We start from the raw sequence: 90,943 nt of genomic DNA on the forward strand, positions 1-90,943 counted from the left end.
GACACTAGGAAGGTGGTGTCGTTTATGGCAAATAAAACAGCGAATGTTAATGCACGTGTTGAGGAAAATGTGAAGAAGAAGGCGGAAGATATTCTATCGGCTATGGGCATTCCTGCATCTGTTGGAATAAATATGTTCTACAGACAGGTTATCTATTGCCATGGACTTCCGTTCAGGCCATATGTCCCTGAGAATGGCTCCCGGGCGCTTAGCGAGATGACAAAGGAAGAATTTGATTCGCGGATGGCCGCGGGCCTAGCAGATGCAAAGGCTGGAAGGGGCGTTTCTGTGGATGAAGCATTTGATCAGCTGCTCGAAGGACTCAAAGAGAAAGAGGCTGTCAATGCATGAATACAAAGTCATCATCACCAATCATGCTTTGCATTCCATGACAGAGATCAGGGATTACATAGCGAAGGAGCTTTTGAATCCGTCAGCGGCGATCAGTCATCTGGAATTTTTCAGGAGTGAGATAAAAAAGCTTTCCGAGATGCCAGACAGGCATAAGCTTATTGATGAGCAGCCATGGCATGACGAAGGCATCAGATGTGATTTACGCCGGAAGAGATCAGTCGAAACGGCTTGAACAAATGCCAATGAAATAATGAGATACACAAAGAGCATTTGCCAAAACATGGCAAGTGCTTATTTTTGTCTGCCGGGGGTGAGGGCGGGATAAATCTCTCAGCCGAAACCAACTGGAGACCGTCGCCCCCTCACGCATGCATTTTTTTCAATTCAAACAGGGTATTAACCCCATGCCGCCAGTGCGAGAACCTTGTGAACCCCAGGCTCATTGATTGATTTTGTTTGCAATAAAGGTTCCAAACGTTACTATATCCAGTCGGCATTTCCCGCCCGGCCTCTTATTATCAGAAATGAAGGAGAGCAAATCGTCACAAGGAACAATATCCTTATATTGTATCTGTTTTGGCGTCCGGAATTCTGTGCGCGGTAAGCTGATTTTACATCCGGAATTCCGGAGCTTTTGCCACAACTTTAGCCTTGAGGGGATCCTCGACGCTGCTGCGCACCAGATCAATGGGGGAAGCTGGCCGGAGATCGGAGAAACGGATCATTTATTACCAACGGGGGGGTAAGAAGCTTGAAAAATCTGCAAGGTGGATATACATTATATATACATAGAGGAGGTATGTGCGATGCAGACTCAGGTAAAAGCATGGGGGAATAGCCAGGGGATTAGAATTTCAAAGGAAGTACTTAAAGAGGCTGATGTAGCTGTTGATGACATACTGGATGTAAAAGTCTCAAATGGAGTGATCATGCTTGTCAAGCCGTTTAGACATAAGACTTTGGAAGAGCGTGCTGCTGCATGTGATGGAAGGCTTGATCTTGACGGGGAATTTGACTGGAGGAAGCCAGTAGGGAGAGAGATTTGGCAATGAAAGAAGGAATCTGTCAGGGAGATCTTCTTAAGATTGAAAGAATTAAGATGCCGGTGCTGGTTGTAAGTAAAAATTTCTTCAATCAAAGTGGGGAGGTTATTGGTTGCCCTGTTTACAGAAACGGGAAACCAGGAGCGCTGCATATCAGGATTGAAACAGAAGAAGTTACCGGATATGTTCATTGTGAGAAAATGGCACTGCTGGATATGAATGTAAGAAGATATTCTAAATTAGGCAGCATACATATGTCAGAGATTATTGATATAACGGATGCGGTCCAGGGAATTTTTGATTATGTGTGAACCAAACACTCGTAATCTTAACTTCCAGTGAGATTTAACGCTCAAGCAAAATAAATGGCATTTAAAGCCCGTAAAAGTGAGAAAGGTCCGTTCGAGTGCCAGCGTAAACACCGCAGCGAAGCGCTGGACAACCGAGATCACCCAACGTGACAGGCTCTTTCTGCGGAAACTTGGAGTCCCGGATCTCTGACGTTTTGAGTACAGAATACACAACTTTTAGATTTCTATGATTGTGAACAAGTGAGCCGGCGAGCAGTTTTCTGCTTGTCGGCTCTTGATTAACTATTGATAAAATATCTGATTGAATAGCGCCATTTTGAGTAATTTACCCTTGAATTATTCTATTTACAAAGTTATTCTTGTGAAGGCGCCGGGTGCCGGGTGCAGTGGGCCTGGCGAACCCTGCAGACACGAGAGGACAGCTGCTGGATGTGAGCTGCAGTTTGCCCGGCTGAAATGAATACAAGGAGGAATTTTGGGAACATGTATGGGAAGACGATGGAGATGTCCTGGAGCATGGGTGCAGCTGCGACATCTTCGGCTTGCCTGGGGCTTCGGGCAGGTTTGCCTCGAAACGCGGGGAACACGGGAATGCCTTCGCTTGGGCAGAGATGTGGGGTAAAGTTATTCAAAGAGGGGGATGCAATGAGATCCGGATATGACCGTGAACGTCGGAAGATGAGATGGCTTCCGATTGTATTGATTGTTATGGGGGTGCTGGCTGCGCTGGTTCTGCTCGCAGTCGGACTGTTCTACCATTATTACGGCCTGTCGAATTATGAGGGCAAGGCTGCGCAGACGCAGCTCAGCTCCGAGGATATGGCAGAGGCAAAGAGGGCAGCGGAGGCGCATGTCGAGAAGCTGAACCTTTCCGATTCCGAGGTGGAACAGATCAAGACGGAGAATGACAAGGCCATCAAGGCAGCGAATGTGAGTGCCGTGGATCAGCCGGATGTTTACAACCTGCTGCTGGTTGGCGTCGACCGAAGGGATGACAGCTGGAACGGTAATGCGGATTCGATGATTCTGGCATCCATTAACAAGCCGAAGAAACGGATCACCCTGATGTCGTTTATGCGCGATCTGTACGCGGACATCCCGGGATATGGTGTGCATAAGTTGAATGCGGCCTGCGCATACGGCGGCTGCAGCCTGCTGGTAAAGACGCTGGAGGAAAACTATAAGGTTCATATCGACAACTATGCCTGGGTGGACTTTCAGTCGATGGCAGAAGTCATCGATGCGCTGGGCGGGGTCGATCTTTCGATAACGGATGCAGAAGTAAAGGTCGCAAATGATTATATTAAAGAGCTTTGCAGCATCACCGGCGCGGATCCCCAGTCGGAGTATCTCCAGGGCGGCGGTGACCTGCACTGTGACGGTATCCAGGCGGTTGCTTACGGGAGAATCCGTTATGTCGGCAATGCGGACTTTCAGCGGACCGAGCGCCAGCGGATTGTCATGGAGCAGATGATCTCTAAGATGAAAGATCTGTCGCTTGGCGATATGAATTCATTCGCGACAACCGTGCTGCCATTGGTGCACCATGACATCTCTGTCCCGGAGGTGCTTACGCTGACGGCCGCCGCACCGACTTTTCTGAAGTATGATGTCAAGGAGGCGCGTGTTCCGTTTGACGATCACTATCAGAGCGTCCAGGAGATCCTGAATCCGGACATGGACTACACTCTCCCGGAGATCCAGAAGGAATTATACGACTGAGGACTGGGAGCAAGTGGCAGCTGTGCCGTAATAAGCTGCGGGAGAGAAAGTTATGGAAGCAGAGGTTCAGCAATATGAGGATATACCGGTTCCGTTTGCACTGTTCCGGGTGGTGTTCAATAATGCGCATGATGCGGTGACGGATACAGAGTATGTGTATGCCAACCGGCTGTATTGTCAGATGGGGCATATTCCCTGGGAGGATATGGCCGGACGGACGTTCCGGGAGGTCTATCCGGCGTCAGATTCGCGGTGGTTTTCGTACTGCTATGAAGCGGTCACGAAGGGAGTGACTCGTCATGACTGCATTTTCAGTGAGGAGACGCAGCATTGGCTGGACTTCACAGTCGGACCGGTGTCGGAAGAGGACTGTGTTTCATTTGTCTTCACGAACGTGGATGTCCAGAGGCATGATATTCTGCGGGGGCAGCAGACGAGCGAGAGCATCCTCAGCATCACAAAGGTCCTGAACGGCGAGGAGGATTACGAGACCAGTATGAACCATGCGCTGCAGGAGCTGAGCAGGTTCATCCATCCGGACCGGCTGTACGTGCTGGAAACGGATCAGAAGACGGCGTCAAACACATTCGAATGGTGTGCAGACGGGATTCAGCCGGAAATCGGGACGCTGCAGAATCTCGATTACGGTGACTATCTCGGGGGCTGGGAGAGATACCTGGAGGATGATACAAGTGTTGTCATCAACGATATCGAGGAGCTGAAGGCGGAGGATCCGCTGGATTATCAGAACCTGAAGAGGCAGGGGATCAGGAGGCTAATCGGGGCACCATTCTACAACGGCGGCCGGCTGATCGGTTATCTTTGTGCGGACAACTACGCACTGAACGATTTGATCAACACGAAGCTGGTGCTTGAGACGGTTTCGTATTTTATCGGGGCAAAGGTGGTCAACCAGCGGCTGATCGACCAGATGGATCATCTGAGCCGCTATGATTCGCTGACGGGTGTCCACAATCGCAATGCCTGCATGGAGAAGATCGAGAAACTGAGGAAGCTGGGAGTCAGTGTCGGAATTGTCTATGCGGATGTAAATGGACTGAAGCGCCTCAACGATGCGGGCGGGCATGAAGCAGGTGACAGGGCGCTGCGGTCTGTCGCCCATTTACTGACGAGCCAGTATGGCGTTGACAATACGTACCGGTATGGCGGGGATGAGTTTGTGGTTCTTCTTCCGATGATCAGCCGGTCGGATTTTGAGCGTGACAAGCGGAGCCTTCTGGGCATGGTCCAGCAGAGGAAGACGCATCCTGTTGCGCTTGGATTTGAGTGGGTGCGCGACAGCAGGCAGCTGCATGATGCGGTACGGCGTGCCGACAAGAGAATGTATCATGACAAAGCGCTGTACTATCTGCAGAACCAGGAAGAAAGCAGGGCAGACTGAAACAAGCTGCCAGGAATGCCGCAGGGCAGATAGAAACAAGCGGTCAGGAATACCGCAGGACAGATTAAAACAAGCGGTCGGGAATACCGCCAGCCGGGTGAACGGCTGGCGGTATTTTGATACCTGTGTCAAAAAAAGTCTCCATGTCCGGCGCACGGTCGAATGTCTTATAGTTCGGTCGGAAATGTCGGTTATTAAGAGACAAAAAGAATGAATATCAGAATATAGGGCTGCATAGCTAATATAAATACGAATTTAGCTTCTTTTCATTCCGATTTAACATACATTCATTCCAAACCTATTGTCGGGTCAGTCTCCTTTTTCATATAATGTTCTTACAAAAATACATTCTTGCGAACAGAAACTTTGTAATGAGCATGGACGGGGAATCCGCTGCAGCACCTGATATGTGTGTCAAGGCGGATGGCTCTGGATGGGAGGGCATCCTGTCCGCGAAAATGGGAACCGCGCACGACAAGGAGGGTATCTATGAATATTCGGCAGGATCTCAAACGATTCCTCAGCATCATGATCACAATCTGTGTGATCTTCACCACAACTGTGGCCAGTCCGCTGAGCACCATGGCAGAAGCTCCGGAAGGATTGCCGGCGGAAGAAACTGCAGCGGTCACGGAACAGGCAGCAGCGGAGGCAGAGCCGGCAACCGTCGGGCAGGCCCCTGCTCCTGCGGCAGAGGCACCGGCGGCGGAAGCACCACCCCCGGCACCAGCACCTGCGCCGGAGACATCCGCACCTGCACCGGAAACATCGGCGCCTGCGCCGCAGACCGCAGCACCGGCATCTGTCCCGGAAACTTCCGCGCCAAAGGTGGAGACGCCGGCAGCGGAATCACAGGCCGCAGCGCCGGCAGCAGAACCACAGACATCCGCTCCGGCAGCAGAAAAGCAGCCTGAAGAGACGCAGATGGCGGACTCGAAGGAAGAAAAGCCGTCTGCAGATGGGAAAGGCAGCGGGAAAGCAGGAGACGGTCATTCGACGACAGCAGAAGGGACGGATGCGCAGAATACGCACGGGGAAAATGCGCCAGCGGACCAGGCTGATGCAGGCAGTGCAGCGGGCGATGCTTCGACAGACCCGCCGCAGACGGCAGACGCACAGCAGGCGGAGGTGAATACAACCGCAGCTACAGTCGGTGAAAGCGATACGGCAGGACAGCAGCTGTCCGAACAGCCGGAAGCCGAAACCGGGAAGGAAACGGAGTCCGAGTCTGAGACGGAAACCGAGACGGAGGAAACCTATCCGGCACAGTCCTTCACAGGACGGGCGAACAACATCACAGTGTCCGTCATCGCCGGTGAGGGCGTCTTCCCGAAGGGGACGACGATGGTTACGACAGCGGTCTCTGCGCAGCATGCCATCAGTATCGCGAATGCGGCGACCGATGACCAGACCGAGGTCAAGGACGCGATCGGTGTGGACATCTCCTTCCGTGACGCGTCCGGCAGGGAGATCGAGCCGAAGGATGGACGAAGCGTCCAGGTCCGCATGACGGTCGGTGCAGGCAGTGCGCTGGAAGGCGACAACTTCTCTGTCGTCCACCAGAAGGACAACGGCGCAGTTGAAACCGTCACCGAGAACGCATCCGCACGCGGAGCAGTCTTCGCGGCAGATTCATTTTCGATCTATGTCATCACCGGAACCGGAACTGCAGAGCAGGAGCCGGCGGTTGAGACCTGGAACTTCTACGGAGCTGATAATACGACCCTCCTCTCTACACAGATGGTGAAGGATGGAGAGTCGCTGAACGCACCGGCATCGCCGGAGAAGGAAGGCTTCATCTTCAGGGGATGGGCGTATTCGGCAGAAAGGGCAGCAGCCGGAACGGTAGATGTAGCTGCATTCACAACCAGGACGGTGGAAGTATCCTCTACCCGGACCGTGAATCTGTATCCGGTATTTGAAGCGAAGCTTTATGTCTTCTTCATGGACAACTACAATAGAGTCTGGCAGACAAAAGAAGGCGTTTCTGGAAGCAAAATTTCCGTATCGGACGTTACGCTTCCGCTTGGCTCGGAGCAGTCCGTCACCGGCTGGTACAAGGACAGCACGCTTTCGGGCGACGCCGTCACGGAAGTCACCCTCTCGAGCGAGGATGTGACACTCTATCCGAAGGTGGAGTCGGGACATTACCTGTACTTTTCCTCCGGAGAAGGCGCATCCTACGTCGCTCCGCAGTTCGTCGCGGCAAATTCTGAGACAGTGACGCCGGGAGAACCGACCAGAAGCGGCTACACGTTTGCGGGCTGGTCCAGCACGGAAAGCTCAGCTGCGGCGGATTTCACATTCGGCGGGAAGCTTACAGAAAACAAGACCGTCTATGCGGTATGGAAAGCTAGATCGGATACGCAGTACACGGTGATCTTCTGGAAACAGTCGGCCAACGACAGCAAGGACGCTCTCGACAGCCAGAAAACCTATGACTACGCGGAGTCCGTGCCCAGAACCGGAACCAGTGGACAGGAAGTTTCTCCAAGATCCGGAGACACGAGTAAAAATTATACAGGATTTCATTATAACGCCTCAAAATCGGTCTCTGTCACCATCAGCGGAGATGGCACCACCATCCTGAATGTTTACTATGATCGGAATTTGTTGACAATTGAATTTTACGAGAACATAGGATCAGATCGGCGGCCAAAGTGGCAAAAGATGGATGATCCATATACTGGTCTCTACGGGCAAACGCTGGCGCAGAACGGCTATTCCTGGCCGGAGGAATACAACTGGTATAATAAGAGCAAAAGAAATCAGCTGACATTTCTGGACGCTTTCATCTTTGATCATCTTGTTGATTCCGGATATGGAAGTACAACCAGCATCAGCCTGTACAGGTATGACAGAAGCGGTTCTGTCAGTATCAACCACTATAAACAGAATCTGGACGGAAGCTACAACTATTCCAGTCCGACGAATTCTACCAATTCAGATATCGGAACTTTTAATTTTTCCAATAAATACAATGGCTTTACGATCGACAGCTGTTATATAGGTCGGAATACGCCGACGGACAATTCCGGATGGAGGAAAGCATCTGCAGGAAGCAGTGTCGAGTATGGATCAAACCTGTACATCCGTTACACAAGAAATAAGTATGACCTTTCCTTCTATAATTATAACGGGCAATCAAGAAAGGAATTGGTGCTTTATGAGGCTTCTCTGGAATCCTACGCCTCTTATGTGCCGGAACGGCCTTCCGATCTTTCGGAGGAGTTTACCTTCCAGGGCTGGTACAAGGATCCGGAGTGTACGCAGGCGTTTGACTTCAGCCAGACCATGCCGGCGGGCGGCGTGACGCTTTACGCAAAGTGGGCGGAACCGACCTACAACGTCACGGTTCATCTGACCATGGACGGAAGTGGAGCTTCAACCAGCCTGACAATCGGTTATGGCGCGGCGATCAGTGAGTCGGATATGCCGACCGTAAAGGATGCGAACGGAAATACCGTCTTCCAGGGGAATGGCAGCAATACCGTGATGCTTCCAGAGAATGTGGACTGGATCGGCTGGGCGACGAAGAACGGTACGCAGTATACAACCTTCAATTTCGCAAGGAAGATCTACAGCGACATCACGCTGTATCCGTACTATGTGAACAAGGCGGATTACTCAGTGACATATGATGCAAACGGTGGTACCGGTACTGTGACGGACGGGAAAAAGTACGCCAGCGGTGCCTGGGCGGATATCCAGCCTGGCAAGAGCCTGAAAGCACCGAGCGGAAAGACAGCCTTCCTGTACTGGGCTGCCAATAAGAATGGTACCGGATTGACCTATTACCCGGGTGACCGGATCCAGGTCATGGGGGATCTGACGCTGTATGCGGTTTACGGCGACCCATCGAAGACGACAAGCCTGACGTACAACTCCAATTATCCGTATGGATCCGGCTTTGCGGAGCAGACAAAGAAGCAGTCTATAAACGGGTCAGAGACGCTTCAGAACAATGTTTCGTTCCAGGCACTTTCGCCGGCTGACGCGGGCTTCAGTGTGCCGGACGGCTACTATTTCGCCGGCTGGAATACCAGCAAGAACGGGAACGGGACAGCTGTGGCAGCTGGGGCGGATATCCTTGTGGATGTCAAAGTGGGGCCGAACACCCTCAACGCACAGTGGGTGAAAAAGCAGGCGGTTGTCTTGACAGTGGCCGGGTCTACAGAAACCCATCCCTATGACGGAAAGACGTATGATGTCAATGGATATACCACGGACATCACCGTGGACGGGGCGAAAGTCAATGCTCTTCCGGGAAATCTGAAGCTGGATGAGACGAAAGCGAAGGCAAAGACAGCCTCCGGAAAGGATGCGGGCACGTACAAGATCGGACTTACGGAAGGAGATTTCCTGATAACCGGAAGTGACTTGGAAAAGTACAGCATTACCATAAAGGTGACAGATGGAACCCTGACAGTGGAGCCGAGAAGCGTGACGCTGACCTCGGCATCAGACTCCAAAGCGTTCGACGGCACCGCGCTGACAGCTCCTGCGGTAACAGTCAGCGGAGATGGCTTTGTGGCAGGAGAGACGTCGGACATCAAGGCAACGGGGACGATTACCAAGGTCGGTTCGGTGACCAATACGATCATTTACACAGAGACGGCTGGCTTTGTTGCGCGAAACTACAGCATCACGAAACAGGAAGGAACGCTTACAATCACCCAGAACCAGTCGAAGATCACGGTTACGGCTGCAAGTGACAGCAAGGTCTATGACGGAACACCGCTGACGAACGATGAGTATAAGGTGGAGGGGCTGCCGGAAGGCTTTACCCTTGCGAATGTGACGGTCACTGGCTCCGCGACGAATGTTTCGGATACCAGTTCCGGCAACAACAAGGTGACGGGCGGCAAGATCCTCTACAGCGGAGAGGATGTGACAGGCCAGTTTGCCAACATTGAGAGGGTCGACGGAATGCTCACCATCCTGAAACGCAAGGTGACGCTGACTTCCGCGACGGACAGCAAGGAATATGACGGAAAACCGCTCACCAATAGTACAGTCACGGGCGGAGACGGGTTTGTCGCAGGCGAAGTGAAGGAGCTGAAGGCAACGGGGTCACAGACAGATGTCGGCTTCTCCGCAAATCCGATCTCCTACAGTACAGAAGGGACGGCCTTCCAGGCGGGGAACTACGAGATTGAGGAAATCATCGGGACGCTGACCGTTACGAAGAATGGAACGAAGCTGGTCGTCACGGCACCAAGCCGGACGTGGAAATACGATGGAACGGAACATTCCACCGGGAATATTGTGACCACTACCTGGCCGGCGTCGGCAACAGACTATGCGGCAAAGTACACAGTTACCGCAACGGTATCCGGTTCGGTGAAGGATGTTGATGACGGTGAGGTTGCCAATGTGGTTGCCCCGGAAAGTATCAAGATTATCGAGAAAAGTAGTGGAAGGGATGTCACGGCCAATTTTGATCCGTCGAAGATCAAGGTCGTAGATGGAACGCTTCAGATTCTGCCGAGGAAGGTGACGCTGACCTCGGAAACGGCGTCCAAGCCATTCGATGGCACGCCGCTGACAAAACCGGTCGTGAAGATCACTGAGGATGGGTTTGTGACCGGAGAGGTGACCGATGTAAGAGCAACTGGAACGATCACAAGATCTGGATCCGTGCCGAACACCATCACCTATCAGAAGGGTGAGAAGTTCAAGGAAAAGAATTACGTCATCACGGTGAATACCGGGACACTGACCGTGACAAAGGCGAATGTGGGGCTGGTGATCACTGCTCCGAGTAGAGCCTGGGAATACGACGGGACCGCGCACAGCACCGGAGACAACGTGACCGTCAGATGGCTTTCAGAATGGTATGAAAGCAGGTACAAGGTCGAAGCAACTGTCGAAGGCTCTGTGAAGAATGTCGCTGAGGGAGACGTGGAGAACAAGGTCAAGTCCTACGTGATTAAGAACAACGCAGGGGCTGATGTGACGGATCTGTTCAGCAAGAGCCAGATCCAGACGGTGTCTGGGACGCTGAAGGTGACGCCACGCGATGTCGAGCTGAAATCCGAAAGCAAGACGAAGCCGTATGACGGCACGCCGCTGACCGCACCGGGCGTGACGGTCGTCAGTGAAAAGAGCTTTGTCGGCGGAGAGGTGACGGACATCAGGGCAACAGGATCCGCACTGACAACGGATGACGGCATCGTGCCAAACACGATCACATGGACGGCAGGAAAGACATTTGATGAAACCAATTACACGATCCGGAGAGAGACCGGGACGCTGCAGATTACGCAGAACCACACGGAGATCACCGTCACGGCTGCAAGCGGCAGCAAGGTCTACGACGGAACGGCCCTGACGAAGGGCGAAAGCACCACGGTCGGGCTTCCGGAAGGCTTTACGGCGGAAGTGAAGGTCGAGGGCACCGCGACAAATGTGGCGGATTCGAAGGCTGGGAACAACAGGATTCAGTCGGTCCGGATCCTGAAGGACGGACAGGATGTGACCAGCCAGTTCGCGAGGATCACGAAGCTGGATGGCAAACTGGCCATCGAGAAGCGGCAGGTCTTTCTGGCGTCGGAATCGGCATCCAGGCCGTACGACGGAACGCCGCTGACCAGGCCGGCTGTGAAAGTCACCGGGCAGGGCTTTGTGTCAGGAGAGATCAAGGAAGACAGCATCAGGGCAGACGGCTCCATCACGAATGTCGGAGAGGTCACAAACAGCATCCTCTATACGCCGGAGCCGAAGGGCGGCTTTGACGAGAACAACTACGAGATTCAGAAGAAGGAAGGGACACTCTCCATCAGCAAGGCGGAGGTGGCATTCCGGGTCAAGGCGGCCAGCCATACATGGACGTATGACGGGAAAGCGCACAGTGACACAGGCTATACGGTCACAGTACCGGACAAGGATCAGGAAGTCTACGGGGCCTTCGAGATCGGAGCAACGGTCAAAGGCTCTGTGACAGATGTGACGGAAAAGCAGGTGGCGAATGAAGTCACGACGGTTGCCGTGAAGCTTGACGGAAAGGACGTGACGGATCAGTTTGACACCGGCGAGATGAGTCTGGAGAACGGCATCCTGGAAATCAGTCCGGCAGAGGTTATGCTGACATCGGATTCAGGATCGAAGGAATACGATGGAACCCCGCTTGAGAAACCTGAAGTGACCGTGAAGGGAACCATCGTGGAGACGGGCGGGAAGCCGCAGATCTTCCAGATCCGGGCAACCGGAAGCGTGACGGATGTGACGACGGATCCTGTTCCGAATACGATTGCATATGACACAACGGAGGATTTCATTCCGGAGAACTATGTGATCACGACGGAGGAGGGAACACTTTCCGTCATGAAGAACACCTCTGCTGAGATCATTTTCACGGCGGACAGCGCGCAGAAAATCTACGATGGAACACCGCTGACGGCACCAGGCGTCAAAGTGACAGGGCTGCCTGACGGATTCACCACAGAGGGCAGGGCGGACGGAAGCATCACCAACGTCATGCAGACGAAGGCAGGCAACAATCCGGTCACCGCTGTGAAGATCCTTGACAAGAATGGAAAGGACGTGACGGCATGGTTCACCGGTATCACGAAGAAGGCCGGCACCCTGACCATCACGAAGAGAGAGCTCACGCTGACAAGTGCAAGTGCCAGCAAACCGTACGATGGCAAGCCGCTGAAGAAGGAGGAGGTAACGATCGGCGGAGCAGATGGCCTGGCAGAGAATCATACGATCAGCTATTCCTTTACCGGAAGTCAGACCTATGTGGGAACCAGTGAAAACATTTTCACTTACACCATCCTGGAAAAAGAACGCAGTACGATCCAGACAACGTATGGGGCGGGTGCGGACGAGGAGATCGGAAGCCTGCTCACCCTGCAGCTGAACGCCCAGGCCGTACCAGAGGATGGCAGTCTGAATGGTCCGTTCACACCGGAATCGAACTACAGAATCAAGACCGAGTTTGGCGATCTGACCGTAACAGACGACACTGATTCAAAGAATGTCGTCACCAAGACACACGATGGAAAGGTCTACAGACTGGGCGAGCAGATCGTCTTCACAATCAAGGTGACGAACATCTACGATTCGGTTCAGACAATCACGCTGACCGAGCAGAGCGACGTGGTGTTCACTGGGAAGCAGACATTTGAAGGTTTAAAGCCCGGAGAAACGGTGACAACCAGTGCGTACCATGTGGTGACGGAGGCGGACATCGCAGCCGGGAGCTACAGCAACACGGTGACGGCAGCCTTCAAGGGGGCTGACAAGCCGTGGGAAGGAACAGATGAGGAATATCAGTTTGCACACCTGACACTGAAGAAAACCGTGACAAGCAAGCCTGGGAATGGAAAGGCATATGTGAAGGGCGAAACCATCCGCTACCTGATCACGGCAGTCAACGACGGAACAGTGACCCTGACTGATCTGAACATTCAGGACAGGCTGACAGAAGACAAGTGGCAGGTTGAAAAACTGGACCCGAAGGAGGAGGTAAGCTTCGAGACATCTTACGTTGTGGCAGAGAAGGATGTGGAAAAGGGCTTCGTGGAGAATGAGGCGGTCGGAAATGCAAAGCGGCCGGGGACAAATGAGAATGATGTGATACCGACACCGCCGACGGTTCAGGTTCCGGTTGAGGCATCTGATTCCAGTCTCTATGTGGAGAAGACATCTGATGTGGGTGAGGGAACGTTGGTCACTGCAGGGGATGTGATCCACTACACAATCAAGGTTCTCAACAATGGCAACACGGTTCTGTCAGATGTGACAGTGACCGACGAGCTGACAGGTGACAGCTGGAAGATCGAAGGTGATCTGAAGCCAGGTGAATTCAGAACATTTGAAGCAAGCTACACAGTGACAGAGAAGGACATGCTTGCAGGAATTGTGAAGAATACCGCAACCGCGGACGGCAGGGATCCGGGCGGAGACAAGCCGGATGTAACGCCGGGCAGTACCGGGGACAAGACAATAGAGGGCACCCCGCATCTGACTGTGACGAAGAAGGCCACCAGCCTTCCGAAGGACGCGAGGGGATATACACTGGGCGAAGAGATTCACTACCACATCGAGGTTGTGAACGATGGCAATGTCACCATTGCGGCAGTTGAGGTGTCGGATGCACTGACCGGCGACTTGTGGAAGATTGAGTCACTGACGCCGGGAGAGAGCAGAAGCTTTGACACTGTCTACGCGGTGAAGGAAACGGACATCACAGCCGGAAAAGTGACGAATGTTGCAACTGCTGACGGGGAAGATCCGGCTGGAAACAAGCCGGATGTGACACCGGGCGAGGCGGTGGACATTACTGCTCCAGGCGAACCGAATGAGGGACAGGTCAAGGGTATTACAAAACCGGAGGAGACGGAGAACCCTGAAACTGAAGCACCGAAGCAGAACGGAGCGGTCAAGGCAGAAGTGAAAAAACCATCCGGGACACAGCAGACGATAATGTCCGAATCCCAGAGCGCGGCGAAGACCGGAGACTCGGCACAGACAGAGCTTTATCTGATACTGCTTCTGGTTGCAGCGGGCGGAATCGGCCTGATTGCATGGAGACGGAAAGATGACAAGGATGGCTCCATCTGACGGTTCTATCTCAGATTGACACAATGCGCAGGTAGACGGACGGGCAGCATCTTTCGGAGCGTTACCTGCCGAAAAACACCCGGAGGATACCGGATCGTCACCCTGCGCTGTCAAACCCATTTGTTGTGGAGGCGGCTGCATCTTCCCGGGAGTCTGACAGCTCCCGGGAAGGCAGTCGCCTCGTTTTTTATTAAGAGAATACAGGGTGGCTGCCGCACGGACCTTGCCGAACATGATCGGAGAACCCATAATATGTACTTTACAACTTAATACCATTCAAGAAAGCAACTTCACATATGCATAATTTTAACATTCACAAATTGGTAAATCTGTCTGTATTTCAAAAAGACGAGTGTCAGATTTACCAATTTTTGTGCATACAAACTGGACAACAATAACAAATATGTGTTTACCTATTGACGATGAAAGACGACATGACTATACTGACTTCAGTGAAACAAGATGAAAAACGACGAAAGATGTTGATGAAATCAGTGGAAATATGATGAAATCAACAAATGGAATTCCGTTTTCATCTGTTACAGACAGTCCTGTGTGGATGACCACTGTGATGTATGTATACAACTTTAATGCTGCGGCTCCGGAACGCAGCGTTTAAGGAGTAGATGGCCGATAGACGGAAAAGCTTGGAACCGGCTTCCGAATCCCGCAGGAAAAAGCAGACAATACCCATTTGAAGGAGGGATCATCATGAAACGCAGACTTGTCAGCGCTGTTCTCAGCGCCGCTATGATCGGCTCGATGATGGCTGGAGCAACAGTTGCTCAGGCAGACACCATCGACAACAAGGACATCACAATCGGTGTCTCCATCTGGAGCTCCACGGATGTGCTTGGTTCTCAGTGCAAGAAGATTCTGGATGAGGCCGCAAAGGCGCTTGGTGTCAATGTCCAGTATGTCGACCAGGGGCATGTTTCCGAGAAGGTTACGGCTTCCGTCGAGCAGCTGTGCGCAGCTGGATGCCAGGGCATCATCATCTGCAACTCCGCAGATTCAGAGATGCAGTCCGCAATCGCGACCTGCAATGCAAACCAGGTTTATCTGGCTCAGTTCTTCCGTGTCATCAGCGAGGAGAACAGCAAGGATATCTATGATCTGGCAAAGGCTTCTGATTATTATGTCGGCGCTGTTCATGAGAACGAGCCGGAGAACGGTGAGAAGCTGGTCAACATCCTGCTTGACAAGGGCTGCAGAGACATCGGTCTGATCGGTTGGGAGCAGGGCGATGCGACATGGCTCGGCAGATGGGAAGGCTACAAGACCGGTGTTGACAAGTGGAACAAGGATCATCCGGATGATCAGGCAGCCCTTTCCGAACCGCAGTATGCAGGAACCACTTCCGAGGGCGGCGCAAAGGCAGCCAACGCACTGATGAGCGCGGATCCGAAGCTGGATGCGCTGATTCCGGCAGGCGGTGGCGGAGAGCCTCTGCAGGGCGCGATCTCTGCAGTTGAGGCAGCCGGCAAGACCAAGGACATCTCCATTGTTTCCACCGACTTCCTTCCGGATCTCGGAGAGAGACTTGAGAATGGCTCCATGGCTGGTGAGTCCGGCGGACATTACTGCGATCCGCTGTTTGCATTCCTGATGGTTTACAATGCCATCAAGGGCAACTACACAGATTTCGCAGGAACCTTCAACGAGATCAATTTCCCGTACCTGTATGTCTCTTCTGCTGATGATTACAAGGCATATGAGAAGTACTTTGTTGATCAGCTTCCGTACACGGATCAGGAGATCGTGGATCTCTCCAATGAGAGCTTCGAGGATCTGACCAAGTCGGCTGAGTCCCTGTCCATCGAGGATGCAGCAGCACGTGCAGGCGGATCGACGGCATCTACTGAGGCTGAGGTGGCAACAGAGTCCGCAACAGAGGCAGGCTGAGGAACCACGCCGGGCGGAGGACAGCTGTGAAGGCTGTTTCAGCGGCGCCTGAGCTGAGCGCAGTACGAGGCTTGAGGCCAGAGTGTCTGCGTTTCAAAACAGAAAGCAAAGCGGACGGTTCATGACCGCTTTCCAACAGAAATGACCGGGCCGGTATCATTCGGTGATACCGGCCTCTCTTTCAGGATGACTTGTCAAGTACAACTTGTCGGAAAATGAGGTATTGGTATGGGTTCAACTGAACGTGTTAAGAAAGGCGGGAAGCTCTCGGGCAGGACGATGGGATTTCTCATCCTGCTCCTTCTGGTCGTCGCCTCCTGGGCGGTTTTCAAGGCCATCACGCCCGGCAACTTCGGTTCGCCGAAAAATCTGCTCAGCTACTTTGAATCGTCTCTGATGATTTCAGCTGGGGCTGCCGGTTTCTATTTTGTCATGGTCATGGGGATGTTCGACTTCTCCATCGGCGCCAACATCATGTTGTCCGCCATCGTGGGAACGACACTGGCATCCCGTTTCAACATGGGATACTTCGGGCTGATCGCCGGCTGCATCCTGACAGGGGCGATTGTCGGGCTTTTGAACGGATTTTTCTATGTGAAGCTTCACATCCCGTCGATGATCGTCACGACCGGGCTTGCACTGATCTACGAGTCCATTGCAAGCTACATCGCGGGGGGTCAGTCAGCGACGCTTCCGTCCAACCTCCGGAAGCTCGGGGCGATGCCGGGCGACCTGATACTGGCTGTCATCGCATTCCTGGTGGCTTACCTTCTTCTGAATTATACGAAGATCGGAACCTATACGTACGCCATCGGGTCCAATGAGTTTGTCGCGAAGAACATGGGCATCAATGTCAATCTCTACAAGGTCATCGCGTTTGTGATATCCGGGGCGTTTTTCGGAATCGAGGCGATCCTGACAATCAGCTATGGCTCCTCGATGGTCGCGGAGACGGGCATGGCGTCCATGAGCCGCAACTTCTATCCGACGATGGGCTGCTTCCTCGGCCTTGCGCTGAAGAAATACGGAATCCCGATCCCGGCGATCATCATCGGTGAGTTCTTCCTGCAGATCATCTATTACGGTTTTGTGGCGCTCGGCGCGCCGACGGCCGTGAACGATGTCATCTCAGGCCTGGCGCTGCTGATTATCGTCACGCTGACAACAAAGGTCGGCAAGGGCGAGATTGTCAAGTGATCGGAGGAGGAGAAGGACATGAGTGAAGTCAGATTACAGATCCAGCATCTTTCGAAGACCTTCGGAATCACGAAAGCGGTGCAGGATGTTTCATTTACAATCAACAAGGGTGAGATTCACGCGCTGATCGGTGAAAATGGATCCGGCAAGTCGACTCTGACCAACATGCTGACGGGTATTTATTCCATCGACAGCGGGCATTTCATCCTGGACGGGAAGGAGATCCACCCGAAGAATCAGGTCGCGGCCAACGACGAGGGTGTCTCGATCATCGTGCAGGAGCTCGGAACGCTTTCCGGCCTGACGGTCGCCGAGAACATCTTTCTCGGACATGAGGACCGGTTCGTGCACATGGGAATCAAGAACACGAATGCGATGAACCGGGAGGCGCAGAAGCTGCTGGATGATTACGGGTTCGGGCGCATCAAGGCCGGCGATATGGTGGATGACTACAACTTTGAGGACCGCAAGCTGGTTGAGATCGTCAAGGCAACATACTTCAAGCCGAAGATCGTGGTTGTCGACGAGACGACGACAGCGCTGTCCCAGGAAGGCCGTGAGGAGCTGTACAAGGTGATGAAGCGCATCCGCGGCGAGGGCGGGACAATCATCTTCATCTCCCATGACCTGGAGGAGGTGCTCAGGCTCTCAGATACCATCACGATTCTGCGCGACGGTGTGTACATCGATACGGTGAGCGCAAGCCAGGTTTCAGAGGAGGATCTTAAGCGCCTGATGGTCGGCCGTGAGGTGACCGGAAACTACTACCGCGCGGATTATGGCGAGCCGGTCAGCAAGGAGGTCGTGCTTTCCGTCAAGGATGTGACCGTCCCGGGGCAGATCGAACATGTCTCGTTCGACCTGCACAAGGGAGAGATCCTCGGCTTTGGCGGACTGTCAGAGTCGGGTATGCACGAAGTCGGGAAGGCATGCTTCGGAGCCTCATTTGACAGGACAGGCTCTGTGACGCTGGCAGACGGAACACCGGTCAACAGTATTCCGACAGCAATTTCCCACAGCATCGCCTATACCTCGAAGGACCGCGACAACGAGTCGGTGGTCATGAACCAGAGCATCGGCGACAACATCTGTCTGCCGTCCCTGGATCAGCTCAGATCGGTGGGATGTTTCCTGAGCGGCAGAAAGATGAAGAACTTCGCGAACAAGTACGCGAAGGAGATGTCCGTCAAGATGGTCAACACAGACCAGTTTGTCTCGGACCTGTCGGGCGGGAATAAGCAGAAGGTAGTCCTGGCCAGGTGGATCGGAAAGAATTCGGATATCCTGGTGCTCGACAGCCCGACGAGAGGCATCGACATCAAGGTCAAGCAGGATATCTACCAGCTGATGGATCAGATGAGAAAGGAAGGCAAGTCGATCATCATGATCTCCGAGGAGCTGATGGAGCTGATCGGCATGTGTGACCGGATCCTGATTATGAAGGACGGGAAGATCAGCGGAGAACTGGAGCGCAATCGGGACCTCGATGAGAACAGACTGATTGAGAAGATGGTGTAAGGAGGAGAGTCATGGCTGAAAAAAGCATAGCAAAAACAGCTTCCCGTGAGGAGGAGCTGAAAAAGGTATCCAGAGCGATGCTGATGCGCCAGCTGCTCCCGGCTGTGGGGCTTGTCGTGGTCTTCATCGTCTTCAATATCCTGACGAAGGGCAGGATGGTCTCCAAGTTCAGCCTGGTCATGTCCCAGGTTTATGTGACCATGATTGCCTCCACCGGCGTCTTCTTCATCATGACGATGGGCGGGCTGGACTTCTCCCAGGGCTCGATCCTGGGTATGGCGTCCATTGTGGTCTGCATGGTGTCGAAGGTCAGCATTCCGCTGTCGATCCTTGCGGGGATCGGGACCGGCGCGGCGATCGGGGCGATGAACGGATTCTTCTATGTCAATCGGAAGATCAAGTCCTTTATCGTCACAATTTGCACGATGTTCCTCTTCCGCGGTATCATCAAGTACATGACGTCGAATTCTCCGGTCATGGGGGACATCAAGCTGACGATGCTCGGCATGAACGAAACTCTGAAAATGGTCTGCACGCTGGTTGTCATCGTGCTCGGCCTTCTGGCCTTTCGCTTCACGAAATTCGGTATCCATCTCAAAGCGATCGGAGCCGGTGAGAAGGCAGCGAAGTACGCAGGCATCCGGACAGACCGGATGAAGTTCCTGGTCTATGTGCTGGCAGGCGCCATCACAGGATTTGCGGCGTTCATCAATGCAATCAAGGTCGGTTCGGTCACCGCTTCCGGCGGCAACCAGCTCGAGACCCAGATCCTGATTGCGCTGGTTCTCGGCGGGATGCCGATCTCCGGCGGCGCAAAGTCCAGCTTCCTGAATGTCATCATCGGATCGCTGCTCTACACGGTATTGATTTCCGGTCTGAACATGATGGGACTGACCACGCAGGCAATGCAGCTGGTTCAGGGTGTTGTGTTCCTGATCTTTGTCACCGTCTTCGCGGACAGACAGTCGCTGCAGGTCATCAAGTAAATCGTATACGAGGAGATTTTACATGGAAAAGTTATATTTTATCCCGGGAAGCCAGGATCTTTATGGCAGAGAGTGTCTTCAGTCCGTCAGGGAGGACTGTCAGAAGATGACAGATTTCCTGAATGAGAAGCTGGGTGATGTGATCCGGATCGAGCTGCTTCCGACTGTTGAGACGTCCGAGATTTGCGTCGAGGATATGAAGAAGGTCATGGTCGACGATGACTGCGTCGGCGTCATCACCTGGATGCATACATTTTCCCCGGCGAAAATGTGGATCAAGGGGCTTCAGCTTCTTCAAAAGCCGCTCCTGCATCTTCACACGCAGGCCAATGAGAAGCTGCCGTATGATTCCATTGATATGGACTTCATGAACCTGAATCAGGCGGCACACGGTGACCGCGAGTACGGCTTTATTCTTGCAAAGCTTGGCATCCGCCACGAGGTGGTTGCGGGCTTCTATCAGCATGAGGCGGTCATTGAAAAGATCCGCCGTTTCGCACAGGTCGCGAAGGCAATCGGTCTCTCCCGCAGGACGCGCGTGGCGACATTTGGCAACAACATGCGCGATGTCGCGGTCACAGATGGCAACCGTCTCGAATGCGAGATCAAGTACGGCTGGGAGGTCAAGTACTGGGGCATCGGCGAGATCGCAGATCTGGCCGGACAGGTGACAGATGACGAGATCGACGCGAAGATGGCGGACTATGAGAGCCGCTACACGATGGCGACAGATAACGTAGAGGCAGTCCGTACGCAGGCACGTTATCAGATCGCATTCGAGAAGTTCATCGCCGCGAATGGTGTGACGGCCTTCACCGACAACTTCCAGGATCTGCACGGCCTCAGCCAGCTGCCTGGGCTTGCGGCACAGGATCTGATGGCGAAGGGCATCGGGTTCGGACCGGAGGGCGACTACAAGATCAGTGCCTTCTCCTCCGTTCTCATGAAGATGGCAGAAGGAAGAAAAGGAGCGACCGGCTTCATCGAGGATTATACTTACGATCTGACACCGGGACACGAGCTGGAGCTTGCCTCCCACATGCTGGAGGTGCCTGCATCCTTTGCGGCGGCAAAGCCTGAGATTCAGGTTCATCCGCTCGGCATCGGCGGCAAGGACGACCCGGCGCGCCTGGTCTTCGACGGTGTGACGGGAGATGGCATCCAGTGCACACTGATCGATCTGGGTGATCATTTCCGGATCATCTGCGCGGACATCGAGCTGGTGAAACAGCCGCAGCCGATGCCAAAGCTGCCGGTGGCCCGGATCATGTACCGCCACAAGCCGAACTTCGAGATCGGAACCGCGGCATGGTGCTACGCAGGCGGTGCGCACCACTCCGTGGTCTCGACAGCCCTGAAGCGGGAGGACATCGCACTGTTCGCGAAGCTGACCGGGACGGAGCTTGTGACAATCGGCGACGATACGACAGAGGCAGATCTGGCGAAGATGTAAACAGCGCAGCAGCAAGCCGTGGCATTGGCCGCGGCTTGCTGTGTAAAACAGGAAACAAGACGCCAGCATTCCTGCAATCTACATACATGGTGCAGTTGTCATACATGTGTGTAAAATATTGAACAACGCGTCAACATCCCTGCAGCCCGGGGCAAGATCATGCAGAAAACGAAGCGCAGGTGTGGGAAACATGAAATCAGGCAGTACAGACAGAGGAAAGCAACAGGACGGGGTAAGGCAGATGGCCGGACAGGAAGCGAAATATCAGAAAATCATCAACTGGGTCAGGCAGGAAATCGCGGACGGGTCACTGAGAAGCGGGGATAAGCTTCCGAGTGAGAAGGAGCTGAGCGAGCGCTTTGGCCTCAGCAGACAGACCGTCCGGCATGCGACCGGCGAGCTGGAAGCACAGCATATTGTCTCCAGGGTGCAGGGAAGCGGGACGTACATCGGCGGCGTCCGCCAGCGGGTCTATGAGCCGAGGTACATGAGTGTTGCTGTTTTGAGCACATTCTATGAGAGCTACATCTTTCCGCCGACTCTCAAGGGAATCGAGCGCGTTCTTTCAAAGAATGGATTCTCGATGCAGGTTTCATTCACGGATAACCGGGTCACGCGGGAACGGGAGATGCTTCGTCAGATTCTGGAAAAGGGGAATGTTGACGGCCTGATTGTGGAACCGGCCAAGAGTGCGCTTCCAAACCCGAACATGGATTTATATAGGGAAATCCAGGAGCGGAGTATCCCTGTCATCTTTTTTAATGCCAGTTATCCGAAGATTGAGGCTCCATGTGTGCGGATTGACGATCAGGCGGTTGCCCAAAGGGCGACACAGCTTCTGCTCGATGCGGGGCACCGGAAGATTGGAGCAATCTTCAAGTCGGACGACCGGCAGGGAGCGTTCCGGTATGCGGGGTACCTGGATGCCATGATGAGCGGAGGCGGGGAAGTCCACCAGCGTCATGTTGTCTGGGTGGATACTCCGATGACCACGAACCTTGGGGCGCTTGAGGACTACCTGTTTCAACGAATCGAAGGATGCTCGGCGGTGATGTGCTACAACGACGAGGTCGCCTACCAGGTGATCAATCTAGCATTGGAGCGCGGACTGCATGTGCCGCAGGAACTGTCCGTTGTCGGAATTGATGATTCCTACCTGGCGGGGATGGGGAAGGTACAGCTGACATCCTTTCCGCACCCGAAGGAAATGCTCGGCAGGAAGGTCGCCGAGAACCTGATGGAAATGTTCCGGAAGCCTGATTTTAACGGCAATTATCTGTTTGAGAGCGAGCCGGTGTACCGGGAGTCTGTGTGGGATTTGAAGAATCAGAGGGTTTACAAGGGACAATAATAGAAAAGCTTCTGAAGACACAATGCTTCAGGAGCTTTTTGTGGTGGGCTGCCTAGACCTTTTCACTGTCAAAGAACCGGTATACGGCCTTGTGAATATCAGGGATCTTTCTGGATGGAATCAGGATGTGCTGTCCGTTCGTCAGGATAAGTTCCTGGTCCTTGAAGCTGGCAATCTTGCTCATGTTGATGATGTTGAATCGGCTGATTCGAAGAAAGACCGGGCTGAGCTTCGGTTCAAATGTCTTCAGAAGTTCCTTTGTCCGGATGACCGAGTCCTTCAGATAGATCGCTGTATACTTGTTCTCGGATTCCAGCAAAAAAATCTCGGGCTCCCTTAAGTAATGACGGGACTTTTCCGTATCCGTGACGATCAGAAGGCCCGGATCCGTCTTCTCTTTGATCTGCCGGTTGATGTATTCCCGAACAAAGGAGCTCATCTTCAGTGGAAAATGCTCCTCTTTCGTCACTTTCCATTCACCGATCGGACTGGTATTGGAGAGGTGCACGAGCTTCAAGCCATCTTTCTCCAGACGCCAGACGGCTACCAGGCGCTGCTCGCCGTCAAATGCAGCCCCGGTATGGTCGACACTGACAACATGATATGTCCCGATGATTGTACAGATGCAGCCGTTATTCTGGGAGATCAGGTATCGCTGATTGGTCAGGCGAGATGGAGACAGGTCACGAAGTACCTTCTCGATATCATCATGAAATTCCTTGAAGCCGATATCAAACTGTCCGCGCTGGGCCCCGATCCAGGTAATGTCCGGGGCAGCTGCTGCGTAAACCGGATCGGGGTTCCCGCTGTAGAATGCCTCCATGAATTCAGAAGTCAGACGAATGGCTTCATTTGCCAGATGTTTTTTCATATCGAACCTCCATACCAGGGATTGATACACAATTATTATATACGAAACCGGAAGGAAAAGGACATGTAAAACATCAATTTGTTGTCGATTCATTCTGGTTTTGTCATCACTCATTCTGATTTTCTGAAGTCGTGCTATACTGTTGTCAGCATAGACTTTCAAGGGAGGAGCTGGCTATGTTTCAGAAAGAAAAGGATGTGCTGCGATATATCCGGAGGCTTCGCTATCGCGTAAGACTGAATAAAAAGACGTTCAAGCTGCTTATGGTACTCAGGACGCTGGTGATTCTGACACTGGTGCTGAATGTGCTCCAGAGAAACTATGAGGCGGCTGCGCTTTGCATCCTTTCACTGATCCTGTTCCTGATGCCATCCTTCTTTGAAAAACAGCTGAAGATCGAGATTCCGCCGCTGTTTGAGGGAATCATCTACTGCTTCATATTTGCGGCGGAAATCCTGGGAGAGGTGAACCATTTCTACACATTGATCCCGGGATGGGATACGATCCTGCACACGCTGAACGGCTTTCTGTGTGCAGCAATCGGATTTGCGATGGTCGATTTACTGAACCGGCACAGCAGCAGGCTGAATCTTTCCCCGCTCTATCTGGCGGTTGTCGCTTTCTGCTTCTCGATGACGATCGGTGTTCTGTGGGAATTCTTTGAGTTTTTCTGTGACCAGTTCTTCTTTCTGGACATGCAGAAGGATTTCATTGTGAAGACGATCGGCTCGGTGACGCTTGATCCGACGCACAGTCAGAAGCCCTTTGTCATCCGGAACATCGCCCGGACGGTGATTGAGACGGCGGACGGAAAGAGCTATGTGGTGAACGGAGGATATCTCGATATCGGGATTATCGATACGATGAAGGATCTGCTAGTAAACTTTGTCGGAGCGGTTGTCTTCAGTATACTGGGCTATATCTATGTTAAAACACGTGATGAGAACAGCCTTGCCGGCAAGCTGATGATCCACCGGCTGACGGCGATGGAGGTCGAGGAAGTTGATGCCTTTGTCGACCAGCAGGAAGCGGAGCGGGAGGAGCAGCTTGAAAAAGCCCGGGCGATTCGAAAAAAGTCCAGAAACCGGAAGAAATCCTGAACACAGATGAATAGATTCAGATCGCATCCCTGGAAGCACAAAAAGGTGTTGACAGGGATGTTTTTGAATGCTATTGTACTAATCAGTTAATACAACAACACAACAATACAACAATACAAAACGCAAATACACGTCCGCCGGTCTTCGGTATGCAGGGACAACCCGGAATACATGCATTAGGATGCACCTGATGTGGAGCATGAGAGAGATGCCGGGACACGAAGGGCAGAGACGACGGATGTGGGAGAGGGGGCGCTTCGATGTGGCATGGAGCTTTGAGAATGGAATTCCGATCTATCAGCAGATTATCACGGAGCTGAAGATGCAAATTGCGGCGGGCATCTATCAGCCGGATGACCGGCTTCCACCTGTGCGGGAGCTGGCGATGGACGCGGGCGTCAACCCGAACACCATGCAGCGGGCCCTTGCCCAGATGGAACAGGAGGGGGTTCTCTACACGAACCGGACGGCCGGGCGGCATGTTGCTTCCGACCCGGAGAAGATCCGGTCTCTTCGGAAGCAGATTGCGGAAGATGAGATTGCACGGATGTTTGGGAAACTGCAGGGGATTGGAATGTCGAAGGAGGAAATCACGGCGGCGGTCGATGCCTGGAGCCGGGAAGCCTGACCTGCCGGTGCCAGAGAACCGATCGAGGCACGTGTCGATCGAGGCACGTGTCACAAGCTGCAGCAGGCAGGTGGTTTCTGCAGGGAACAGGATAGCGAGTAAGTCCGGAAGGACGCGAGGAGGAGTCATGGAAGAGTTGAAGAAAGAGATGGACATGATACAGCAGCCTGCCTTTGAGTGCAGGAAGCTGACGATGCGGTATGGCAAGACGCTGGCGCTCGATGCGGTGGATCTGACTTTGATGCCGGGGCGGATCGTCGGGCTTCTGGGACCGAATGGCTCCGGCAAGACGACGATGATCAAGCTGGCCAACGGTCTGCTTCAGCCGACCTCCGGGGAGATCCTGATTGCGGGGAATGCGCCGGGGCCGAAGTCAAAGTCGCTTGTCGCCTATCTGCCGGACAGGGATTTTCTGCCGCCCTACATGAATGTGACGCAGCTTCTGGAATTTTACAGCGACTTCTTTGCGGACTTCGACCGCGAGAGAGCGGAAAAGCTGCTTGAGAGCCTTGGGTTTGAACCGAAGCAGAAACTGAAAGCGATGTCAAAGGGAACCAAGGAAAAGATCCAGCTGGTGCTTACGATGTCGAGGCGGGCAAAGATCTACCTGCTTGATGAGCCGATCGCCGGCGTCGATCCGGCAGCGAGGGACTTCATTATCCGGACAATCATCGGCAACTATGCAGAGGACGCGCTGGTCGTCATATCCACCCATCTGATTGCGGACATTGAGACGGTGCTCGATGAGGTGGTTTTTCTGAAGAAAGGACATATTGTCCTGCACAAGCAAAGCGACGAGGTGATTGCCGAGAACGGCAAGGATATTGACCATGTATTCCGGGAAGTGTTTGCCTGCTGAGGAGGGGAAGAAGAATGTTCAGGAAGCTGTTGAAATACGATATGAAGGAAGTCGGGATGGTGATGATGCCGCTGTACGCCGCGATGCTGGTGCTGGCGGCTGCAGCGGGGCTGTCCATGCGGTTCTCAATTATGAAAGGGACGCGGGATTTCGTGGCCTCGACGGTGCCGGGTGTTGTGACACTGATTCTGATGCTGGTTTACGGGGCCCTGATTCTGGGGATGGCGGTCATGACGCTGGTCATGACAACCCGGAACTTCAGGGATAACCTGCTTGGGAGCCGCGGCTATCTGATGAATACACTGCCGGTCACCACACAGTCACAGGTGCTCAGCAAGTCGCTGAACGGTCTGATCTGGATTGCCCTGGGCGGTGCCGCATCGGCTGTATCCGGAACCATCGCGCTTCTGTTCGTCATGCGGAGGCAGGATTGGGCAGAATTCTTCCAAACGATCAACGAGATGTTCGGGGACCGCATGTCGCCCTGGGTGATGCTTCTGCAACTCGTGATCCTGTTTGTGCTGGGAGCGTTGCAGATTGTCACAAAGATCTTTGTTTCCATCAGTATCGGCAACCTCTGGCGCTCAAAGCGGGGACTTGGAGCGGTTCTGATGTTTGTCGGGCTGACGGTTCTGCAGACCCTGATCAGCAACAGGCTGACGCACCTGGTGCCGGATGCGTCGATCAGCTACTCCCTGATGGGCAACGGAATCTCGATGGTCTTTGGGATGAACAGCGGGGATGCCGGACTGTTCACCGCAAGGCAGATGGGATTTGCGGCAGGGCAGGACATTCTCTATATCGTCCTGTTCCTGATCGGAACCATCTGGGTGCTCCGAAATAAGATGGATCTTCAGTAAATTTTTGGACTATTTACAGAAAAACAAGGAAGTGATCACGAGAATCACACAACAGAGAACAGATCGTGTATAATGGTTCTGACAGCATGGAAAGAATAGACAATTGAAGGGAAGGGCTTCACCGGTAGGGACACGCGGGGTGAGGCGGGAGAAGACGTGTCAGACGATGCAGATGACTGCAGGAATGGAGGAAACATGAGAAAACAGATCAGAGTGCTGACAGCGGCAGTGCTGTGCGCGAATCTGGCATTCGCCGGAGCGGCTCCGGGATTTGCCTCAGAAGCGGCAGCTCCGGAAGCCGAGACTGAGTCCGCCCTTTTGGCGGGACAGGAACTGGCAGGCAAGGCATTGGATGCGGCGAATGAGGCCTGGAAGTTTTCCGGGACGATGGAGTTTGGAGACGGTCTTCTCTCTCTGATGTCTTCAGATGGAACGGACGTCAGCTGGCTGAAATCGGCCGGCGTGGATGGTGTCGTTGCAGGCGGCGGGGATGGAACCGCAGATGCGAATGAGACGGTTTCACTGAATGGGACAGCGCTGTGTGATGTGCAGACGAAATTCGATGCGAAGAGCGGCAGGCTGTATTTCAGCTTTCCGGATCTGAAAAAGGCGCCGGCCTCCGTGGATCTGAACAAGATTTTCTCCAGTATGAAATCAGATTTTCATGCTGGCGTCGGTTCCGAAATTGGAGCGGGAATCCCTTCAGAAGATGCGACCCGGCTTCAGGAGGAAGCGGCAGAGCTGTTCGGCTCGATCAGCTCAGAGGAATGGTCAGATTTTGTCGGCAGGTATGCCGGAACTGTCATGACAGGAATCAAGACGGAGCAGGAGGGAGAGAGCCAGGTGACAGCGGGAAGTCTGAGTGATACGGTCACCAGGACGACGGTCTCCATTCAGCCGGACGCGATGGACAAGATTGTCAGGGACAGTGTCGGAACACTCCGTGAGGATCCGCTTGTTCTGAAGATCCTCGGAAGCGATTTCGCAGCGGATCTGGTGTCGATGGCTGTAAAATCCGGAGCGGATAAGACATTGGACACCGGCGCAGACAGCACGGGCAGTGTCACCGGCAGTCAGCTGGTCGGGATGTATCAGAGCGCACTGGATTCGGTGAAGGATAACCTGTCAGGCCTTCCGGGCTTTTCTCTCAGTATCGGCAACAACGCGGAAGGGAAGTTCACGAGCCTGGATCTGAAAGTCCTGTACTCCGGAGTCGAGATACCGGTATTCACATTTGCGACGATCACCGATGGAACGAAGAATGCAACGGAGCTGGATCTTGGCGAGCTGGTCGCATCTTCTCTGCTGGGGGCCGCTTCAGGTGAAGATCAATCCAACGCAGAGACAGAGGCAGATGCGCAGGATACCGCTTCATCCGGGAAGACCGGGCTTCTGATGGAAGGAACGACAGACGGCGGAAAGCTGAATGAGACAATTACCATCCAGGCAGCCGGCACACCGTACGCGACGGTGACGGTCAGCGACTGGGACATCGAAGGCATGAAGAGCGGAAAATTTGCTGGCAGCGTGATGGCGCAGCTTGGCGGTGAATCTGTCGGACTTGACTTTGCGCAGTCTGATGCCGAGGGACAGAGCGTAAGCCTCCTCGTGAACGGAGAGATGTTTGTGAAGGTGACTGGCAGCATACGTACAGCGGATCCGTCTTCTGTTCAGAAACTTGACACGACAGGAGCAGTGGAGCTGAAGAGCAGTGATGATCTGGAGAAGTATCTCGCAGACGCTGACCCGTCCGGCCTTCTTGAAAAGCTTCAGGCGGCAGGAGTCCCGCAGGAGCTTCTCGGAACAGAAACAGAGCAGGCCACCGGGGCGGCAGCCTGAGCAGCAGGACATCAGAGACATTTGTATGATGCAGCCGGACGGCATCTGAAGCGGAAAAGCAATACCCGAAGAGCAGGGAGACGCGGAAAGCGTCCCCTGCTTTTTTGGAATTATTCCACAGCTTTTAGAGATTCCGCCATCGGGATTGCGCGAATTCGCTTTCTCATGAGGAGATTGACCATGTATGCGAACAGATTGGTGATCAGGATGGCAAGGACATAGCTGACCGGTCTGATTCGTGTCAGGAAGACCATATTGTCGACGAGGATCCGGCTCATCACGGCGCGGTGGAAGAGCGTACCGAGCGGAAGACCGATGAAGCTGGCAATGAGCGAGAGAACCAGATTCTCCTGGAGAACATAGCTGTCGGTTTCCTTCGGGTAAAAACCGAGGACCTCGACGGTTGCAATTTCACGGCTTCGCTCAGCCAGATTGATTGAAGTCAGGTTGTAGATGACGATCAGCTCCAGCACCCCTGAAAACAGGATCAGGAGAAGGACGATGTAGTAGACACAGGAGAGGGCCTTGTCTGCCGTTTCCTTCAAAAGAGACAGACTGCTGATCTGCCGGACCCCCGGAATCCCGGCAATCTGCTGTGAGAGGGCAGCATCTGCCGTTTCAGAAGAGGCATCTTTCGCAGTCATCTGAGCACCGGACGTCCGGATCAGCAGCGTGTCGGGTTTCCATTCCCCACCCTGTTGTTTCAACGTATCAGCATTCAGGATCAGGGCATTGCCGATATAGTTGTCAAAGATGCCGCTGACGGTGGCTGTGACATCACGGCGTGCCGCGTCCTTTATGATCAGGGAGTCGCCGATGGAGAGAGACAGCTTCTGTGCGATTCTTGTGCAGATGAGTATCTTTCCGGGCTGTGGGAAACGGCAGGCCTGGCCTTCTGTTTTCAGTGTCCAGAATGACATGAAGGATTCCGGCTGGTCTGTACTGTAAAGCCTGACGTTCGTCATGGCACTTTTATGTGCCTTGATGCTGACCCGGGACAGGCTGCAGGGACAGGCAGCAGAGTCTGCGGCGATCCGGGAGAGTCTGACTGTCACCTCCTCGATTTTTGAGGGCTGGACGCCTGCCTCGATCTGGTAGTGCTGGATCGTCTTGTACTGGAGATCGGTGATGCCGATCAGGGAATCCTTGACACCGAACCCGGTCAGTACCAGCGCTGCGCAGCAGCCGATGCCGATCAGCATCATGAACAGGCGCTGCTTGTAGCGGAGCATGTTCCGGAGCATGATTTTGTGGAGAAATGAGAGTCGTTTCCACAATGGAGTGATGTGTTCAAGCCAGATTCGTTTTCCGCTTTTGGAGACGCCTGGGCGGATGAGCTCTGCAGGCCGGATTGACAGTTCACTGCGGACAGAGAGCCAGGTGCAGAGCAGGATGCCGGTGATTGATACAGCGCCCGTCAAGCCTGCAAGCGGCAGGTTGAAGATATACTCGATTCTGGCAAAGCCATAGACGGAGCTGAGGGCAAGCCAGAAGACCTTCGGGATGAGAAGGGTGCCGGCGAAATATCCGGCCGCCCAGCCCAGAAACGCTGCACTCCCGGCGTACAGAAGGTACTTAGCGCTGATCTCCGCAGTTGAAAAGCCAAGTGCTTTGAGCGTCCCGATCTGCGTGCGCTCCTCCTCGACCATCCGCGTCATGGTTGTGACGCAGACCAGCATGGCGATCAGGGCAAAGAACAGCGGGAACAAATCTGCGATGCCGCTGACGATCGAGATGTCATTGTTGAAACTGATAAGGCCGGAATGGTCTTCCCGGGTGAGAACGTAGGTGTGAAGCGATCTGTTCTCTGCAAGGCTGGTGACGCGGTCTTTGACCGTCTCCACCAGTGATTCATACACCTCGCCACGGTGCAGGGTTTCAGAATCGAGTGTGAGATCGATCTCTGTGAACGCTATGCTCAGAAATGCACGCTTCGGCACAAACAGAAAGGCGTCAAGCTGACCTGTGCCGATGGTGGTGCTCCCGCGGCTTGTGCCCAGCCAGAGCGGAGAATCACACAGGCCGACGATGGTGAATGTCTTTGTGTCCAGAAAACCGGCGGCCTGATCGGATTTTGCGGTGTCGACCGTCAGCTTTTTTCCAATGTCAGAGGAGGAAAAGAGCCGCCTGTCAGCCAGACATTCGGATGCAGCCGCTGGCATGCGGCCGGCCGTCAGAGATGGAAGATTGACCGTATCCTGGAGCGACTGGATACGGAGCGCATAGCGCTGCGCCGTGCCGGAAGAGGTTCTGCTTTCCGGATCTGCTTCAGATCCTGCGCCCTGCGTTGAGGCAGCCTCTACCATGGCGTCTGTGCCGGTACCGCCCTCAGCAGTGGTAACCCCTTCGATGTCTGAGAAGGCTCTGACGTCGGAGGACAGAAGAAAATTGCTGCTGAGAATCCGGATATCGTAAAGCTTCTGACGGCTGAGATAGTCGTCGCAGGTCCGCTGCATCGCCGGCTTGGTGATTTTGAGGCCGGCGAAGAAGCCTGTGCTCAGAAAAAGAATCAGAAAAAGCGCAAGATACCGTCCGGAAAATGTACGGATGCTGCGCTTTGTCAGTTTGAAGATGGCACGATGGGTTTTCATAGCGGCACCTCACCACTCTATCTGATCTGCCGGGATGACAGCTTCATTTCTTTTATTCGACTGAATGCGGCCGCTGCGGATCCTGATGATCCGGTCTGCCATCGGTGCGATTGCCTGATTGTGCGTGATGATCATGACGGTCGTATGGTGTTCACGGCTCAGCCGGTGGAGCAGCTTCAGAATTCCTGTGCCTGTTTCGTAGTCGAGGGCGCCGGTCGGCTCGTCGCAGAGCAGGAGCTTCGGATTCTTTGCCAGGGCGCGCGCAATGGCGACGCGCTGCTGCTCGCCGCCGGAAAGCTGGGCCGGAAAATGTCCGCCCCGGTCCTTCAGGCCGACGAGGGAGAGCGCCGTCGGCGCGTCGATCGGGTCCTTGCAGAGCTGCGCGGCAATTTCGATGTTTTCGAGCGCTGTGAGGTTCGGAATCAGGTTGTAGAACTGGAAGACAAATCCGACGTCATGCCGGCGGTAGTCGACCAGTCTGCGGTCACTGAACGCCGAGACTTCCGCACCGTCCACAAGGATGCTGCCGGATGTGACGGCGTCCATCCCGCCAAGCAGGTTGAGCAGCGTCGTTTTTCCGGCACCTGAGGAGCCCAGCAGCACGCAGAATTCTCCCTTCTCTACGCTGAACGAGACGTCATTCAGCGCCCTGACAGGAACTTCACTCGTTCCGTACAGCTTCGATACATGATCAAATTCGATATACGCCACGATATCCACCCGGCCTCTCTGATTCTGTTTTGTCTTCACTCCACTATATCATGGAGTCATACACTTTTGTGCGGGAGGACATTGAATTCAGTGCGCCTGCATTGGGAAAGCCGTCCCGCACGCCTGCCCGCTGCCGGCTGCCCGGGATTCATCTGGAATGCGCTGCATTTACACAGCGAAAGCTGTGCCCGAAGATCGGACTGGACCACCTCCGGGATTCGGAAAGGCTTCGGAGGCAGCCCGGAATATCAGCCGGAACGGTATTTGCAAATATTTCGGAATTATGAAAGTATTTCAGCAATTTCCGCAAATATTATTCTGCCAGATGGAGTATAGTTGTGCTCGAAACGATGATGGCAGAAAACACAAAGGGATGGAAAATGAACCGGGACGAAGCGGAAGAATACCTGTATTGTGCGCTGGATATTGGTCAGCTGCTTCTTACCAGCGGCGCGGAGGTGAACCGGGTCGAGGATACAATCAGCCGGGTGATGGCGGCGGCCGGTGTTCCGAAGGTCGAGGTGTTCTCGATCACGTCGAATATCACGGTGACTGCGCACCTGGATGGCTTCCAGACACTGACCCAGATGCGGAGGGTGTACGCGATCCACACCAACATGCGGCGGATCGAGGAGCTCAACCAGCTTTCGAGGGATATCTGCGCAAAGAAGCTGAAGCCGGAGGAAATCCGGGGCAGGATCGAGCACATTCAGGAGGAGAAACCGGCAAACAGCCGCCTGCTTCCGGTCGGGTATGCCATCGTATCAGGTGCATTTGCCCTGTTCTTCGGCGGCGACCTGAACGATTTTGCGGCTTCCGTGCTGATCGGATTTCTTCTCTGTTACATCGAGCGACTGATTTCAAGGTTCACGGACAATATCCTGATGACAGCACTGATCTGGTCAACGGCCGGCGGCTTTCTGGCACAGCTGACAGTCCTTTCAGGGCTGGGACATCACGCAGACCTCATCAGCATCGGCAATATCATGCTGTTCATCCCCGGAATCGCCTTCACAAACTCGATCCGGGACATGTTTGTCGGCGATACCATCACCGGCCTGATCCGGTTTATGGAGTCGATTCTCCTGGCGGGCATCATCGCGGTCGGGTTCACGCTGGCGGGGCGCATCCTGACCGGGCTGCTGTAATAAGTGTGCGGCAGGATAATGCTTCCGGGATGCGCAGAGTCAGTCCGTTGGATAGCGCATGACAGGGAAAGTGCAGATCAAGTCCGATCGGTTGCTTCAGGCCGGTTCCGCCGTTGGATAGCACATGACAGGGAAAGTGCAGGGTGTGGTCTGTTGGAAAGTGCATGACAGGGAAAGCGCAGGAGGAGAGTGAGATTACTGTATGGAAGTCTGGAAGATTGTGCTGCAGTTTGCCACGGCAGTGGCAGGCTGTTTTGGATTTGCGATCGTGTTTCATGTCGGGCGCAATGAATGGCTGGTCGCATCTTTGGGCGGGGCGGTATCCTGGGCAGCCTATCTTTTGATGCTTTCTGTATCCGGGAACGACTATGCAGCGGCTTTTGTCGGGTCAGCCGCTTCTGCCTTCTATGGGGAAATGATCGCCCGGAAGGTTCATGCTCCTGCGACAGTCTTTACGGTGATCGCCTTCGTTCCGCTGATTCCCGGAGCGTCCCTGTACCGGGCTGCCGATGCACTGATGAACGGGCACAGCGGGGAAGGCAGACGCCTGGCGGTTTATACACTTGCATTTGCAGCCTGCATGTCAGCAGGCGTCGTCGTCACAACCCTGATTCTTCGAAAGATCGGGAAAGCCAGAGCCGGCAGAATAGCCGGATGAGCGTCTGTCACTCCGTCCGGATATCGCGTATACTGTTTCTGACATAAAATCGGCAGCGGGCGTCTGCCTGATCGCAGAAGGAGAATGAATATGAGCATCATCGATATGAGTGGTTTTTGCCGGAAGGCAGAAGAGAATCACGTGCTGGGTGTTGTGGTTCAGCAGCATGGGAAAGAGATCGCAAGACAGCTGTGGGATGACGAAAGGCGCCGGGATGTCTACTCGGTCACCAAGAGCTTTACATCCGCAGCGGTTGGGATTGCGCAGCGGGAGGGGCTTCTGTCGCTGAATGAGAAGCTGACGGATGCCTTTAAGGAAGATCTTCCGGACTTTGTCAGCCCGCATCTGGAGAAGGCTACTGTCCGGGACCTTCTGACGATGTGTCTCGGCCAGGAAAAACCCTTCCTGATGGGCGCTGACCGGCCATTTTATCCCGAGACCGACTGGGTAAAGCTGGCGCTTGCCCAGCCCTGGGTCTGCGATCCGGATACGACATTTTTGTATAATAACGCCGGCCCGTATCTGGCCGGCATGCTTGTGCAGCGGCGGTCCGGCTGCGACCTCATCCACTATCTGATGCCGCGTCTGTTCGTACCGCTCGGCATTCATCTTCCAACCTGGGAAATGGATCCGCTCGGCAACAGTTATGGGGCGGGCGGACTGTTCCTGAACATCGACGAGCTGGCAAAGTTCGGGCAGCTGCTGCTTCAGGATGGGAGCTGGAACGGGAAACAGCTGATTCCGGCGAACTGGGTTCATGAGGCAGGAAGAAAGCAGGTGGGCAACGGCGAGGAGGGCTACGGCTACCTGTTCTGGATGGGGCCTCATGGCAGCTTCCGCGCAGACGGCAAGTATGGCCAGTTTGTGATTGTCATGAAGGATGTGGACGCCGTGGTTACGATCATGTCGGAGAGCCGCACCGAGCGGAACATTCTGAATGCCGTGTTCGACGAGCTCTATCCACAGCTCAGGGCGGGAGACTGAGCCGTTTTTCACAGGACGGACATTACAGAAATGATCACAGAAATTTAAGAAACATATCATGGAATCCTGACACCAATTTTACAGGCGCAGGCTATACTGTTTCACGGATGCCGGAAGGATGCACAGTACGCGCTGTGGATTTCCGCGAAAATCAGCATGGCCTGCGCCTCAGGACAGGTGGAAAACCTACGGGATGCAGTCCACGATCGACTTTCGGGCTTTCTTACCCGATTCTTTTTGAAGGGGTCAGAAACAGCGGACAGACGGCATTGCATGCAGATTCGTCATTCTGCAATAAATTGATGATTTAAATCTGGGATATCTGAACAAATCATTCCAATATCGTGTCATATCTCATTTTTTGTAAGGTATATTCTCCAAATAATTGCGAAGATAATGATAATAATGTTATAATCTCCTCAAGTGTTTAAACAAGAGCGGATCGCTTTCCGGCTGCCTGAGCCGGAAATCTGACGAAAAGGAGGAGACGGATATGCTGGAGCAGTCCTGTTATGACCTGGCGGACAGGTGCATAGCAAAACATGGAGCAAAGCCATCCTCGCTTATCCCTGTGATGGAGGACATCCAGGATGAGCTGCGCTATCTCCCGGGGGAGCTGTTGTCCTATGTGGCGGAAAAGATCGGCGTCAGCGAGGCAGAGGCCTACGGTGTCGCGACGTTCTACGAGAATTTCTCTTTTGAGCCGAAGGGGAAGTTCGAGATCAAGTGCTGCGACGGGACGGCCTGCCATGTAAAGAAGGGAATCGCCGTGATTGAAGCGCTCCAGAAGGAACTGGGGCTTGGCAAGGACAAGCATACGACGGACGACATGCTGTTTACGCTTGAGACGGTTTCCTGCCTGGGCGCGTGCGGACTGGCGCCGACCATGATGGTCAACGGGAAAGTTCACCCGCACATGACACCTGACTCTGCTGTCGCGCTGGTCAGAGAATTGAGAGGTGAGGAATCATGACGATCGCATCGAGAGAGGATCTTCAGCGTGCGCGTCTTGACGCTGACCGGGAGATGAAGAAACAGGATGTCCGCGTGCTGGTATGCGCGGGAACAGGCTGCGTAGCCTCGGGGGCAGAGGCTGTCTTTGAGGAGTTCAGGAATCAGCTGGAAGGAAGGGAAGGGATCTCCCTCTCCTTTGCGCCTCACGAGCATACGAAAGTGGCGGCGGTCTGCCATACAGGCTGTCAGGGCATCTGTGAGATCGGCCCGCTTGTCCGGATTCAGAGCGGGGATCAGGTCATTCAGTATGTGAAGGTGCAGCCGTCAGATGTCAGTGCCATCATCATGAGGACCATCCTGCACGGCGAGGTCATCGACCACCTGCTTTATCACCAGCAGGCGCAGTATGTCAGTCCGGACGATATTCCTTTTATCGCGAAGCAGACGCGGGTCGTTCTGTCCAACTGCGGGAAGTATGAGCCGGATTCACTGTCAGAGTACATCTATTCGGGCGGATTTTCGGCACTTGAGAAGGCGCTCTTTGACATGACACCGCAGCAGGTGATCGATGAGGTCTCGAAATCGGGGCTCAGAGGCCGCGGCGGCGCAGGGTTTCCGACCGGACGCAAGTGGTCGCAGGTTGCCAGCCAGAAGGATCCCGTCCGCTATGTTGTCTGCAACGGCGATGAGGGAGATCCGGGTGCCTTCATGGATGGATCTGTCATGGAAGGCGACCCGTACAAGATGATTGAGGGCATGATGATTGCCGCCTATGCGGTCGGAGCGCAGGAGGGTTATATCTATGTCCGGGCGGAGTATCCGCTGTCGGTTGCCCGGCTCCGGGAGGCGATCCGGAATCTGGAGGAGGCCGGGCTTCTGGGATCGAACATCCTTGGAAGTTCATATTCCTTCAGGCTGCATATTAACCGCGGAGCAGGTGCCTTCGTCTGCGGAGAAGGGTCAGCGCTGACCGCTTCCATCGAAGGAAAGCGCGGGATGCCGCGCGTCAAGCCGCCGCGGACGGTCGAGCATGGATTGTGGGCGAAACCGACGGTTCTGAACAATGTCGAGACCTACGCCAATGTTCCGCGCATCATCACGGACGGGGCCGGGTGGTTCCGCTCCATCGGTTCTGAGAACAGTCCGGGGACGAAGACCTTCTCTCTGACAGGCGCGATCCAGAATACCGGCCTGATTGAGGTGCCGATGGGGACGACCATGCGGCAGATCATCTATGATATCGGGGGCGGCATCAAGGACGGCGGAACCTTCAAGGCGGTCCAGATCGGCGGCCCGTCCGGCGGGTGCCTGACGGAGAAGGAGCTGGACGTCGGACTGGACTTTGAGTCGGTTAAAAAGTATGACGCGATCATCGGCTCGGGCGGCATGGTCGTCCTGAACCAGAATTCCTGCATGGTCGAGGTTGCCCGTTTCTTCATGGGCTTTACCCAGCGCGAATCCTGCGGAAAGTGCACGCCCTGCCGCGAGGGAACCAAGCGGATGCTGGAGATCCTGCAGAAGATTGTCGACGGAAGAGGAGAGATGAGCGATCTGGACGAGCTGGAGGATCTGGCGCAGATGGTCCGTTCCATGTCGCTCTGCGGCCTGGGTAAGAGTGCGCCGCTTCCTGTCATCAGCACGCTCCATCAGTTTCGGGATGAGTATGTGGAGCACATCGTGGACAAGAGATGCCGCGCGCATGTCTGCGCGAAGCTGCGCCGCTTCATCATCGATCCGGACAAGTGCGTCGGCTGCGGAAAGTGCGCGCGCAACTGTCCGGCAGGCGCGATCATCGGTGCCAAGAAGATGCCGCACAAGATTGTCACGGATGCCTGCATCCGCTGCGGAAGCTGTCAGGAGAACTGTGCATTTGACGCGATCTATATCGAGTACTGAGGAGGGGTGAGAGATGGGGGTCATGACAATCAATGGAAGGCGTGTTGCCTTCACAGATGAGAAGAATGTGCTGTCCGTCATCCGCAAAGCGGGTATCAACATCCCGACTCTGTGCTATCTGTCGGAGATGTCGACCTTCGGAGCCTGCAGGCTCTGCATGGTGGAGGACGAGCGGGGGAAGATGTTTGCATCCTGCTCGGAGGTTCCGAGGGACGGGATGACCATTTATACAAACACAGTCCGTCTTCAGAAGTACCGGAAGATGATCATTCAGCTGCTTCTGGGCTCGCATGACCGGGACTGCACAACCTGTGCACAGAGCGGGGACTGCCGGCTGCAGGATCTGGCGCACAAGATGAACATCACCTCCGTGCCTTACCACGACACGCGGGATGTGCATCCGATTGACATAAGTTCGCCGTCGATTGTCAGGAACATGAACAAGTGTATCCTTTGCGGCGACTGCGTGAGGGCCTGCTCGGAGCTGCAGGGGCTCGGTGTCCTGGAGTTCACCAGGAGAGGGGCGGACGCCCTGGTCTCGACAGCGTTCGACCGTCCGATTGCCCAGACCAGCTGTGTAAACTGCGGCCAGTGCCGTGTCTACTGTCCGACCGGAGCGATCACGATCCACTCCAACGTGGATGAGGTCTGGGAAGCGATCGGCGACCCGACTGTCCGGGTTGTCGCGGAGATCGCACCGGCTGTCCGGGTCGCGGTGGGAGATGCATTCGGTATGAAGGACGGCGCCGGCGTGATGGGCATGATCGTGAACGCGATGCATCGGATGGGGTTTGACGAGGTCTACGATGTAACATTGTCGGCGGATCTGACCATCATGGAGGAGGCGCAGGAGTTTCTGGAGCGGCTGTCGGAGAACCGGAATCTGCCGCTGATGACATCCTGCTGTCCAGCGTGGGTGAAGTTCTGCCACGATCAGTATCCGGAGTTTGAGCAGAATGTCTCAACCTGCAGAAGTCCGCAGGGCATGATGAGCGCGGTCCTGAAGGAATATTACAGGGATCCGGAGAATTCGCAGGGCAAAAGGACGGTTGTCGTTTCGGTGATGCCGTGCACCGCGAAGAAGATGGAGATCCGCTGGAAGCGGAATTACACGAGAGGACAGCAGGATACGGATATCGCGATCACCTCGACGGAGCTGATCAATATGATCCGCGACTTCGGGCTGGAGCTCGGAGACCTCGATCCGGAGGCCTGTGACATGCCGTTTGGCCTGGGGTCGGGCGGCGGTGTGATCTTCGGGACCAGCGGCGGCGTGACGGAGGCGGTTCTCAGAAGGCTGGCGCCGAATCACAGCAAGCAGCTGATGGACAACATTGCGGACTGCGGTGTCCGGGAGAAGAAGTGGATCCGGGAATTCACAGTCAGCTACAAGGACAGAGACCTGAGGATCTGTGTCGTGTCCGGACTTGGGAATGCCAGGATGGTACTCGACAGGCTGAAGGCCGGGGAGGTGCAGTATGATCTGATTGAGGTCATGGCCTGCAGGGGCGGCTGTGTCATGGGCGGCGGTCAGCCGGTCATTCTCGGCCGCACACCGAGGGAAGCCCGCACGGCAGGACTTTATCGGATCGATAATAATGAATCTGTCCGTAAGTGTGATGAGAATCCGCTGGTGCAGAACCTGTACAAGGGGATGCTGAAGGATAAGTCCCACGAGCTTCTGCATGTACACGCAGCAGACGAAAACCGATAACAGGACGACGAAACTGCGGAATTCTGAAAAAAAGCCAGCCGGAGCAGTACTGCTCCGGCTGGCTTTGTATAAATATGCGGCTGACAGAAATCAGCAAGGGATTTTACTCCAGCTCGAATGCACCTGTATAGAGCTGGTAGTAGACGCCCTTCTGTGCGATCAGCTCGTCGTGTGAGCCGCGCTCGATGATCCGTCCGTGGTCGAGCACCATGATGGCGTCTGCGTTGCGGACGGTGGAGAGTCTGTGCGCGATGACGAAGACGGTGCGCCCCTTCATCAGGTTGTCCATGCCCTTCTGGACAAGGGCCTCGGTTCTGGTATCGATGGAGCTGGTGGCCTCGTCGAGGATCATGACCGGCGGGTCGGCGACCGCCGCGCGGGCGATGGAGATCAGCTGGCGCTGTCCCTGGGAGAGCTGGGCGCCGTTCCCGGTCAGGAAGGTGTCATAGCCGTCCGGAAGACGGGTGATGAAGTCATCGGCGTTTGCAAGCTTTGCGGCGGCGATGCATTCCTCGTCGGTCGCATTCAGGCGGCCGTAGCGGATGTTGTCCATCACGGTACCGGTGAAGAGATTGACATCCTGAAGCACGACGCCCAGTGACCGCCTCAAGTCGGGCTTCTTGATCTTGCGGATGTTGATGCCGTCGTAGCGGATCTTTCCGTCCGGGATGTCGTAGAACCTGTTGATCAGATTCGTGATCGTCGTCTTTCCGGCGCCGGTGGCGCCGACAAAGGCAATCTTCTGGCCCGGCTTTGCATAGAGCGTGATGTCGTGAAGCACCAGCTTGTTCGGGACGTAGCCGAAGTCGACGTTGAACATCCGGACATCACCCTGCTGCGGCGTGTAGGTAAGCGTCCCGTCATGATGCGGGTGCTTCCACGCCCACTTTCCGGTCAGATGGTCCGTCTCATGGATGGTTCCGTCCTTGTCATACCCTGCATTGACCAGCTCCACATAGCCGTCGTCTTCCTCGGGCTTTTGGTCCATCAGCTCAAAGACACGCGAGACACCTGCAAGGCCGAGTGCAATCATAGAGACCTGCATGGATGCCTGGCCGATGGACTGCGCCAGCTGCCTGGTCATGGCCAGAAATGATACAATCACGCCGATTGTGACGGTGTCGATCCCGGTCAGTGTCAGGTTCGGCGCCTTGAGCGTCACGAGGAAGCCGCCCAGGATTGCCAGAGCGATGTACATAATGTTTCCGACATTTCCGAGAATCGGCATCAGCATGAAGCCGGCGCGGTTCGCACGGTCGCTGTCCTCAAAGAGCTTCTGGTTGAAGGTGCGGAAGTCAGCCTTTGCGGCCTCCTCGTGGTTGAAGACCTGGACGACCTTCTGACCGTTCATGATCTCCTGGACGAAGCCCTCCTCGGCAGCCAGTGATTTCTGCTGGTCGACCATACCGCTTGCGGAGCGTCCCGCGAAGGTTTTCGAGATCCGGCTCATGACGTACATGAAGAACGCGACGCCGATGGTCATCCAGACAGAGAACTTCAGCATGGAGATGACGATCGCGATGACGGAAAGGCCGGTCTGATAGATCATCGGGAGCGACTGACCGATCATCTGCCGGATCGCATCCGTGTCGTTGGTGTAGGTGGACATGATGTCGCCGGTCAGGTGCTGGTCGAAATAGCGGATCGGAAGCGTCTCCATGCGGTCGAACATGTCATCCCGCATGTGCTTCAGCGTGCCCTGCGTTACCGTCGCCATGATCTGGGTATAGATGTTGGAGGCAATGACGCCTGCCGCGTACACGGCGATCATGGTTCCGATGATGGAGAGCAGCTGCGGATAGACTGCCTGCAGGCCCTTGGTCAAGCCGGGCGTGATGGCGGTGTCGACGAGGGTCTGCAGGAAGACCGACGCGATGACGCCTGAAAGCCCGGAGACGGCGAGGCAGATCAGGACGATGACAAGGCGCCATTTGTAAAAATGAAACATATATTTCATCATCCGTCTGAAGGTGCCGGGCTTTACCGGCGGACGCCCCGAGGGCTGCTTTTTCCCGGAACGGACCTTGTCTGCGCTGCGCGGATCCGAAGCCAGGGCTTCAGGCTTCGCCTGAGCCGCTGTGGCTGCCTGAACGGCCTGGGTCTGAACGGCTGTTTGATTCTGTGCTGCTGCCATCTTACGCATTCCTCCCTTCCTGATTCTGTGCCCCTGTCTGCGTTTCTGTCTCGTCCTGCTGGGCACTGCGGGTCTGGGAGTCGTAGACCTCCCGGTAGATGCCATGCTTTGCGAGCAGCTCCTCATGCGTACCCTGCTCAACGATGCGTCCGCCGTCCATGACAATAATGTTGTCCGCATCCTGGACGGAGGAGACGCGCTGCGCAATGATGATCTTCGTGGTATCCGGAATCTCCTCGCGGAACGCCTTGCGGATCAGTGCGTCCGTCTTCGTATCGACGGCGGAGGTCGAGTCGTCGAGGATCAGGATCTTCGGCTTTTTCAGAAGCGCCCTGGCGATGCAGAGCCGCTGCTTCTGGCCGCCCGACACATTGGTTCCGCCCTGTGCGATTATCGTCTGGTATTTGTCCGGAAACTCCTGGATAAAGCTGTCAGCCTGTGCCAGCTCGCATGCATGGCGGATTTCCTCATCTGTGGCATCCGGGTCTCCCCAGCGAAGGTTCTCGCTGATCGTACCCGAGAACAGGACGTTTTTCTGCAGAACGCAGGCAACCTGATCGCGCAGGACTGTGAGGTTGTACTTCCGGACATCCTCGCCGCCGACGCTGACGGATCCCTCAGACACATCGTAGAGTCTGGAGATCAGCTGTACGAGGGACGATTTTGATGAGCCGGTTCCGCCGATGATGCCGAGCGTGGATCCGGACGGAATGTGGAGACTGACATCGGACAGCGCATATTTTTTGCTGCGGTCTGAGTATTTGAAGGAAACATGGTCAAAATCCACGCGGCCGTCGGCGACCTGTGTCAGTCCATTTTCGGGTGAGGTGATCGTAGCGTCGTAGGAGAGAACTTCCGCGATACGTTCCGCCGATTCCTCGGCGATCATACACAGCACGAAGATGAAGGACAGCATCATAATAGCAAGCAGAATCTGCACGCCGTAGTTAATCAGGGACGAGAGTTCGCCTGTGGTCAGTTCGGAGCCTTTCGTGGAAATGATCAGCCGGGCACCGATATAGCTGATCAGGGTGATGGAGGCAAACACACAGGCCTGCATGGAAGGTGTGTTGAAGGCGAGGATTTTCTCGACATGGGTGAAGTCGCGCCGGACCTCCTCAGATTCCCTGTGAAACTTCTTCTTCTCATAGTCTTCCCGCACGAAGGACTTGACCACGCGCATTCCCTGGATGTTTTCCTGCACGCCGTTGTTCATCGCATCGTACCGCTTGAAGATGCGGACGAAGATCGGATGCGTCTTGATCGCGATGCCGAAGATGATGATCCCCAGAATCGGAATCATGACCAGAAAGATCATCGACATCTTTCCGTTGATGGAGACGGCCATCACAACTGAGAAAATGATCATCAGCGGCGCACGGAAAGCACCGCGCACCAGCATCGCGAAGGCGTTCTGGACGTTCGTGACATCGGTCGTCATGCGGGTGACCAGGGAGGCCTCCGAGAAGTGATCGATGTCGTGAAAGGAATAGGTCTGTACGCGGTCAAAGATGTCCTGCCGCAGGTTCTTCGCCAGCCCGCAGGAAGCCTTTGAAGACTCTGCTGCGGCTGCTGCTCCGAAGAACAGGGAGATAAATGAAATGACCAGCAGCCATATACCGTAGTACACGACTGGCTGGATGGACCGTTCTCCCATGTGGTCGATGAGCTTTGCCATCAGGAACGGGATGATGACTTCTATGATGACCTCGCCCGAGACCAGCAGCGGGGAGAGGATGGATTCCCGTTTGTATTCCCGAAGGCTTTTTGCCAGTGTCTTGATCAAAGCTGTTCCTCCTTCTGAGTCTGATTGGGACGGATGGGTTCTGAAGGCTGCGCGCAGGGGCTGTTCCCGGATACATTATCCAGCAGCTTGTGCAGAAGGCGCCTGAGCTCGACAGCCTCCTCGGGTGTAAATCCGCGCACAAGCTCCTGCTCGGCCTGCCGTTTCTGTCGGATGGACTCGTCCCGGAACCGGTCGGACTTTTCCGTTGTCCGGACGATTCGTCCGCGGTGGTCGTCCGGGTTGACCTCCACCGTCAGAAATCCTTTTTTCTCCATGCGGGAGATGATGCCGACGACCGTCGGGTGCGAAACCTGGAGATGCGTCTCGATTTCCTTCTGTGTCACGGCCCCGCCGTGCGTATGGATGAAAAACATGGTCTGGAACTGGCTCATGGTCAGTCCGGATTCCTTCAGGCGGGTGTCCGCCTGGTTTTTCAGCCGTTCGCCTGCAATTTTTATCAAATGGCCGATATCATCGCACACACCACAAAGTCCTCCTTTCTGAGATGGAATCTGCAGCAATATACAGTCAGCATCGGCTGCAGATCGTCCCATATATGTAGCACGCTACAATAAAAAACGAACCTATTATATGCCTCATTTTTCAGAAGTGTAATTGTGAGATGCTCCAAAATGTAGTACGCTACGCAATGAAAGCGGGGACATTCTGCACAAGGCCGGATTATCTGTGTCAATTTCTTCGCGCATTGGGGAGAGCATCCATGTTATGATGAAATAACAGAAGGATGGCTGCACATCAGAAGCAGATGGAGGATGAATCATGGCAGAAAGAAATCTTGATTTTGACACATACGTTGACCGCAGAAACACAGACTGCCTGAAATATGACTTCGCAAAGCGCAGGGGGCTGCCGGAGGACGTGCTCCCGCTCTGGGTCGCGGACATGGATTTTCGGACCTCGTCCTATGTGGAGGATGCGCTGGTGGAGCGCGCGAAGAACGGTGTGTTCGGATACACCGAGTCCGGAGAAGCTTATTTTCAGGCAGTTGCCGGCTGGATGGAGCGCCATCACGGATGGAAGGTTCGGCCGGAGTGCCTGATCAAGACGCCGGGTGTTGTGTTCGCCCTGGCGATGGCGGTCAGAGCCTACACAAGGGAAGGAGACAACGTCCTTATTCAGCAGCCCGTCTACTATCCGTTCAGTGAGGTGATTCTGGAGAATGGGAGAAATGTGGTCAGCAGCGATCTCTACCTGGGGGAGGACAACCGCTACCACATCGATTTTGATGATTTCGAGCGCAAGATTGAGGAGAATGACATCGGACTGTTCCTGATGTGCAGTCCGCACAATCCGGTCGGAAGAGTCTGGACGCGCGATGAGCTGATGAGGATCGGGGAGATCTGCGTCCGTCACAACGTGATTGTCGTCAGTGACGAGATCCACAACGACTTCGTTTTTGAGGGGGAGCACCATGTCTTTGCGACGCTGAGCCCCGAGTTCGAGCAGATCTCGGTCGTCTGCACGGCGCCCAGCAAGACCTTCAATCTCGCAACGATGCTGCTGTCGAACATCTTTATTCCGGACGTCCAGCTGCGGAAGCGCTTTCTGAGGGAGGTCAGTGCAGCAGGAATGAGCCAGCTGTCAGCCTTTGGTCTGACGGCCTGCCAGGCGGCATATGAGCACGGGGAAGAGTGGTATCAGGCGATGCTTTCCTATGTAAAGGGAAACATTGATTATGTGTATCGCTACGCACAGGAGCATTTTAAAAAGATCAAGGTGGTCCATCTTGAGGGAACCTACCTGCTGTGGCTGGATTTTCGCGGGACAGGGCTGTCGTCCGGGGAGATTGACCAGAAGATCATCTACGAGGCAAAGCTGTGGCTGGATTCCGGAAAGATTTTCGGGAGCGCCGGAAGAGGCTTTCAGCGGATCAACACAGCGTGCCAGCGCGCGACCCTCGAGGAGACGATGGAGCGGATCCGGAGAACCTTCGAAGTGTAAGCTGGTACAGCAGGGCTGTGACCGGATTGCGCAGCCAATAAGACCTGCGTCAGGCAAGATCAGGGGCGTGAGTGGAGATGGATGAGGAGAAGAAGGCCATCCGGGCGAAGATCCGCAGGCTTCGCGCGCAGATGACCCGGGAAGAGATCGGGCAGCGGAGTCTGGAGATCTGGAAGAGGGTCCTGGAGAGCGGTGTGTACAGAAGCTGCAGTGCTGTATACATTTACATGAGCCTTCCCGGAGAGGTAGAAACCAGGACACTGATCCAGCGGGCCTGGGAAGATGGAAAAAAGGTCGCAGTACCGAAGACCGACCTGGAAAAAAGACAGCTCCGCTTTTACGAAATCCGGAGTTTCGGACAGGTAAGGCCCGGTGTGATGGGAATCCTGGAGCCTTCGGAAGTAGAAGGGGCCAGGAGCGTACCGGATCCGGATGACGCCACTCTCATGATCGTACCTGGGGTTGCCTTTGACAGACAGCGCCACCGGATCGGATACGGCGGCGGATTCTACGACCGGTACCTGGAGCTTCACCCGCTTCTTCAGACGGCGGCGGCGGCCTTCGACTTCCAGATCCTGGACAGGGTGCCGGCTGGAGAACATGATAAAAAACCGGACTGCATCTATACGCCCTCGGAAGTGATCCGGTAAGGGCGGAGATCCAAGCACGAAGAACGCAAGAACGGCCGATCGAAGAAAGGAGAGAAGGAAGATGACAGACAGAAAACGTGCATGCCGCCTGATTGCGGAAGCCCTTTGTGCAGGACTGATGTTCTGGAGCTTCGGGATGGGACCGGCAGCAGGCATCCTGGCGCCTGCAGGGCTGACAGCCTGCGGTGCGGAAAGGGACACGCAGGCGGGCGCTGAGACGGAACTTGAGACGGACACGGAGACAGATCTTGAGACAGAAGCGGGGGAGGAGCCTGACCTGCGGTTCCATCCGACAATCCGAAGTCACTTCAGATATGCCAGCGGGCAGCAGAGCGGGGAGGAGCTTCTGGCCCAGATTACATACCCGGAGATTCATATTCCGCAGGAGGAGACACGTTTTTCTGCACTGAGCAGCGCACTTTCCAGGTATAACAGCGAAAAGGAGGCATCTTACCTTGAGGCGCTGAAGACACTGGCAGAGTCGGCAAAAGCAATTCACCAGAGCGGCAATATGGATATTTCCTGCTCACAGATATGTGAGACACGGATTGCAAGGGCAGATCATACAGCGTTCAGTATCGTCGAAAATGAATCAGATTATCAAGGAGGCGTTCACGGCTACTACGGGAAAGGCGGAGTAACCTATGACAGCGGGAGCGGACAGCTTCTGGCTTTCTCAGACGTTGTGCGGGACTGCGATGCGGCGGCAGCACGTGTTGTGCAGAAGCTCTCCCAGGAGTATCCGGCACTGAGCAGTCCGCCGGAGAAGGAAAAGCTGGCTTCTTCCATGAAGCAGAGGGATGCCGGACAGGATCAGCCGGGTCTGTTTCACTGGTATCTGACCTCGATTGGCGTGAATCTTGTTTTTCCACCCTACACGCTGGGAAGCTATGCAGAGGGGCAGCAGGAGATTCAGCTTTCCTTCGAGGAGGATCCGGGTCTGTTTCACCCAAGATACAGCCAGATCCCGGAGACATTCGTTGTTCCATTTGACCGGGATACGGGTATCTGGGCGGATGTCACAGGGGACGGGGCAGTTGACCGCATCGCAGTCGGCGGCGATATGGACGAGACAGGGGCGTACAGGAATCTTACCGTCAGTGTGAACGATCAGGCGCTGACGCTTTCAGACTTTCCATATTACAGCACGGAGCTATACCTCATCAGGTCGAACGCCAGCTATCAGATTTACGTATTCTGCAGGTCGGACAATGATTACCAGATTCTGAAGGTTTTCTCGATTGGAAATGGGGCACCGGTTGAGCTGACGCCGCCTCCTGCAGCCGAAGGGCGTCCGGATCCGTACAACCTCGGCGTGAGATTGATCGAAATGGATGACAGGAATGAGACGGCGGAGGTTGGTCAAAGCGGCAGCTATGAGCGCGCATACAGGGATGAGACGAATGCACTGACCGATCCGGGCAGCATGCTGCTATCGACCCGGATGGATGACATGAGCACCTACCAGGCCTACAAAGCCTATACAGCAGGAGCGGGATATCCGGTCAGCAGTGATCTATACTATCAGGCAGACGCGGATCGTATCCGGCTGACATTGAAACAGGCGGCCGAATTTGAGACCGTCTCGGAAAACGGAGAGCAGACAGGAGAGGTTTCCTACCCGGAGGGCACTGTGTTCACGATTCTGCGGACAGATGGCGCAGGGACGGTGGATTTGAAGCCTGAAGCAGAAGGGGATGAAATTGCGCGAGTGAGCGGCGACTTCTCAGACTGGCCGCAGCAGGTGAACGGATTTGAACTGGAGACACTTTTCGACGGAACAGTGTTTGCAGGGTGATTGTTTCACGAATCCGTTCTATAATACCGCCTGAGAGGACGTAATCTGTTTGTCTGAAGAGGAGGAGTGGCGATGTCTGTGAAGTCTGGCAAGCTCGTGATCATCGGAGCAGGAAAGGTTGGGAATGCGGTTCTGGATTCGGTTCTGAGGATGAGCATCATCGATGAGATCGTGGTGATCAACCGGAACCGGGACAAGGCACTGGGGGCAGTGCTGGATGCCAGCCATACGACCGCATTCGAGTACAGCACCAATACAAGCATCCGGGTCGGCGATTATCCGGACTGTGCGGATGCGCAGATCATCGTGGTGACAGCGGGGCCAAGTATCGTCAAGGGTGAATACGACAGGAGCATTCTGCTGAAACGGAACATCGAGGTGATGAATGGGGTCATGGCGAACATTACCCGGTACACGCGGGAAGCCATCCTGATCATTATATCGAATCCGCTCGATATTCTGACGTATTACTTCCAGAAGAAATACAACTATCCGGTGGACCGGATCTTCGGAACGGGGACACTTCTGGATACGGCCCGCTTCAACAAGATGCTGGGAGATCTGTGCAGCGTCGATGCCAAGAATGTGACCGGGTTCGTTCTGGGCGAGCACGGGGAGACGTCATTCATTCCGTGGAACACGGTCAACATCGTGGGAGTGCCTTTTCAGGAGATCGAGGAGAAGTTCCATCCGGCTGTTCCCATCGACAAGGAGAAGCTTCTGAACGAAACAAAGATGATCGGTCCGGAGATTGTTCAGCTGAAGGGCTATACCAGTGCCGGGGTGTCCCTGGCAGCCTGCCGTCTGATCGGGGCAATCGTCCGAAATGAGCATTGCGTCGTCCCTGTCTCGACCGTTCTGCGCGGGCAGTACGGCATCGATGATATTGCGATGAGCATGCCTTGTATCATCGGGAGCGATGGAATCCTCCGCGTGATTGAGCTGACGCTTGATGAGGAAGGAAAGAGGGATCTGGAAACCTGCCATGCGCACCTGAGGGAGCTTCTGAAATCGGTCGGGGCGTGAGAAGGATTTTTGACACGGTCATCATATTGAAGAGCGTAATAGAAAAAAGACCTGTTTATGGATAAAGAGAAACAGTCAATACAAACAAGACATCAGGACAGGTGCACCATGCAATACCCGACGAGGTGGAGCATGGTGCTTCATTTCCTGCGGGGATCAAAGCGATGGTTTGCAGCCGCGATTGTCAGCGCCTGCGTAGTGTCTCTGCTTGATCTGGCAAACCCGAAGATTATCGGTTTTACAGTGGACTCCGTGATCGATACGGGAAGCGCCTCCGTTCCATCCTGGCTGTCCGCCTTTGTGAAGGCGGCCGGCGGAATTGATGGGATCAGAAGCCATCTGTGGCTGATTGCGGTTCTGGTGGCAGGCGTCGCCGCGGTGCGGGCGGTATTCCGCTATTTCTTTGAGTATTTTAACACGAAGGGGGCGGAAAAACTGGTCAAGACGATGCGGGATGATCTGTTCGGACACATTCTGCACCTGCCCTATGCCTGGCACAGCGAGAATGCGACCGGCGATATTATTCAGCGCTGCACGAGCGATGTTGACACAGTCAAAACCTTTCTGTCAGACCAGCTGTCGGCGCTGCTGCGCACCCTGATTCTGATGGGGCTGTCGCTGTTTTTCATGTTCCGGATTCATGTCAGGCTTGCTGCGGCGGCAGCCGTCTTCATCCCGGTGATTGTTCTCTACAGCCTGTTCTTTCACAGCCGGATCGGTGCGGCTTTTGAGAAGGCCGACGAGGAGGAGGGAAAGCTGTCCACGATTGCGCAGGAGAACCTGACAGGCGTCCGCGTGGTGAGAGCATTCGGACGGGAGCTCTATGAGCGCCGCCGCTTCGAGGAACAGAATCGGATCTACACCGGATACTGGGTTCATCTGATGAAGGTGCTGTCCATGTTCTGGACGAGCGGGGACCTGGTTTCCTACCTTCAGACGCTGGTCATTCTGGTCTACGGGTCGTACCTGGCTGCGTCAGGCCGCATCACGGCAGGGGAGCTGATCGCGTTCATCTCTTACAATGAGCTGCTGAACTGGCCGATCCGTGCCCTTGGCCGAACCATCGCCGAGCTGTCCAAGACGGGCATATCAATCGATAGACTTCGATATATTATGAATGCCGAAGTGGAGCAGGATGCGCCGGGGGCTGACTGCCCGCCGATGAACCGCGACATTGTGTTTGAACATGTGAGCTATGCATATGACAACGGGCAGGGAGAGGTGCTGCGGGATGTATCGTTCCGGATCAGGGGCGGAAGTGTTTTCGGAATCCTTGGTGGAACCGGCAGCGGGAAGTCGACACTGATGCATCTTCTGGACAGGCTTTATGACCTGCCGGAGGGAGACGGGAGGATCCTGATCGGGGATACAGATATCTCGAACATTCAGACAGCCTATCTCAGACAGCATGTCGGGATGGTTCTGCAGGAGCCCTATCTGTTCTCAAGGACTCTGTCAGAGAACATCGCCATCACACAGAAGCGTGTGGTGCTGGACGAGGTGCGCCGGGCGGCGCGGACCGCGAGTCTGGACGACACGATTGAGCATTTCACGAAAGGATACGACACGTACGTCGGCGAGCGGGGGGTGACACTCTCCGGCGGACAGAAGCAGCGCACGGCGATTGCGCAGATGCTGATCCGGCAGCCGGAGATCATGATCTTTGATGACTCTCTGTCCGCCGTCGACGCCGAGACGGACGCGAAGATCCGGGAGGCGCTGAAAAAGCGGACGGCCGGCAGCACGGTGATCCTGATCTCCCACAGAATCAGCACACTGATGCATGCGGACAGCATCCTTGTCCTGGATAAGGGAAGAGTGGCCGCGCAGGGAACGCATGGTGAGCTACTGGAAATGAACCCGATCTACAGGAGAATCTATCAGCTTCAGATGCAGGGCGCCGAGGAGATGCAGGAAAATGGCCCTGAGGAACGGCAGCCGGAAGGACAGCAGTCCGGCAACCGGCAGGATCCGCAGGAGAATGACCCTGAGGAATGTCAGCCGGAAGGACAGCAGTCCGGCAGCCGGCAGGATCCGCAGGGGCGGGAGACAGTTAGTGGAAAGGCGCGGACGGAAAAGAATGGAGAGGAGGCGCGCAGATGAAGGAAGACAACAGGGTTCGCTATCCGCTCTTCGGATTTTTGAAAATCCGTCCCTATGTGCGGGCATACAGACGCACGATCCTGACTATGGTGCTGTGCGGCGCCTTCGTCTCGATGATCGATGCCGTCTACCCGCTGTTTAATCGGTATGCGCTGGATCATTTTGTAGCGGGAAAGACGACGGACACGATGCTGCAGTTTGTTCTGCTCTATGTCCTGGTCCTGATGGTTCAGGTGGTCACGAACTTCACCAGCACCTATTTCAGCGGGAAGGTGGAAATGTCTGTGGACAAGGATCTGCGCGATGCTTCATTTAAGCACCTGCAGGAGCTGTCCTTCTCTTACTTCAACCAGAACAATGTCGGGTATATCCACGCGCGCGTGATGAGCGATACGGGCAAGATCGGGGAAATGACGGCCTGGAGGCTGATGGACCTGGTGTGGAATGGGTCCTACCTGATCTTTATGATGATCCTGATGCTCGTCATCAACCGGCGGCTGTTTCTCTGGCTGCTGATTCTGGTTCCGATTGATTTCTTTCTGATCTGGCTCTTCCAGAAGAAACTGATTGTTCTGAACCGGAAGATCCGGGAGCTGAATTCGCGCATCACCGGGAACTTCAACGAGGGGATTACAGGGGCGCGGAGCATCAAGACGCTCGTGGTTGAGAAGCGGATGCAGGAGGATTTCGAGCAGGATTCCGAGGAGATGCGCCGCGTGTCTGTCGGAGCCGGACATTTCAGTGCGATGTTCATATCACTCGTGACGCTGATGGGATCGACAGCGCTGGCGCTGGTTCTCTGGAAGGGCGGCCAGATCACGATGGATGGAGTCATCCGGATCGGGACGCTGTCTGTCTTCATGAGCTATGCGCTCTCGATGATCGAACCGATTCAGCAGATCGTTGTCACCATCAGCCACCTGATCGGAATTCAGGTCAACATCGAGCGGTTCTCCAGGCTGATGGAGGAAAAGCCGGATGTAGCGGACAGTCCGGAGGTTCTTGCAAGGTACGGCGGCATCTTTCATCCGAAAAAGGAAAACTGGGAGCCGCTTCATGGGGATATCGAGTTTGACCATGTGGACTTCCGGTACCCGGATGGGGAGGAGTATGTTCTGAAAGACTTCTGTCTAAAGGTGCCGCAGGGGACGAATGTCGCCATCGTCGGTGAGACAGGGGCGGGCAAGTCGACACTGGTCAATCTCGTCTGCCGGTTCTACGAGCCGACGCGTGGAAGGGTGCTGATTGACGGGCGAGACGCCAGGGAGCGCTCGCTTCTGTGGCTGCACAGCAGCATCGGATACGTGCTGCAGACGCCGCATCTGTTTTCCGGCACGGTCCGTGACAATCTCCGGTACGGGAATCCGGATGCGGGGGATGATGAAATCTGGAAAGCGTTGAAGCTGGTGTCGGCGGACGATGTCGTCCGCAAGATGGAAAAGGGCCTCGACTCGGAGGTCGGAGAAGGCGGCGACCTCCTTTCGACAGGAGAAAAACAGCTGCTTTCATTTGCGAGGGCGCTGCTGGCAGATCCGAAGATTCTTGTGCTGGATGAGGCAACCTCCTCGATTGATCTTATGACCGAACATAAGATTCAGGATGCGATCAGAACGGTCATCGCCGGGCGCACAAGCTTTGTTGTGGCACACCGGCTGTCCACGATTGTCGGGGCGGATGTGATCCTTGCTGTAAAAGACGGGAAGATTGTGGAGCAGGGGACGCACCACGAGCTGATGCACAGGCACGGCTACTACTACGAGCTGTACACCCGGCAGTACGCCGATATGGCGGCAGACCTTGCGGCAGGGGGCTGAGCGCCTCTCCATGAGCCCGGCCGTCCGCATCCGCCAGAAGACTCAGTTTTCATCTCTTCGTCCGGGCGGCCATGTACTCGCCGTCCGGGACGATCTCGATCCAGTATCCGTCCGGGTCCTCCAGGAAGTAGATGCCCATCGCGGTGTTCTCAAAGCAGATCCAGCCATTCTTCTTGTGAAAAGCATGCGCCTTTTCGAAGTTGTCGGCGGTCAGGGCAAGGTGGTATTCCTGCTCGCCCAGGTCGTACGGCTTTGTGCGGTCTTTCATATAGGTCAGTTCCAGCCGGAATCCGGTTCTGCCATCGCCGAGATAGACGATTGTGAAGTCCGGCTGGTCATTTCTGGAAATCTCCTCAAGCCCGAGGGCGTCATGGTAAAACTTCAGACTCTCTTCCAGGTTTTTCACGTTAAAGTTGAAATGATTAAAAGTAAACATTTCGTACTCCTTTCATAATGGGATCATTGGCGAAAGCATGCTTTGCGGATGCAATGTCAGCATTCTCGTGCATCGGGTAGATGGCGTCAGTGCTGCAGTACCGGAGAAAATCCCGGATACCATACCCCGGCTCCTTCAGTCTCAGGTCATAGGGGATCATGGCGGCAGAAAAATGCATGCCTTCAATCCGCGAGAGCTCATCGTGATAGAAATGAGCCAGACGCTGGTCATCCGCGTCGCCGTCCCACCACCAGTTGTTCAGGTCGCCTGCATGGTAGAGACTGCCTTCCGGCGTCCGGACCACGAAGGCGACACCGAGATCGTTGGAAGCCAGCGTATAGACTGAAAGCAGCGTGGACGGTGCAGCAGAACCCTGGCTCGGACCGGGAGCATTCTGAAGGATGGATGCCTGGCTGGCTTCAGATGACGCGGAAGCATCGGATACGAGTGACTGGTGCGGACGGAGAAAGAAGAGTCTGCGGCTGTCCTTCAGGCCCGGGAAGCGTTCATCAATCAGAGGCTTCATGTCCCAGGAGAGGAGATAGGCATCTGCGCCCAGACCGAAGATGTCCGGATTGTAGTGATCGCCGTGTGAATGGCTGACGAACACATAAAAAGGCTTTCTCTGGTCTGTGCGCGCGGGAAGCGTTCCTTTCCACCAGTCAAACAGAAAGTCCGCCTGCGCCGTTTCAACGAAAAAACCGCTGTGAAAAATATGTGTAACCTGCATGAATCGACACCTCACGAAATCCTTTCGCAGTCGGAAAGATTCCCAACCGTCCATTTCCATGATTGTAGGGCATGCGGGGGGCTTTTGTCCATGGGACGGGGCGGCATTTTGGCAGCGTCCGGAGTTTCATGGTATACTGAGTCAAAACAAGAGACAGAAGAAAATACCGCAGAATACAGAATGGGAGAGCGTATGACGGATCAGGGACTTGAGGGAAACGAAAAAATCGAGGAGCACATCGGAATGCTCCAGAGAGAGCCGTCCCCGGAAATGCTGGCGGTGACGCTGTCCACAATCCGCCGGAGAATGAAGCAGGGCGGACAATTTGTCGTGGCTGTGTCGCCGGAGAAGACGCAGAAGCTGGAGCTGCGCATTCTGGAGCATGAGGGAAAGCGGTGGCTGGAGGCCTATACCAGCTTTGAGGAGGAGATGAAAGGCGCTCAGCCGGTGATGTCAACCTTTCTGTCTGACATTGGACAGGTGCTGAGGATGGCGCTTCAGAGCGATGAGGTGGAGGGGCTGGCTTTGAATCCGTACCACCGCGCCATCCTGCTCGACAAGCATCTCATCCGGCTGATCCTGGGAGAAACATGAGAAAGCAGCCGTCAGGGGCTGGGAGGTATCAATGGCACTGTATGCGCTGGGAGATCTTCATCTCTCCTATCAGTCAAAAATCAAGTCGGTGGCGCAGCGGGAGAGTGCGCTCTGGCAGGGACATGAGGAACGGTTTCTGGAAAACTGCCGGGCCATGGTGACGGATGCAGATACCCTCCTCCTGCTGGGGGACCACAGCTGGGGAAACAAGCTGCCATCCTGCCAGAAGGACCTGGCGTATATTGAGTCGCTGCCCGGACGAAAGATCCTGCTGAGAGGGAATCATGACCATTTCTGGGATGTCAGGAAGACGGAACAGCTGAACCGGATGTATGAGGGAAGGCTTTATTTCCTGCAGAACAACTACTTTCTCTACAAAGACTACGCGCTGGTCGGAACCAAGGGCTGCTGCTTCGAGGGCCCGTTCTACATGTCCCCCGGCGGGCAGATCGTGGGGTACGATGAGGATGCGTACGCCCATGCGCAGGCACTGGTGGAGCGGGAGGCGCAGCGCCTTCAGAAGTCGTTTGACGCAGCAGTCAGGGACGGACACCACAGGTTCATCATGCTGCTCCACTATCCGCCGACCAGTCTGATGGAGAGGGAAAGCATCTTTACAAAGATGGCGGAGCAGTACCACGTCGAGCAGGTGATCTATGCGCACTGCCACGGCGAGGAGCGCTTCCACGACAGCATCCGCGGCAGAAAGAAGGGGATTCTGTACAGCCTCGCTTCCGGCGACTGCCTGAGGTGGAAGCCGCTGAAGGTGCTGAACTGAGAGAATCAGAGCGGCAGCGGATGCCCTGCCGTGTCCGGGGACCGGGTTCCGGTCAGAGGCGCTGTGTGCAGACAAGAGGGACATATGGAGCAAGTCTACATCGCAATTGACCTGAAGTCGTTCTTTGCCTCCTGTGAGTGCGCAGCCAGGGGGCTGAACCCGCTGACGACCAATCTGGTTGTGGCGGATGTCTCCAAGACAGAGAAGACGATCTGCCTCGCGGTCTCTCCGTCGCTGAAACGCTACGGGATACCGGGGCGGGCGAGGCTGTTTCAGGTGGTCTCGGCTGTCTCCGCAGTCAACAGGGAGCGGAAGAGCAGGGCGCCCGGACGGACATTTTCAGGAACATCCGTCGATGACGAGGCGCTGAAAAGGGATCCCGCTCTGGAGCTGGACTATATCGCGGCACCGCCCAGGATGCGGCTCTACATGGAGACGAGCGCAAAGATCTACGGGATCTATCTGAAATACGTGGCGCCCGAGGATATGCATGTCTATTCAATCGATGAGGTCTTCATTGATGCGGCACCCTATCTGAATACATATGGACTGACCGCACACGAATTTGCCAGGAAGCTGATTGCGGATGTCCTGCACGAGACCGGCATCACGGCGACGGCGGGCATCGGCCCGAACCTGTATCTCTGCAAGGTCGCAATGGATATCGTGGCCAAGCATATCCCGGCGGACAGGGATGGTGTGCGGATCGCGGAGCTGGACACACAGACATACCGACAGCAGCTCTGGAGCCACCGGCCGCTGACCGACTTCTGGCGGGTCGGACGGGCGACAGAACGGAAACTTCAGCAGGCCGGGCTTTTTACGATGGGAGACATCGCCAGGTGCTCGCTCGGAAAACCGGACGAGTACTATAACGAAGATCTTCTCTATGACCTCTTTGGCGTCAGCGCGGAGCTTCTGATTGACCATGCCTGGGGCTGGGAGCCCTGTACCCTCGCGGATATAAGGGCGTACAAGCCGGAGAACCGCAGCATTTCGTCCGGACAGGTACTGCTGGAGCCGTACGATTATGATCATGGAAGGGTCATCATCAGGGAAATGGCGGAGAAGCTGTCGCTGGAGCTGTTCTCGAGGCGCCTTGTCACCGATCAGCTGGTGCTGGATGTGGGATATGACATTGATAACGTTGAAAACCCGGATCTTCGCGTTTATCTTCGGGGAAAGGTGACGCTTGACCGGTATGGCAGAAAGGTGCCCAGGCCGGCGCATGGATCGGAAAATCTCACAGCACAGACGGCCTCCACGGAGGAGATCATCCAGGCGGCGGTCCGCCTCTACGACCGGATCACAGACCGCAGACTGATGATACGAAGATTCAATCTCTCGGCCAGTCATACCGTCCCGGAATCGGCTGTGAAAAAAGAGGAGATGTACGAACAGCTGGATCTGTTTACAGATTACGGCCTTCTCGAAAAACAGAGAAAACAGGAACAGGAAAAGAGAGAACGGGAGAGAAAGATGCAGGAGGCGGTGCTTGCGATCAAGAACCGCTTCGGGAAGAACGCGGTTGTCCGCGGGACGAGTTTTGAGGAAGGGGCAACCGGACGCAGGCGGAACGAGCAAATCGGCGGACATCAGGAATAAGGAAAGGTCCCTGCCGGTCTGGCGATAGAAGAAGCGGACCGATGGAGCGGAAGAGGGGCGAACATCAGGAACAGGCAGGACAAGCGCCGGCCAGACGCTGACAGGGGCGGGCAGACGGAGCAGGCAGACGGGAGGAGAACAGGCATGAGCGGGCAGACGGGAGGAGAACAGGCGTGAGCGGGCAGATCAGAAACAGGGAAAACCGGGCAGCGGGAGAGATCCAGCCGGACTACAGCGATATCATCAATCTGCCGCATCATGTGTCTGTCCGGCATCCGCAGATGTCCCGGGCGGCCAGAGCCGCTCAGTTTGGTTCATTTGAACCGCTGAGAGACTACAAGGACGCGCTTGCCGAGGAGCGGCGGCTCACGGATGAGCGGCCGGTGCTTTCGGAAGAAGAACAGAAAAAGCTGAATGAGATGGTTGCAAAACTGGCAGCGGAAACGGCGCAGCCTTCCGTCACACATCCAGAGATCCGGATGACGGTTTTCGTGCAGGATGAGAAAAAGGAGGGCGGCAGGATCGAGGAGATCCCCGGCACCCTCCGGGCTGTCAATCTGGAGCTGAGATACCTGGTGCTGGCGGACGGCCGGAAGGTTCCGTTCAGGGATCTTCTGAGGCTGACCGTCGAACGCCCGGAGCAGTCCTTTTGAACCGTCGAAACAGACTTGCGGAAATGAGCGCGAGGCGGAAATCCACTGCCTATGGGCGGTGGGAGGAATCTTGTAAATTTGCAGCCGTTAACCTTGGCTTTTAATTCATGAACGGCACCAGGGATTCTCAGGCTATTTTACCGGCGTCGCGGAGTAGGTTTTCCGTGATGCGGACAGCCTCGTAGACCATATTGTCGCAGTGCTGCTTTTTCGGAGCCCCTTTTTCCGCGTTCACACGGAGCAGATCGCGGCACTGCGTCATGCCGTCGTGGCTCTGCTGAAACTGCTTCCAGTAGGACATGACCGTCCCCGTGTCACTGACACCGTACAGACCCAGGACAAGCAGGCCGCCTGACATGGCACCGCAGACGCCGCCGATTCTCATGCCGGAGCCGAAGTTGGCGGTCAGGTCAGCTGCCATCTGGCTGCTGAGTCCCTTCTCCTCGCAGAAGGCCATCAGCACAGCCTGCGCGCAGTTGTAGTGAACGTTCGGATCATTTCTCAGGGCCTTTGCCCTCTCGAGATATTTGCTCATATTTGTCCTTTCCGCTGCTTTTCACTGCAGCAGTTCCCTTCGCACGGGGGGGATCTCCGGATGTCGAGGCCTGCGGTTTTTGGGTGAGGGGCAGCCTCCTTCGCTCCGGGCGATAGGTGATATCTGATGTCTGATTTCTGTATAGGTGTATCATGCTCAGAGCTTATAATCCTGAAGCAGTCTGTGCTGCCCCGGGTCTGCATCAAACACACGGATTTCGCAGTTGTGTGCCCGCGGCCGCCACATGTAGCCGCTCTTCTTGTCAAGCATGCAGCCGGAGAGTGCACGCATCGTCCCGCCGTGGCAGGCGATCAGGATGTTCTCGCAGTGATGCGCCTGGCCCTCTTTCACAATGTCGCTCAGGCAGGCATGCGTGCGGCGGACCAGGGATGAGATGGGCTCCACGGTTTTCGGAGCCGGGAAGATGGCCGGCATCGCCCAGAACAGGAACATCGGAAGCCCGAGATGAAGATATGGGCGAAGCTCGTACTTTCCGAAGTCCACCTCAATCAGCCTGGGATCGATGATGACATCTTTCTGCGGGACATTCCCGATGATGACAGCCGTGTCGATCGCGCGCCTGAGCGGACTGGCGTAGACCGCGTCAAAGGTGACATCCCCGATCATCTTCCTTGCCGCTTTCGCCTGGCTGAAGCCGGTCTCGTTGAGCGGTTCATCCGTGTGGCCCTGCATCAGATGCGCTTTGTTCAGTTTTGTCTGTCCGTGCCTGGTAATCCAGATTTTCATCCTTATCCCCTTCCAGTACTGCAGAGAAGTATGATACTGTCATCATAAGTCATCCTGTGTATTCAGGCAAGGGACCAAATGCCTGCCTTGTACCATCGGAAAGGAGTAAAATAGAGGCAATGAAAAAATGAACGAATGAACGATCGGAAGGAAAAGCGTTGTTATAGCAACAGATACATTTTTATAGCAACGTATAATGGCGTTATAAGAACATGATACATCATACCAGAAAGAAGTCAGGAGGATCAGGAGATGGCAGAGCTTGGAAATGTACAGCAGCTGAAGGCGATGCTTCAGAGACTGGGAGCAGGGGAAGACCTGGCTTCTGTGAGAGAGGACTTTGTGAAGGAGTTCAAGGATGTTCCGGTGAAGGACATCATGGCGGCGGAGCAGGAGCTGATTAAAGACGGAGCAGATCCCAGAAAGATTACGAAGCTCTGCGACCTGCACTCGGCGCTTTTCCACGGCAAGACGGAAGGCGAGGTCATCCGCGAGCAGAAGCGGATGAAAAAGCAGGATCTTCTTCAGCTTCCGGAAGGCCACCCGGTCGATTACTTTATCCGCGAGAACAGTGCACTTGAGCTCATTCTGAACAATCTGCAGATGGCGCTTGAGAATGGCGGACACGATGACAAGGTTCAGCTGGCAATGGTCCGCCTGAAGAAGATCCGCGCCTTGTACGGGAAGAAGGAAGAGCTGATCATGGCCCCGCTGGAGCGCTACGGCATCACCGGCCCGAGCGAGGTGATGTGGGGCGTCGACGATGAGATCAAGGCGGAGGTGGGCAGGCTCGCCCGCGGCCTTCAGAGAACGAGTGCGGAGGAGCTGAAAGAACCGATTCTTGCGGTGATCAAGCGCATGCGCGAGATGATCTACAAGGACGAGAACATCCTTCTGCCGATTGCGATGCAAAACCTGACGGATGATGAGTGGGTGGATGTCTACCGCGATCTTCCCGAGATGGGACCGGTCTTCATCACGGAGATCCCGAAATGGGCGCACGGGGAGCAGGTGCTCATGGAACGGATGCAGGCGGAGAAAAGCGCGGCGGAGGCGGAGGACATGAAAACGCCGGCATCCGGCGCTGATTTTGAGCAGGCGGTCGTTCATTTCGATGGAAATGGATCTGAGAGCCCTGCCGGCGAGATGACGATTGCGCAGCTGCGCGGTCTGATGAAGATTCTGCCGCTGGACATCACCTTCATCGACGACCAGATGATCAACCGTTTCTATAAAAATGGAGACAAGGTTTTTTCACGCCCGCTTTCGACACTGGGACAGTCGACTTATCAGTGCCACCCGGTGCCGATCCGCGCGGTCGTGAAAAACCTGACGGATGATTTCAGGAGCGGTGCGAGGGACTCCTTCACACGCTGGATCCCGAACCCGGACCGGCCGGTGAAGGTGACCTACCTGGCGGTCCGCGACAAGGAAGGAACCTACCTTGGCGCGGCGGAGATCATCCAGGATATGACGGAGGCGTTCCGTCAGTTTCGCAGCATGGAAGCCGCTTCGATGAAGGCGGAGGCGCTGAAGGCCGCAAGGACGCAGCCGGGTCAGCCATAACAAAAACACAGCCGGGTCATATATCACACAGGAGACCGAGGGACGGTATGGCAGGTTCTCCAACGGAAAGACAGGAGGAAAGGGCGATGGGCATGCTTCAGATAAAGAGAGTCTATGAGGCGCCGGAGGAGCAGGACGGCTATCGGATCCTGGTTGACCGCCTCTGGCCGAGAGGGATCAGCAAGGAAAAGGCAAAGCTGGACCTCTGGGAGAAGAGCATTGCGCCGACAAAGGAACTCCGGGCCTGGTACGGGCATGTGCCGGAGCGGTTCGAGGAGTTTGCCGGAAGGTACCGGGAGGAGCTGAAAGGCAATCCGGACATGGAGGCGTTCAGAAGTCTGGTAGCAGAAAAGCTACAGGATGGGAATGTCACCCTTCTGTATGCGGCGAAGGAGGGTGCACTCAGCAATGCCGCCGTCCTTTTGGAAGATCTGAAGGCTTGAGCGTATCGGCTGCAGTCTGCCGGCTGCCGGGACAGGGTGTCCCGGTGGCTGGTTTTTTTCTTCTTGACACATACCCCCTAAGGGTATAATATGCTGTTGTCAGCGGATACCCAAGAGGGGTATACAATACGGGAGGCAGATGCAGATGTCGTTTGCAGCCTGCCGGGAATCAGGCATCTCTGCCGGAGGGCGGCGGAGGCAGACTCCGCGGACAGAAAGGATCTTCTATGACACAGTATACAGTAACAGGAATGAGCTGCGCGTCCTGCCAGGCTCATGTCGAAAAGGCGGTTTCGAAGGTGCCGGGTGTGAAGGCAGTCTCGGTCTCGCTTCTGACCAATTCAATGGGCGTCGAGGGAACGGCGGACAGCGCCGCTGTCATCGCGGCGGTTGAGAAGGCCGGCTACGGGGCCAGCCTCAGGGAGGAAAGCGCAAAGAGCAGCGAAAGAAGCGCAAGCGCCAGACTCAGGGCGGAGGAGGAAGCCCTGAAGGATCACACGACGCCGAAGCTGGTCAGACGGCTGGAGTATTCCGTCTTCTTCCTCGCTGTTCTGATGTACATCACCATGGGCCACAATATGTGGGGATGGCCGCTCCCATCATTCCTCTCGCACAATCATCTGGGACTGGCACTGACGCAGATGCTCCTGGCGGCAGCCGTGATGATCATTAACAAGGACTTCTTCACCTCCGGCTTCAAGTCTCTGTTTCACGGTGCGCCGAACATGGATGCACTTGTGGCACTCGGCTCGAGCGTGTCCTTCGGCTGGTCTGTCTACATCTTTTACAGGATGACGGTCCTGGTTACGCACGGAACTGCCAGCATGGATCTGATGCCGCTGTATCACAATCAGCTCTACTTTGAGAGCGCGGCGATGATCCCGGCGCTGATCACTGTCGGAAAGACACTGGAGTCACTGTCGAAGGGCAGAACGACCGATGCACTAAAGAATCTGATGAAAATGGCACCGAAGACAGCCAGTGTCGAGCGGAACGGTCAGACGGTGATGGTCGGAATTGACGAGGTTCAGAGCGGAGACATCTTTGTCGTGAAACCGGGCGAAGCCATCCCGGTCGACGGTGTGATCGTGGAAGGATCGACTGCTGTCGATGAATCTGCTCTGACGGGGGAATCGATTCCGGTCGATAAGACATCCGGGGATGCTGTCAGCGCGGCGACCATCAACCAGAGCGGATTCATCCGCGCAAGGGCAACCCGGGTCGGCGAGGATACGACGTTTTCACAGATCGTACAGATGGTCTCGGACGCAGCTGCAACCAAGGCACCGATTGCCAAGATCGCAGACAAGGTCTCCGGCATCTTCGTGCCGGCGGTCATCGTGATCGCGGCTGTGGTTCTGGCCGGCTGGCTTCTGACAGGACATCCGCTCGCCGTTTCGCTGGAACACGCCATCACCGTGCTTGTCATCTCCTGCCCGTGTGCGCTGGGCCTGGCGACACCGGTTGCCATCATGGTCGGAAACGGGATGGGAGCCAAGAATGGAATCCTGTTCAAGACGAGCGAGGCACTGGAGAATACCGGAAGGATTCAGATTGTTGCGCTGGACAAGACGGGAACCATCACGGCGGGGAAGCCGGAGGTGACCGATGTGCTTCCTGCGGCAGGAAGGACAGAGGATGATCTGCTGAGCCTGGCCTATGCGCTGGAGATGCAGAGCGAGCACCCGCTTGCAAGGGCGGTCGTCGCGGAGGCGGAGAAGCGTCATCTTCAGCCGGAGAAGGTTCATGACTTTAAGGCACTCTCCGGAAATGGACTGACCGCATCCATCGGAAATACCAGCGTTCACGGAGGCTCAGGCAGCTACATCGGCAGCATTGCCGCGATCCCGGGAGATCTTCAGAAGAAGGCGGATGCACTTGCGGAGCAGGGAAGAACGCCTCTGTTTTTCGAGCAGGACGGCAGGCTTGCGGGCATCATCGCGGTGGCGGATGTCATCAAGCCGGACTCTGCACAGGCCATCCGGGAGCTTCAGAAGATGGGAATTGAGACGGTCATGCTGACCGGGGACAATGAGCGGACGGCCCGTGCCATCGGCAGGCAGGCCGGAGTGAACCGGATCATCGCCGGCGTGCTCCCTGACGGCAAGGAGGCTGTCATTCGAAAGCTTCAGAAACGCGGCAAGGTTGCCATGGTCGGAGACGGCATCAACGATGCTCCGGCGCTGACCAGAGCGGACATCGGCATTGCAATCGGGGCCGGAACGGATGTCGCCATCGACAGCGCGGATGTCGTTTTGATGAACTCAAAGCTGACAGATGTCTCAGGTGCAGTCAGACTGAGCCGTGCAACCATCCGCAACATTCATGAGAACCTGTTCTGGGCGTTTGCCTACAACGCACTCCTGATTCCGATGGCAGCCGGCCTCTATCCGGGTATCCACCTGAACCCAATGTGGGGAGCCGCAGCGATGGCACTCTCAAGTTTCACCGTCTGCATGAATGCGCTCCGGCTGAACCTCGCGAAGGTGCATGATGCCTCTCACGACCGCCCGATGAATAAGAAAGCGCTCCCGGAGATGGAGAAGGCAGAGACGGTCATTACAGCCGTCAATGCAGTCAATGGAAATCCGGAAGCCTGCCCGGTTCCGGTCAGGACGGAAACAAAGACCGATGCTTCGGATGCGAGCATGGCGGAAGCAAGCCCAGACGGCCGTCAGGCAGCGGGCAGAACGGAGACGGAGACCGTCCTGGTCGGGGGAATGATGTGCGAGAACTGTGAGCGGCATGTCACGAATGCCTTGAAGTCGGTTGATGGCATCGTCAGCGTCAAGGCAGATCACAGGACGGGAAAAGCCATTGTGACCTACACGTCAAAGCCGGATGAGGCGGCGATGAAACAGGCCATCGAGGACGCCGACTACGAGTATGAAGGAGTTCAGTCCTGAGCCTGAGGCAGTCCTGGCAATGAACCATTGAAAGTCCGCACATCCATACATCAATATGAGCCATTGAGAGCCCGCATCAGGTGGGGCGGCCTCCATGGCTCATTTTCTTGTTTGACGCACCTTTTCGGGAGGTGTTACCATACAGCTGTTCATATGATGATTACAGTGCCAAAAGTTTGTCACCACGCATGCTTGCATGCAAGTATTGGCAGGACTGATTGACACGCTCCACATGAGGCATGAAGTGGCGCGCAAGCGACACGAGAATGCCGAGTGTGGCAGAGTAAGATGGAAATACCGACAGGAGATATCATGATGAGACGCAGAGATTCAGATAGAAGACACAGATTGGCGGCAGCTGTCCTGGCAGCAGGTGTGCTTGCGGGCAGCGTGGCGGCCGGTCCGGCTGCAGTATATGCGGGAGAAGGAACGACAGCTCCGGCCGGAACAGAAAAACCGTCAGGTGCGGCAGCTCAGACAGGACCAACAGAGGAAGCGATGTCGGAGACCGGCAAGGTAGCGATGTCGGAGCAGGAGCACGGGATCCCCGCCGATGAGTGGCTGTCCATCGGATCGGTTGTGAAGGTAAAGGGATACAAACGAAGCTTTATGGTGCTTGGACGCGCGGTTCTCAACGACAGTGACAGCCGCTACTATGATTACTGCGCCTGCCTCTATCCGGACGGATATATGGGCGGAACCCTCTATTTCTTCAACCAGGATCTGATTGCGAAGGTGGAGTCAGAGGGCTATGAGGATGCCTATGAGAAGCTCTACCGGGAAGAAAATCTGGACGGGCTTGATGTGGAAGCCTTAACAGACGGAAGTCAGTCGGAGGCAGCGAAGGCGGAAGAGACGGAAAGCGGCGAAGCGGCTGCAGGCAGGCAGAAAACGGAGAGCAAAGCGGCTGCAGGCGGGCAGAAAACAGAGAGCGGAGCAGCGGAAGCAGGCGGGCAGAAAACGGAAGGCAGTACGCAAGCGGAAGAGACCGTGCAGACAGAGCCTGCAGAAAGTGAAACCGCAGGTACTGTTTACACGACGACAACAAATGTCCGGCTCAGATCAGATCCATCCACAGACGGAGAAGCGCTGACAACAATCCCCGGCGGGCGTCAGGTGACGGCGGACACCTCCCGGAAGGAGAAGGACGGCTGGATTCCGGTGCTTTTCACGGACGACGCCGGAAAGATTCTGTCCGGCTGGATCAAGAAAGCATATCTGAAGTGAGGGTATTCTGTTGCAGAGGAACAGCCGCTGCGGATTCAGGCACCGGCTGACAGGTCAGGAGAGAGAACTTGAACATCAACGAAACCATATCAAAGGAACTAGGCATCGGCCTCTGGCAGGTAGAGGCGGTTGTGAAACTGATTGACGAGGGAAACACCATCCCGTTTATCGCCAGATACCGCAAGGAGATGCATGGCTCTCTGAATGACGAGCAGCTGCGCAAGCTGGATGAGCGTCTGACTTATCTCCGCTCGCTCGAAGACAGGAAGGCGACGGCTCTCTCTTCCATCGAAGAGCAGGGAAAGCTGACGGAAGCGCTGAAAAAACAGATCGAGGCGGCGCTGACGATGGTCGAGCTGGAGGATCTGTACAGGCCGTATAAGCCAAAGCGCAGAACCCGTGCAACCATCGCGGCGGAGAAAGGACTTCAGCCGCTTGCGGACATCCTCCTGAAGCAGGAGACGGATGACACGCCTGAGAATCTCGCATCGTCATACGTCGATTTGGAAAAGGGCGTGACATCGGTGGAGGAAGCCCTTTCCGGTGCGGGGGACATCATTGCAGAGAATATTTCGGACCGGGCAGATTTGAGGACCAGAATCCGCGAGATTACGACAGCAGAGGGAATTCTCACATCGGAAGTGAAAAAGGACCAGGACGACCCGCAGTCCGTGTATGCACAGTATTTTCATTTTCAGGGAAAGGTATCCGCGCTGAAGGGACACCAGATTCTGGCCCTGAACCGAGGGGAGAAGGAAAAGGTTCTGGCTGTCTCGCTTCAGGCTCCGGAGGATCGGATCCTGGGCGTCATCCGGCATGCCGTCATCACCCGGCCGGATGCGCCGACGGCAGGGCTCCTGGAACATGTCTGCGAGGATGCCTACAGCAGGCTGATCGAGCCTGCGATTGAGCGCGAGGTGCGCGGCAGTCTGACGGCGCAGGCGGAGGACGGAGCAATCGATGTCTTTGGGAAGAATCTCCGCCAGCTTCTCATGCAGCCACCGATTGCGGGGCAGACTGTTCTTGGCTGGGATCCGGCATTCCGGACAGGGTGCAAGCTGGCGGTTGTCGACGAAACCGGCAAAGTGCTCGACACGACCGTCGTCTATCCGACCGAGCCGACAACTCCGGCTAAGATTGCGGCAGCGAAGAAAAAGGTTGAAGAACTCATTTCAAAATACCATGTGACGCTCATATCCTGCGGAAATGGAACAGCCTCCAGGGAATCGGAGAAGATTATCGCGGAGATCATCGCGGAGGTGCCGGAGCAGGTGCACTATGCGATTGTCAGCGAGGCAGGGGCGTCGGTATACTCGGCAAGCGAGCTGGCGACGGAGGAATTCCCCACGTTCGATGTTGGACAGAGAAGCGCGGCATCCATCGCCAGACGGCTTCAGGATCCGCTGGCGGAGCTCGTCAAGATTGACCCGAAGTCGATCGGGGTCGGTCAGTACCAGCATGACTGTGACCAGAAGAAGCTGGGCGGAAAGCTGGAAGGTGTGGTCGAGGACTGTGTCAATGAGGTTGGCGTTGACCTGAATACAGCGTCCTGGCCGCTGCTTCTGTACGTGTCCGGCATCACCAAAAAGACGGCGAAGTCGATCGTCAGCTACCGGGAGGAGAACGGGAAATTCGAGGACAGAAAGCAGCTCCTGAAGGTGTCCGGGCTCGGTCCGAAGGCCTTCGAGCAGTGCGCAGGTTTCCTGCGGATCCGGGGCGGTAAGAATCCGCTCGATATGACCGGGGTGCATCCGGAGTCCTATGAGGCGGCAGCCAGGCTGCTGAAGGAATTCGGTTATACCAAGGAGGACGTCGAGAAGGGTCAGATCCGCGATCTTGACAGCCGCATCCGCACGGAGGGCGGCATCGGAAGGCTGGCGGAGCAATTTGGTGTCGGAAAAGAGACACTGGCAGATATCGCGAAGGAGCTGGAGAAGCCGGGGAGGGATCCCCGCTCTGACATGCCGAAGCCGGTCCTCAGATCGGATGTCATGGATATGAAGGATCTGAAACCGGGCATGATTCTCAAGGGCACCGTCCGGAACATTGTGGACTTCGGCGCATTTGTAGACATCGGGGTCCACGAGGACGGTCTGGTGCACATCTCTCAGATGAGTGACCATGGCTTTGTCAAGTCCCCGCTGGATGTTGTCTCAGTCGGAGACATTGTAGATGTGAAGGTGCTGGACGTGGATCTGAACCGGAACCGTATCTCCCTGTCGATGAAGCTCGGAGAACCGGCGGTTCATGGGAAGAAGCAGGATGGGGCGTCATCTGGCGGCCATAAGCAGGAAAAACAGCGCCCGGACAGCCGCCGCGAAGACGAAAGGAACAGCAGACAGCGCCAGAATGGAAGACGCGGGGGTGTAAAGACCGGGATACAGCACCAGAATGACAGGCGTGCAGATGGAAAGAGCGGCGGGCAGCGTCCGGACAGCCGCGAGGAACGGAGCAGCCGGCAGGAGAACGGCGGGCTGGATCTGTCGGCACTGCTCCGGAAGTGGAACTGAATCTGCATAGGCGTGTCCGGCGCCACTTCAGCATTTGACACCCGTTTGGTGCGGTGTTATGGTACGAACAGAAGATAATGATGTCAGGAAATAGAAACCTGGCTGAAGGAAAAGGAAAGGAAATCAGATATGTACGGCAAGATTGCAGTCGTGTATGACGGAGACAGAGATGACATCGTGGATATGGCCGATGCGGTCGCAAAAGGAGCAGAGGATGCCGGCGGGAAGGTTGATATGTTTACCGCTGAGGAGTTTAACACCAATATGGCGGTTTCCTACTCGGGGATTGCACTCGGAACGCCGATGATCAAAAAGGGAGAGGGGCTGAACTGCAGGTTCGGCCGCCTGTACAATGCGCTTAAGCCGAAGCTTCAGGGAAAAAAGGTCGCGCTTTTCACGAACAAGGACGGAGATGACAACTGGATCATCCATCTGGAACGTGATATCCACGGGGCGGGCATCATTCTGGAGACTGCAAGTGTCGTCGCGGACGGGGAGATCACGGATGACATTCTCGCGGAGTGCGAAAGACTCGGACGGGAGATTGTCTGACCAATCTTTATGATGCTTCATATAGCGGCTGTTTTCCTACCTCAGGAGAGGGGAGGCAACCGCTTTTTTTGGCTCATTTTGTACGAAATTGCAGAAGATGCCGGGCTGTATTGTTACCGGCTGAGCTTCTTGAATAACTGACAGGCTCAGGATAGAATGGTGAAAGCAGTATGAAAAGCAGTTTCGATATCCAGAGAGGAGTCCTTTATGGACAGAAAAACGACCCTCCGCGTGGTGCTGGCGCTCATTGTCCTGTCAGCAGCTATTTATCTTCTGCAGGTTCTGATTTTTCATGATGAGCGGACAACCGTCTTCTATCTTCTGCAAGATCTGGCATTTATGCCGGTCACCATCGCCATCGCAACCCTGGTGGTCGGAGAGCTCGTAGAGGAACGCGAGAAGAAAGAGCGGCTCGAAAAGACAAAGATGCTGACAAGTTCATTTTTTACGGGAATCGGCGCTTTCCTGATCCGGGAAATTCTGCAAATGACCGATGCGGATGGTCTTGTATACGAAGTCGTGAAAAATGGTGCGGAGCAGTCCGGGAGGGTTGGAGAAGTCCAAAAACAACTTCAGAGTGTGAAGCTGAACGTTCACATTGATGCTGCCGGTTATACGAAAATTCAGCAGATCATCCGATCCAACCAGACCAATATTCTGGTCATCGCATCCAATCCGCTGATCATCGAGCACGAATGCTTCTCTGAGATGCTCTGGGGCGTGTTCCATCTCATGGATGAATTTCGCCTGCGTGGATCCTGGGATGACCTTTCAGAACAGGATATTGAACATTTCAACCAGGACTTTGAGAAAGTCCTTCGTCTTCTACTCATGAACTGGGTCGGGAATGTACGGTATCTGAAGGAGACCTATCCGGCGTTTTATGCGGCAGCATCGACAAAGATCGAGTGATGCGGGAGCGCCGATGTTATAGAAAAAGATGCAGAGAGCCGGGATCAACGGGCAGAAGGGAGGTGGGCGATGTGAATACCGTGATCGGGATCAAAGCGGCTATGATGGACAGGGCTGGTCAGGAGGACAGGACCATGGAAGAGTACAGTGAGGAGCTTTACGGAATTCTATCCAAAATTGAGGAAGCAAAGGACATGCTGGCGCAGCTGACGGATGAGATGGATGACAAAGATCAAAACACAGAGGATGTGGATGAGGCCATGGATGCGCTGGACGATGCGATCGACATTCTGGGGGATCTGGTGTAATACACAGAACCTTCATAAAAGATGAGTATATTCACTTACAGAACGTATAAGGGAGGTATGACAATGCTGAATCCGAAAGTCAGGGACCTGATCAATACGCAGATCAACAAGGAATTTTATTCTGCATATCTGTATCTGGACTTCGCAAATTATTTTTATGATGAGGGGCTTGATGGCTTTGCGCACTGGTATGACATTCAGGCGCAGGAAGAGCGCGATCATGCGATGCTGATGAGAACCTATCTCCAGAATAACGGAGAACGGGTAGTATTCGAGGCGGTTGACAAGCCGGATAAAAGCTATTCCAGCCCGGAGGATCCGCTGCGTGAGGGCCTGGAGCATGAGCAGTATGTCACGAGCTTGATCAACACCATATACAAGGCTGCACAGGATGTCAATGATTTCCGCACCATGCAGTGTTTCGACTGGTTTGTAAAAGAGCAGGGCGAGGAAGAAAAGAATGCCGATGACCTGATCAAAAAGTACAAGCTGTTTGGCCATGATCCAAAGGGGTTGTATGCGCTGAACCAGGAACTGCTCGGGAGAGTCTACACGGCTCCGTCTCTGGTTCTCTGATGAGCAGGGAAGATGTGATATGCGCTTGCCGCCACGTGACGAAGGGAGATGTCCGGGATGCCATGAAGGCAGGGGCGGACTGTTTCAAGGACGTCCGGAAGGCAACCGGTGCAGGCGGCAAGTGCGGCAAGTGTAAAAAGAAGATCAAGAAGTACATGGACAGGCACCGCGATGCAGATCCCTGAGACATACGCTCACTGGTAAGCTTCGCAAAGCGTTTCCAGAACCTGAATGTACCGCTGTGTCAGCTGCGAGGGACGGATCGAGACCGGCAGAATATAGCCGATTTCCATGAAGTCATCGACCAGGAGTGGACGGGATATGATGTGCGGCCCGTTCAGCTCCTCGCTGATGATCCCGCTGCTGATGGTATATCCGTTGATCCCGACCAGCATGTTGAACAGGGTGGCACGGTCACAGACATAAAGCTCACGATCACAGTCCATGGTACTCAGTATTTCCTCGGAGAAATAGAAGGAGTTGTGGCTGCCCTGCTCGAAGCTGAGGCGCGGATAAGGCTTCAGATCCTCAGGAGTCACGGCGCCTCGGGCAGCGAGTGGATTGTCTTTTCCGATAAAGACATGCGGCCTGGCGATGAAAAGCCGGGTGAAGGAGAGCCCCTGGTCCCGCAGCGTTTTTCGAAGGACGGTCTCGTTGAAGCTGTTCAGATACAGAATCCCGAGCTCACTTCTGAGGTGCGCGACGTCATCGATGATGTCGTATGTCTGTGTTTCCCTCATGTGAAATTCATACTTTGTTCCGGCGTACTCCTTCAGCAGCCGGACAAATGCCTCTACGGCGAATGAGTAATGCTGTGAAGAAACGCAGAAGCGCTGCTTCACAGCATTTTTCTTTTTATATCGTTCCTGGACCAGGCTGGCCTGTTCCAGGATCTGTCTGGCATATCCGAGAAACTCGTCCCCCTCCGGCGTCAGTTCCATCCCTTTTCTTGATCTTGTAAAGATCGGGATATCATATTCTTTCTCAAGCTCGTGGATGGCCGCGGTAAGGCTTGGCTGAGCGATATAGAGCTTTCTCGCGGCCTCCGTGATGCTTCCGGTCTCCGCCACAACGATCAGATATTCCAGCTGTTTCAGTGTCATATATCCCACCCGATTCGAATGCTTTTTTGTCCGGCACTTTTGTCCGGTGCTTCATACAGTCTCTTCGATGATCAGAAGAGAATCGGAACTTCTTCAATCAATAGGTTCAGCATACAGTGTATCATGGTCCATAGATTCTATCTATGGTATTTCAAATGAAACAGGTATTTTACCAGAAAGGATGTCTTTCATATAATCGGGGACAGGATCCAGGAAGAGGGAATACAGCCGCGTGCATGCCAGGTGTTCCTTTTCATTGGAAACAGGAAGAAAGCAAAAAGGAACTGACAGGGGATCGCCAGGAAAACAACAGGAGGACCGGGACAGATGAAGACACTTCAGACACCATTTCGATATGATTATGTAGGAAGCTTTCTCAGACCACAGAAGCTCAAGGAAGCCAGAAGGGCATTTGACACAGGGAGGATCAGCCACGACGACCTGAAGAAGGTTGAGGATGAGGCCATCACGAAGCTGATCGGGAAGCTGAAGGAGCTCGGCTACCCTGTTCTTACGGATGGGGAATTCAGAAGAGCAACCTGGCATCTTGATTTTATGTGGGCATTCGACGGAATCGGACATGAACCGACAAAGACCGGACTTCCATTTCACGGAGAGGCGGCGATGATCGATGACACCTATATTGATGGAAAACTCGGATTGACTGGGGAGCATCCGTTTGTGGAGCACTTCCGGTTTGTAAAACAGTTCGAGGATGAGAATACGGTAGCAAAGCAGACCATCCCGGCGCCGGCGCAGTTCCTCGCGCAGTTCACGATGCCGTTCAACCGGGCTGCCACGCGGGAATCCTACAGTACCGATGAGGAGCTTGAGGATGATATCGTCCGGGTTTATGGCAAGGTGATTCGCGACCTTTATACGGCCGGCTGCCGGAATCTGCAGCTGGACGACTGCACCTGGGGGATGCTGGCGGACAAAATCGGACCGTCTCTGTACGGGACAACAAGGGAAGGAGCACTTGCCATCCAGAAGAAGCACAGGGACATCAACAACAGGGTGATTGCGGAGGCCCCCTCGGATATGATTGTCAATACCCATGTCTGCAGAGGAAACTTCCATTCGACCTTTGCGAACAGCGGGCCATATGACGGTGTGGCGGATATTCTGTTCGGGGAGGAGAACGTCAATGCCTACTATCTTGAGTTTGACGATGAGCGCTCCGGCGGCTTTTCACCGCTGGCAAAGGTGAGCGGAGACAAGAAAGTGGTCCTTGGCCTGGTTACGACAAAATCCCCGAAGCTCGAAAGCAGGCAGGTACTCATCGACAGAATTCATCAGGCGGCAAGATATATCCCGCTTGAAAGGCTCTGCCTGAGCCCGCAGTGCGGCTTCGCCTCATGCGAGATCGGAAATAAGCTGACGCAGGAAGAACAGTGGGCAAAGCTCCGGCTGGTGAAGGAAGTCGCGGAGGAAGTCTGGGGATAAGCAGCCGGCATCATAGTCAAGTTCCTGCTTGACTCTTGTATAATACCAGGGTTTACGATCCTCCCAACAAGCAATAAAGAAGTTCAAGTACACAGTTTCCGGATGACAAAGACGTCTTCTCACATGAGGAGGCGTCTTTTTTGTGAAGGCGGCCGCTCATCATCGAGTGCGGAGCAGGAAATTCCGGAATGTATCGACAGATGGGGAGGTATGTATGGCGGATTCCAGAATTGATTTCATCTATCTCAGCGAGCCGGATATGATCCGGGCGGGCGTGAAGGACATGAAAGCCTGCATTGAGTCGATGGAAGATATGCTTCTGCTTCTGAAGGCAGGCGATTACATGATGGGCGGCGAGAATCACAATTCCCACGGATGCATGGTGATGTTTCCGGATGATCCGAAGTTCCCGGGCATGCCGAAGAATGCGCCGGACAGACGGTTCATGGCGATGCCGGCGTACCTTGGCGGCAAGTACCGGATGGCAGGCGTCAAGTGGTATGGCTCCAACATCGAAAACAAGAAGATCGGTCTTCCCCGCTCGATTCTGACGATGATGCTGAACGACAAGGACACAGGGGCGCCGCTGGCGCTGATGTCTGCAAACCTTCTCTCGGCCTATCGGACTGGCGGGATTCCGGGTGTCGGGGCAAAGTACATGGCGCGGAAGGATTCCGAGACAGCGGCGATCATCGGCCCCGGCGTGATGGGGAAGACGAGTTTTGCAGCATTTGCGGCAACCTGTCCGAACCTCCACAGGGTTCACATCAAGGGAAGGGGCAGGCGCTCAATCGATTCCTTCATCGAATTCGTGAAGAAAGAATATCCGCAGATTGATGAAATCACTGTAGCGGACACCATCGAGGACGCGGTCCGCGGGGCGGACGTCATCTCCTTTACGACCACGGCACTTTGCGGAGATGACCCGGAGATCGTCAATACCTACCCGTATGTGAAGACAGAATGGGTGAAGCCGGGCGCTTTCATCGCGATGCCGAGCGCGGCTAGATTCGACGATGATCTGCTTCTGAAGAGCAAGCTCGTGGTCGACAACCGCAAGCTCTACGACGCCTGGGAGGCGGAATATCCGTATCCGACCTATCCGAAGATGGGCATCATCGGCTGCAGATTCACGGACCTGATCCATGAGGGGAAGATCAGCAGCGGGGACATCACGGATATGACCGATATCATCGAGAAGAAAGCACCCGGCCGGACATCGGATGACCAGATCATCATCTACTCGGTCGGCGGAATGCCCGTCGAGGACGTCGCCTGGGGCTGCAGCGTGTACAGAAGGGCGAAAGAGCTTGGAATCGGTGTAAAGCTGAACCTCTGGGAGAAGCCGGAGATGGCATGACGAGCAACCTGATCACCAGGATCAGCAGACGTTCGGAAAGGTACGGGTTCATAACACGGCAGAGAATGCCGGGAGTCAAGACACGGCAAAAGACCGCCGGGAGGAGATTGGATATGGCTGCTTTATCGAGAATTGAAATCATCTGTGATATGTCCAAGTTTTCAGTGTTGAAGAAGACACTCAGCGAGAACCATGTCGGCGGCATGACATTCACCCAGGTGCTGGGCTGCGGCGTCGAGAAGGGGACCAAGGAGTACGAGGTCGATGAGAATTATGAGATGGAGCTGCTTCCAAAGATCCAGGTCTCTATCGTGGTCCCGTCCGAGCGGGTCAGAAGCCTTACGGACATCATAGAGAAGGCGCTCTACACGGGGCATATCGGAGACGGCAAGATCTTCGTTTATGACGTGACGAATGTGATCCGTGTCCGTACCGGCGACGAGGGCGAACAGGCGCTTTAACGGTTCACTGCTTCAGAGGAAGAACGCTTATGGATGAGAAGAAATTAGGCCTGAGGGACGTGGTGGCTGTTTCTGTAGGACTTGTCATCGCAACCAGCAGTCTTGTCTCCCTCGGGCAGGGCGCCGGGCGGATCGGGGAACTGTTCATTGCCGCGATGATCATCGCCTGCGTCTTCAATATGATCACGATGGCGACGATGGCGGAACTCAACGCACTTATGCCGAATACGACAGGCGGTCTGGCGCAGTACACACTGGCTGGCATCGGCCCCCTTCCGACGATGGTGCTGATGGTCGGCGGTTATTTCGCATCGAACATTCTCTCGAGCGGTGTCGAGGCGTCGATCTTCGCCTATGCGATGGGCGAGGTGATTCCCCTTCCGCTTCCGAACTATTTCTGGACGCTTCTGATCAGCGTGATCATCCTGATCGCGAATCTGAGAGGTGTGGACATGTTCGCGAAGATCCAGAACCTGGTCTGCTATCTTCTGCTGGGGTCGATGCTGATCATGGGCCTGATCGGGGTATTCGGTCTGGGGACGGGAGCGGTCGTCCGGCAGCCGGCCGTCATGAATGCCACACCGAAGAATGTCATCGCGATGACGGCGACGGCCTTCTGGCTGTTCATCGGCGCCGAGTATGCGATTCCGATCTCGAAGGATGTCCGGAATGCAAAGAGAAATGTTCCGCTTGGCATGTTCCTGGGACTCGGGATGATCTGCCTGGTGCAGTCCATCATGGTGCTCGGTTTTCACCGCTATACGAAGTGGTCGGATCTGATGAACTCGGCAGCCCCGCACATGCTTTACGGCAGCAGCCTTCTCGGGATGCCCGGAAAGATCTGGATGGCCTTTGTTGCGGCTCTGGCAGTCATCAGCTCACAGAATTCCAGCGTTCAGGCGCTGTCGGCGATCGCACAGGGCATGACGAAAATGAACATGATGCCGCAGTGTTTCGGCAGAACGAACAGGCATAAGGTACCGTATGTGGGAGTCTGGTTTGTGACAATTGCGATCCTGGTCTGCGGGTATATCAGCCAGGATTCCTCGGAGCGCATCAGCTTTCTCATCCAGGTCGGCTCTGTGTTCTGGATGCTGTCCTACATCGTCGCCCACATCGATCTTCTGGTATTCAGAAAACGTCTGCCGCGTGCGCCGCGCAACTTCAGGGTACCGGGCGGGCCGGTGCTCCCGCTGATCGGGATCAGCGGAATCGTCTATATGATCTGCAACATATCGACTGATTTCCATACCAAAATGATGATCTACCTTGCGACGGGCGTTACATTTGCCATCCTGTCTGTCTGGTCCATCCTGTGGATCAGGTTCCGGATGAAGATGCCGCTGCTCAAGCCGGTTCCGATCAACAAAGTCCTGGCGATGGAAAACTCGATGTTCTACAAGGTCCGGAGAAACAAGGGCCTTTGCAGGTGAAGGAGGAAAACATGGATCGTATTCAAAATCATCCGATACTGGGAGAGAGTCCTGTAGGAAAGAGTGTGACGTTTACCTACGATGGCCGGGAGCTGACCGGATATGAGGGCGAACCGATTGCGATGGCACTGAAGGTCAATGGCATCATGATCCACCGTTACACCGCAAAGCGCCACGAGCCGAGAGGGATCTTCTGTGACATCGGGAGATGTACGGACTGTGTCATGGTGGTGGACGGCCAGCCGAATGTCAGAACCTGCATCACCCCGCTGAGAGCGGGCATGAAAGTCGAGATGCAGTATGGCGCAGGCGCAAAGCCATTTGATGAAGCTGGCGCGGATGCATCTGCGGAGAGTACAGGAAAAGATGCCAGGGAGGAGAAACGCTCATGAAGATCGAGAAAAAAGAGTTCATCGTTGTCGGGGCGGGACCCGCCGGTCTTTCGGCTGCGATCGAAGCTGCCAGCAGGGGTGTTTCGGTGACGGTCTTTGACGAAAATGTCCGTCCGGGCGGTCAGCTGTTCAAGCAGATTCATAAGTTTTTTGGCTCCAAGGAGCACATGGCGAAGATCCGCGGCTTCAGGATCGGCGAGGAGCTTCTGAGGGAAGCGGAGGAAAAAGGCGTCGAGGTCGTGCTCAATGCGACCGTCATCGGGCTGTACCGGGAGAAGGAGATTCAGGTTCAGATCGGAACAGAGGTTCATCACTATAAGGCGGATGCGATTCTGATCGCGGCCGGCGCCTCCGAGAATATGGTGAACTTCCGAGGCTGGACACTTCCGGGCGTGATCGGCGCAGGTGCGGCCCAGACGATGATGAATCTCTATCACGTCAAGCCAGGCAGCCGGATTCTGATGCTGGGTTCCGGCAATGTCGGTCTGGTGGTCTCCTATCAGCTGATGCAGGCGGGCTGCGAGGTTGTGGCGCTGGTGGACGCCGCGCCGAGGATCGGCGGGTACGGTGTCCATGCCAGCAAGGTCGCCAGGTGCGGCGTTCCATTCTATCTCTCCCATACGATCAAGGAAGCAGAGGGAACGGACTGTGTCAGGGGTGTGACAATCGCGAAGATTGACGCAAAATACCAGTTCATTCCGGGAACGGAGAAGCATTTCGATGTCGATACCATCTGCGTGGCAGTCGGCCTCTCCCCGATGACACAGCTGCTCAAGATGGACGGGGTGAAGATGGCGGACACACGCGGCGGATACATTCCGGCCTGCGATGAGACCGGCGCGACATCCATTCCCGGCATCTTTGCGGCAGGGGATGTTGCCGGGATTGAGGAGGCTTCCTCCGCGATGATCGAGGGCCGCATGAGCGGCGAGGCGGCCGCGGCGTACCTCGGCTATGCATCGGCGGATGAGAAGACGCTCCGCGAAAAGGAGCTGGAGGAGTCCCTGGGAGCGCTCAGACAGGGCATGTTCGCGCCGAAGAACCGCGGAAAGAAGCTGGAGAAGACGGACGAGGGCATCGAGCTGTCGGAAATGCTGCTGGAGAAGGGCTACATCGGCGACGATGAGATCAAACGATTCCCCGGCTACCGGACCGAGATCAAGGTTCACCCGGTCCTCGAGTGTACGCAGAATATTCCCTGCAACCCCTGCCAGACGGCGTGCCGGAAGGGCTGCATTTCCATCGGAGACAATATCACGTCGCTGCCGATCTCGGTGAAGGATTCGACCTGCATCGACTGCGGGATGTGTGTTGCCAGCTGTTCGGGGCAGGCGATCTTCCTCGTCTCGGAGAATCCTGAGAAAGGGACGGGAGAGGTGACAATCCCCTATGAGTTCCTGCCGCTGCCCAAAGAGGGTGAAAAAGGATACGGGATTTCCAGGAGCGGGCAGAGGATCTGCGACGCGACGGTCCGGAGGGTCCGGACATCAAAAGCCTATGACGGGACAGCACTCGTGACCATCGAGGTTCCGATCGGTTATACAGATCGTGCCAGATTCTACCGCAAGGCAGATGAGGCGCAGTGAGAGGAGGAGACGCCATGTTTGATATTCAGGAAAAGCTGAAGGAGATCGGTCCATACGTGCCGGAGAGTGACGACGACCTTCTCATCTGCCGGTGCGAGGAAGTGACGAAGGGCGAAATCAGAAAGGCGGTTCACGAGGGCATCACGACGATTGAAGAAATGAGGCGGTTTCTTCGCTGCGGCATGGGGCTGTGCCAGGGCCAGACCTGCGGAACGCTGACCAGACGGCTGGTTGCCAGAGAATTGGGCGTTCCGCAGAGCGAGATGGATGTTGCAACCTCGCGTGCACCGATGCGGCCGGTTGCGATGGAAACCGGCGGGAGAGACCTGGGTGTTGAAAAACCGGCAGCAGGAGGGGACGCAGAATGAAGAAGACGGCGGATGTCATCATCATAGGCGGCGGAATTGTCGGCTGCGCAAGTGCTTACTATCTTGCGAAGGCCGGTGTGAAGGATATCATTGTGCTGGAGGCGAGCCGGTCGATTGGTCATGGCGGCTCAAGCAGAAATGGAGGCGGCGTCCGCCAGTCGGGACGGGACGTGAGAGAGCTTCCGATTGCCATGTGTGCCGTGCAGAAGTTCTGGCCGACCCTGTCGGAGGAGCTTGGCGTCGATACGGAGTATACCAGGCAGGGCAACATCCGGATGGGAAAGACGGAGGCGCACCTGAGAAAGCTGGAGACGCTGACGGAAAACTGCAGGAACATGGGGCTGGATGTGCGCATGGTTGATGGCAAAGAGGTGCATGCGATCAATCCGTATCTCTCAGACCAGGTCATCGGGGCGAGCTTCTGCCCGACAGACGGCCACGCGAATCCGCTGACTACGACGCTTGGCTACTATGTCAGGGCGCTTGAGATGGGCGTCCGGTTCTACACCGATGCGCGCGTCACGGCGCTCGAGAAGGCTCGCGGACATGTGCGGAAGGTCTTGATGGAGGATGGAACCATACTCGAGGCAGATACCATTCTGCTTGCAGCCGGATATGCCAGCCGGAAGATCATGAATACCGTCGGGCTGGAGGTGCCGATGCATGACGAAATCGACTGCTGCCTGGTCACCGAGATGGAGCCAAAGATGTTTCCTCAGATGCTGGGCTGCGCGGATGCGGATTTCTACGGTCATCAGACACGGCATGGCTCCTTCGTGTTCGGCGCAGTCGCCGGTCCCGAGATGCTGATGGACGAGGATACTGATACGGTGAACTTTGCGCACGCGGCGACGCTCGGGGCAAGCTGCCGGGCAATCGAGGGCTATGTGCCGCTGCTGAAGAATGCGAAGATCGTCCGGAGCTGGACGGGCTGGTGCGACTGCACGAGCGACGGCGTCTGTGTCCTGGGACGCCCGGAGGAGACACCCGGACTTGTCCTGGCCTGCGGCTTCAACGGACATGGCTTTGGAACAGCACCCGCCGTTGGATATATGATGGCGCAGACCATCCTCGGCGAGCAGACGCTCATCGACCTGTCGCCGCTTCGCTATGAGCGGTTCCAGGAGATGATCGGGTAAGCAGGGAACGCATAAGAGGTACGCTGCATGTGAGCTGTCTGACCTGATGCTGCAGAATCAGTGGACAGCAGAGCGATGAAGAACTGGCGCAGCCATTATCGGCTGCGCTTCCGGACTTCGACCGGCAGCTGCAGCTCCGTCAGGTACTCGCTCTCGACGTTCGTTTCATACCGGTCGATGTGACAGAATTCCATCGGATCTCCCATGACCGCCATGTGGTGCCGGGAGGCGTAGGCAAAAAGCTTCGGGACCAGCAGCTTTGTCTTCTGGAAACCGCCCCGGTAGCAGACGGACAAGTAGGTGCCGGCCGGCAGCGTATAGTTGCAGTGAAATTTCAGATAGGGCGAGTAGAAGAACACCTTCTTGGTCCTGTAGTCGGTCCCGGCATCATTGTGCGCATGGATATCAAGCATGTAGCAGTCACAGGCCCCGATCGTCGAGATGGTGTCTGTTCTGGAGAGGAGGGACGGATCCCGCTTCTTCATGTCCTTCCAGACCGCGTCTGTGTAGCGGGCAAGCTCCAGATTGATTTCTTCATCCGGCATGTAGGAATCGCGAAGCATCAGTACATGCCGCGCAGGAAGCTCGAGCTCCGAGACAGAGCCGCTGCAGTCCCGCTCCAGGTTCTCCCGGATGGAGCGCAGCCTGCCATCGATATTTGTTTTCTTTTTTTCAAGCACCCGGATCTGGTTCTGGATCCGGGTACTTTCTGTCTCAAGCATCTCTGTGACATGGTGGATGTTCCGGTCTCTCTCGAAGGTCAGAATCTCGTCTGTCGAAAAGCCAAGATCCAGCAGCTCCCGCACCGTATTCATCGTCCGGACATCGTCAATCGTGTAGGTGCGGTAATTGCTGGAGGGATCCCGGACAGGATGAAGGAGTCCGACCTTCTCATAGTACCGGATGGAATCCTGGCCGATATGGAAAAGCCTGGACAGGTCTCCGATTTTGAAACGCGCCTGATTCCCTGACATGGAAAAGTCTGCCTTTCTGTCTGCTCATTTGTATCTATAAGTCCTGATTTCATCTTGTTTTGTATCACAAAAGGAGAAGATTCGGGGGACTGTCACAGGGCTGAAATTTGGATAAGCAGAAGAGTTACTGCTGGTCACCGGTTCCGGCTGCCGAATCATCCGTGACGATATGGCTGGTGCTCTGCCCTTTTGCCAGGAACATGTACCTGTCTGCACGGGCGATAATCGATTTTGTGTTATCCTCCCTGCGCACCACGGTGATACCAATCGCCGCATTGCAGGAGATCCTCTGCCCGTCGACCACGATCTCCGTGCTGTTGGAAAGCTGGAGAAAACGTTCTGCTACGCCATGAATGTCCACAGGCAGCTTGAGCTGCAGGACACCGACAAACTCATCTCCGCCCCAGCGGCAGAAACGATCCGTCCGCCTGCTGAAACGACGAAGCCTGAAACCAAATTCTTTTAACAGGCTGTCTCCCACACTGTGTCCATAAAGATTGTTGATATCATGGAAACGATCCAAGTCAGCAAACAAGACGGCGAAGGGATGGCCGGTACGCTCGTAACGTGCAAGTTCCTCCGCAATGCAGGACTCCATGTACTTTCGATTCGGCAGGCAGGTAAGGGGATCCCTTGTTGCCACCTCGTAGATATCCCGCATCAGATCTTCACCATATGGATCTTCCGTGACCGGAATAAACAGTGCAATAAGCTGCCGGACATTCCCCTGCACATCACTCAGGGGAATCAAGGTATTACGAATCAGAAGGTTATTCCCATCCTTCTTACGCATAAACATCTTCATCGTCTGCACTTGCCTGGAGTGGTATGCTACCATGGCAGGACAGCTTGGGGAGGGGATCTCTTCGCCACTGATAAAAGAGCAGGAAAAAGGAAGATCCACGCACCGTTTTCCGATGACCTCTTCAGGCATATAGCCGATCAGCCTTTCTGCCTCCTGGTTCCAGAACAGCACCTCCTGATCCGGGCGCAGGATATAGCAGCCGAATGGGAGATCGTCCAGAAGACGGAGAAAATCCTCCTGATCGGGAAGGAAGGAGCGGACAAACCTGAGATCTGAATTGATCGATTCCTTTTCGTGATGATTCTCGGCCATTATGAGCGATCCTTTCTCCACTGACTCGTACGGTGATGATATCATATGTTCCGCAAAATCGTTCTTGTATTGTACTCGCACTGGCACCGTTTATCAAGGATTTACGCATTCATGGAATAGCAGATTCTGTTGAAGCAATGTTTGTTTTTGTGGTATAAGCATAGAAAAGACGACTCCTTATTACAGGACGGGCAGGTAGAAAGAGAGGTTGAAAGATGAGGGAATTTTCGGGACAGAAATCAGTGATTACACCGGAGGGCGTTTTTATTATTGGAACCTATGATGAAAACGGGACACCGAATGCCATGAACGCGGCATGGGGCCAGCAGAGTGATTATGGTGAGATCACGCTTTTCCTCGGAAAGCACAAGACAACAGAAAATATCAAGAAGACAAAGGCATTCACGGTTGCCATGGCGACGAAAGATACGGTCGTCATTTCTGATTATTTCGGTATGGAGACCGGCAATAAGGTCAACAAGATCGAGAAAGCCGGAGTGCATGTCCACAAGTCCGCTCATGTGAATGCACCGGTTATTGAGGAGTATCCGCTGACACTGGAATGCGAGCTGAAATCGTGGGACGATGAGACTGGAATTCTGGTTGGAACCATTGTAAGCTCACAGGCAGATGAAAGCATCCTCACAGATGGGAAAGTGGATCTGGATAAGATGCAGCCGATTATGTTTGATATGGCGACGAATACATATCGTGTCATCGGACCGGTCGTGGGAAAAGCATTTCATGACGGACTGCAGCTGAAAGGATAATAAAGTTTACAATTTCATGATCGGGCAAGTCCTGGTGGAAGGAATTCCATCAGGGCTTTTTTAATTGTTGAGCATCGGTGGAGGCATATCCTTCGCACCGGAGACAGAAGCGCTGGAAAGGGGCAGAACGTCTTCTACAGGGAAAGGAGGAATACAGGGGAGGGGATCTCCTCAGGGGTTGCACCTTTTGCAGGGTTCATACCCCATTGAGATCAGGTCATCCCTGGAACCGGTGTACTCCATCTTGTTGGAATCAGACATCTGGCCGACAGAGCTGCAGCCCGGATAATGAAACTTCCCGGTGTTTGTATTGACGATGTACGTCATTGCCGGTCCTCCGGTAGCACTTTCCGGGGCGGATACTATCTGCGGCGATTCTCCGGACGCCTGATCCTGAGGAGTGCTGGCCTGTTTGCTGATACTCTGTGATGCGTCAGAGCTGGCGTCAAGAAGATCATAGGCGTTCATCCCCAGAGCCAGCGCAAGAGCCGCATCAATGCCATCTCCCGGGAGGCTGTGATTCTGCCTGAACGCCGCAGCGGCCGCCGCTGTTCCGCTTCCTGCGATTCCGTCGGGCGAACCGCAGTCATAGCCCTGATCGTTCAGTGCCTTCTGGACGGCCTTGATGACAGAAGGAGAGGAAAAGTTCACGCCATCATATTTGGCAGTTTCACTTCCGGTATAGGGCTTGCCGGAACTGTCGCCGGTTGCATAGTCGATGGAAATGCCTGGCTGGACATTGTAACAGTAAACGTTAAAGGAGACGCCGCTTCCGCTGTCCTCAACGGACTCCGCTTCCATCAGGACTCCCGATGCCAGGAGGTTGCTGTCTTCAAAAATCGGAGTAACGCGGTAGAGCACATGGTTCCCGGTTTCCTTTATATAATCGGCGACCTGGTTCTCATAGGGCAGCATGCCCTCGACGTTCATGTACCGGGTTCCGGTGATCAGGTTCTCTTCATTGGCATTCTCTCCGGACAGCTCGTAGGCAATCAGATGACAGCGGTTATAAAGATAATTGCCATCGATTCCCTCATATTTTACAGTATGCCACCCCGTCGGCTGGACACTTCCAATGGAGCCCCTGGGAGTGTCCGGGAGAAGATCCGGCCCGATGCAGGCGACGGCTTCGCCGCACCGCCCCTCCTCGTCCAGTTCCGAGAAGGTCTCAAAGGAAGAGGATGACAGGTCAGATTCCTGAAAATACGGGATGTTGTCATGGAACTCTGCGGAGGGTGCGGACGAGTAGGCTGGAAGATCATCCTGCGTGATCGTCTGTTCATCCGAGAGAACGGTTGTGATGGCAGCGCCGGCAGGCGCCGCCATCGAGAAACACAGAATCAGCGACAGCAGGAAGGATATTGGCATGTTTTGTCTTTTCATATTCGCACCTCTTTGCGGTTACCTATGTCTGCATCATAGGTCATCTAAACGAACCTGTAAAGATACGAAAGATCAGTGAAAAGCTGCTTGCCGCGGCGATGGAGGAATTTTCATCGAAGGGGTATGACGGTGCGTCAGTGCGACCGAAAACTGAGGAAGGATCTGTCGGAGGAGATGGTGGCGGATGTATTCCGTCAGCTGCAGAATGGTCTGAATGCGGATTTCCGGAACAAGCAGGCTGGAGATTCACGGGAAAAGCTGATTGCACATGAGCTGGCCTGCCAGACTGCCTTGTCTGTGTTTCTGTACGGCGTTCTGGATACAGGCGGACATGCGGCAGATTGATGAGATCTGTCATCGAATCGAGGCACACTGAGTCGAGACATTTTTCTTCCGATTGGAATCGGACTGGTTATGGGATACCCGGCGGGCCTTCTGCTCAGAAAGGTTCGAAAGAAGGCGGGAGTGCTGGCCATTCTTCTTGCAGACATCACGGCGACGGCCGTTGTCGGGATTCTGCTGAATCGCTTTCTGTTTTCGACAATTACACTGAATTATATGCTTATGGGTGTGTCGGCATCCGCTGCATTCTCCAATATGATCGATGAGGCGGAACTTGAAGAATTGACCGACTGGTATGCACCGATTCTTGGAGTCAGCCTTCTGACGGCAATCGTGGATCTGGGGGCACCGCTGGATTACCACCTGATTCTCGGGGCAGGTCTTTATACCTTTGTGTACATTGCGTCTGCAGCGGTAATCAATGAGATCATCGCCGTGATCGCGGCGAAAAAAGGGTTTGAGCTGGCAGGAGAGATTTCATAGATAAAAGATGAACAAGTTCCAAACTAAAACAAAAATCATACTATGAAAAAATATTATAATCAACAACCAATTTTTCCGCCCGTACTCGATTTTCCGTACTACAATGAATTATTTAACTCTGGCATAATGAGATGGAACCAAAGGGATAGGAACGCAGGAGCAGGCAACGCCGCCATTGATATGGCATTTATTATTTATGAGCAATACACCTCTTTTCGAATGTTGGGTCAGACCGCCTGACATGATACACAAAAGCAGGAGTATTGCTCTATTTATGTCCAAATCCCCTGAAATAATAGGCTGATTCAATGGTTTCATGCGTTATACACGGCACGATCCGAGACGTCGGAGAAGAAAAACATGATGATGAAAAAAATATATGCAGCGCTGGCGCTCGCCGGTACGTTTGCAGTCAGCGCAGACCTGTCCGGATGCGCGGAAGAGACGACAAGGTCAGTGTTTGCGGAGCTGGAGGAAGCATACAGCGCCGGGACGTCGGAGGGCGGTGAAGCGGTTTCTGCTGAATCCGCGGACGGGGAATCCGTTTTCTCCGGTGGAACCGGGAGCACAGAGCCGGGCTGGACCCTCATGATCTACCTGTGCGGCTCTGATCTGGAGAGCGAGAACGCCATGGCATCCATGAATCTGGAGGAAATGTGCAGTGCCTCGATTCCGGAGGGTGTCAACGTGCTGGTGGAAACCGGCGGATCTTCTGCCTGGTATTGGGACGGGATCGAAACGGACGTGCTCGGACGTTTCCAGGTCCATGACGGCGTGCTGGAGGAAGTGGAGACGGCGGAGCTGGCATCCATGGGGAATTCCGCTACGCTGACAAATTTCATTCAATGGGGTGTCTCCAACTATCCGTCGGAGCATTACGGTGTGATTCTCTGGGATCACGGCGGCGGGAACGCGGATGGCGTCTGTTATGACGAATTGTATGACGGCGACAACCTGACGCTGCCGGAACTTGGGTCAGCCCTTCGCGATGCAGACAGCATGCTGGATTTCATCGGCTTTGACGCCTGTCTGATGGCGAGCATGGAGACAGCCTCCGCGGTCAGCGGGACCGGATATTATATGGTGGCTTCAGAGGAGACAGAGCCCGGACTGGGATGGGATTACGAGGCGATGCTGAATGCGCTCGGAGAGAATCCTTCCATGAAGGGAGATGAGCTGGGGCAGATCGTCTGCGATGCTTTTCTGGAAAAATGCACGAGACTCGACTGCGCCGATGAGGCGACGCTTTCCGTGATTGATCTCTCTCAGACAGGAAAACTGGATGCCGCTTTCGATGAATACACCGGCGGCATGGCGCTGGCGGCGAACGATGTGCGGACGCTGAACAGTGTGGCTTCCGGCGCGGACAGGACAGAGTCCTATGGCGGCAATACAGACACAGAGGGTTACTGCAACATGATCGACCTGGCGGATCTTGTGACCAACACGCAGGACTACGTGCAGACGGACGGCACTGCTCTTCTGTCGGCAATCGACGAGGCGGTCGTCTACAGCGTACACGGTCCGGGAAGAGAGAATGCCAACGGCATTTCGGTCTTTTATCCGATTGGCGCGACAGAGGATGAGCTGTCGATGTACATGGAAGATTCAGATCATACGCCGTATCTGCAGTATATCGCAGCAGTCACGGACACCTACGGCGATGTGGACTGGCAGGCGGCCTGGACGGAATACGACTCGTCTGGTGCCGAGTCAAATTCATCGGGGGACGGTGCTTTCTGGCAGGATATGCAGGAGCAGCTGACAGAGCTGCAGCCTGTGACAGGAAGCGACTTCGATGTACAGTTTTCGCAGTCGGTTGGCGAGGACGGATACCTGAATCTCTCGATTACCTCGGGACTGGAGGCAGTGAAGTCCGTCCATTTCCTTCTGCTGTATATGCCGGACGGACAGGAGGACGGATCATCTTCCGAATATGTCTACCTCGGTGAGGATAACGACATCAATGGCGACTGGGAAAACGGCACATTCCAGGATAATTTCTGGGGGCAGTGGATGACGATCGGCGGTGAATTTGTGAATGCTGAGTTGATTGAGGAAACAGACTATTACAATCTGTATTCCATCCCGGCGAAGGTGAACGGACAGGAAACCAATCTTCACGCCATTTATGATTATTCTGCGGAGAAATATCGGGTACTTGGCACGTATGACGGCATCACAGACAGCGGAGATGCGTCCGGCAGTAAGACAAGCCGGGGCATCACTCCGCTGCAGGCAGGCGATGAGGTCGTTTTCCTGCTGCCGGCCTATGAGGCTGATGCGGACGAGGACGCCTGGTATACCACCGACGCGGTGACATGGTCGGAGGATGTGGTCATGCAGAACGAGGATATGGGTGATGGCTTCTACATGTACATGTTTGAAATCAAAGACATCTTCGGCGTGGAGTATGACACGGAACCGGTTGTCATGGAGGCTGCGGGCGATACCATTTATCCGATCATGGAGTGATGCGTCCGTGTAAATAGCCAAAACTTCCCGCACCGGAAAGGCGAATCCTACCCTCTTGACCTTATACCAGATATAGACTATAGAGTATTACTTATCAGGTGATCATCATTGTATCAGCTATATGTTTATGCATCGTATCAAAGAAGGAGGAGCGTTAATGGGAAAAAAGGTGCTCATTCAAAACGCACGTGCCATCGTGACCTGTGATCAAAACGACACAGTCTGCAGGAATGCCGATATTCTGGTGAATGGACCGGAAATTGAATCCATCGGGCCTTCGCTCAGCGGAACGGAACAGGCTGAAGGCGCGGAGGTGATTGATGCGACCGGTATGCTGATCTATCCGGGACTCATCAATACGCATCATCATTTCTTTCAGACATTTGTCAGGAATCTGATCACGATTGACTATGCGAATATGACTGTGCCTGAATGGATCGCGAAGATCTATAAAATCTTTCAGGCGATCGATGATGATGTGATCTATTACTCTTCGCTGACTGCGATGGCGGATCTGATCAAGCACGGCTGTACGGCGGCTTTTGACCATCAATACTGCTACACGGATAGAACAGGCAAGCGGCCTGTAGACCGGCAGATGGAAGCAGCGGATCTCCTCGGAATCCGATATCATGCGGGAAGGGGAACGAATACGCTTCCGCCTGAGTCCGGCAGCGACATGCCCGTGAATATGGTGGAAACAACAGAAGAGTTCCTTGATGACTGTGAGCGGCTGAGAAAGCGATATCATGATCCCCGGCCCTTTTCGATGCATCAGATCGTTCCGTCTCCGTGTCAGCCCATGAATTGCAGAAAAGAGACATTCGTTGAAACGGTGAAATACTGCAGGGAGAACGGACTCCGGATGCATACGCATCTGGGTGAAGGCGAGAACGAAGTGATGGTCCGGAGGTGGGGCAAGCGTACGCTGGAGTGGGCGGAGGAAATCGGATTTGTGGGTCCCGATGTATGGATCGCCCATGCATGGGAACTTACGCCGGAAGAGTGGAAAACACTCGCAAGGACGGGAACAGGTGTTTCGCATTGCCCGACGCCGGCACTGCTGGGAGGATTCCCGATTCTGCCGATTAAAGATATGCAGGAAGCAGGAGTCAATATCAGCCTGGGATGCGATGGTTCGGCAACAAATGATGGATCAAGTCTTCTTGATTCTATGAGACTTGGATGGATGGCGCAGTCGTACTTCAGCAAGAGCCGCGGAGGGGCGATCTCTCCGTATGATATGCTCAAGATCGCGACCGTAAACGGGGCGAAAACGCTTGGACGTGACGATCTTGGAAGTCTGGAACCTCATAAAGCAGCAGATCTCTTTATGATCGATTCTGCGAAGCTCGAGCTTACAGGGGCTATCCATGACCCGAAGAATCTTCTCGCTCGCTGCGGTGTGACAGGATATACGGATCTTACCATGGTCAATGGCCGTGTGGTCTGGCGTAACGGCACGTTGACAGGCGTTGATGAAGAAAAACTTTCTGCTGAGGGAGAAAAAGTATTCGACCGGGTTATCAAAGAACCGTTTCACACGTTCTATTCAGTTTCCTGAATGGGAAAATGGATCCGTACAGGCAAAAATAATAAAGGCATCGGTGACAGACATCCCGAACTTGCTATATAGGCTCTCGGAATCGGATTTGAATGCAGGATCAATAATGTGCGTCTCCAGATTGCTCAGGGACAAAACTGATCACAATAGACAGGAATCAGGAATACAGCAAAACAATCGGAATCGAGGACGCATCCCGCTATCGATCTGAAGCTGCCTATGAGGAGAAAGAGGTAGAAAACCATGTTGAGCATTCTGGCACTTATTTTTATCATGATCGGGCTGTTTAAGCTTACGGGATTGTTTTTCCGGGCTGTCGGCACACTGCTCGGATGGATTTTCGGAGGTATCGGCTGGCTGTTTTTGGCCGGGCTTGCAGTGACGGTCTTCGGTCTGGCACTGATTGCAGTTCCCGTAGTTCTTGTTATCGGCCTTGTTGCATTGATCGCAGCAGCGGTATCCTGATGTGGAGGATAAGGCAATGAATGAAGTTTATGACAGGAATAAAGAGATACGAGAAGCAATCCGGGCCGGAGAACGTGCGCTGGACAGCCTGAAGGAAGCAGATCGGCAGCTGAGCAGTGCCGGAACCTGGGGATTGATTGATATTTTCGGCGGCAACACATTCTCCGGTCTGATGAAGCATATGAGGGTAAACAACGCCAGCCGTTACGTGGATGATGCGAGACGAGATATGGCGGCGTTCCGGGATGAGCTTGGTGACATTCGCGATCTTGAAAATTTGAATGTAGACATTGACGGGTTCCTTACCTTTGCAGATTTCTTCTTTGATGGATTTGTGGCAGACATCTTCGTTCAGTCAAAGATCCGAAAGGGACAACAGCAGGTGAGAGAGGCAATCCGGAGAGTGGAAGATATACTGTCTTCTTTGCGTAAATACTAAATAGATTCGTAAACCTATTTAGAGAGCAATGAACCTGTGCATAAGGAGAAGTTTGAAGGTATACTTTCTGAAATGAAGGAGGCAGGAGAATTCAAGCGCATCAAATACCGCCTCGGTTATTGTAATTATTGCTTTGAACTTTGGATGGTACTCCACAAGCGGGCATGTAATGGACCGCTCAGTCATAGAAGCCAGTATCTGGGGCCGATCAACCAGGCGTTTGGAGAGCATTTTGAGAACCTGGATCAGTACAAACATGAGAATGATTTTAAGAGATGTCTTTCCGGTATCACGGTCGAAGATGTGAAAAATGCGGTAAAACGCGCAGACATAATAACTGAGGATAACAGCAAGAACGGAAATAAGCTTATAGAATACAAAGGATGATCGAGTAGTAACGGGCTTTGTGCGGCGGTATATACCTGATTTTTTGTGCCCCACTACGGGTTAACTACTGAAGCGGGGAGGAAAAATCGGAGGTGTGATCATGAATAATATTGAAATAAGGACGCTTTTAAGGACACGTTATTTCAGAAAATTGCTTGATTTCTGAAATAATAGGCCTATAATTTAGTCGCTATTTCAAAATAACAAGGAGAATAACATATGAACCGTGCAGGAGCATACGTAAATAATATAACAGGTAATGCGACATACCAATCCTTTCAGCCTGCTCCTTTGCCGCCTGAGTCATTGGAACTAAACAGCGATTCTGTACAGCTTCTGATCGAGGCCAATCGGGAGTTGGCAAAACTGAATACTGCCGCCAGTCTGATTCCAAGCACAGACCTGTTTGTGTCTATGTACGTGCGTAAAGAAGCACTCATGACATCCCAAATTGAGGGGACACAATGCACTTTGGATGATATTCTGGATCCCGATATGGATACCAACGTAAATCTGGATGTTGGTGATGTAGTCAATTATGTAAATGCTGCACAATATGCTATTATTCACATGCAAGAACTGCCGCTGTGCAATCGTTTGCTTCGGGAAACGCATGCAATATTAATGGCCGGCGTTCGCGGCCAGGAAAAGAATCCCGGTGAGTTCCGCCGCTCGCAAAATTGGATCGGTCCAGCAGGCTGTACATTGAAAGATGCCCGTTACATTCCTCCAAATGTAGAGGATATGAACGAGGCCATGCCCGCCCTGGAAAAGTATATGAACGAAGATAAGCGGTATGACTGCGGTTACATTGAAGCTGTTGTCATCTGTGCCGAACACATGAATCTAAAAATTCTCTGTGGATAATGATTTTCTCATTGATTTGTTCCTTTCGCCTGTCATCAGACATCAGTCCATGATTTTCAGTGTGCCTTTGTGAAGAAGTTCAGCCCTTTTACCGCGCGCATTCTCATCCGGCCAGGTCATAAAGGCATAAACCCTGCCATTTGCAAAATCTGCAATCTGGGATACTACAAGACCGGACTCCTCAATCCAGTTGACCATGTATTTTCCATCGCCGAGGTCATAAGAAGTATACGGCTCGTCCTCATGTGCCGGAGCGCCCTCGGCGATCTTTGAGAGTGCGTCCCAATGCAGTTTATTCTCACTGAGATAGGTAATTACAAAGTGGTAGCCTGTCTCATAATCTACATCGACCTTTTTCCCCTTAGTAAATTCATAAATAGACATCTTTGTTTTCTCCTTTGTTGATGTTA

The 90,943-nt window shown here is 54.6% G+C and carries 75 protein-coding genes; 60 read left to right on the forward strand and 15 right to left on the reverse strand.

Annotated elements, in window-relative coordinates:
- From ACTQ1N_RS07190 to ACTQ1N_RS07245, 12 genes are all read left to right on the forward strand, one after another.
- The coding region (locus ACTQ1N_RS07190; protein WP_441956025.1) for a type II toxin-antitoxin system RelB/DinJ family antitoxin at positions 1 to 351 on the forward strand (351 nt) is incomplete at its 5' end.
- A gap of 809 nt (positions 352 to 1,160) precedes the next feature.
- Positions 1,161 to 1,406 carry an AbrB/MazE/SpoVT family DNA-binding domain-containing protein gene (locus ACTQ1N_RS07195; protein WP_441956027.1) on the forward strand — a complete coding sequence of 82 codons (246 nt, stop codon included), beginning with the start codon at positions 1,161 to 1,163 and terminating at the stop codon, positions 1,404 to 1,406.
- A complete protein-coding gene (locus ACTQ1N_RS07200) occupies positions 1,403 to 1,708 on the forward strand; it encodes a type II toxin-antitoxin system PemK/MazF family toxin (RefSeq protein ID WP_441956151.1) in 306 nt (101 codons plus the stop codon). Before ACTQ1N_RS07195 ends, ACTQ1N_RS07200 begins: the two co-directional genes overlap by 4 nt.
- Positions 1,709 to 2,353: 645 nt before the next feature.
- On the forward strand, positions 2,354 to 3,430 hold the full coding sequence (locus tag ACTQ1N_RS07205; RefSeq protein ID WP_441956029.1) for an LCP family protein: 1,077 nt from the start codon (positions 2,354 to 2,356) through the stop codon (positions 3,428 to 3,430).
- 52 nt (positions 3,431 to 3,482) lie between these two features.
- Positions 3,483 to 4,832, forward strand: a complete 1,350-nt coding sequence (locus ACTQ1N_RS07210; protein WP_441956031.1) for a diguanylate cyclase — start codon at positions 3,483 to 3,485, stop codon at positions 4,830 to 4,832.
- Positions 4,833 to 5,321: 489 nt separating this feature from the next.
- A complete protein-coding gene (locus ACTQ1N_RS07215) occupies positions 5,322 to 14,405 on the forward strand; it encodes a DUF7507 domain-containing protein (protein WP_441956033.1) in 9,084 nt (3,027 codons plus the stop codon).
- A gap of 762 nt (positions 14,406 to 15,167) precedes the next feature.
- Complete coding sequence (locus tag ACTQ1N_RS07220; RefSeq protein WP_441956153.1) at positions 15,168 to 16,310, forward strand: substrate-binding domain-containing protein; 1,143 nt, start codon at positions 15,168 to 15,170, stop codon at positions 16,308 to 16,310.
- 228 nt (positions 16,311 to 16,538) lie between these two features.
- Positions 16,539 to 17,507, forward strand: a complete 969-nt coding sequence (locus ACTQ1N_RS07225) for an ABC transporter permease (protein ID WP_441956035.1) — start codon at positions 16,539 to 16,541, stop codon at positions 17,505 to 17,507.
- Between the two features lie 18 nt (positions 17,508 to 17,525).
- Entirely contained in the window at positions 17,526 to 19,025 is a 1,500-nt protein-coding gene (locus ACTQ1N_RS07230; protein WP_441956037.1) for a sugar ABC transporter ATP-binding protein, read from the forward strand.
- 11 nt (positions 19,026 to 19,036) lie between these two features.
- Positions 19,037 to 20,011 carry an ABC transporter permease gene (locus ACTQ1N_RS07235; RefSeq protein WP_441956039.1) on the forward strand — a complete coding sequence of 325 codons (975 nt, stop codon included), beginning with the start codon at positions 19,037 to 19,039 and terminating at the stop codon, positions 20,009 to 20,011.
- A gap of 22 nt (positions 20,012 to 20,033) precedes the next feature.
- Complete coding sequence (araA, locus tag ACTQ1N_RS07240; RefSeq protein WP_441956041.1) at positions 20,034 to 21,464, forward strand: L-arabinose isomerase; 1,431 nt, start codon at positions 20,034 to 20,036, stop codon at positions 21,462 to 21,464.
- Positions 21,465 to 21,654: 190 nt separating this feature from the next.
- Positions 21,655 to 22,815, forward strand: coding sequence for a GntR family transcriptional regulator (locus tag ACTQ1N_RS07245; protein ID WP_441956043.1), 1,161 nt, complete (start codon positions 21,655 to 21,657; stop codon positions 22,813 to 22,815).
- 52 nt (positions 22,816 to 22,867) lie between these two features.
- Here the strand turns inward: ACTQ1N_RS07245 and ACTQ1N_RS07250 are convergent, their stop codons facing one another.
- Entirely contained in the window at positions 22,868 to 23,686 is an 819-nt protein-coding gene (locus ACTQ1N_RS07250; RefSeq protein WP_441956045.1) for a LytTR family transcriptional regulator DNA-binding domain-containing protein, read from the reverse strand.
- 176 nt (positions 23,687 to 23,862) lie between these two features.
- Between ACTQ1N_RS07250 and ACTQ1N_RS07255 the strand changes: the two genes are divergently transcribed.
- From ACTQ1N_RS07255 to ACTQ1N_RS07275, 5 genes are all read left to right on the forward strand, one after another.
- A complete protein-coding gene (locus ACTQ1N_RS07255) occupies positions 23,863 to 24,786 on the forward strand; it encodes a hypothetical protein (protein WP_441956047.1) in 924 nt (307 codons plus the stop codon).
- 190 nt (positions 24,787 to 24,976) lie between these two features.
- Positions 24,977 to 25,414: a GntR family transcriptional regulator gene (locus tag ACTQ1N_RS07260; RefSeq protein ID WP_441956049.1), complete on the forward strand. Its 438-nt coding sequence runs from the start codon at positions 24,977 to 24,979 to the stop codon at positions 25,412 to 25,414.
- Between the two features lie 127 nt (positions 25,415 to 25,541).
- Entirely contained in the window at positions 25,542 to 26,273 is a 732-nt protein-coding gene (locus tag ACTQ1N_RS07265; protein ID WP_331681151.1) for an ABC transporter ATP-binding protein, read from the forward strand.
- A 14-nt stretch (positions 26,274 to 26,287) separates the two neighbouring features.
- Positions 26,288 to 27,133 carry a hypothetical protein gene (locus ACTQ1N_RS07270; RefSeq protein ID WP_441956052.1) on the forward strand — a complete coding sequence of 282 codons (846 nt, stop codon included), beginning with the start codon at positions 26,288 to 26,290 and terminating at the stop codon, positions 27,131 to 27,133.
- Between the two features lie 195 nt (positions 27,134 to 27,328).
- Positions 27,329 to 28,972, forward strand: a complete 1,644-nt coding sequence (locus ACTQ1N_RS07275) for a hypothetical protein (protein ID WP_441956054.1) — start codon at positions 27,329 to 27,331, stop codon at positions 28,970 to 28,972.
- 110 nt (positions 28,973 to 29,082) lie between these two features.
- Here ACTQ1N_RS07275 and ACTQ1N_RS07280 read toward each other — a convergent pair whose 3' ends face one another.
- Both ACTQ1N_RS07280 and ACTQ1N_RS07285 read right to left on the reverse strand, forming a co-directional pair.
- The gene (locus tag ACTQ1N_RS07280) at positions 29,083 to 31,563 is read right to left on the reverse strand and encodes an ABC transporter permease (RefSeq protein ID WP_441956056.1); all 2,481 of its coding nucleotides are present in this window, start codon (positions 31,561 to 31,563) and stop codon (positions 29,083 to 29,085) included.
- Positions 31,564 to 31,572: 9 nt separating this feature from the next.
- A complete protein-coding gene (locus tag ACTQ1N_RS07285) occupies positions 31,573 to 32,277 on the reverse strand; it encodes an ABC transporter ATP-binding protein (RefSeq protein ID WP_441956155.1) in 705 nt (234 codons plus the stop codon).
- Between the two features lie 335 nt (positions 32,278 to 32,612).
- Between ACTQ1N_RS07285 and ACTQ1N_RS07290 the strand changes: the two genes are divergently transcribed.
- From ACTQ1N_RS07290 to ACTQ1N_RS07315, 6 genes are all read left to right on the forward strand, one after another.
- On the forward strand, positions 32,613 to 33,422 hold the full coding sequence (locus ACTQ1N_RS07290) for a threonine/serine exporter family protein (protein ID WP_441956058.1): 810 nt from the start codon (positions 32,613 to 32,615) through the stop codon (positions 33,420 to 33,422).
- Positions 33,423 to 33,624: 202 nt separating this feature from the next.
- Positions 33,625 to 34,080 (forward strand): threonine/serine exporter family protein, encoded by a 456-nt coding sequence (locus ACTQ1N_RS07295; protein WP_441956060.1) that lies wholly within the window; start codon positions 33,625 to 33,627, stop codon positions 34,078 to 34,080.
- Positions 34,081 to 34,170: 90 nt separating this feature from the next.
- The gene (locus ACTQ1N_RS07300; RefSeq protein ID WP_441956062.1) at positions 34,171 to 35,064 is read left to right on the forward strand and encodes a serine hydrolase domain-containing protein; all 894 of its coding nucleotides are present in this window, start codon (positions 34,171 to 34,173) and stop codon (positions 35,062 to 35,064) included.
- 493 nt (positions 35,065 to 35,557) lie between these two features.
- Positions 35,558 to 36,037 carry an NADH-quinone oxidoreductase subunit NuoE family protein gene (locus tag ACTQ1N_RS07305; protein WP_154523145.1) on the forward strand — a complete coding sequence of 160 codons (480 nt, stop codon included), beginning with the start codon at positions 35,558 to 35,560 and terminating at the stop codon, positions 36,035 to 36,037.
- Positions 36,034 to 37,914 (forward strand): NADH-ubiquinone oxidoreductase-F iron-sulfur binding region domain-containing protein, encoded by a 1,881-nt coding sequence (locus ACTQ1N_RS07310; protein ID WP_441956064.1) that lies wholly within the window; start codon positions 36,034 to 36,036, stop codon positions 37,912 to 37,914. Before ACTQ1N_RS07305 ends, ACTQ1N_RS07310 begins: the two co-directional genes overlap by 4 nt.
- A gap of 13 nt (positions 37,915 to 37,927) precedes the next feature.
- On the forward strand, positions 37,928 to 39,628 hold the full coding sequence (locus ACTQ1N_RS07315) for a [FeFe] hydrogenase, group A (protein ID WP_441956066.1): 1,701 nt from the start codon (positions 37,928 to 37,930) through the stop codon (positions 39,626 to 39,628).
- A 103-nt stretch (positions 39,629 to 39,731) separates the two neighbouring features.
- On the opposite strand, the gene ACTQ1N_RS07320 is transcribed toward ACTQ1N_RS07315, so the two are convergent.
- The 3 genes from ACTQ1N_RS07320 to ACTQ1N_RS07330 all read right to left on the reverse strand — a co-directional run bounded on the left by ACTQ1N_RS07320 (position 39,732) and on the right by ACTQ1N_RS07330 (position 44,030).
- Positions 39,732 to 41,588 (reverse strand): ABC transporter ATP-binding protein, encoded by a 1,857-nt coding sequence (locus ACTQ1N_RS07320; RefSeq protein ID WP_277066948.1) that lies wholly within the window; start codon positions 41,586 to 41,588, stop codon positions 39,732 to 39,734.
- A gap of 175 nt (positions 41,589 to 41,763) precedes the next feature.
- Positions 41,764 to 43,548, reverse strand: coding sequence for an ABC transporter ATP-binding protein (locus tag ACTQ1N_RS07325; RefSeq protein ID WP_441956068.1), 1,785 nt, complete (start codon positions 43,546 to 43,548; stop codon positions 41,764 to 41,766).
- A complete protein-coding gene (locus ACTQ1N_RS07330) occupies positions 43,545 to 44,030 on the reverse strand; it encodes a MarR family winged helix-turn-helix transcriptional regulator (RefSeq protein WP_441956070.1) in 486 nt (161 codons plus the stop codon). Before ACTQ1N_RS07330 ends, ACTQ1N_RS07325 begins: the two co-directional genes overlap by 4 nt.
- 298 nt (positions 44,031 to 44,328) lie before the next feature.
- Here ACTQ1N_RS07330 and ACTQ1N_RS07335 point away from each other — a divergent pair, with 298 nt between their 5' ends.
- The 6 genes from ACTQ1N_RS07335 (at position 44,329) to ACTQ1N_RS07360 (ending at position 52,901) form a co-directional block, all read left to right on the forward strand.
- Entirely contained in the window at positions 44,329 to 45,510 is a 1,182-nt protein-coding gene (locus ACTQ1N_RS07335) for a MalY/PatB family protein (protein WP_441956072.1), read from the forward strand.
- A gap of 77 nt (positions 45,511 to 45,587) precedes the next feature.
- Positions 45,588 to 46,160, forward strand: a complete 573-nt coding sequence (locus tag ACTQ1N_RS07340; RefSeq protein WP_441956074.1) for a 5-formyltetrahydrofolate cyclo-ligase — start codon at positions 45,588 to 45,590, stop codon at positions 46,158 to 46,160.
- Positions 46,161 to 46,221: 61 nt separating this feature from the next.
- Complete coding sequence (locus ACTQ1N_RS07345) at positions 46,222 to 47,958, forward strand: RsiV family protein (protein ID WP_441956076.1); 1,737 nt, start codon at positions 46,222 to 46,224, stop codon at positions 47,956 to 47,958.
- A gap of 72 nt (positions 47,959 to 48,030) precedes the next feature.
- Complete coding sequence (locus tag ACTQ1N_RS07350; RefSeq protein ID WP_441956078.1) at positions 48,031 to 48,984, forward strand: lactate/malate family dehydrogenase; 954 nt, start codon at positions 48,031 to 48,033, stop codon at positions 48,982 to 48,984.
- 108 nt (positions 48,985 to 49,092) lie between these two features.
- On the forward strand, positions 49,093 to 51,087 hold the full coding sequence (locus ACTQ1N_RS07355) for an ABC transporter ATP-binding protein (protein ID WP_441956080.1): 1,995 nt from the start codon (positions 49,093 to 49,095) through the stop codon (positions 51,085 to 51,087).
- On the forward strand, positions 51,084 to 52,901 hold the full coding sequence (locus tag ACTQ1N_RS07360) for an ABC transporter ATP-binding protein (RefSeq protein WP_441956082.1): 1,818 nt from the start codon (positions 51,084 to 51,086) through the stop codon (positions 52,899 to 52,901). Before ACTQ1N_RS07355 ends, ACTQ1N_RS07360 begins: the two co-directional genes overlap by 4 nt.
- A 49-nt stretch (positions 52,902 to 52,950) precedes the next feature.
- Here the strand turns inward: ACTQ1N_RS07360 and ACTQ1N_RS07365 are convergent, their stop codons facing one another.
- Both ACTQ1N_RS07365 and ACTQ1N_RS07370 read right to left on the reverse strand, forming a co-directional pair.
- Positions 52,951 to 53,337 carry a VOC family protein gene (locus tag ACTQ1N_RS07365; RefSeq protein WP_441956084.1) on the reverse strand — a complete coding sequence of 129 codons (387 nt, stop codon included), beginning with the start codon at positions 53,335 to 53,337 and terminating at the stop codon, positions 52,951 to 52,953.
- Positions 53,324 to 54,067, reverse strand: a complete 744-nt coding sequence (locus tag ACTQ1N_RS07370; RefSeq protein ID WP_441956086.1) for an MBL fold metallo-hydrolase — start codon at positions 54,065 to 54,067, stop codon at positions 53,324 to 53,326. Before ACTQ1N_RS07370 ends, ACTQ1N_RS07365 begins: the two co-directional genes overlap by 14 nt.
- Before the next feature lie 180 nt (positions 54,068 to 54,247).
- Between ACTQ1N_RS07370 and ACTQ1N_RS07375 the strand changes: the two genes are divergently transcribed.
- The 4 genes from ACTQ1N_RS07375 (at position 54,248) to ACTQ1N_RS07390 (ending at position 57,697) form a co-directional block, all read left to right on the forward strand.
- Positions 54,248 to 54,661 (forward strand): SseB family protein, encoded by a 414-nt coding sequence (locus tag ACTQ1N_RS07375; protein ID WP_441956088.1) that lies wholly within the window; start codon positions 54,248 to 54,250, stop codon positions 54,659 to 54,661.
- A 31-nt stretch (positions 54,662 to 54,692) separates the two neighbouring features.
- Positions 54,693 to 55,439 (forward strand): metallophosphoesterase, encoded by a 747-nt coding sequence (locus tag ACTQ1N_RS07380; RefSeq protein WP_441956090.1) that lies wholly within the window; start codon positions 54,693 to 54,695, stop codon positions 55,437 to 55,439.
- 84 nt (positions 55,440 to 55,523) lie between these two features.
- Entirely contained in the window at positions 55,524 to 57,044 is a 1,521-nt protein-coding gene (locus ACTQ1N_RS07385) for a Y-family DNA polymerase (protein ID WP_441956092.1), read from the forward strand.
- A 173-nt stretch (positions 57,045 to 57,217) separates the two neighbouring features.
- Positions 57,218 to 57,697 (forward strand): hypothetical protein, encoded by a 480-nt coding sequence (locus ACTQ1N_RS07390; RefSeq protein WP_441956094.1) that lies wholly within the window; start codon positions 57,218 to 57,220, stop codon positions 57,695 to 57,697.
- A 127-nt stretch (positions 57,698 to 57,824) separates the two neighbouring features.
- Here ACTQ1N_RS07390 and ACTQ1N_RS07395 read toward each other — a convergent pair whose 3' ends face one another.
- Together ACTQ1N_RS07395 and ACTQ1N_RS07400 are read right to left on the reverse strand one after the other, a co-directional pair.
- A complete protein-coding gene (locus ACTQ1N_RS07395; RefSeq protein WP_321048561.1) occupies positions 57,825 to 58,232 on the reverse strand; it encodes a C-GCAxxG-C-C family protein in 408 nt (135 codons plus the stop codon).
- A gap of 156 nt (positions 58,233 to 58,388) precedes the next feature.
- Entirely contained in the window at positions 58,389 to 58,979 is a 591-nt protein-coding gene (locus tag ACTQ1N_RS07400; RefSeq protein ID WP_441956096.1) for a histidine phosphatase family protein, read from the reverse strand.
- Between the two features lie 252 nt (positions 58,980 to 59,231).
- Between ACTQ1N_RS07400 and ACTQ1N_RS07405 the strand changes: the two genes are divergently transcribed.
- From ACTQ1N_RS07405 to ACTQ1N_RS07450, 10 genes are all read left to right on the forward strand, one after another.
- The gene (locus ACTQ1N_RS07405; protein WP_321059064.1) at positions 59,232 to 60,545 is read left to right on the forward strand and encodes a DUF438 domain-containing protein; all 1,314 of its coding nucleotides are present in this window, start codon (positions 59,232 to 59,234) and stop codon (positions 60,543 to 60,545) included.
- 47 nt (positions 60,546 to 60,592) lie between these two features.
- Positions 60,593 to 60,988 (forward strand): DUF488 domain-containing protein, encoded by a 396-nt coding sequence (locus ACTQ1N_RS07410; protein ID WP_330683452.1) that lies wholly within the window; start codon positions 60,593 to 60,595, stop codon positions 60,986 to 60,988.
- 227 nt (positions 60,989 to 61,215) lie between these two features.
- Positions 61,216 to 63,894: a heavy metal translocating P-type ATPase gene (locus ACTQ1N_RS07415; RefSeq protein WP_441956099.1), complete on the forward strand. Its 2,679-nt coding sequence runs from the start codon at positions 61,216 to 61,218 to the stop codon at positions 63,892 to 63,894.
- 312 nt (positions 63,895 to 64,206) lie between these two features.
- Complete coding sequence (locus tag ACTQ1N_RS07420) at positions 64,207 to 65,121, forward strand: DUF4176 domain-containing protein (protein WP_441956101.1); 915 nt, start codon at positions 64,207 to 64,209, stop codon at positions 65,119 to 65,121.
- Between the two features lie 68 nt (positions 65,122 to 65,189).
- Positions 65,190 to 67,631: a Tex family protein gene (locus ACTQ1N_RS07425; protein WP_441956103.1), complete on the forward strand. Its 2,442-nt coding sequence runs from the start codon at positions 65,190 to 65,192 to the stop codon at positions 67,629 to 67,631.
- A gap of 129 nt (positions 67,632 to 67,760) precedes the next feature.
- Positions 67,761 to 68,183: a hypothetical protein gene (locus ACTQ1N_RS07430; protein WP_441956105.1), complete on the forward strand. Its 423-nt coding sequence runs from the start codon at positions 67,761 to 67,763 to the stop codon at positions 68,181 to 68,183.
- A gap of 207 nt (positions 68,184 to 68,390) precedes the next feature.
- Positions 68,391 to 69,095, forward strand: coding sequence for a hypothetical protein (locus tag ACTQ1N_RS07435; protein ID WP_441956107.1), 705 nt, complete (start codon positions 68,391 to 68,393; stop codon positions 69,093 to 69,095).
- A 71-nt stretch (positions 69,096 to 69,166) separates the two neighbouring features.
- Positions 69,167 to 69,403: a hypothetical protein gene (locus ACTQ1N_RS07440; protein ID WP_441956109.1), complete on the forward strand. Its 237-nt coding sequence runs from the start codon at positions 69,167 to 69,169 to the stop codon at positions 69,401 to 69,403.
- Between the two features lie 63 nt (positions 69,404 to 69,466).
- Positions 69,467 to 69,979: a ferritin gene (locus tag ACTQ1N_RS07445; RefSeq protein ID WP_320808552.1), complete on the forward strand. Its 513-nt coding sequence runs from the start codon at positions 69,467 to 69,469 to the stop codon at positions 69,977 to 69,979.
- Positions 69,980 to 69,993: 14 nt separating this feature from the next.
- The gene (locus tag ACTQ1N_RS07450) at positions 69,994 to 70,164 is read left to right on the forward strand and encodes a (2Fe-2S)-binding protein (RefSeq protein ID WP_441956111.1); all 171 of its coding nucleotides are present in this window, start codon (positions 69,994 to 69,996) and stop codon (positions 70,162 to 70,164) included.
- Between the two features lie 9 nt (positions 70,165 to 70,173).
- Here the strand turns inward: ACTQ1N_RS07450 and ACTQ1N_RS07455 are convergent, their stop codons facing one another.
- Positions 70,174 to 71,082, reverse strand: a complete 909-nt coding sequence (locus ACTQ1N_RS07455) for a LysR family transcriptional regulator (protein WP_441956113.1) — start codon at positions 71,080 to 71,082, stop codon at positions 70,174 to 70,176.
- A gap of 327 nt (positions 71,083 to 71,409) precedes the next feature.
- Here ACTQ1N_RS07455 and ACTQ1N_RS07460 point away from each other — a divergent pair, with 327 nt between their 5' ends.
- The 8 genes from ACTQ1N_RS07460 (at position 71,410) to ACTQ1N_RS07495 (ending at position 79,267) form a co-directional block, all read left to right on the forward strand.
- A complete protein-coding gene (locus ACTQ1N_RS07460) occupies positions 71,410 to 72,528 on the forward strand; it encodes a 5-methyltetrahydropteroyltriglutamate--homocysteine S-methyltransferase (protein ID WP_441956115.1) in 1,119 nt (372 codons plus the stop codon).
- A gap of 214 nt (positions 72,529 to 72,742) precedes the next feature.
- The gene (locus ACTQ1N_RS07465; protein ID WP_441956117.1) at positions 72,743 to 73,888 is read left to right on the forward strand and encodes a tyramine oxidase subunit B; all 1,146 of its coding nucleotides are present in this window, start codon (positions 72,743 to 72,745) and stop codon (positions 73,886 to 73,888) included.
- A gap of 113 nt (positions 73,889 to 74,001) precedes the next feature.
- Positions 74,002 to 74,349 (forward strand): P-II family nitrogen regulator, encoded by a 348-nt coding sequence (locus ACTQ1N_RS07470; RefSeq protein ID WP_154522847.1) that lies wholly within the window; start codon positions 74,002 to 74,004, stop codon positions 74,347 to 74,349.
- A 29-nt stretch (positions 74,350 to 74,378) separates the two neighbouring features.
- On the forward strand, positions 74,379 to 75,782 hold the full coding sequence (locus ACTQ1N_RS07475) for an APC family permease (protein ID WP_441956120.1): 1,404 nt from the start codon (positions 74,379 to 74,381) through the stop codon (positions 75,780 to 75,782).
- A gap of 11 nt (positions 75,783 to 75,793) precedes the next feature.
- On the forward strand, positions 75,794 to 76,174 hold the full coding sequence (locus ACTQ1N_RS07480) for a (2Fe-2S)-binding protein (RefSeq protein WP_441956122.1): 381 nt from the start codon (positions 75,794 to 75,796) through the stop codon (positions 76,172 to 76,174).
- On the forward strand, positions 76,171 to 77,760 hold the full coding sequence (locus ACTQ1N_RS07485; RefSeq protein ID WP_441956124.1) for an FAD-dependent oxidoreductase: 1,590 nt from the start codon (positions 76,171 to 76,173) through the stop codon (positions 77,758 to 77,760). The genes ACTQ1N_RS07480 and ACTQ1N_RS07485 overlap by 4 nt, the downstream gene beginning before the upstream one ends.
- 14 nt (positions 77,761 to 77,774) lie before the next feature.
- Complete coding sequence (locus ACTQ1N_RS07490) at positions 77,775 to 78,128, forward strand: (2Fe-2S)-binding protein (protein WP_441956126.1); 354 nt, start codon at positions 77,775 to 77,777, stop codon at positions 78,126 to 78,128.
- The gene (locus tag ACTQ1N_RS07495) at positions 78,125 to 79,267 is read left to right on the forward strand and encodes an NAD(P)/FAD-dependent oxidoreductase (RefSeq protein WP_441956128.1); all 1,143 of its coding nucleotides are present in this window, start codon (positions 78,125 to 78,127) and stop codon (positions 79,265 to 79,267) included. Before ACTQ1N_RS07490 ends, ACTQ1N_RS07495 begins: the two co-directional genes overlap by 4 nt.
- Before the next feature lie 95 nt (positions 79,268 to 79,362).
- Here ACTQ1N_RS07495 and ACTQ1N_RS07500 read toward each other — a convergent pair whose 3' ends face one another.
- Both ACTQ1N_RS07500 and ACTQ1N_RS07505 read right to left on the reverse strand, forming a co-directional pair.
- Positions 79,363 to 80,241: a MerR family transcriptional regulator gene (locus ACTQ1N_RS07500; RefSeq protein WP_441956130.1), complete on the reverse strand. Its 879-nt coding sequence runs from the start codon at positions 80,239 to 80,241 to the stop codon at positions 79,363 to 79,365.
- A 124-nt stretch (positions 80,242 to 80,365) separates the two neighbouring features.
- Positions 80,366 to 81,358, reverse strand: coding sequence for a diguanylate cyclase domain-containing protein (locus ACTQ1N_RS07505; protein WP_441956132.1), 993 nt, complete (start codon positions 81,356 to 81,358; stop codon positions 80,366 to 80,368).
- A gap of 215 nt (positions 81,359 to 81,573) precedes the next feature.
- Between ACTQ1N_RS07505 and ACTQ1N_RS07510 the strand changes: the two genes are divergently transcribed.
- Positions 81,574 to 82,128, forward strand: coding sequence for a flavin reductase family protein (locus ACTQ1N_RS07510; RefSeq protein WP_441956134.1), 555 nt, complete (start codon positions 81,574 to 81,576; stop codon positions 82,126 to 82,128).
- A gap of 171 nt (positions 82,129 to 82,299) precedes the next feature.
- Here the strand turns inward: ACTQ1N_RS07510 and ACTQ1N_RS07515 are convergent, their stop codons facing one another.
- Positions 82,300 to 83,511 carry a DNA/RNA non-specific endonuclease gene (locus tag ACTQ1N_RS07515; RefSeq protein ID WP_441956136.1) on the reverse strand — a complete coding sequence of 404 codons (1,212 nt, stop codon included), beginning with the start codon at positions 83,509 to 83,511 and terminating at the stop codon, positions 82,300 to 82,302.
- 123 nt (positions 83,512 to 83,634) lie between these two features.
- On the opposite strand from ACTQ1N_RS07515, the gene ACTQ1N_RS07520 reads away from it, so the two are divergent.
- The 8 genes from ACTQ1N_RS07520 to ACTQ1N_RS07555 all read left to right on the forward strand — a co-directional run bounded on the left by ACTQ1N_RS07520 (position 83,635) and on the right by ACTQ1N_RS07555 (position 90,533).
- Entirely contained in the window at positions 83,635 to 83,856 is a 222-nt protein-coding gene (locus tag ACTQ1N_RS07520) for a hypothetical protein (protein WP_441956138.1), read from the forward strand.
- A gap of 69 nt (positions 83,857 to 83,925) precedes the next feature.
- On the forward strand, positions 83,926 to 84,336 hold the full coding sequence (locus ACTQ1N_RS07525) for a hypothetical protein (protein WP_441956140.1): 411 nt from the start codon (positions 83,926 to 83,928) through the stop codon (positions 84,334 to 84,336).
- 360 nt (positions 84,337 to 84,696) lie between these two features.
- Positions 84,697 to 86,811 (forward strand): clostripain-related cysteine peptidase, encoded by a 2,115-nt coding sequence (locus ACTQ1N_RS07530; RefSeq protein ID WP_441956142.1) that lies wholly within the window; start codon positions 84,697 to 84,699, stop codon positions 86,809 to 86,811.
- Positions 86,812 to 86,968: 157 nt separating this feature from the next.
- Positions 86,969 to 88,375 carry an amidohydrolase gene (locus ACTQ1N_RS07535; protein WP_441956144.1) on the forward strand — a complete coding sequence of 469 codons (1,407 nt, stop codon included), beginning with the start codon at positions 86,969 to 86,971 and terminating at the stop codon, positions 88,373 to 88,375.
- 243 nt (positions 88,376 to 88,618) lie between these two features.
- A complete protein-coding gene (locus tag ACTQ1N_RS07540; protein ID WP_277647591.1) occupies positions 88,619 to 88,840 on the forward strand; it encodes a hypothetical protein in 222 nt (73 codons plus the stop codon).
- A 16-nt stretch (positions 88,841 to 88,856) separates the two neighbouring features.
- On the forward strand, positions 88,857 to 89,279 hold the full coding sequence (locus ACTQ1N_RS07545) for a hypothetical protein (RefSeq protein ID WP_154522802.1): 423 nt from the start codon (positions 88,857 to 88,859) through the stop codon (positions 89,277 to 89,279).
- Between the two features lie 36 nt (positions 89,280 to 89,315).
- Positions 89,316 to 89,666 carry an RloB domain-containing protein gene (locus ACTQ1N_RS07550; protein ID WP_441956146.1) on the forward strand — a complete coding sequence of 117 codons (351 nt, stop codon included), beginning with the start codon at positions 89,316 to 89,318 and terminating at the stop codon, positions 89,664 to 89,666.
- A 219-nt stretch (positions 89,667 to 89,885) separates the two neighbouring features.
- Complete coding sequence (locus ACTQ1N_RS07555) at positions 89,886 to 90,533, forward strand: Fic family protein (RefSeq protein ID WP_441956148.1); 648 nt, start codon at positions 89,886 to 89,888, stop codon at positions 90,531 to 90,533.
- 42 nt (positions 90,534 to 90,575) lie between these two features.
- Here ACTQ1N_RS07555 and ACTQ1N_RS07560 read toward each other — a convergent pair whose 3' ends face one another.
- Positions 90,576 to 90,917 carry a MoaF-related domain-containing protein gene (locus ACTQ1N_RS07560; RefSeq protein ID WP_154522787.1) on the reverse strand — a complete coding sequence of 114 codons (342 nt, stop codon included), beginning with the start codon at positions 90,915 to 90,917 and terminating at the stop codon, positions 90,576 to 90,578.
- Between the last annotated feature and the right edge of the window lie 26 nt (positions 90,918 to 90,943).

The sequence above is a fragment of the Porcincola sp. LCP21S3_C12 genome, from assembly GCF_052118625.1.
GTDB lineage: Bacteria > Bacillota > Clostridia > Lachnospirales > Lachnospiraceae > Porcincola.

What these genes read in the sequence shown, in the direction of transcription:
- ACTQ1N_RS07445 (WP_320808552.1), top strand. Translation starts at nt 69,467, where the DNA reads ATGCTGAATCCGAAAGTCAGGGACCTGATCAATACGCAGATCAACAAG.
- ACTQ1N_RS07435 (WP_441956107.1), top strand. Translation starts at nt 68,391, where the DNA reads ATGGACAGAAAAACGACCCTCCGCGTGGTGCTGGCGCTCATTGTCCTG.
- ACTQ1N_RS07355 (WP_441956080.1), top strand. Translation starts at nt 49,093, where the DNA reads ATGCAATACCCGACGAGGTGGAGCATGGTGCTTCATTTCCTGCGGGGA.
- ACTQ1N_RS07295 (WP_441956060.1), top strand. Translation starts at nt 33,625, where the DNA reads ATGGAAGTCTGGAAGATTGTGCTGCAGTTTGCCACGGCAGTGGCAGGC.
- ACTQ1N_RS07235 (WP_441956039.1), top strand. Translation starts at nt 19,037, where the DNA reads ATGGCTGAAAAAAGCATAGCAAAAACAGCTTCCCGTGAGGAGGAGCTG.
- ACTQ1N_RS07485 (WP_441956124.1), top strand. Translation starts at nt 76,171, where the DNA reads ATGAAGATCGAGAAAAAAGAGTTCATCGTTGTCGGGGCGGGACCCGCC.
- ACTQ1N_RS07410 (WP_330683452.1), top strand. Translation starts at nt 60,593, where the DNA reads ATGGCAGGTTCTCCAACGGAAAGACAGGAGGAAAGGGCGATGGGCATG.
- ACTQ1N_RS07560 (WP_154522787.1), bottom strand. Translation starts at nt 90,917, where the DNA reads ATGTCTATTTATGAATTTACTAAGGGGAAAAAGGTCGATGTAGATTAT.
- ACTQ1N_RS07265 (WP_331681151.1), top strand. Translation starts at nt 25,542, where the DNA reads ATGGAAGAGTTGAAGAAAGAGATGGACATGATACAGCAGCCTGCCTTT.
- ACTQ1N_RS07510 (WP_441956134.1), top strand. Translation starts at nt 81,574, where the DNA reads ATGAGGGAATTTTCGGGACAGAAATCAGTGATTACACCGGAGGGCGTT.
- ACTQ1N_RS07215 (WP_441956033.1), top strand. Translation starts at nt 5,322, where the DNA reads ATGAATATTCGGCAGGATCTCAAACGATTCCTCAGCATCATGATCACA.
- ACTQ1N_RS07430 (WP_441956105.1), top strand. Translation starts at nt 67,761, where the DNA reads ATGTACGGCAAGATTGCAGTCGTGTATGACGGAGACAGAGATGACATC.
- ACTQ1N_RS07515 (WP_441956136.1), bottom strand. Translation starts at nt 83,511, where the DNA reads ATGAAAAGACAAAACATGCCAATATCCTTCCTGCTGTCGCTGATTCTG.
- ACTQ1N_RS07320 (WP_277066948.1), bottom strand. Translation starts at nt 41,588, where the DNA reads ATGATGAAATATATGTTTCATTTTTACAAATGGCGCCTTGTCATCGTC.
- ACTQ1N_RS07540 (WP_277647591.1), top strand. Translation starts at nt 88,619, where the DNA reads ATGTTGAGCATTCTGGCACTTATTTTTATCATGATCGGGCTGTTTAAG.
- ACTQ1N_RS07260 (WP_441956049.1), top strand. Translation starts at nt 24,977, where the DNA reads ATGTGGAGCATGAGAGAGATGCCGGGACACGAAGGGCAGAGACGACGG.
- ACTQ1N_RS07535 (WP_441956144.1), top strand. Translation starts at nt 86,969, where the DNA reads ATGGGAAAAAAGGTGCTCATTCAAAACGCACGTGCCATCGTGACCTGT.
- ACTQ1N_RS07335 (WP_441956072.1), top strand. Translation starts at nt 44,329, where the DNA reads ATGGCAGAAAGAAATCTTGATTTTGACACATACGTTGACCGCAGAAAC.
- ACTQ1N_RS07200 (WP_441956151.1), top strand. Translation starts at nt 1,403, where the DNA reads ATGAAAGAAGGAATCTGTCAGGGAGATCTTCTTAAGATTGAAAGAATT.
- ACTQ1N_RS07270 (WP_441956052.1), top strand. Translation starts at nt 26,288, where the DNA reads ATGTTCAGGAAGCTGTTGAAATACGATATGAAGGAAGTCGGGATGGTG.
- ACTQ1N_RS07470 (WP_154522847.1), top strand. Translation starts at nt 74,002, where the DNA reads ATGGCTGCTTTATCGAGAATTGAAATCATCTGTGATATGTCCAAGTTT.
- ACTQ1N_RS07345 (WP_441956076.1), top strand. Translation starts at nt 46,222, where the DNA reads ATGACAGACAGAAAACGTGCATGCCGCCTGATTGCGGAAGCCCTTTGT.
- ACTQ1N_RS07225 (WP_441956035.1), top strand. Translation starts at nt 16,539, where the DNA reads ATGGGTTCAACTGAACGTGTTAAGAAAGGCGGGAAGCTCTCGGGCAGG.
- ACTQ1N_RS07405 (WP_321059064.1), top strand. Translation starts at nt 59,232, where the DNA reads ATGGCAGAGCTTGGAAATGTACAGCAGCTGAAGGCGATGCTTCAGAGA.
- ACTQ1N_RS07315 (WP_441956066.1), top strand. Translation starts at nt 37,928, where the DNA reads ATGGGGGTCATGACAATCAATGGAAGGCGTGTTGCCTTCACAGATGAG.
- ACTQ1N_RS07555 (WP_441956148.1), top strand. Translation starts at nt 89,886, where the DNA reads ATGAACCGTGCAGGAGCATACGTAAATAATATAACAGGTAATGCGACA.
- ACTQ1N_RS07385 (WP_441956092.1), top strand. Translation starts at nt 55,524, where the DNA reads ATGGAGCAAGTCTACATCGCAATTGACCTGAAGTCGTTCTTTGCCTCC.
- ACTQ1N_RS07500 (WP_441956130.1), bottom strand. Translation starts at nt 80,241, where the DNA reads ATGTCAGGGAATCAGGCGCGTTTCAAAATCGGAGACCTGTCCAGGCTT.
- ACTQ1N_RS07205 (WP_441956029.1), top strand. Translation starts at nt 2,354, where the DNA reads ATGAGATCCGGATATGACCGTGAACGTCGGAAGATGAGATGGCTTCCG.
- ACTQ1N_RS07460 (WP_441956115.1), top strand. Translation starts at nt 71,410, where the DNA reads ATGAAGACACTTCAGACACCATTTCGATATGATTATGTAGGAAGCTTT.
- ACTQ1N_RS07300 (WP_441956062.1), top strand. Translation starts at nt 34,171, where the DNA reads ATGAGCATCATCGATATGAGTGGTTTTTGCCGGAAGGCAGAAGAGAAT.
- ACTQ1N_RS07195 (WP_441956027.1), top strand. Translation starts at nt 1,161, where the DNA reads ATGCAGACTCAGGTAAAAGCATGGGGGAATAGCCAGGGGATTAGAATT.
- ACTQ1N_RS07360 (WP_441956082.1), top strand. Translation starts at nt 51,084, where the DNA reads ATGAAGGAAGACAACAGGGTTCGCTATCCGCTCTTCGGATTTTTGAAA.
- ACTQ1N_RS07465 (WP_441956117.1), top strand. Translation starts at nt 72,743, where the DNA reads ATGGCGGATTCCAGAATTGATTTCATCTATCTCAGCGAGCCGGATATG.
- ACTQ1N_RS07220 (WP_441956153.1), top strand. Translation starts at nt 15,168, where the DNA reads ATGATGGCTGGAGCAACAGTTGCTCAGGCAGACACCATCGACAACAAG.
- ACTQ1N_RS07530 (WP_441956142.1), top strand. Translation starts at nt 84,697, where the DNA reads ATGATGATGAAAAAAATATATGCAGCGCTGGCGCTCGCCGGTACGTTT.
- ACTQ1N_RS07210 (WP_441956031.1), top strand. Translation starts at nt 3,483, where the DNA reads ATGGAAGCAGAGGTTCAGCAATATGAGGATATACCGGTTCCGTTTGCA.
- ACTQ1N_RS07375 (WP_441956088.1), top strand. Translation starts at nt 54,248, where the DNA reads ATGGGAGAGCGTATGACGGATCAGGGACTTGAGGGAAACGAAAAAATC.
- ACTQ1N_RS07415 (WP_441956099.1), top strand. Translation starts at nt 61,216, where the DNA reads ATGACACAGTATACAGTAACAGGAATGAGCTGCGCGTCCTGCCAGGCT.
- ACTQ1N_RS07350 (WP_441956078.1), top strand. Translation starts at nt 48,031, where the DNA reads ATGTCTGTGAAGTCTGGCAAGCTCGTGATCATCGGAGCAGGAAAGGTT.
- ACTQ1N_RS07310 (WP_441956064.1), top strand. Translation starts at nt 36,034, where the DNA reads ATGACGATCGCATCGAGAGAGGATCTTCAGCGTGCGCGTCTTGACGCT.
- ACTQ1N_RS07255 (WP_441956047.1), top strand. Translation starts at nt 23,863, where the DNA reads ATGTTTCAGAAAGAAAAGGATGTGCTGCGATATATCCGGAGGCTTCGC.
- ACTQ1N_RS07455 (WP_441956113.1), bottom strand. Translation starts at nt 71,082, where the DNA reads ATGACACTGAAACAGCTGGAATATCTGATCGTTGTGGCGGAGACCGGA.
- ACTQ1N_RS07475 (WP_441956120.1), top strand. Translation starts at nt 74,379, where the DNA reads ATGGATGAGAAGAAATTAGGCCTGAGGGACGTGGTGGCTGTTTCTGTA.
- ACTQ1N_RS07505 (WP_441956132.1), bottom strand. Translation starts at nt 81,358, where the DNA reads ATGGCCGAGAATCATCACGAAAAGGAATCGATCAATTCAGATCTCAGG.
- ACTQ1N_RS07525 (WP_441956140.1), top strand. Translation starts at nt 83,926, where the DNA reads ATGGGATACCCGGCGGGCCTTCTGCTCAGAAAGGTTCGAAAGAAGGCG.
- ACTQ1N_RS07400 (WP_441956096.1), bottom strand. Translation starts at nt 58,979, where the DNA reads ATGAAAATCTGGATTACCAGGCACGGACAGACAAAACTGAACAAAGCG.
- ACTQ1N_RS07395 (WP_321048561.1), bottom strand. Translation starts at nt 58,232, where the DNA reads ATGAGCAAATATCTCGAGAGGGCAAAGGCCCTGAGAAATGATCCGAAC.
- ACTQ1N_RS07520 (WP_441956138.1), top strand. Translation starts at nt 83,635, where the DNA reads ATGACGGTGCGTCAGTGCGACCGAAAACTGAGGAAGGATCTGTCGGAG.
- araA (WP_441956041.1), top strand. Translation starts at nt 20,034, where the DNA reads ATGGAAAAGTTATATTTTATCCCGGGAAGCCAGGATCTTTATGGCAGA.
- ACTQ1N_RS07280 (WP_441956056.1), bottom strand. Translation starts at nt 31,563, where the DNA reads ATGAAAACCCATCGTGCCATCTTCAAACTGACAAAGCGCAGCATCCGT.
- ACTQ1N_RS07370 (WP_441956086.1), bottom strand. Translation starts at nt 54,067, where the DNA reads ATGCAGGTTACACATATTTTTCACAGCGGTTTTTTCGTTGAAACGGCG.
- ACTQ1N_RS07275 (WP_441956054.1), top strand. Translation starts at nt 27,329, where the DNA reads ATGAGAAAACAGATCAGAGTGCTGACAGCGGCAGTGCTGTGCGCGAAT.
- ACTQ1N_RS07245 (WP_441956043.1), top strand. Translation starts at nt 21,655, where the DNA reads ATGAAATCAGGCAGTACAGACAGAGGAAAGCAACAGGACGGGGTAAGG.
- ACTQ1N_RS07250 (WP_441956045.1), bottom strand. Translation starts at nt 23,686, where the DNA reads ATGAAAAAACATCTGGCAAATGAAGCCATTCGTCTGACTTCTGAATTC.
- ACTQ1N_RS07420 (WP_441956101.1), top strand. Translation starts at nt 64,207, where the DNA reads ATGATGAGACGCAGAGATTCAGATAGAAGACACAGATTGGCGGCAGCT.
- ACTQ1N_RS07305 (WP_154523145.1), top strand. Translation starts at nt 35,558, where the DNA reads ATGCTGGAGCAGTCCTGTTATGACCTGGCGGACAGGTGCATAGCAAAA.
- ACTQ1N_RS07480 (WP_441956122.1), top strand. Translation starts at nt 75,794, where the DNA reads ATGGATCGTATTCAAAATCATCCGATACTGGGAGAGAGTCCTGTAGGA.
- ACTQ1N_RS07340 (WP_441956074.1), top strand. Translation starts at nt 45,588, where the DNA reads ATGGATGAGGAGAAGAAGGCCATCCGGGCGAAGATCCGCAGGCTTCGC.
- ACTQ1N_RS07545 (WP_154522802.1), top strand. Translation starts at nt 88,857, where the DNA reads ATGAATGAAGTTTATGACAGGAATAAAGAGATACGAGAAGCAATCCGG.
- ACTQ1N_RS07495 (WP_441956128.1), top strand. Translation starts at nt 78,125, where the DNA reads ATGAAGAAGACGGCGGATGTCATCATCATAGGCGGCGGAATTGTCGGC.
- ACTQ1N_RS07490 (WP_441956126.1), top strand. Translation starts at nt 77,775, where the DNA reads ATGTTTGATATTCAGGAAAAGCTGAAGGAGATCGGTCCATACGTGCCG.
- ACTQ1N_RS07365 (WP_441956084.1), bottom strand. Translation starts at nt 53,337, where the DNA reads ATGTTTACTTTTAATCATTTCAACTTTAACGTGAAAAACCTGGAAGAG.
- ACTQ1N_RS07380 (WP_441956090.1), top strand. Translation starts at nt 54,693, where the DNA reads ATGGCACTGTATGCGCTGGGAGATCTTCATCTCTCCTATCAGTCAAAA.
- ACTQ1N_RS07230 (WP_441956037.1), top strand. Translation starts at nt 17,526, where the DNA reads ATGAGTGAAGTCAGATTACAGATCCAGCATCTTTCGAAGACCTTCGGA.